Raw genomic sequence first — 111685 nt, 5'->3', positions numbered from 1 at the left:
GCGCAGCAACACGAGTCGTTTATCTAAGGTGTGCCTGACGGCACCGTTGGTGGGTTACGGTGCAAACAACGCACCTAACCCACCCTACTTTGAATACGAATCTGCTTAAGTAAGTACCAGTCGAGACAGGGTTCGAGTGAACGACAAAAAACGCGCTTATTAAAGCCCTATCAGTCGCTCGCCGAGTCCTGTTTGAAGCGTGATGGTTCCAGATGATGTCGCTTTAACAATTTATAAAATTCAGTACGATTACGCTTTGCCAACTTCGCGGCCTGACTCACGTTACCACTGACACGGCGTAACAGCTCCATCAGATACTCCCGTTCAAACTGCTCGCGTGCCTCCTGAAAACCCGGCACCAAGGCACGCTTCTCTTTGAGCGCCTTCTCGACCTGCTTGACGGGAATAATGGGCGTCGTGGAGAGTGCCGTCAGCTGCTCAATGACATTCTGTAGCTGCCGCACATTTCCAGGCCAGTCATACTGCACCAGAGCATCCAGTGATTCTGCTGAGAAGCCTTTCACCCGATCACCATAACGCGGGGCTAACTGTGTCAGAAAGTAATTGGCCAACAATGGAATATCTTCACGTCGATCAGAGAGCGGTGGCAAGGTGAGTGTTACGACATTGAGTCGATAGTAGAGATCCTGCCGGAAACTACCGTCGGCTACCAATGCATCCAGGTCGTGGTGACTGGCTGAGATAACACGCACATCAACGACGATATCCTGATTGGCTCCTACGGGTCGTACCCGTTGTTCTTGCAGCGCGCGCAACAGCTTCACCTGAAACAGCGGTGGCATGTCGCCGATCTCATCCAGAAACAACGTGCCACCATGAGCGGTTTGAAACAGCCCTTCCCGCGCGGACACCGCCCCACTGAAAGCACCCCGCACATGACCAAACAACTCAGACTCCAACAGTTCGGCAGGGATCGCACTGCAGTTAACGGCGACAAAGGCTTTGTTACAACGTGGGCCGACGCGGTGAACCGCTCGCGCAATCAACTCTTTTCCTGTACCGCTTTCTCCATGAATGAACAGGCTTGCATCACCTTGAGCGACGCGTTTTACTTCCTGCAGTAACTGCTCCATGGATTGGCTGCGGGTAATGATCTCTGATCGCCAATCCTGTTGTGCTGACTGTTCACTGTCTGCCTGTGGCCATCCTCCCATTTGAAGAGCTTGTTCTACTTGCGCGATTAACGCTTTGCTGTCGAAGGGTTTGGTAAGAAATCCAAACAACCCCTGGCGGGTGGCATTAACGGCTTCCTGTATCGTCCCATGCGCAGTGAGGATAATGACAGGTAGAAGTGGATAGTGCTGTTGAAGATGCTGAAACAGCGCCATACCGTCCATTCCACCCATCCGCAGATCGGTGACCACCAAGTGGGGCTTGAACTGTGGCACCAGGCTTACCGCCTGCTCACCACTGCTTGCGGTTTCAACAGTGAGGCCGATGGCAGTAAGGCGCAGAGACAACAGCCGCAAAAGACTCGGATCATCATCCACCAGCAGCACTTGATGAGTGCGTGACAACTCAGTGTGTTTCTTGCTTTTCATCCAGACGCCTGTTGATACTGGTTTCTATTCGCTTCAGATCTTGCAACTGGCTCTCCAATATCGTGTTGATTTTTTCCATTTGTGTGAGCCGACGTTGTAACTTTTTTTGACTTGTCGCCGCCTCTATTAATTGCTGCTGTTGGTGTTGCTGATACTGCAATAGGCGAATCTGATAGTGTGCCAGCCAGCTCACTTCATTGGAGACGAAATGCTGTTCCAGCATATTCTTGATCCAGTCGATCGCTTCTTTAGGCTCACCGCAGCCGTCGACCTGTGTGATTGCTGTAGCCAGATACCAGCCTGTCCAACGGTTGCCACTCTGCTCATACGATTGACGCAGTTCAGCGCAAAGCACATGCTGACCTGCAAGTTCATACGATTGAAAGCGCATTGAAAAATCGATAAGGCTTTGCAGATCCTCTGCCACAATCACTGTGTCGGCAACGGCTGGACTACTGCTTCTAATGGGCTGTTGCTGACATCCCATTAACAAACCCAGAAAAAGAAGAGGCACTAGGTACTTCATCCATTCATCTCCAGCATAGTCTGTTGTGCTAATGGGAGTGTCAGTTTAAATCGGGCGCCCGGATACTCGGTTGTTGGTTCGAGCAAGTTGATCTCACCCCGATGTCGCTCCACCGTATCGCTGACCAACGCAAGACCAAGACCCGATCCTTTAACGCTCCAACTTCCGGTGTTTGTTCCTTGATAAAATTCTTGAAAGATCTTTGACTGGTCTGACGCTGAAATACCCTCACCCTGATCTTCAATCAGGAGGATGACTTGATGATTCTGCGAAGAGAGTGACAGCCGCACATGCCCCCCCTCTGGCGAAAACTTGATCGCATTACTAAACAGATTACCTACCATCATCCTGATTGCCTCTCTGTCGCCCTGTATGGTAACCGCCTGCAACGCATCTATAATGTCCAACCGTTTGGTTCTGACCAGAAGCTGATACTCAGCAACTGATTTCCTGATCACTTCAGAAAGATCAAATTGGCAGGGCTCACTCAGTTCAGTCCGGTGTGTCACGCGCTGATACTCCAGCAGGTTCTCTACCAGGCCATTAAGCTGTAGTGCACCGATTTTCATTAACTGCACGATCTCACGCTGTTCACAATTGAGTTCTCCGACCACTTCGTCTTCCAACAAATCTGACCCTTCACGGAGGGTCGCCAAGGGTGTTTTTAACTCATGGGAGATATTGCGAATAAAGCGCTGTTTTTCATCTTCCACTTCCATCAAGCGGCGGCGCATCCAGTCCAGATGATGGCCCAGGTCTTCCAGATCACTCGGGCCGTGTATCAGGATGGGTTGATCAAACCGCCCTGCACCCAGTTCGCTGATCACCCGTTCCAGGCGTTTGATTGGCCGCGTTAGCAGATAGGCAAACAACAATCCCAGGAGCAACGCCAGCGGTAAGGCCAACAACACCCAAAGCAGCATCTGCTGCCGAACCCGGCTGGCCTCTTGCGCTAATAATTCAGCCTCAATCGCCACCTCCCTACTGCCGATCTGCTGTAACACTCTGGCCTGTAAGGTCAGCGTTTCGTAACCCTGTAGATCATCTGCCGTTAATGCCGCCGCTTTATTCAGCGCCTGCTGTTCAACATGCCCAAACAGGGCAGACTCAGCGTTAAGAAGACCTTCCAGTGGTATACGCAGTTCATCTGACAGACCCTCAAAACGAAGTCCATTGGCTACTTCAACGAAGGCGTCATGATGCTGCTGAAAAACCGCATACAGTTCTGCATCTTTCAATACCTGGTACTGACGGATACTCCGCTCCATTGCGATCAATCGCTCAAGGAGCATACGTCCCCCTTCAGTTGCTCGAACGGTCTGAAAAAGCGTTTGCTGACTTTTCTCGGTATAATTACTGACTGAGAGCAGGCCTGACAGAAGTGCCACCACAACCGGGAGCGTAACCACCAAAAATCCGATAAAAGACCAATGATAGAGCGAGCCTGTAGGAAACCGTCGACCCGTCTCTACCCTTCTGCTGGACAATGAGGTCTCATTGTGGACGAGCGAATCGTTTTTCTGATGAGTCGTTCCCGCTGGATCGAATTGCCGAACCCTGTTCAATGGAACTCCCTGTCGTGTTTGCTGCCTTAACCAGGCATTGACAACCTGAAAGAGGGCGCAGCATAGGGAATAGTCGACAGTTTTTGTATTTAACAGTTCTCAAAAACGACTATTGCCGCCGCCCAAAAAACGGCGTAGATATAAAACTGCGAACCGGTTCACTACCGACGAAGAAGGTCCCTGAGGTAAAAAATAATATGAACAGAAGTAGAACCCTATTACTTGGATTGGTTGGCTTTATTCTGATACTCACGCTGGCTGTGTATAACGGAGCCGAAAAGATAACGGATGATCTGACCGCCCGGGGAAGGAGTGCCTTTGATGAACAGGGTCTGCAATGGGTTGAACTTAAAACTGACGGCCGCAATCTTCTGCTGAGTGGTACCGCACCTTCTGAAAAGGCGGTCACCCAAGCGTTAAAACTGGCTGAGGGACTACCAGGCGTGGAGGGCGTGTATGATAACTTCAGCTACGCGGCCAATTCAGTGAAAACCCCAAAACCTACTGCAGATTCAGACTGGTCAACATCAATAAAGGCCCAATAAATATCAGTTATCTGCAAGATCCGCTAGAATGAATCGGGCATAGAAATAATGTAGGTACTGGCCTTAACTCAGTACCCAAAAAGGACCGTGTGATGGGTTATCTGTTTTTTCAAATTCTGATCTGGATTTTACTTGCCTTCGGACTTGGCGGCATTATTGGCTGGCTACTGCGCGGTTTTACCCACGCCTTTGCCGACGAAGGCAAAAGCGAAGATGTGCAAAGTGGGCGTGGCGGTGATCACATCATGATGGCCCTGCTCAAGTCTGAGCTGAGTGACTACAAAAAAAGGGTTAAAGAGCTCGAGGCCATAGCAAATACTCCCGACCCAGCGTCTGCACCAGCACCAGCACCTGGAAAAGCTAAAAAAGAGATCCTCGACGCTTGGCAACCGACTGCACTTCCTGAACCCAAAGGGGTCGCAGATGATCTAAAGAAGGTGCGCGGGATAGGTCCAAAAATTGAAAAGACCCTGAATGATCTGGGCATCTATCACTACTACCAGATTGCAGCGCTGGACGAAGATAACATCGTCTGGCTGAATAACCATCTGCATTTTCCTGGCCGCATTGAGCGGGAGCAGTGGGTTGAGCAGACGCGTGAGTTTGTGCAGCAGAGTATTGAGCAACCGGCCACGCCTTAATCCGCAAGATCACCTCGTCAACTATCGACGTTGCCAGCAGAGTATGCGGTTGTTCACCGGCATTTCGTAATCCTGTAACAACGCTAATCCGGCTTTCTCGGCCAGATGATTCACCGCCTCAAAATCCCGCACCCCCATCGCTGGGTCGCGCGCCTTAAGCCAACCATCAAAGCGGGCATTACTCTCACTACTAAACTTGCCGTTATAGTTGAACGGCCCATAGAGTGCGAAGTGCCCACCACTCGGCAACAAACGACCCACCCCGGCCATCATCGCCTCCACATCGGTCCAGTGCATGATATGGGCAGTATTGGCCGAGAATACGGCATCCACCGCCAGATCTGGCCACTCTGACCGGCTTACATCCAGCAATAGCGGTGGTCGTACATTGGGCAGTGCCGCCTCATCCAACCAGAGTTGAATGCCCGCGTGATACTCCTGACAATCACTGGTATACCAAGTAAGGTGTGGCATCTTGGCAGCGAAATAGACGGCGTGCTGTCCGGTCCCGCTGCCGATTTCCAATACGGCGTTGGATTGTTCAAAGCGGGGCTGGATCACTGACAGAATCGGTTCACGATTTTGGTCGCAGGATTCAGAATAGGGTTTCATAGTGAGTTTATCCTGATTCAGTGCAACCAGGGTTGCGATAAGGAATAGAGGGTTGTAACTGTTGAAGATAGTTGGCAATAGCGGCCTGTTCATGCTCAGTATAGCGGGCAATCGGCTCGCGAAACCCCTCATCCCTGATCCAATGACTGGAGCGAGTCAAGGTCGGCACGAAGCCACGAGAAAGCTTGTGTTCACCCTGAGCACCCGGCTCAAAGCAACTCAATCCCTGTTCAATACAGTGCTCAATGCCCTGGTAATAGCAGGCCTCAAAATGCAACCCATCCAGTCGCAAATCCGCCCCCCAGTGCCGCCCATACAGGGTCGTATCACTCTGGTACATCAATGAGCCGGCGACACAGACACCGTCCAGATCAGCCAGCACCAACAACACCTGATCCGGTAGTTGCTCGGCTACCTGGCGGAAAAAGCCATAATTGAAGGTAGCCATACCCCACTTCTCCTGGAAGGTCTTGTTATAAAAGTGGGTAAACTGCTGCCAATCCTGATCGCCGGCGGTGTGGCCATTCAGACGCCGCAGTGTGACGCCCGCTTCCTGCACCCGCCTGCGTTCCTGGCGAATATTCTTACGTTTCTTGGCCACCAGCGCACCAAGAAACTGATCGAAATCGTCGTAGCCCTGATTGTGCCAGTGAAACTGCACATCGTGGCGCGTCAGCAATCCTTGTCCAGCGAGAAACTCAAAGCCTTCCGCTGTGGGAAACAAGCAATGAAAACTGCTGGCTCTGATCTGTTCGCCCAATTGCAGAACTGCCCGTAACAGAATGGGAAAGTAATCCGACGCCTTACCAGCGACTGCCAATAAGCGCTGCCCAATGGCAGGGGTATAGGGAACGGCAGAGACCAGCTTTGGGAAATAGGCCAGACCCGCACGGTGATAGGCATCGGCCCAGGCATTATCAAAAACAAACTCGCCATACGAATTATGTTTTTCATACAGCGGCATAGCCGCCTGTAGCGCCCCTGCTTCATACACTGCAATATGGCAGGGCAGCCAGCCAAACTGCTCACTCACACAGGCGTGCTGCTCCATGGCGTTGAGAAATTCATGTCGCATAAAGGGATTATTATCACGGACCAGGGCATTCCACTCCCCAGGGGAAATCTCATCAATACGATCGTGAATCTTTATTTCCAATGACCATGACTCCGTAGGTGCTCAATCATGGACAATCTATCAGAGCGCTAATGCGTTAAATACCGGTGAAAACTGATGATTCTTCATCAGCAGCTTTAAAACGGGACACTCGGCCAGTCCGCTTCATCCTCATCAATCACCTCGGGCTCCTCCCTCCCGGCCTTAATCCACTGCTGCATCGCCGGACTGTGGTAGAGCGTTTCGGTGTAGGCCTTGGATAGGGGGTCCAGTGCCACCTCATAGCTCAACAGACGCATCACCACAGGCGCATACATGCAGTCCGCCACACTGAAATGACCAAACAACCAAGGCCCTGCGGCGCCATACTGTTCACGACAGTAACGCCAGAGGGCCTGGACTCGATCGATATCCCGCTGCGCAGCAGGGCCCGGCTTGAATCCTGGAAAACGCCGGCGACAGTTCATCGGCAGTTCATTGCGCAATCCAAACAGACCTGAGTGCATCTCCGCCGCCGCGGATCGGGCAACGGCGCGCGCTGCACGATCAGCAGGCCAACCCTGTTTTTCCGGGAACTGCTCCGCCAGATACTCCAGGATCGCCAGCGAATCCCACACCTCCAGATCCCCGTCCAGCAAAACGGGCACTTTAGTATCGGAAAAATGCACTGAGAGATCTCGCGCCATGCTCTCAGTGAACAGTTTTACCTTTTTGGTATTGAACGGAATCTCATGATGGGCAAGAAACAGCCAGGGACGCAGCGACCAGGAGGAGTAGTTCTGATTGCCAATTACCAGTGTCAGACCCGTCATAGTGTTTCGCCTCTTGCAGTATTGGGATGAAACTAAAGCATACACAAACCCTTGCGAGGTGTCAGGAGCGCCTGTCGCCTGGTGCGTTTTCACTATACAATTGTTCATTTACTGAGACTTTTACAAGAGAGAGACCATGCGCCACGAAACCGACGACCTTCGCATCGAAGCCATTAAAGAACTCATCGCCCCGGCGGAGTTACTGGCTGAATTTCCCGTTACAGATGCGGTTGCCGATACGGTACATGACGCCCGCCAAGCGATTCATCGGATACTGCATGATGAAGATGATCGGGTACTGGCGATTGTTGGGCCCTGCTCGGTACATGATCCGGCAGCAGCCCGTGACTATGCCGCCCGACTCAATAAACTGCGCCTGGAGTTAGCCGATGATCTGCTAATCGTCATGCGCGTCTATTTTGAAAAACCCCGTACCACGGTCGGCTGGAAAGGATTGATCAACGATCCGGATCTGGACAGTTCGTTTCACATCAACAAAGGCCTGAAACTGGCCCGCCAGCTGCTGCTGGATGTGAACAGCATGGGACTACCCGCTGGAACCGAGTTCCTGGACCTTATCAGCCCGCAATACATTGCTGACCTGGTGAGCTGGGGGGCGATTGGTGCGCGCACCACCGAAAGCCAGGGACATCGAGAACTGGCCTCTGGCCTCTCCTGCCCAGTCGGCTTCAAGAATGGTACCAACGGCACCCTGCGTATCGCCCTGGACGCCATACGCGCCGCCTCCCAACCGCACTGCTTCCTCTCGGTCACCAAGGAGCGTCACTCAGCCATTTTTACCACCCGAGGCAATGAAGACTGTCACGTCATCCTGCGCGGTGGCAGTCGTCCCAACTACGATACCGAGAGCATCAATATTGCTTCCGAAGAGATGCAGAAAACCGGATTCAAACCACGCATGATGATCGATTTTAGTCATGCCAACTCGCGTAAGCAGCACCAGAAACAGATCGATGTAGGCCATGATGTCGCAGGACAGATCGCCCGAGGTGATCGTCGAATCAATGGTGTCATGATCGAGAGCTTTCTGGTGGCAGGAAATCAGGAGTGGCGGGCAGACGAAGAGCTGACCTATGGCCAGAGTATTACCGATGCCTGTATCAGTTGGGAAGATACCGAGCCGCTCCTGCGCACCCTGGCCGATGCAGTGCGCCAGCGCAGAAGCCGAAAGAGTTAACCTTTACCGAACCACCGTAAAGCTGAACCGCTCCCCATCCAGGGTGATCTGATCACCCGGGGAGAGGCTCTCCGAACGACGATCGATTTTGCCATCACCGTTGACGTCGATACTGATACCGTCGTTTAGGTAGTTCCCATCAATAACCCGGTTATCGGCCAGATAGGCCGCATAACGTTTGCCATTAATCTGCAACTGACCAGCAAGCTGGGTACGGTTGTAGAAACGCAGGGCGTCCTGTCTCCAGCTCTGGTCATTGGTATAGATCCATAGCTCCATATCACCTTGCAGCTGGGTAATTCCCGACGCCCGATCAAGCGGCAATTTAAGTACATTAGCGAAGCGTCCCTTGCCTCGGTTAACCAGTGGTGCCCCGTCATCGGTCAGATCCCCATTTCGATTGAGGTCGACATAGAGCTGATAGCCCTGCGGATCGGTATCCAGCACGAAGGCGTGACGCCTGCCATTGGCAAGATCTAACGATCCATACTTCTGACCAGGACCTTTGAAGCGGGGCAAACGCCGATGCAATGAGCCAGGACGGCCCGAAAAAGGCACGTTTTGAGACACAGCGCCTATCTTGAAACCGACCGGTCGAAAACCAACGCCGATGGAAACCTCTAGCGACGTTCCCTCCTTGGTGGCCCGAATGGGTTGCGGCTTAACGACAACGGGGACTTCTGTCCGTGGTATCGCTGTTTCGATCTTGCGGGGAATTGACCGGGGCGGTTGTGGTTTTGATGACACCGGCGGACGTTCTGTTTTTGGAAAAGGTAAATCAGCAGACCGCCAAGTCTCTACGACCTGCTCATAGACTTCAACGGCCTGCTCGGGGATATGCTCTAGCAGTCCACTGTGGTAGAGCCAATAGGCGATAAAACCAAACACAATCAGCCGGCCCAATCCTCGACCGCCCCTGGACCTCTTTTTAGGAAATGCCGTGGGAGACTCGATGGAAATTTGAGCGCGAGGTTCCTCTCCCCGCCTGATCGTGGGACGGTCTGGAAACTCACTGACGCGCTCTTTCATGCCTTAGCGTCACTCACATTTCGTCAAAGCCCGCGGCCTTGTACCAGCGCTTGGCTTCATCCAGATCCTTCTCCACCACATCACCCTGCTCATACATCATGGCCAGGGTGGTCTGCGATCCAGCCAGCCCCTGCTCAGCGGCCTTCTTGAACCACTCCACGGCTTTGGGACCGTTTTTATCGACACACTCCCCTTCCATGTACATAAAACCCAAGCCGTGCTGAGCCAGCGCCATACCACTCTCAGCCGCGCCTTTCATGTATTTATAGGCCATCAGCTGATTGACGACCATACCCAGCCCATTCTGGGCCATGATCGCCATGCGATATTGAGCCTCTGGATTGCCCTGCTCGGCCAAGCCTGACAACAGTTTGGTTGCGCTGGCAAAATGCTTAGCCTCAAATGCCGCAATACCGCTACCTAACTCCATCTCAATCTGTTGATCATTACTGCTCATTGAAATACCTCCGGTTCTAGGATCATTCACAGCATCTGCGCTGAGATCCTTACATAATCATTCTAGTGTTTAAGTCTCTGAATCAAGACTTACTCTGTTAGTCAGGAAACGCCGAGTCCTTCAGCCATTTTTGCCACAGCATGAAAAGCGGCTTATCAACGGCGCCCATAGCGGGCATGACCTTTAGCCCCAGGCGCGGTTCCGATGACATTGAGTCGTCACAGAACACCCCACCCGCTTCAGCGAATATCAGCCGACCCGCGGCATAGTCCCATAGCTTCTGGCCACCATGCAGGTTGAGATGGGCGCGACCAGCGGCCAGCCAACACCACTCCAGCGCAATCGCCCCAAAACAGCGTTGCGAGCGATAGGGCGGCTCATTGGCCAAACGGTTGGCGAGTGCCGGCGTCAATCGCTTCAAATCCACGAAAGCAATGCACTCCTTCAACGAACGGGGGCCTTCGTACAATCTGAGCAGCTCATCATTGAGCCAGGCGCCCTTTCCCCGCTCGGCACGAAAACACTCATGCCGAACAGGGTCATAGACAATACCCAGAACCGCCTCCCCTCCCATAACCAGCGCCAGCGAGAGGGCAAAGAATGGCAAGCCCGAAGAGTAATTCGTTGTGCCATCCAGGGGATCAACACACCAGTAACAGTCCGTCTCGGCAACCGCCTGCTGTTCTGCTTCGGTCATCTCTTCGCCCATCAATGGAATCTCGGGCCAGAATTCCGCCAGTCTTTCAGTCAAGCTCACCTGCACAGCCAGATCAGCATCGGTCACCAGGGTGCCATCACGTTTCCGCGAAATCTCTGGATGACGGTAACGTGAGAGCACTTCGGCCTCGGCTATCTCTATGAGGATATGCTGGATCTGCTGACTGCACGGCCAGACAGCGTGATTTACTAATTTGCTATTCATGCCGCTATCATCCCGTATTACCTGCATTCGGGCAATCAACTACGTCCGTGTAAATAGAGGGGTTTTCCCCCTTGCACCTTGGCGTCAAGGGCCCTAAGCTTTCCTGTATGCCGATGGCTTTATGCAATAGTAGGATTAACAGGGAAGTGCAGCAGTTCAAACGTGGCAGTGTGCTGCCTATATTGCTGTGTCTGCTTTTTTTATTTCCTGGTACAGGCTTCGCCAGCCAGGATCTTGACACTCAGCGTAAGGCCTTCCTTGCAGCCGAACGCATCTTAGCCACGGGCGATCTGAACAAATTTAACACGCTCAAAACCTCACTTAAAGACTACCCCCTCTACCCTTATCTCGAATACAAGGCACTTCGACTTCAGCTTGCAAAGCTGGATAGCAGTCAGGTGGATGCATTCATCACCACCTATGCGGACTCTCCTCTATCTAGACAAATGCGCAGGGTGTGGTTGTCCCGATTGGCCGACAAGGGGAAGTGGTGGACCTATCTGGTGTTCTACCGCCCCAATCTGGGCACAACACTACAGTGTCACTATCTCACTGCCCTGATGGAGACAGGAAAGGCGGAAAAGGCCCTGAAGCAGGCAAAGACCATTTGGCTTCACCCCCGCTCCAGACCCGACGAGTGTGACACCATTCTGGAAACCTGGATCAATGCTGGCCTCCTAACACCCGAGTTGGCCTGGAAGCGGGTAGCACTGGCCATGCAAGCGTCGCAAGGCCGCTTTGCCCTCTATCTAAAACGCTACCTCTCCCCAGAGCAGCAAGCCACGCTTGACCTTTGGCGTGAGTTACAGCGGGATCCAGTGCAGGCCTTCAACAAACCACAACCCCTACTTGAAGGGGACAGTGCCCACAATGCCATCATGCTCGACAGTTTTAAGCGGCTGGCAAGACGCGATGTCGATGCAGCCCTTGATATCTGGCAAAAAAATATCGCTCACCTCCCCTTCAGCAAAGAGCAACACTACCAGGCACAGCGGGCTCTGATGTTGGGGTTAATCAGGAATGATCATCCGGACCTGCTGGCCCACCTAGGCAACTTTACACCCACTCCTGACGATGAGCGCTTACACGAGAGTCGCCTGAGGGGCGCCTTGAAACAGCAGGCGTGGCCACAGATACTGGCATGGATCAATGAGCTACCTGACTCACTGAAGCATTCTGATCGCTGGCGTTACTGGGAGGCACGAGCAAAGGCTGAAACGGGTAACAAGCTATCTGCGCAGAGCACACTGCAAGCACTGGCTAAAGAGCGGAGTTATCACGGCTTTCTTGCTGCCGACCTAGTCGATCAGGCGTATCGTTATGACTCCACACCACTCGACCTTGAACAATCGGGCATTGATCACCTGGCGAAACGCCCTGGATTGATGCGAGCCCGTGAGCTTTTTCAGTTAGGGCGTTTTGTCGATGCCCGACGTGAATGGCAGATGTCCATTCGCCAACTGAACCGACTGGATTTAAAAAGGGTTTCCAAACTGGCCCAATCCTGGGGCTGGCATGATCGGGCTATTTTTACCCTGGCCAGAACGGGTTACTGGGATGACCTGGAGTTACGTTTTCCGCTTGAACACATGACGCTGGTTGAAGAGAAATCCAACGCAAAAGCGCTTGATAATGCCTGGATATTTGCCGTTATGCGGCAAGAGAGCGCCTTCTCCAGTGATGCCCAGTCACCCGCCGGCGCCATGGGGCTGATGCAACTGATGCCAGCAACGGCGAAATTCATTGCCCGAATAGAGAACATTAGGGCACCCAAGAAGGCACACTTGGTACGACCTGAGCTAAATATTACCCTGGGTACTGCCTATCTCAATCATGTCTATCAACAGCTTGGGACAAATCAGGTCCTGGCGACCGCGGCCTATAATGCAGGGCCAAATAATGTTCGCAAATGGCTGCCTGAGGCAACCCTCCCCGCAGATATCTGGGTGGAGCTGATCCCCTTTAATGAAACACGGCGCTATACTGAGCGCGTGCTAAGCTATGCCGCAATCTATGATCAGCGCCTGAATCAACCGTTACAGCGACTATCGATGCGTATGTCACCGATCCATCCGAGAAGTCAGTTGGCGGCAAAAGAGGTTAATGGAAAAGACGTGGCTTTGTAGTGGTATCGTCTGACACCGTATTTGGTAGATCAGGAAGAGGACGTCGGCGCGTGTTGGCCTGCTCAATGGCATAGCCAATCATGTCGGGATCAGTAATCACTTGATAATAACAGCGGCCATCCGCGGCTTTTCGTCCCGGCTTTTCGCCATCCCACAGCGTTACCTCAGCCTCTCTGATCACCAGGGCATGCATATGTCCCTCAAGATCAGGGTAGCGCGCCAGCAACATGTGGTCATTCCTGGCCCGCTTTCCCGACTCCAACTCGACCTTCCGGAATGAGAGCTCCGACTTCAGCTTGTAGTAAGCGGGGACATCCAGCTCAATACCATTCACATTGTAGCGAATCAGTTTATCTGAACTCTCCTTGTCGATACTTGCAGTCGGCGTGGGCGCCAGCACCATCACACCTCGTCCAAGCGCTTTACCGTAAGCCGACTTTTTCACCGCTGCTGAACAGGACGAGAGCTGGTCAGCCCGGTTAATCGCAGGAGAGATCATGATCTCCCGGCCCTCATCATAGAGAAAGGTCGGTGCTTCATCGCTGAAGGCAATCCCCAGACCCAACTCCAGCTCTGGCAACTCTTTTTGCCTGTTTTCCACATTCTGCTTATCCACTACCTGGAGAATCTTGCGCGCCAAGCCGCAGGCATGGGCCACACAAAGCCACTGGTAGGGTGTATCTTCATACTCAAAGATACTGAGGATGACGGCATCCCCTTCAATAAACACCTTCTTGGCTCCATAACTTTCGAGCAGTTTATTGATCGGCTCAAAGAAGTTGAGACTGAAATGGGAGGCCGGATTGAGATTGCGCTTGCGCAGTTCACTGGTCATGACGGTTGAACCCCGCACATCGGCCTTAATAATGACGTGATTGCGGATGCGGTGCTGCTCCGGCTTCAACTCCTGCCTAAGAGGGAACTCCACTAAACTGCCATTACGCCGAGATAGCTCTATATCTTCCGGACGTCTCAGCAGGTGTACACGTCGCATGGCGGCATGCGCCGTATAGGCCTGCTTGAGATCGCGTCTAAACAGAGCAAAGTGGCGCAGAAAACTGAATATCCGTCTGCGTCTGCGCGGTCCAGGGATACTCCGGAGGGATGCCATCGAACGATCCAGGACCTTGATCGCCTGAACCAAATTGGGCTTCGAAGCGAGGCTGTTCAATTTTCGCTGAAGATCTCTTTTTGGCAAACGCCCCGTGAGATACTGCGCAATTAAGCGAACGGGTACCTGACGATTCAACTCCTGATAGACGCCCGGCGCAGCATGACAGGCCAACAGATCCAACTCGACACGACTTCCTTGAAACGCCTTCAAAATCCGCTTCATCAAACGATTATGGAAACTGGGCCATTTATCATGCGTCCAACTGGCGCGCACAATAGGGCCATCATAATCCGTGCGGATTGCGTTGCTGTGTTTGACTGAATAGACCAATCGATCAATATTCTCGGGAAGATCCAGCCAAGAGCAGTTACCTGTCTCATACTCTGCAGGCTGCAACGACCGCCTTAAAAGCATCAATGTCTCGGTATACCCTATCAGCCCCCCCTGATCACCCCGATTACGCCTAGCGGCTGTCTGGATATCGCCACTGGTTGCCTCAAATTCATCTGTCGGCTCGGCAGGCCAGCACCAAGAGGGCAGATAGTCAGTAAAAAGACTGATGACGAGCCGATTGACTCGATTAAAACCATCAGGATCCTCCTTATCTGTACAGACCAGAGGATAGTGTCCCATCAACTGCTCATCAGCCCAGAGTGAGGGAAGCTGTAGCATCGGATTAAAGAGTAACGGTTTCGGTATGGGCCAGGAACGCCCTAACACCGACTTACGCAATTTACTGAGACGCATATTCTCCAGTTTCAGCATCTCTCGGAACATACGGCGGGTTATGCGATAGCGGATGGAAGATTCATTCTTGGCTAGCAACACAAGTCGATCATGTAACTGCACCGATTTACCTGTTGATTGATGGCTGTCCATACTTTTGGCCCGCTGCACCTGATTGCGCAACCGTCCAAACTCATCATCCACCAATTGCAGCAGAAACTTCACTACACTGAACTGGAGCAGCTGGACCATCTCGAGCCGGTTATGCTTTCTTGCCCGGTCCACAGTCAACTCCATCAACCCGGCATAACCCTCGCGTACGGCCTGAATATCTTTATTGTCTGGTGGTGGCGGTGGTTCGCCCCAATAGTTTTCCGTTACATCATGCAACAGTGAACGGCGCACCAACATCCGACACCGATCCATAAACTCCTGGCTCAACAACACATCGATTCGATTGTTGTCGATACCCATTGGGAGTCGGTCAAAAAGGAGTTTGAAGGGTGTTTTTTTCTGTAGCGGCTTGCTGAACTCCTCAGCATCAGGAGCCCAGCGAAAAAGCTTTTCCAGACTTGCCACGCTATCGCTCCCCTCTTAATTCAGCCGAAGACCCTTCAGCGCAACAGCGCACCAACCAGCTTATCTTCAAGCTCAATGCGATTCGCCAACTCTTCCCCGAGCATTGAGAGATCTTCGGTCAATTCATCCATGGACTGAATATGATCACTCAGGTCGTACTTATCATTAAAAGCCACCACTATATCCGTTACCTCTGAGATACGCGGATAGGCTTTCTCCGCCACTTTGATCACCTCCCCCCTACGCTCTTCACCCGAAGTGATCCGGTCATAGACTTCAAAATGCCCAAAGGCCACATAGTCTACCAACAGCTGGCAGAAATCCCGTAATAGCTGTTTCTCTGGTTTATCTGGATCGAATGATTCAATGCCGGCCAACTTGCAATACAGCACCAACATCTGCTGCCGCTCTGCCAGCCATTTATCGACCATTTCTTGTGTACGGGCGCGACGTTCTTGCCCACTGCTATTGTGCATAGACCCCATTTCCTGACCTTTCTTAATCTAGTTTTTTTACTAAAAGGTACACTAAGATAAACACCATTTCATGCAACTGGCAAGTATCTCTATGCCTTTGATAATGCAAATAGAAATATCTGATAAACTGAGTGAAGCTCAAGGTAATGCAATTGTGAGGGTAAAGGTGAAGAAAAACCGGGTTTTTATCACACTGATTCTGCTGACAGTGATACCCCTAAATACACACAGCCTGGAGTATCCGAATCGCTATAACAACATGGCTGAAACCCTGTTTGATATGATGGATGCCTTCTCATCAGCCTATCAACGGCGACGTCACGAACGTGATAACGACAATTACGGGGCATACGTCACCCCGCCCGGCTACTCACCCCACTATGGCGAAACCTACCCCTACCCACCCACGCCCTATGGACCGCAAAAATTTCCGCTGAATGGCAGCTGGCAAGGCGAAGGGGGGGAAATCCTGGTAATAAGAAATCAGCAGTTCAGAATCTATCTGGATCGTGATAATTACCTGGAAGGACGCTTACAACAAATCCATCCACAAATGATCGTGCTGCAGGATTTACAGACGGGACAGGCAAGACCCTATCAATTTGCCGAGTCAAAAGGCCGGTTGATACTCCTTGATCCCTCAGACAATCTGCTCCGCTACATCCGCATTGGTTGGTAGGTAACCCAAGTCAAGTCAGCCAGGTAAACCGCGAAAGACAAAAAAACCCGCCTACAATCTGGCGGGTTTTTCATATACAAAAAGTGACTAAACCTTACTGCGTTTCCATCCAAACCCTAACAATCCTAATCCAAAGAGTGCCAAGGTAGCAGGCTCTGGAACATTATTCGTATTGTGATCATTGGGATCTTCATTTGGCGCAATATAGTCACCAAAATTTGCCGAAATGTAGGGTATCGCACCTGATGCTGCTGATGAATGCCCAAAATGATAACGCATATCTACACCATTGGGCTGAATACCAAGCGATACATGACCAACACTGGCACCAGAACCCCAAAGATCTGTAGTGGTAACACCGGTAAGCAGTATCGACGCAGGGTCCACATCATTCACGGCATTATCATGAGAGCCTGTTATTAAATCAAATCCCAGTTGCGCTAGAATCGGATTAACATTCATTGTCCAGTCTGGATTGTGATCGGTACCAAACCAGATACCACCACTAAAGCTGTCAAACGCAGCGGCAACATTTTGTATCAGCGCCACTTCTGAGGCGTTATTGGGCTGAAAATGATACCCGTAAGAACGTGAATCCATTACGACACTATTATGTGCCCCATAAAAGGTCTGTACTGCATCGCGGTCAGCTTGATTTAAGTAACTGGTCGAAGTCAGATCCCAAACAAACAAGCTATCGTAGCTACCCGATGCCAGTGATGTCGCCAGGCTTCCGCCTGTTCTTGCGTCAACAATAGTTACCGTGTGGCCTACCGCTTCGAGGTTTGCCTTCATCTCAGTGTAACCCGTGTAATCAAACTGGGTCAGCAATATATTACCTGAAAAAGCCGGGGTGCTTATAAGGGCCGCAATAAGTACACCCCCTATCTTTTTAACTATTTTCATTGAAAGATCCTCCTCTCCATTGGACAGCTACAAATCAAATTTTACTAGGCAATTTAAAAACACCATTATTAGGATGCATTAATCATACCAAAACCATAGTATATTGATTTTTATTGTATTTTTTTGATGCATGGCATCCGCGACAGGCACTTTGTAAAATAAAATTAACACCTTTCGTAAATATAGGCCGCTTAGCGTCCAAAAAAGTCAATGCAATGCCCTTTTTTCCAAAAAAAACATCCGTTAGGGTCATTTTTAAACTGAACATGTAAAGTAAACTGACATTCCATAGGGTTTCCCCTAGATCCAGCCACACCCCACCATTCATAAATACAGTCTGAAAGGCATTCACTACGTTTAGCTAGACTTTTAATTCGAACGTATAGATTAATGTTGGACACGCAACCAAACACTACGACAAAGGCGGACCCATATAAAACGCTAGTCATAGGGCCATCAATACTATTAAACGTTTTCTGCGCTCTTCTTCTGATAACAATCCTAATGATCTACAGGCTTGATAAAAAGCAGGTAATTGACCATCCGCCTCGATAAGCAACTGTTTTAAAGCGGGCTTCCACTGTTCATAAGTAGCAATAGACACTAGATGGGCATTATTCAGATCCCGATCAAACCAGCCATCAAACCCCGAATAACCCTCCCAGGTTTTCTTCAACGACTCATACCGCTCACGCAGTGATTGGTAGAGTGTCGCTTTACGCTGTTGCATCTGATCAGGCGTCCACGCCTGATCAAACAGCACCTGTAGCTGTTTACGTGTTTCCAACAGCAGGCCTATAAACTGCTGTTCGCGCTGCTGTGAGCGTTGCCACTGCTCAAGGCGTTGTGCATCCTGATCCTCTAACCATTTGACAACACCTACCTCCTCCACGAAACCGGCAAATGCCTCATTAAAGGCACTGTCGTCCTTCACATAGAGTTGTTGGTGAGCTAATTCATGGAAAATTAATCCGGCAATTCGGGGGCTAGACCAACCCACGATAGTACTGGGAAGGGGATCATCAAACCAACCTAATGTTGAGTAAGCAGGCACTGGTTCCACAGCCACATCCAGCCCTTGCGCACGCAATTCATCGGCATACAAATCGGCACTCTGACGCGAGAAGTAACCGCGGTAACTGGCACAGCCAATAACCAGATAACACCACTGCTTGGGCTGCATGGAGAATTGAGGTGCAGCGACGACACTCCAGACTACGGCATCACGCTCTAGATCAGCATAGCTTCGATAGCTGTCGTTATCAGGCAAGGCAAGGGAGTCCGAAGCAAAATCACGTATTTGCTTAATGGCTGCCAACTGCTGCTTTAAACTATCGGGAGTCTCTGGGTCCTGCAAAACCGCCACAATAGGACGACGCTGTCCCATCAACTGCAGATGTCCGCCAATAGACTGGCTATAATAGCTGAGGGAACTGCAGCCTTGCAGAACCAAAAAGGCAGTCATCAGTATGAGGCCACAACCGAGCGTTTTGGGGCGCTGTTTCATGCTGAGCTAACAGGATATTGAGTCGTCATAGTGAGTCATTCTAACATTTCAGGGATGCGTGCCTATCTGGTGGGTGGTGCCGTACGGGATCGTCTACTGGGATTGGTCGAGAGTGATCATGACTGGCTCGTAACCGGCATCACTGCAGAGCAGCTGTTGGCACAGGGGTTTCGCAGGGTTGGCCAGGATTTCAGTGTCTTCCTACACCCACTTACCACGGAAGAATACGCCTTACCTAGAGGTAAAACGCAGGAGCAGAACGAATTCAAGCAGGTCTGCAATGATCTGGTAGCGCGTGATCTGACGATTAATGCCATGGCCCTGTCACCTGAGGGTGACATCATTGACCCCTTGAATGGTCAAGCGGATATACAAGCAAGGATACTGCGTCACACCCCTACTTTCAGACAAGACCCAATCCGGGTACTAAGACTGGCCAGATTCGCGGCCCGCTTGAATCCCCAGGGATTTCGCATTGCCGACGAAACACGCCGCATGATCCACAAAATGGTCACATGTGGTGAACTCAATGGACTGGTTTCGGAGCGGGTCTGGGCAGAAGTGAAACACGCGCTGGAGAGTGATGCTCCGGTCGTCTTTTTTGAGACCCTGCGTGATCTAAAGACACTCGGTATCGTCATGCCCGCATTGGATCGGTTGTTTGGTGTGCCACAGCCGGCCAAGCATCACCCAGAGATCGACACCGGCATCCACAGTCTGATGGTACTCAATCAGGCAGCAGGCTTGCGCAAAGATCCTGAGACACGTCTGGCTGCGCTGTTGCATGATCTTGGCAAGGGCACCACCCCACCTGACCAATGGCCAAGTCATCACGGACATGAACTGCGGGGCGTTAAACTTATCGATGCCCTGTGCGATACCCTGCGAATTCCCAATCGTTTCCGGGAACTTTCACGGTTGGTGGCGGAGTATCATACGCATTGCCATCGGGCATTTGAGCTCAAACCCGCCACACTGGTCAAAACCCTGATGGCGCTGGATGCACTACGACGACCTGACCGGTTTGAGCAGTTCCTCGCGGCCTGCGAGGCCGATTCGCGTGGCCGTACAGGGTTTGAGACGTGCGCCTATCCACAGGCCGCCTACTTCAAAGCGATCCAACAAGCGGCAGCAGCGGTAGATACTGGAGCGATCGCCAAACAGTGCCATGATCCGCTACAGATTGCAGACACCCTATTCCAGGCCCGCAGCCGGGCCGCAGCTCAAGCCAAAAAGACCTGGCAGGCATCACATTTACCGCCAAAATAGGTGAATTGGTTCTCAATTTTCACTGACTTCGGACGAAACATTTATATAAGGCGTTAACCTCTTTCCTAACAGGAACTGAAACTGACCCAGTTCCCACCCGCGTTAAAGCTTACGGAACCATGAATGAACCCGAGCCAACAGATTCAAGTCCCCGGCTATCGCATTGAGCGCGTTCTGGGAAAGGGCGGGATGGCAACCGTCTATCTCGCCACCCAGATGTCATTAGGCAGACCGGTGGCACTTAAGGTTCTGCATGATCCGGATACGCCGCAGTTTTTTGAGCGCTTCTTCAACGAAGGTCGCTGCATCGCTCGACTCAATCACAGCAATCTGGTGTCGATTTATGACATCGGCCAGGGCGAAGGATTTTACTACATAGCCATGGAATTTCTGCCTGGAGGCGATCTCAAGTCCCGAATTGCCCAGGGCATCAAGCCGTCCCAGGCCCTGAAGATCCTCGTCCGCCTTGCGGGCTGTCTTGCCTACGTGCATGGCGAAGGCGTAGTCCACCGGGACATAAAACCTTCAAATATCCTTTTCGGGACAGATGGCACTCCCGTACTGACCGACTTTGGCATTGCCAAGCTGATTCAGGCCGATAATGATCTCACCGTGACCGGCACCGTAATGGGCAGTCCACACTATCTCAGCCCGGAATTGGCACAGGGAAACCGGCGGGTTGATGGGCGCTCAGACCTTTACAGTCTGGGCATCATTTTCTATGAGATGCTCACCGGGAGAAAGCCTTATACGGCAGACAGTTTTGCTGCCACATTGATGGCCCATATTCAGAAACCATTACCCAAACTACCTGAACAGTACGCCAGCCTACAGCCCATTCTGGATAAGCTGTTGGCAAAGAAGCCGGAGGATCGCTTCCAGAGTGGCGCAGAACTGTTGATGAACCTGCAGCCCTTGCGCAACAAGAAACGTTTACTGCTTGACCCTCAGGATACAGAAAATCCGACTTCTGAGACTCGCTCTATGGAAGTTGCCGCTTCTCCATCAAAGAGTTATCGCTGGCTGATCTATCCTGCACTGGGCGGTTTTCTTCTATTGAGTTGGTTTGGGTTCAGACAAATGACAAATGCCCCTGACTCATCCCCAACAGCAGAAGCATCTAACCAAGCTGAAGCGTCAACACAAATGGCCATAGTGGCGCCAGCCAGCATGGCTGAACAAGAGGCCCCCTCTGCGCCGATCAGTGAAACGGCAACGGAACTAGAGCCAGAAGAAGTAGCGAAACCAACAGTGGACGCCGATACAGAAGAGACCACATCGGCAGTTTCTCCGAAAACTGATCTCAACAATCTGCTCGCTAAGGCGCAACAGCGTTTCGCTGCGGATAAACTGAGCTACCCTAGCAGCGACAGCGCCCGCTTTTATTATCAAGCTATTCTACAACAGGAACCCGGGCATCCAGAGGCGACCAAGGGTCTGGATAAAATAGCCAACCGCTATGCCGACTTGGCTCAGATTCAAATCAATAACGGCCGTACACTGAAGGCACGCCGTTATCTGAATCAGGGTCTGGAAATTCGCCCAAAGAGCCGGCGATTAATCCGCATGATGAACCTGCTAAATCGTCCTGTTAAACCAAAAAGCAGTGCCGATATCTTCGATAGGCTTGCCCCTGAAAATGACCGTTGACCTTGCATAAAAAAAGGCGCTCCGAACCGGGAGCGCCTTCTGATCCCCATGGCGATCTGTGCTATATCTTGAACTGCCCTACGATACGCTGTAGTTGACCCGCGAGATTATTCAATCCTTCACTGGCCGAGGCTGTCTGCTGCGCACCCTGCGCCGTATGCTCACCAATCTCATTGATCCCAACGACATTACGATTGATCTCCTCGGCCACTACACTCTGCTCTTCAGCGGCACTGGCAATCTGGGTATTCATATCACTGATCTGATTAATAGAGTTGGTGATTGACTCCAACACCTCACCCGTTCGCACCGCGTAGTCCGAACCGCGTTTAGCCTGAATATTGGTTTCACCCATTGATTTTACTGCTTCTTTGGAGGCCGACTGGAGACGCTCAATCATCTCTTGGATCTCCTGGGTAGACTTCTGAGTCCTGGAAGCCAGCGTACGCACTTCGTCGGCAACGACAGCAAACCCACGTCCCTGCTCACCGGCACGGGCTGCTTCAATGGCCGCATTAAGCGCCAACAGATTGGTCTGCTCGGCAATATTCCGAATCACATCCAAGACGCCGCCAATCTCAACACTGTCCTGCTCTAAACGACCGATGACACCCGCAGCCGTTTCAACTGTTTCTGAAAGCGCGTGGATAGCCGCAATACTCTCATCAACCGTGCCTTTTCCTTCGGCCGCCTCATCTCGCGCCCGCATAGCAGAGCTGGCCGCTGACTCTGCATTCTTTGCCACCTCTTGAACAGTAGCCGCCATCTGGTTAGTCGCCGTTGCAGCCTGCTCGGTTTGACCCTGTTGATTGCTGATACCTATGCGTGTCTGCTCAGATACCTGAGAGAGCTGTTCAGCCGAAACAGAGAGATTTTGTGTGACGCCATTCAGCTCACCGACAACACCCTGCATCTTATCCAGGAAGCGATTAAACCAACCGGCCAATTCACCCAATTCATCCTTACTGCGTGCATCAAGACGACGAGTCAAATCACCCTCGCCCTCCGCAATATCCTTTACCGCATCAACAGTGTGCTGGATCGGACGCACAATAATCCCGGTAAAAATCCAGCCAATCAGGGCGCCAATAACAAATACAGCCACAGCAAGTCCGATCGCCACACCGGCAATACTACTCTTCAACGCCTCAACAGAGCGGAACGCCTCTTCCGTGCTCATTTCAGCGAGAACCGCCCACTTGAAACCGGGAATATTGAGCGGCGCATAGGCACTGAGCACTTCAGTACCCCGATAATCTACATAATTATTAATGCCCGATTCACCGGCTATGGCCGCCTCTGTCGAGGGTGATTTCAATAGCTGGATACCAATACCCGAGTGTTTTGCCTTCGCTTTGTTAATCTGCTCAGCCGACAGCCCAGCCTTGCTCAAACTATCCAGGTAACCCGCTTCATTTTCAATTTGAAAACGGCTATCGCTACGCAGCAGATAATTCTGATCCACAATGAAGCTTTCACCTGACTCACCCAGCCCAACATCGGCCCAACGCCGATCATGCGTCATGATATCGGAAAGCCGTTCAACCGAGAGCTCAAATATCAGCACACCAATGTGAGTACCGCGACTAAATACAGGTGAGGCAAAAAAGGCCGTCTGATTGTCGAACGAGGGGGCGTATTCAGCAAAATCAGAAATAGCGATGAAACTCGGGTCATCTGCTTCGTTGGCCTGTTTGAAAACCTGCGCCAGTCGACTCTCCGCAAAGGGACCCGTAGTCAATGATGTGGCAAATTCCGGTTTTTTAGATACGGAGTAGACCACTTCTGCGTCTTTAGCATTGACCAGGAAAATATCAGAATAACCAAACCGCTCCTGGTAATCCTTCAGCGAGTTATGGAAACGCTTGTGCATCACCTCATAGAGTGATCCATCTTCCGGAGCCTCCATCGCACTCTTCTGACCCAGCGGATTGGGGTTCGCTGCAATATAGGCATGCTGAAGTGTAACCCCAGTACCCGATAACTTTTCAACCCAACTGTCCGCATCAACCTGCACCCCGCCATTCTGCTTTTTATATTCATCAGCGAACGGTCCTTGATAAAACGCCACTAACTCCTTGCGCATCTTTTCAAGCTTAGGGGCACCGGCTTCACCCGTCGCCTCTACACTACTTTGATAGTTGGTATAGGCATTGGGGAGCGATTTCAGGGCATCGACAACCATACGATTGTCGGACAAGGTTACAATCTGCGCCTGTACAGTGGCAAAGTAACGCTCTATCGCTTTTTGACTGCTGTTTCGAAGAGCAATCATTTGATTCTGCGCCTTGGTTTCAAGTGCTTCGCGGCCATTTTCAACGGCAACCCAACCGAGTACGGCACTCACAACCACCACCGGTATTAACATCAGGAGACTGGCACCAACAGTCAATTTTGTCTTGATTTTCATAATAAAACGCGTCCCAACGGGCAGTCCGGATCATTCATCGGAATCAGTATTAACAAGTGGGAGCAGACAAGGTTCTGCAATCAATAGCCACCCACATCCTCTGCCGCCATATCTTCAGCGGTCATGTAGGGGGTAGCGACACTTGCAGATGAAACTTAAACGACATTAATCATACACTTAATAGATAAGTGTTTTGGAATATTCACGTACTCTTTACATGGGAAGGATATGCGGCTCAGACATACTGTCCTGCGGCATAACCGGAGGACCAGGCCCACTGAAAATTAAACCCACCAAGATGACCGGTGACATCCATTACTTCACCGATAAAAAAGAGGCCCGGCTGGCGTTTGCTCTCAAAGGTCTTGGATGAAAGTTCATCCGTATCGACGCCCCCAAGGGTCACTTCAGCGGTTCGATAACCCTCCGTCCCTGCCGGTTTCAATAACCAACCGTTGAGATGATCGGCAATACCTTTTAGTAGCTGATCCGGCATATCAGTAATCGTCCGCTCACTCCATTCTGACCAATACAACGACATCAACTCGACTACCAGTTTCTTGGGTAATCGCCTCGCCAACAGGTTCTTCAACAAACCTTTAGGGTGTTCTTTTTTCCATAACCCGAGTAATTCATGGGCAGACTCACCCGGCAGAAGGTCAACCCGAATAGTATCGCCCGGTTGCCAGTAATTGGATATCTGCAGTACAGCAGGGCCGCTCAATCCCCGATGGGTAAACAGCATCTGCTCTGAAAAGGTCCTATCACCCGTGGAAATCGCTACCGGGAGGGCGATACCAGACAGACGCTCTGTCACACCCTTCATGCGATCACTGAATGTGAAAGGCACCAACCCAGCGCTCACAGGTAATACCTTAAGACCAAACTGTCGGGCGATCTCATACCCGAAGCCACTTGACCCCATGGTCGGTATTGAGAGTCCACCCGTCGCCACCACCAGCGAGTTCGTTTCATAATCACCCTGACGGGTTGCGAGCCGATAACCAGCTGAGTAGTCGATGGTCTGTATCTCACAATCGGTAACTAAACTGACCCCCGCCTTTTCACACTCGGATAACAACATATCAAGGATCTGTCGTGCCGAGTGATCACAAAAAAGCTGGCCATGTTCACGTTCGTGATAGGGAATTTGGTAGCGCTCTACCAGTGCAATAAAATCCCACTGGGTGTAGCGCTTCAATGCCGATTTACAGAAATGTGGATTAGCCGAGACGTAATTATCGGGCTCTACAATACGATTGGTAAAATTACACCGGCCGCCACCCGACATGAGGATCTTCTTACCCACTTTTTTGCTGTTATCCAGCAAGGCGACACGACGCCCACGACGGGCAGCCGTCGCCGCACACATGAGACCGGCGGCACCAGCCCCGATAATGACAACCTCATACTGCTTCACAATTTCACCCTGATTCAGTGACAGAGGCTGGATCAGACCTCTCGCTCGGATTATCTCACAGATGCACGATCAGCTTCACAACAGCAAATATCCCAACATCCTGACTACAATGGATTACAATACCGGCTTTTCCGATTCCATTGTTTGTTAAGGTGACCCCGTTGCTAGCCAGTTTCCCCCTGCACACCCTCTTACTCCAAACCCTCGAAAAGCTTGGCATGAAAGAGGCCACACCGATCCAGGAACAAGCCATCCCGGTGATCCTGGCGAACCGGGATCTGATGGCAAGCGCCGAGACCGGGAGCGGAAAAACCTTTGCCTTCCTGCTGCCTACACTCGATCGCCTGCTGAATAAGCCGGCCCCGGAGAGTGGTACCCGCGTATTGATCATGGTGCCAACCCGTGAGCTGGGTCATCAGATCCTTAAGCAGGGGGAAAAGCTGATCAGCGAAACCCGTCTTCAGATCGGCCTGATTACCGGCGGCGAATCATTCAAGTATCAGCGCGCCCTATTCCGAAAAAATCCCGAGATACTTGTCGCTACCCCAGGCCGCTTGCTGGAACACCTGGAACAGGACACGCCCGATTTTCGTGACCTGGAAGTACTGATCCTGGATGAGGCCGATCGGATGCTGGATATGGGATTCAGCGAAGACGTACTGAAAATTACTGAACAGTGCAATAAAAAGCGCCAGACGCTGCTGTTTTCCGCAACACTGGGGCATCGAGGCCTGCGCACTATCACCGACTCGCTACTCAAAGAGCCGGAAATCATCTCGCTCAGTACCGTACGGGACCGCCACAGTAATATTACCCAGCAGGTCATCCCCGCTGATGACAAGCTGCATAAGCAACGCATATTGGCCTGGCTGCTGAAAAATGAAACCTATGATAAGGCCTTGGTGTTCACCAACACCAAGCTGCAGGCCGACGCCCTCGGCCCGGAGCTCAGAAAAGAGCACCTGCGGGTTGGCGTATTACATGGTGATATGACCCAGGACGAACGAAACCAGATCATGGGTTTTCTACGCCAGGGCACTATTAAGGTCCTGGTAGCCACTGATGTGGCTGCCCGTGGTCTGGATATCAAGGGCGTAGACTTGGTTATCAACTTTAACATGGCCCGCAGTGGCAAGGATTATGTCCATCGCATTGGCCGCACCGGACGGGCAGGCGAACAGGGCCTGGCCATTTCGCTGATCTCACATCAGGAGTGGAACCTGATGACCGGCATCGAACGCTACCTCAAACACGAATTCGAGCAGCGCACGATTCGAGAAGTCGCCGGTAAATACAAAGGACCGAAAAAGATCAAAAGCTCAGGAAAATCCGCTGGCAGCAAGAAAAGCAAGATCGCTGCAAAGGAAGAGACGCCCAAGGCCAAGAAAGTCAAACAGCGTCTACGGGACAAAAAGAATATTGGTAAGCGGCGCCAACCCAGTGGCACAGGTTCGCAAGAGGCACCACGGGAAGCAGGGCATAAACCACTGACACGAAAACCCAAGAAACCTGAATAACAGCTATGTTTGAAAAACAAGATTTGATCAAACTTGCCAAGATGGAGATGCCCTTCGGCAAATACAAAGGGAGTCTGTTGATTGACCTGCCGGAGCCCTATTTGCTCTGGTTTGCCAACCAGGGATTTCCTGAGGGTAAGCTGGGACAACTGCTGGCATTAGCGCTTGAGATCAAAACAAACGGCCTGGAAAATCTGATAGAGCCTCTAAAACGTATACCGACCATTCACTGAAATGCGGTCAACCCAGTCGACGATGTTTATCTCGGAGCAGTTCATTGGTGAGGCTGATATCAAAAAGATCAGGTGAAAAATCACCCCCAATCCAACGAACCATATAGTCGTGCTCAGGATGTGACGGGTCTGCCGTGGCCTCAATGAATTCGTCATAACCTGGCGGACCACCCACATCTTCTGGCGGACAGGCGCGCTCACCATAACAGCAAAGGGGCAAGGGCTGTGAAAGGTCATAGGGAAGAATCTTCTCCAGCACCACCCGATGTTCCCAGGCATCGCCAAAGTCATAGATATAGAGCAGATTCTCCCCCTCCTTCTTCAATACCTGGCGTAGACGGGTTTGCTGCTCATTGGCCGTATCATCCGGAAACTGATCATCCGGCACACCGTATTTATCACCATCCTTGATAAACATATGCATGTGAATATTGGTCCAACCCATGGCAATCTGCAGGGTGTTATGCAAATCCGCCAAGGTATCACTATCAGCAACGCGAAGCTGCCTCCAAACCTCGGGGACTACACCCAAGAGACTGACATTCAGCTGATAGACTTTTCGTAAATAATCCATATTTATACTAGGTAAATAGGCTTTTCCTCGGAATAGCATCATAACAACCCAGTGCCAGAGTAAAAGCCCAACCTGTTAAAAAGATGATCTCGCTCAATAGGTCTTATCAATCACGGTTAATGATAAGTCTAACCCTTATTATAGGATGGTTTTCTAGATCGATACGGAATCAAGCGACATTCTCAGGTTTTCCAATGACGCCTCTCTACCACGAACATCCCGCATGGCCTCTTTGAAATAGCCGCGAAGTGATTTTTTAAGATGCCGGATCACCTGTTTCTCCGGCAGAGCCTTAAGTACCGAGAAGATAGCCAAGGCATAGGTTAAGTCATACTGTGAGAGGTAGCTCTCCCGTGCTGTCGAAGCTGCGCCACAGCTACCACACCCACCCCGCCTAAAGTTGAAGGCACTGTTCGCCATCATCAATCCAAAACCAAGAAATACCGTCAGAATTTCACAGGCATGGGGCCAGTTCTCACTCCCACCCGGTGGTGGCTCTTTTGCCATAGTCGCAAGGTAGTGTGCCAAGGTATGTGCCAATGAACCGATCAGAGCCTCTGGATTGCCTACCTGACCCGGATCATAGGCGATGATCAACTGCGCCTCTGTATTGGGCGGCAAAATATCACCCCCTCTACGCACTGCGCCAGGGATGGCAACCCGGCCTTGCTGGGATTGGTCATACACATCCTGAGTAACCAATCGACAGGGCCAATGCCCCAGATGAGCATACTGCTTCACCTGCTCAAGTATTAGATTAGCCATACCCTCCACGCTGTCTACTCGACCAGGGAAGTGTTCATTAGTGGGTGTGACTAACAGCGTGCTCTGAAAAAAGAGATCCGAGTCGAACTCGCGCAAAGCCCAGGCAAACAGCTCGAACTGCCAGGCAATCGAGGCGTCATCCAACACTTCCCGCTGTTTTTTGAATAAGTTAAGCAAAACCGTCTCCACTTTTTAAAATCGGCTTTATTATGTCAGAGAAACTGGACCATTGAGGCATTTTCATAGAATGGGTTCTGATGCTAATAAAAGTCTGCTAGTCTGAATACATACTGTGATCATTAACCTGAAACGGATTAGCAAACACATAAATTATGGAAAATTCTGACAGACTGGCTGTCCTTATTGACGCCGATAATGCGCAACCCAGTATTGTAGATGGATTGCTTTCTGAAATTGCCAATTTTGGGACCGCCAGCGTCAAAAGAATATACGGTGACTGGACCTCTCCCGGCCTGAAAGGTTGGAAAGAGGTTCTATTGGAACACTCGATCCAGCCGATGCAGCAATTTGCCTACACCAAGGGTAAAAATGCCACTGATAGCGCGATGATTATTGATGCGATGGACTTGCTCTATACGAATAACTTTAACGGTTTCTGCATCGTATCCAGCGACAGCGATTTCACCAAACTGGCATCCAGAATAAGAGAGTCCGGGTTACTGGTCTACGGCTTTGGCGAGAAGAAAACGCCCGCACCCTTTGTTTCTGCCTGTGACAAATTCATCTACACAGAAGTCTTACGCGCAAAGAGCGATGAAAGTGCCGCTATTGTTAAAAAATCCAGCAGTGAATTAAAGAAAGACACGAAATTGATTCGACTATTGCGGGATGCAGTAAATACCGCGTCCGATGACAGTGGTTGGGCACATCTTGGGCCTGTCGGAAGTACTATTGCAAAACAGTCACCTGATTTTGATCCGCGAAATTACGGCTATGGGAAATTAGGAGAACTGGTTGCAGCCACCACTCTTTTTGACATTGAGTCGCGGCAAATTGGTTCCACCAATTCAAAGGCGCTTGTTGTTCGGGACAAACGCCATAAGTAAAGCCTCTGATCCTCCAGACTTAACATTCGGCGCAGACTGGCGAATAGCAGAACTGTCGATATGAATCAGATAAAAAAAATACTCGGGCTGATACTGCTGGTTGGGGTCGCGCTCTATGGGTATAACGAAAACGCACGCTATGCACCTAACCCTGATAATAATCGTCAGACCACTACCACGCAGTCTCTCCAGTATGCCTATGACAATCGGCTGAGCGATATACAGGTCAGTGGAAGTGGCACTGTGTTACACCTCTTGGCCGATGATAACGAGGGGAGCCGGCACCAGAAGTTTCTGCTAAAAATATCCAGCACTCAGACGCTGCTGATCTCGCACAACATCGATCTGGCACCAAGGATTGATTCGCTAAGGAAAGGTGACACCCTTCAGTTCTTTGGTGAATATGAATGGAATCCAAAAGGCGGGGTTGTTCACTGGACACACCATGATCCAAATGGACGCCATATCGACGGCTGGCTAAAGCATGCAGGTAAAACCTATCAATAAGCCTTACTCACTGCCCCAATATTGTGTGCTGATCGGCTCACCCAAGTCGGCCTCAACCAATCTCCGCCGCACTTCCAGCAATCGTTCTATCAACTTCGGCTCTTTCTCTTCATAGGCTGCTGCATCCGGTGTGCGCTTTACCACCACACCCAATAACTCAGTAATGGCATTTCCGATAGAGTTTTGACTGATTGTCACCACCAGCCGCCCCGTATCATCACGATACAGGAGCTGCTTAAACGCCGGCTGCCAGCGAATGGCATTGGCGTATTTGGCATCATGCACACATTGATCCCGCACCTTCTTGGCTGTCTTGAGAAAATCATTATTATAGAGCAGGGTGCTTTCTATCTGCTCTGGATAGTAGGCATCCTTGGGAATAGGGGCATTGCGAGTTGAAACCTGGGTGAAGAAGGTGCGATAGAAATCGATGAATCCCTTGAGAATGGCATCATATTCACGCCAGAAATAGATACTCTTCAGTACATCCACGCCACCTTGTACCTCCCAACTGGGAAGGCCCTGAGGATAGCCGGTCAATTGAATGCGACAGGTCCCGTCGGTTACGGGCTTAAGAATCTCCAACTCCAGCTGTGAGAAGAACTCATAATAGACATCATGCATGTAGGCTTGAAACAGGCTGTGCTGCCCACCATCGGTCAAATTGGGATTCTTCTCATCGGCAAACCTGGCATCACTTATCTGTTTCTTGTCAAAGGCAATAAAGTGATTGTGCAACATCCGAATACTGGGTACGCCCGGCGAGGTCAACGGCCAAGTCGCATCAAGACTCGCCTCACCCGCGAGAATCAGCGCCTCATTCGGGTCCGGATACTGCTCCAACATATACTCAATCAACACCTGATTCATCCGATTCCAGACATGCCGAACATGATTAGGCACCTGGGTCCGGCGCACCGGTCTACCCAGGGGATCAAGGATACAGTTTGAGGTGTTATAGATAATTGATGCGTCAAACTCGTTGCTGTGCCCGAGTGCTTTGCGATAGAGCAGCAGGTTTTCCGGATTCATTAACAAGCCGTTGTTATGCACCAGGTCATTGAGGTTTTCTGTACTATTGAAAAACTCATTGGGCATCATCCCTTCCGGCACCTCCAGGGGAATGGGGCGGAACGGTGTTTGGATCTCGCGGGGACCTGACTGCATATCCTGAACCTCAGACACAATATTTTATTTATATCTATATAAGACATTGAAATACCTAATAATTTAATCAGGCATGAACATCATAGAGCAACGAAAAATATAAGCAAATATTAATATTTTTTCGAGGAGTAGAACCCGCTCAATAATTCACATTCAGGGCCGTACAGAGATAGCGCATCAATAGGTCAGCTTGTTGAAAATCCTTTAATACGGACTGGGTAAAACGTTTGCCATGAATGGAGTCAGAGGCAATGGACTTTATCGCAATGAAGTCCTTTCTTTTCAGATCATCGATCAATGGATGATCTGCACTGAAACCTCTGGGCGGGCGTATTAAAGAATCCCCTTCAAGTTGAAACTGTTTGGCAAATGCACCACCCTGCACCGCTTTTTTCCAGGCGGCAGGGTTGTCATCGATAAAGGTGCGGATCTGGTTAAGCTCTTTGGATTCGGGGTGCCAGATGCCCGCCCCCACAAAACAGCCTTCAGGTTCAATATGCACATAAAAACCGGGTGCATGAACATCTTTCCCCAATTCATGCCGAAACTGAATACCGATATTCGTCTTATAGGGCGTCTTGTCTTTGGCAAAGCGGGTGTCGCGGTAGACCCGCATCAATGATCCACCCACCTTTTTCGGGATAGCGCGAAAATGGGGCGATATCTCTGTCAGACCCGGGCCAATTGATTCAATGAAGGCCAGTGCAGGTTCGCGCACTAAAGCCTCATAGCGGGACTTATTGTCATTGAACCAGGTCTTGTTATTGTTGAGGTTTAATTCGCTGAGAAACTGCAAAGTTGCAGCAGGAAATCCTTCAAACAGAGCCATTATGGTCTCCCTATGCTGAGCGTCTAATGCGCCTCATCCAACGGGTACACTTCAAATGACGCAAACCTAAGACTCACTTTAGCGCCTCAATCAGAAACCTGCCACCCAGATCATTACCGGCAGCGTTATGGCTGAAGCGATCACCTGGACAGTAATCAGGTTGGCCATCAACGGTGCATCACCACCCATCTGGCGTGCCAGGATATAGGAGGTGGCGGCTGTCGGTACCGCCGCCGCAATAACGGCCACCGTACGCGGCATGCCTTCAATACCAAACAACCAGGCCCCGGCAAACATCAGCAATGGCATACCCAGTAAGCGTATTGCCGCACCAAACGAAACGAGCACGCGATGATCCAGTACCAACGAAAATCGCAACCCAGCCCCTACCGAGAGTAATCCCAAACCGAGTGCGCCACCGCCTAAAATATCCAGCAGTGAGTAGAGCTGTGATGGAAGGCCAATGCCTGTAAGATTCAATGTAGCACCCATCACACAAGCGATAATAAATGGGTTGCGCAACAATTTATGCAGCACATCGTTCAGACTGCTGTCACCGTCAGTAAAACGCGCCAACACAGCGACATTGATCACATTCAATGGCGGAATAATAACCGCCATGATGATCGCCATGTAAGCCACACCCTCATCGCCATACAGCAACCCCACGATGGATAGCGCAATAAAGCCATGCCAACGGGTCGCACCCTGAAACAGGCTGGTAAAGGCGGGGCCATTGATATGCAGCCAGCGTTTCATCATTGGTTGAAATATCAGCAACAGCAGGCTCATGCCGAAGATGGCAAACAGCACCATTGCTGAAAACAGCAACAGCTCTGTTGAGGCAATTTTTGCTGTGGCTAGCGTCTTGATCAGTAGGGAAGGGAACAGAACGAAGTAACAGAGATTTTCAAATCCGAGCCAACTCTCATCACTGAATAGCGTGGTCCGGCGCAACAACATCCCGAGTACGATAATGGCGATCACCGGGATGAGTGCATTAAATACAGCGATCATGGCTCAGGCCGTTCCTTCAGTACGAAAGCGAATAACCCAAGCGGAAGGGCTGGGCTGAGGGGTTATCTTATGCGAAACAGTCGAGCCCCACAATTAACAAAAACGACCGAATTCAACACGCCGTTGAATCAATAAAGCCCCAGCCTAAAGCGGTGAGCCGCGCCCGTTTGTTGGGCAAGTGCCATTACCTGTTGAACAGGGCGAAGGCCCAGGTAATTCGGCATTGCCTATGCGCAGATATTGACCAGACTCCTCTGCCCAGATCACCTCGTGGGGTGGTATCTCTTCCGATGGAAAAGGAATCAACTGTCCACGCACACCATCGTTTTCGATGACCTGATAGGTTTCTCCAAACAACTCCAGAATATCACCTGGCATAAAGTCACTTTTATATGCTGGCATAACGAATTCGCCTCTCAATGTTGGCCCCTGGTTAATCTACCCTCTTTTTAGTATCTTTTGCAACCATTCGACTATCTCAACACTTCACATCGGGATAAAAACCGCCGAGGCAACCGACTGAATAATCGTCTTGATCCTGCGATTACTACTCTGAGCAATAATTCTGGCCATGCTGTCCTGTATGGCTATCAGCTTACCTAACAGGCGCTCATAGCTGAGATTATTCACTCGACCCCCTGTCTCATTACTGATCAGAAAAAGCCGCCCTTCGCTGTCGCGATCATGGCTCAGCTTCCAGATTGCTATCTCAATATTACGCGCGGCGTTGTAGAGCTTTTGCGGATCCAGTTCATCCGTCAGATAGAAGCTCTGCTTATTGTTATGCGCCTGCAGAATCATCCCTCGCAGTCCCTCGACAAAGGCCAACACCCGATCACCGGAGTAGTACGAGTCAAATGCCAGCGCAATGCTGTCACTTCCCCGCTTGCCTTGCAGCTCAGGAAACACCCCATCACGGCCTGTCCCGAAAACCCGATCTACCGCCTGGCTGAGTGATTCCGCGCCACCCTTCGGCCACTCTCGCGGGTTTCGACGATAGAGCTTATCCATGAGTTCCTGCAAATACTCCAGGCTGTAGCGAAGCTGGATCTCCGTAACCATATCGACATCACTCTTGGCGATATCCTCGACTTGAAAATCACGCGTCTTGATGGGTGAGTTTCGATCTGGTGCACTGTTGCATCCCATCAACGACACAACCAGTAACAGCATCAGTAGAATCCTAGAGCCTTTCACGCATATCCCTCATAGCAAAACCTCGCAGGCTGTGATTCCATTCCCGCGTCAATCCCAAAACTTTAAAACGCTCACCCATCTCAGTGGGAAGCGTGAGTTTTTTAATCCCTTGAACCAGCGTCATGTGGGTCTCCACATCATTCGGATCAGAGGCCGCAACCAGATGCTCAAGACCACTGCCCAGCAAAAAATAGGCCTGTGTAGTATAGCCCGCCACATCAAAGCCAGCGGCTTGGGCTGCCTCTGCAATGGCGGTAAAATCGACATGCGCCGTTATATCCTGCAATCCGGGATAGACGAGCGGATCAGGGTGAGCACGATGTCTATAGTGGCACATCAGTGTGCCGCGATTTCGAGAAACGTGGTAATACTCCGCTCGACTATGACCATAATCGATAAGCAGAACCAGCCCCTCGCGCATGGAATCCTTTAGTGACGAAAGCCAGGGAGCGGCACGCAGGTTGATCTCTGATTCCAAATCATCCAACACGTCAACCGATTGCAGCAGATCTGCGACACGCTGTTCAAAATGGGGAGACGTCGGCTGAGCCCAGATCAGTTGAAACTGCTCTCCTTGCCAAGTGACATACTGCTCCAGGATCTCTCCACTGGCTATCCGAAAACGATGAACCGGCATGGCATCCAACAACTCATTGGCAATCACCACACCTGAGAAACCTGCCTCCGGAAAAGTCGTTAGCCACTCAATCCGATCCAGCAGATGTGGTACACGCTGTGCCAGTGTTTGTTGTTGTCTTTGTTGCAGATCGGGGCTCAAATCCAGTATGCGATAGCGACTGGGGAGCGCACCCCTCTCCTCCAGCGCCAGCAGCAGATCAGCCGCCAACGCCCCGGAACCAGCACCCACCTCAAGGATTTCGCCCTGAGGCATCCCCTGCAACAGATCACCACATTGTGTGGCCAAACATTGCGCAAACAGCGGTGAAATCTCAGGTGCGGTGATGAAGTCACCCGCTTCACCAAATTTTCTGGCACCAGCCGTGTAATATCCCAAACCCGGTGCATAGAGGGCCAGTTCCATATAGCGATCAAAGGCCAGCTTTCCACCTGCGGCTGCAATCTCATCGCGAATCAGAGAGACCAGATTCAGGCTGTGTTGCTGGGCATCAGCGTCAGGTATCGGCAGTTGAGCCACGACAGCCTCAGCCGCCCGGGGGGTGATCCTATCATTCATGAATTTCGTAAACCTGCCCGTTCGGTATAAAGTGGTAGGGGTAGAACCACAGATTGCGGAACACCAGTAGCCCCTAGTTTAGCAAGACCCGGGGTAGAGCAGAAATCAAGGGAGAGCCGAGCGTGGCAATAGCAGATCAACCCGTGGCCCTGATAACCGGCAGCGCCCAGAGAATTGGCGCTGAAATAGCACGCACGCTGCATCAAAGCGGACAGGATATTGTCTTGCATTATCGCAGCTCCGCAGCGGCAGCCGAGACACTCAAGCAGGAATTGGAGAACCAGCGTAGCGACTCGGTACTACTGATCCAGTCTGATCTGAATGCGACTGACAAACTGGCTGACATGATTCGCCAGATCGAACAGTGGCGAGGCCGTCTGGATATCCTGGTTAACAATGCCTCGTCTTTCTACCCAACCCCTGTGGACAGTCTCAACCTCACACAATGGGATGATCTGATGGGGAGTAATCTCAAGGCGCCGTTTTTTCTATCGATTGCAGCAGCCCCTCTACTGAAAAAACAGCACGGGTCTATCATCAATCTGCTGGATATTCATGCCGAGCGCCCAATGGCAGGACACGCCATCTATTGTATGGCCAAGGCCGGCAACGCCATGATGGTCAAGTCCCTGGCCCGTGAATTGGGTCCAGAGATTCGGGTCAATGGTGTTGCACCCGGGGCAATACTCTGGCCCGACCAAGCGCTTGATGAACAGGAGAAAGACAACATCCTTTCCCGCACACAACTCGGCCGCTTGGGGACACCCTCAGACATCGCCCGCACCGTGCGTTTTCTGGCGCTGGATGCCCCCTATATCACGGGCCAGATTCTTGCGGTTGATGGGGGACGAAGCGTCCAGCAATAACGCTCAAACAGCCGACAGCCCCGTCTCGAAAGGCACGGGCCAGAGTCGCTGAGACGTCTGATCGAAACGCGCCCATAACGTCCGATACGTCTCCCCCAGCTCTGGGTGAACACTGTCACCGGCCAATTCAGATAGGGGCAATAATACAAAGGCATAGCGGGTGATCTCATCACGTGGCAGATGGGCACCTTTTACGGTCACAATCTGATCACCATAAGTAAGCAGATCAATATCCAACGTTCGGGAGGCAAATCCGCCCCCTTCGCGAGTGCGGCCATGTGCTGATTCAATAGCCCGGAACAGCGTCATAAGATCCTGCACCGGGCGATCCGTATCAATCCCCACCACCAGGTTATAAAAGGCATCGCCGGAAAAACCGACCGCTTCACTCTCATACACACGTGAGATCATGAGTGAGCCAAACTCCCCATGCAGATCATGCAGCGCCGCACGGATATTATGTTCCCGATCGATATTACTGCCCAGGCTGATCCACACTCTGACCATACTAGAAACGCTCGCCCCGTTCGATGATCACACCCACATCACTGGCCGCGCTTACGGCGCCGATCTTATTCACCGTCAAACGTACCCAACGCACATCAAACTCCTGGCGAATAATCGCCGCACAGCGCTCCGCCAGCGTCTCGACCAGCTGAAACTCACTCTCTTCTACAAAACTGATCAATCGCTTGGAGACTGCCTTGTAATCTACCGCATCGGTAATATCTTCCGTGGCAGCCGCACGCTGCACATCGGTACTCATATCGATATCCAGCACGACCGTCTGCTTGATCTCCCGCTCCCAATCGTAGATACCGATCACTGTTTCAATTCTGAGATCACGTAAAAACACTATATCCATGGGTATCCCATATTCCTGCCATTGTGTTCGCACATGGTAAAGCAGCCAGCCCGGATAACAAATACCCTTGACCCTGACACCCCGCTACCGGGACAATTTGGCGCATAACTGGCGGACATACGCTCGCTGGACAGGAAACATCATGACAAACGCACTCTTAATTATTGGAGCTTATCTGCTTGGCTCCCTTTCCAGCGCCATCATTGTCTGTCGACTGATGGGACTACCCGATCCCCGTACCCAGGGCTCAAATAATCCCGGCGCCACCAATGTACTACGCATCGGCGGTAAAAAAGCGGCGGCTATTACGCTGCTTGGCGACAGCCTGAAAGGCTTTTTCCCGGTCCTGGCAGCCAAATTGATCGGGGTCGAACCCCTGATTCTGGCTGCGGTTGCCATGGCGGCCTTTCTGGGACATCTGTATCCAGTATTCTTTCGTTTCGAAGGGGGTAAAGGCGTTGCCACAGCCCTCGGTACTCAATTTGGACTCAGCTGGCAGATCGGGGGCGTCGTCGCCCTGCTCTGGCTCTTCATGGCCAAGGGCATGAATATCTCATCGCTGGCCGCCTTGGTCTCAATGGCACTGGCCCCCGTGGTGGTCTGGTTTTTCTGGCCAGCGCCCGAATTGATCACCATGCAGATCGTAATGAGCCTACTGCTGTTTTGGCGTCATCGCAGCAATATCAAAAACCTGCTTTCTGGTTCGGAAGGTAAAATCAAGAATGAACAGGGGCCGGAATCCGACGCCTGATTTAGATCCCAGATAGAGAGTCCATCGGCCAACGCGCCTTGGCACTGAAGCCCATCGGCTCGGTGGCGCCAGCGCGGAGACGCTGCCAACCGGCGTAAGCAATCATGGCGCCGTTATCGGTACAAAATTCGGTCCGGGGATAGTAGACCCGCGCACCCTCTTTCTTCATTGCAGACTGCATCTTCTCACGCAGATGCCGGTTAGCGCTCACTCCGCCTGCCAACACCAGCGTTCCCGCACCGCACTCACGCACAGCACGACGACATTTGATCACCAGGGTATCCACCACCGCTTCCTCAAAAGCGCGGGCAATATCCGCTTTGGTCTGCAATACCGTTTCCGCTGAATCATTTTCAGCGATTTCACGCTGCGTAGTATTCAGGGCAAAGGTCTTCAGTCCACTAAAGCTAAAATCCAAACCCGGCCGGTCGGTCATGGGACGAGGGAAATGGAAACGCTTAGGGTCACCTTTCAGTGCCAAAGCCGCCAGCTCTGGCCCACCGGGATATGGCAGTCCCATCATCTTGGCCGTCTTGTCAAATGCTTCACCAGCCGCATCATCCAGCGACTCACCCAGCAGGCGGTATTGACCAATGCCCTTCACTTCTACTAATTGCGTATGCCCGCCCGAGACCAGCAGTGCCACGAAGGGGAATTCAGGGCTATCGGCTTCCAGCATCGGCGCCAACAAATGGCCTTCCATGTGATGCACACCTACCGCCGGCACCTGCCAAGCCCAGGCCAACGTGCGGCCAATAGCCGCACCAACCAACAATGCCCCCACCAAACCCGGACCGGCGGTATAGGCCACGCCATCAATATCACTTTTTGAAAGCCCTGTCTCAGCCAGCAGGCTAGCGATCAATGGCAAGGTCTTGCGCACATGATCCCGAGAAGCCAACTCGGGGACCACGCCCCCATAGACTGCATGCAGATCAACCTGGCTATGCAGTTTATGGCCGAGTAAACCCTGGTCACTGTCATAGAGCGCAATACCTGTCTCATCACAGGAAGTTTCGATTCCTAATACCCGCATTTGCTTTTTCAACCGAACCCCGGGCAAAACCTACCCTATTGGCTACAGTTTTTGGCCTCCACACCTTAACTATGTACTGGCTTAACACTCTCCGAATCGAGAGAGGCTGCAATTCCACCACATCCCAAGAAAAATCCATAATTTTTTTGCAAAACGCTAAAACAGTGCGTAGAATTCGCGCTCTTATGTTTCCAGCGTCCCGTTGGTACGATTTTTGAGGTGGGAAATGCCCAACGTCCGAGTTAAAGAAAACGAGCCTTTTGAAGTCGCAATGCGCCGCTTTAAGCGCGGTTGTGAAAAAGCTGGCGTACTGGCGGAAGTCCGTCGTCGCGAGCACTACGAAAAGCCAACCACTGAGCGTAAGCGTAAAGCCGCTGCGGCAGTGAAGCGTCACTTGAAGAAAGTCTCCCGCGAAAATCGCAAGTGGGATCGTCAGTATTAATCTGACTGTGCCGTTCATTCCGTGCTAAAACAACGCATCCAGGACGACATGAAGGCCTCCATGAAGGGGGGGGATAAACCCCGCCTGGGGGTTATTCGTCTGCTGATGGCGGCTATAAAGCAGCGTGAAGTGGATGAACGGATAGAACTGGACGACACGCAAATACTGGTCGTGCTGGATAAAATGGTGAAACAGCGCCGTGACTCCATCACCCAGTATGAACAAGCCGGACGGACCGAACTCGCTGAGCAGGAAGCTTTCGAGATCACCATCCTTCAGGATTACCTGCCAACGGCCCTGACGGAGCAAGAGATCACTGACATGATCAAGGAAGCCATTCAGAGCACTGGCGCTGAATCAATCCGCGACATGGGAAAGGTGATGGGCCAGTTGAAGCCCAAAATGCAAGGACGTGCCGATATGGGAGCCGTCAGCGGCCTGATCAAGCAACAACTCAGTAGCTGATCCAACCATTCTGACGCTCTAAACTAAAGCTCTGGCATAGTGCATGACCAGGGCTTTTTAGTCTCTGTGCAGTAGAATATTCGGGATACTATTGCTCTATGGCTGGAAAAATCCCTGCACACTTCATTGATGAACTGCTGAATCGGGTCGACATCGTTGACTTGATCAATAGCCGCGTTCAATTGAAGAAGACAGGCAAGGATTACCAGGCTTGCTGCCCGTTCCACAACGAAAAGACGCCCTCTTTTACTGTTAGCCGCGAAAAGCAGTTCTATCACTGTTTTGGCTGTGGTGCTCACGGCACCGCCATCGGTTTTCTAATGGAGTACGACAACCTGGGATTCGTTGACTCTATTGAAGAACTGGCCGCTCGAGCTGGCCTGGAGGTACCCCGTGAATCCGGCGGTGATTCAGGCCCCGATTACCGGCCACTCTACGAAAGTCTCGACCAAACAACCCGTTTCTACCAATGGCAACTGCGCAAACACCCCGAGGCAAGCAAGGCGATCAACTATTTGAAACAACGCGGCCTGACCGGTGAGGTCAGTGCTGAGTTTGCCATTGGCTATGCACCGCCTGGCTGGGACAATCTCATCAAGCAACAGGGGCAGTCAGAAAAAGAGCTGGAACTACTGCGCCAAACGGGCATGATCTCTGAGCCGGAAGAGGACAAGTGTTATGACCGCTTCCGTGATCGCATCATGTTCCCGATTCGCAACCATCGCGGTAACACTATCGCCTTTGGTGGACGAATACTGGGAGACGGAAAACCCAAATACCTGAATTCACCCGAAACGGTTGTATTCCATAAGGGCAAAGAGCTGTACGGACTCTATGAGGCCAGAAAAGCCCTGCGCAAAATCGATCGTCTGATGGTTGTTGAAGGCTATATGGATGTGGTTGCGCTGGCACAGTTTGGTATTCGTTACGCGGTAGCCACACTTGGAACGGCCACCACTGCCGACCACCTGGAAAAACTGTTTCGCACGACATCGGAGATCATATTCTGCTTTGATGGCGATCGGGCCGGCCGTGAAGCAGGCTGGAAGGCACTGGAGACCACATTGCCACTGATGCGGGATGGCCGTGAAGCACGCTTCCTGTTTTTACCCGACGGAGAAGATCCCGATACGCTGATCCGCAAAGAAGGTAAAGAGCCGTTCGAACAACGCATTACCCAGTCATCACCGCTCTCCAGTTTTCTGTTTGACAAACTGGAGGCCGATATTGATATGCAATCACTGGGGGGCCGTGCAAAGTTGGCGGAGCAAGCCAAACCGCTTTTGGCCAAACTTCCGGCCGGCCTGTTTCGCGAGATGATGCATAAACGCCTCTCCGAACACGTTGGCTTGGCACAGGGACAACTGGGCACACAACAACCGCAAGAACACCGAATAAGCAGACCGGCCGTGCGCAAAAAACAGGGCGCCCAGCAAACGCTGTCACCGATTCGACGCGCCATCACCCTGTTTCTGCTCAAGCCAGAGCTGGCGCTGCTGGACGATTTACCAAAAGAATGGCGGACTTTTCGTGCTCCAGGCATCAATTTATTGGGGCAACTCCTTGAAATTGTGAAAATTCAACCTAATCTTAAGGCTGCACAGATAATCGAACGTTGGCGCGACAAGCCTGAATTCCATCATTTGGAGAAGATCTGGCGCACTGCAACTGAATTACCCACACCCGAGAGCGGCATGGAGCACGAATTCCGTGGCGCTTTAAATCGGTTGGTAGAACAGCAACACGAACAGGAGACCAGCGAATTGCTGGAACGAGTCAGCGCAGGGGACGCTTCCGAACAGGAGAAGCAACGCCTGCGTCAGCTACTTTCTGAAAAGCAGAAAATGACTGACTCACATAAACATTCGGATTGATGTGGCAGACAGAGCACGACCTCTGACACATCGATCCGGGATATTTTGTTGTGTGCGAGTAGAAACCCCGTCAAATACAGGCTATACTTCGCCGCTTGACATTCGCGCACGCCCCTTAGAATTTAAGGCAGGAAATGGATAAGGTACAGCAGCAATCCCAGCTCAAGCAACTCATTGCGAAAGGTAAAGAACAAGGTTTTCTAACCTACGCCGAAGTGAATGACCACCTCCCCGACGGCATCGTAGAACCCGAGCAGATTGAAGACATCATTCGGATGATCAACGATATGGGTATCCAGGTGCATGAAACTGCGCCGGACGCCGATGATCAGGTCATGAGTGACAACGCCGTTTCCGCTGATGACGATGCAGCGGAAGAGGCTGCGGCTGCCTTGGCAAGTGTCGACAGCGATTTTGGCCGCACCACCGACCCTGTGCGCATGTATATGCGTGAAATGGGTACGGTTGAACTGCTCACGCGCGAAGGCGAGCTTAAGATCGCCAAACGCATCGAAGAAGGGCAAAACCAGGTACTGACCGCCCTCTCGACCTTTCCTGAAACCATCATCAACATACTCGAACTGTTCGACAAGGTCGAGACCGAAGAGATGCGTCTCACGGATGTGATCGTAGGCTTTGCGCAGCCCGAAGAAGAAGGGCCTATTGTACCCGCGCCAGCCCCCGCCGCCAAAGCCACCAGCGAAAAAGCCGACAGCGATGACGACGATGAAGATGAGGACGACGACAGCGAGGAAGAGGAAGATCCTAATCGCGGTCCAGATCCCGAAGAAGCAGCTGAAAAGACCAAGGTCCTGAGAAAGGCACACAAAGCCCATGCTGCCGCACTGGAAAAGCATGGTCGCGAGCACAAGAAAACAGTTGCCGCCGCAACGACCCTGACCGAAGCGTTCATGGACTTCCGTTACAGCCCAAAAGTATTCAACACACTGGTGGAGAATCTGCGCAGCAGTATCGCGTTCGTTCGCAGCCAGGAACGCGCCATCATGGATCTGTGTGTTAACACATCCCAGATGCCGCGCAAGGAGTTCATCACCTCCTTCCCCGATAATGAGACTGACCTGAACTGGATTGATCAGCAGATCAAAACCGGCAAGGGTTACTCGGATGCCCTCGTAGAAATTAAGAGTGACGTCCTCCGGGCACAAAAGAAACTGCTCGATCTAGAGCAACGCAGCCAACTCGCCATCTTTGAGATCAAAGAGATCAATCGACAGATGTCCATTGGCGAAGCGAAAGCCCGTCGCGCCAAGAAAGAGATGGTGGAAGCCAACCTGCGGCTGGTGATCTCTATTGCTAAAAAATACACCAACCGTGGCTTGCAGTTCCTGGATCTCATTCAGGAAGGCAATATCGGCCTGATGAAGGCCGTCGACAAGTTTGAATACCGTCGTGGGTATAAATTCTCCACCTATGCGACCTGGTGGATCAGGCAAGCGATTACCCGCTCTATTGCAGACCAGGCGCGGACCATCCGTATCCCGGTCCATATGATTGAGACCATCAACAAACTCAATCGCATCTCTCGCCAGATGGTTCAAGAGATGGGTCGTGAGGCCACTCCAGAAGAGCTGGCCGAGCGCATGGATATGCCGGAAGACAAGGTGCGCAAAGTCCTCAAAATTGCCAAAGAGCCTATCTCTATGGAGACGCCCATTGGTGACGACGAAGATTCACATTTAGGTGACTTTATCGAGGATTCTGGTGTAATCTCTCCCATCGATTCTGCCACCGGCGAAGGTCTACGCGAAGCCACACAGAACATGCTGTGCGGACTGACCTCAAGAGAGGCCAAGGTACTGCGTATGCGTTTCGGCATCGACATGAATACCGACCACACCCTCGAAGAGGTTGGTAAACAGTTCGACGTCACCCGTGAACGAATTCGTCAGATCGAAGCCAAGGCACTGCGTAAATTGCGTCACCCTTCTCGCTCAGAGAATCTGCGCAGCTTCCTCGACGGAGATCAATAAGCACAATCAGTTTTCCGGGCCTATAGCTCAGTTGGTTAGAGCAGTGGACTCATAATCCATTGGTCCTAGGTTCGAGTCCTAGTAGGCCCACCACAATAAAATCAAGGAGTTAGGAGAAATCCCAACTCCTTTGTTTTTTCCCCGGTGCACATCTGGTGCACATCTGAAACAAGATATCAGCAATAGTTCCGTTAAATCCACTGGCCAAGAAATCCCATACAACACATTATTCTTCATGACATTTGAATTGGTTTTAGCTATTGTATGAAGCAAGATAGAGGGAACTAGTATTCATGAACATCAACGACGCATGTGATTATATTATTGAGAGGATGTCAGGCGCTGGATCAACGCTAAATCTCTTAAAATTACAAAAACTTCTTTACTATGTTCAAGGCTGGCACTTAGCTTTCTATAAAGCGCCTTTATTTGAAGGTAAATTTCAGGCATGGGTTCACGGTCCGGTGAATAGAGAAATCTATGACCGATTTCGGCACGAAAAAAGCCTCTACTCTACAGTTGACACATCCGACCTTAGGCTTGGTTATTCTTCTAGCCAAAATTTAAGCGCTGCTTCAATTCAGCACATCAACTCCGTATTAGATACATATGGTTGCTTTACTGGTGATCAATTGGAGTATATGACTCATCAGGAAGATCCGTGGGTACAGGCCCGTGGTGATTTAGAGTCAAGCGCTAGATGTGAGTCTGAAATAGATGAACGTACAATGGCTACGTATTATTCATCAAGACTTCAGTAAAGCTTTGCTTGAGCGAAGCGATGAAACAGATGAAGCCTGTTCTTCCTGCGTTTGCACCCAACCCAAACGCACAACACCCTATCCCATCAAAAACAAACACCCCAAAAAAATGGACATTCTCGTTCAGGTTTTGGAAACAAATTGAATACTTTGGTTTAGATAAGACAGATTCTGCTTGGATGGTTTCAGTTTTAGAGAAACTGCAAGTACTCTCACAAGAAAATATTGAGAGTGTTTTATGTAGCCCAGAAAAGAAAAAATACTGGCGATACCACAACATTGACTGGGGTCAAAAGAATATTCCCGTCCAAAGAGCAGACCTAGACTGGATTACCGATACATATAGAGACAACCCCGAAGACTATCCATTTGTTCAATTCCAGATCTCAAAGTCCCTTGGGAGAGTGATTGGGTTCTGGGACGATAAGGATACGTTTAATATAGTTTTACTCGATCCCTATCATAATATGCAGCCATCAAAAGCATATTCATATAATGTCGACCCTTGCGGTCCGTTAAGCTGCGACTACACTACCTTGCTAGCTGCAATCGACTCATTGGCTGAAAGCGACTGTGAAAGAAAATCCTGTGAAATACGCTACAGCTACCTCGATATAAATTCACGCTCAAAGCAACTGGAAAGTTTTGGTGTTTACATAGTTAAAATGTCCGACGAGAATAGAGATCTATATGCCGATCTAAAAGAAAAGGGACATGTTAAAAATATTCACGACGTACTCATGGTGGGCATCGATGGATTAATAGAGGGTCTGTAGATAGGCGCATGATTGATCGCATAAAAATTAACACCATCTTTTAGCCCTGCAATACTCAAGTGTTCATTTTGGTGATACGAAAATATGCCTTTGACATCGGTCACTGTGCTGTCGGTTGTGGACTTTTGACCCGCCCCCCTATCAATACCGTCAAGGCAGGGTCTACTTCTACCTAATCAGCACAAGCGAGATGATTCAGAACACTAGGCGTTATCGGTTGCCCTAAAAGATACCGTTCATTGCGCGCGTACTGCTCCGATAACGGAAAAATGACAGCTAATCTCACAGTTAGGCAGGAAATAGGGCGGTCACTCTATCTAGCGTTATCCCTCGCCGCACATGACCCACTGTCTTGATTGCTACAAAGGACCCGCTCCCGGTGTAACCCACATCAAACCACAGACAATCTATAAGCAATCACATGGTAACTATATGGTTCCTTGAAATCCGGGCAGAGATATTTTCAAGCAAATCTATAAGTTATTGTTTTTTATAGTCGCAAGTAATCATGCTTGTCGGTATTGTTGTCTTTATTTGATTCACTGCCCTGATATCCGGGTAGATCTGCCCTGTTTTCAGGGTCGGGTTTTAATTTTGGCGTCCAATATTTCCACTCGTCCGAGGGCTCCCGGCCATTGGCGTAAGGCTCAAAGGTTAGCCGCCATTCCCTGGCTTTTCGTTGCTGCCATAGCTCCCCATGAGTTAATACAATAAACCCATTGGCAACCAACTGCTTAAAGGCTTCCATCACGGCTGTTTCACCGGCATTAATCAAAGTCTGTGCACGCTTTAGGCTGATACTCAATGTTCCGTTTCTTGCAGGCCGATAGATCCGCTGAAACTCTTCAAGTAAACATCTGGCGACGGGTTTCAGGTCACGGTAGGCAGAAGAGGCAAGTATTACCTCCCACTTTTTCACATAGCCCCCTTCGCGTTTGTATGGTTTAGGCTTTGCCATAGTTAAGACAACTCATTTTCTTTTGTGGTGGAGCATAAAGGGCTGGATAGCTAGCCGGGCCTTGCGCTGTGCATTACCCACATATCCAGCCCCACGAAAGGACCCGCACTAACTAGGCTGTATGCCTCAGTTTATGAGCGGGGATTATTCGGCCTTTCGCTATCTGCCTGACTCCATCGGCTGTCACTTCTGAAACGATGCGCCCATGCTTTTCACCTGGCCTGATAGTGACCACCTTCACCACCATAGAACGGTCAATTGAAACCTTCTCATGCCCCCAATGGATGCACTGATACCAGCCCCCGGAAAACCGCTGTTTACCTGTCATTGCTATGTAGGTACGCATGGCTAAACCTCCTTATCTGGATCAGATCTATCCATCCATGAATTGGGCAACCCACTGGCAACAATGGCCGACGCTATCAAATGGGAAGAGGCCCGCAGAGCGTCGATTATCTCTTGAACGCCTTCTAGGTCCTCATCAGCAACTAATCGTCTTTGCAGGGTTTCTCCGGCCTGTTGCAAGGTGTTATGCCATGATAGGCCGGTCCAGTTGCCCCCGTTCTTTCGAGAAGGTCGGCTAACCCACTGGCTTACCTGCCATGAGTATTTTTCTAACTCGATTCGGTATTGTTTGTTTACTGGGATAATCACGCTCATTTCACACCCCCTTTGAAAACACCAGGCATAAGCACATATTCACCAACTCGGTGTTTATGGCCCTGTTCGGTGTACTGAGTGACCCAGTGCATGATGATGTTGAGGCGGGAATCATGGCGCAATTCATAGATGCGGGTGGCCGGGCAGAGAATATCCAGTTCAGACCGCGCTTGTAGCGTGGTGACGGGTCCCTTTTTCAGGCTGTTTAAAAGGCGTTGGCGTTGTGCATCTGAAGAGTTATTATGCTGTTGCTGTTTGGGGCTCGCATTGGTCGGGCTCTTTTTTTTGTCCATCGTTTGGCCCTCCTTATGCAACACTGCCGGTGTGATTGTGCAACCGGCGCTCAATGAACGCCTGCACATCTTCCGCGCGATACATCACACGGCCACCGACTTTTACAAAGGGAAGGTTATAGCGCCCTGTTGAACGCCAAACCTGAAGGGTTCCGGCTGTTATACCGAGTAGATCAGCCGTTGTTTCAGGTTCGAGTAGTTTGTTTAGATTCGATTTTGGTATTGATTGAATAGCCACCTTATTACTCCGTTTGCTTGGTTAGGTGTGGCTATTTTTGAGTAATGCTTATTTCCTTGCTGATAACCGCAGGAAATCTCCCTTAGTTTCTTCTATTCTCCGTTATCTTCAGGAAAATACTCTTTGAAACGTTTTTTGAATGTTTCTCTGTCTAGCGATTTACCGCCTAGTTCAATCTGGACTTTCTTTTTATCTATCACTAATGACCAGTCCGGCATACCTGAGTTAAATATGAAAGACCACAGTTGGCCTTTTAGCGGGAGTTTATTGTACTTATTATAAAAGCAGAGCGTATGATCTTTGATGCAATCGTACCAATCATCTTTTCTGCCTGGTTCATTGATATAAAAACTCCGCCTTTCCTCCTCATATACCGCAGATTCATTCATCCAAAAAGATGCAGGCATATTGCCTGCAACCCATTCAGTAAACACTTCATCCTCAATCAATACCCCGATATCCACGCAAAATTCTTCTTCATGTGAATTAGAGCCAACAACCTTATTTATTGGTAGTCGACTAATTGGATCATACGCAATGATGCGCCCACTAAGAACTTCCTCAATCAATAGGTTAATCGCCCGAACTAAAGCAAGACCACTCTCTCGGGTGTCACTCAACGCCTCATCTTGGTAAACATTTATAGTCAAAAGATGCGCCGCAATACATAAAGGGGTAAAGCCCTCGTACTTCCCCTCAGTATAATCACCATAGATCTTTTCAATTTCATCAAGGACCGATTGATCTTTAATAGCTCCATTTTTCATTGCGCACCCCTTACCGTGCATCCCTTCATTAAAACCAAACCAAGGCGGTGAAGGTTTCCGCCCGTTCGGGAGCTACCCTAGGTTTGGTGTTACTTATCATCCTTGGAGCCGATCCAGCCTGTAGGGACAGGTTTTCGGGTGGCCGCCCTAGGACCGGCAAAACTTTAAGCCGTTTTCAGTTCTACTACCTTCCCCTTATTCAAACCCGTCAGCCTGAGTAATTCCTGCTCTATGCGGTTTGATGCCTTCGCTAGCCGTTCAGGTGTCTGCACCACATACCCGGCGGTGACATCACCACTCATCTTGTGATTGACCAAGGCTTTAATGGTGTAAACCGACATATCCAAACTTTCAGCAATTGAGATATAGGTACGGCGTAGATCATGCGGTGAAAACGGTATCTTGGTTGCCAACTTCACTATCTCAATACTCTTGCGTGGATCAGACATATAACCCGCTTTACCAAACGGCGCAGGGAACACCCAACCTGTTCGTTTTCTACCCCTTCGCGCTTTTAGTCGCTTTCCAATAAAGTCAGGCAGGGGAAGCGTGACCACTTCCCGGTTTTTAGTGTCTAGTAATCGGAATGTATTAGCGGTGAAATTGACCTCTTCCCAAGTGAGCTTTGCCGCCTCTTCTCTTCTTGTTCCGGTAAACAGAAGAAACAGCAAGTAGTCGCTTGAGACTTCGTTATTCAGGCCTTCAACCGCTTTGAACCATTTGTCCAATGACTCCCTAGGCACAACCCGCTTCTTTCTCGGTATCTTAAACCGGGTCTTGGTTTCCTTCAGGATATCAACCGGATTGCGGAGAAATAGGGTACTACCTTCACTATCCCGATACTTGGCCTGTGCATAGCGGTAAACCGCCCCCAATACCCGGATTGCATTATCCGCCCGGGCTTTACTTGCCTTGCCCCGCTGCTGGTATTTGGCTTGTACCATTCTGTCGGTGATGCTCTTTAAGGGCTTGTCCATCCAATCGTCAAAACTCTCTTTCATGACGAGCTTGTAATCTTTGATGGTTCCCGGCTTTAGATCACGTTCGGATAGATAGGAGTCAAACACTTGCTGCAAGGTAACAGTGAGTGCTTTTTTCTTCTGGCGTTTCTGAATGGGGTTTACATCGTTGGCAATATCAGCAAGGAGCTTTTTTGCTTGGGTCCGGGCTTGCTCCACCGTCATAGCCGGATATTTGCCGTTCTTAATGGCTATGCGTTTGGTGGTTCCGTTGACAGTGGCCCGCACATGGAATGACCGAGTACCCCTATCCGTGATAGTGAGTCCAAGGCTTGTCTGTTTGGTGTCGAGATAGTAGGCCCGCCCCTTGGCTGGTGCAGGCAAAACGTCAAGAATCTTTTTCGTAAAATTGAGCTTTTCGGCCATTGCTCAACCCTCCCTAAACTGACCACCTTTAATTACTGGTGCACATCTGGTGCACATTTGAGCAGTAATATTCGTGATTTTCCGTTAATCTGTATTATAGATGGTTATTATTATAACTTCATGTTTTTATTTGCAAATATCGGGTATTTTCAGGAATTTCAGTGACCCAGAAAAAGCCACTTAATGGGACTCATAATCCATTGGTCCTAGGTTCGAGTCCTAGTAGGCCCACCACAATCAAGCACTTATCGGAATCCGATAAGTGCTTTTTTATTGCATGGAAGCATTTATATACGCCTTCAGCCCACAACACCCTTTTTGTACTCCGCTCGTCACGGGTTCGCCTCCTGTCGCCAGCTCCGGTAACCTCAATTAAGTTTAATAACTTCTGCTTCAGCAGGATTTTTATGTAGCCAGGAAAGTTGGCGTTATAGCAAGGAATAGACCTCAGAAGATTTGTACGCAATAATTCTGTATATCCAGGAATAAGAATAAGCTTGGGGCTGGCGTCAAATACTAAAGGGAAATGGTTCCGTGTTAACTCAGTTTGCATTACCTCAATCACCAGCTATAATCACCGACAACAAAACCCGCCAAGGCTATGCTGCTTGCAGTACCCTCAAACCGGCGGGTTACTTATTTTCGGGGCAAAAAAGTGCAGTTCACTAAACCCCCAAAAAGCTTCCAGGAACAGATCGGAATCCTTGAATCCCGCGGCATGATCATTTCGGATCATGGAAGTGCCGCACATTATCTGAGTCATCTCAACTATTACCGCCTTAGGGGGTATTGGCTACCATTTGAGGCAGATCAGAAAGCGCATAGCTTCAAATCAGGTGTTACTTTTGATGATGTGCTTAATCTCTATATTTTTGATCGTGAGTTGCGCCTATTGGCCCTGGATGCCATTGAGCGCATAGAGGTGTCTCTGCGCACCCAGTGGGCTTATCATCTGGCTCGTTTGCATGGCCCTCATGCCTATCTTAATGCGGGGCTGAGCAAAAACCCAAGGTGGCATGCTAATAACCTATCTTCATTGATGAAAGAACTGGAAAGATCCGATGAGGTGTTTGTTAGTCACTATAACGAAACTTACAGTGTCCCTGAATCACCGCCAGTCTGGGCAGTATGCGAAGTGATGTCATTGGGATTGCTGTCGCGCTGGTATAAGAGCCTGCGCCCAGCCTCTACCCGCACAGCTATCGCCAGAACCTATGATTTGCCGGATCGGGTACTAGAAAGTTTCGTTGAACACATGGCTTATATCCGCAATATTTGCGCGCATCATAGTCGCTTATGGAATCGACGTATGACAAAAACGATGGAGCTCCCTCGCACGAAACCTAAGGGGCTGAGTGCGAACTTTGATCATCAGCAGGAAAGAAAACTCTATAACACACTGGTCATGATTGCTTACTTCATGGATATGATCAGTCCAGACCATCACTGGAAAAAACGTCTGTTTCATTTGCTTGAAGAACATAAGATAGATGCACGGGCAATGGGCTTTCCGACTGATTGGCAAAGCCGTTCAATATGGCAAAGCTAACTTATTCTAGTATCGGGCGTATCCACTGCTAGGGAATGCGAATTATGAGCCAACAATTTAAGGGTGCAGTTGGCACGGATGCCTTTATCCAGCGATGAGCCAATGGCACCGAGCGCTCGAATTATCAGGTGTTTCTCGGCGAATTGGCCGAACTTTTGGGGCCCGGTAGACCCATAGCCCAATTACTGCAAAACAGCTTGCACGCTGCTTTAAGCGCGGCCAAATTAAACGAGTGAAAGAACTACTGGCTGCCCTTGTCGCATTGGGTACGGTACATGAAATTGTTAATGATGGCTTTGTTTCAATTTAGCACAAGGATGTATGAAAAAAGTGGATAAGAAATCCCCAATAAAAAGAGCTGTTTTGCGAAACCCTGGGCAGTCGCTTGAAGAGCGTATTGACTACCTCATAAATGAAAAGGCCATGACTTACTTTATGATGGTCTTACTTATGTTTGTTTTAACGGGTTATGAGTGGTGGCGATTTATTTTTGATTCTCCCCCACAACCCTGGATTCTCACTGCACTATTGTTCATAGTAATCATTTATGTAATACCGAAAACACTGAAGATCATAAAGGAAGTCAGGAACCTACGGCAGGGTCTAGCAGGTGAAAGAGCGGTAGGCCAGTTTTTGGATGATTTGCGTGAACGGGGCTGGAAAGTAATTCATGATCTGGTTTTTGAAGGATACAACCTCGACCATGTATTAATAAGCCGTCATGGCGTATTTGTAGTAGAAACAAAGACCATGTCCAAGCCTGCAAAAGGCAAGCCGGAGATCTACTACGATGGGCAACAAATTATCATTGATGGATATAGGCCGGAGAAAAACCCCGTTACACAAGTACTTGCTGGTGCCGGATCATTACAAGAATTGATTCTGGAGTTAACGGGAAAAAAGTACTATGTACGGCCGGTCGTGTCTTACCCCGGGTGGTATGTGAATGCGAGCGCTGAAGCCCAAAAAGAAGTCTGGGTCTTAAGCACAAGAGCACTTCCTGGCTTCATCGGAAGACAAGGAGAGGTGCTAAGCAATGAAGATGTGGCTTCGCTGACAAAACATCTTCGAGATTACGTTCGAAACCAAAAAAATAAGGATCTGGATGCTTAGTGGCCTCCTTCTTCAGCGTTAAATGCATTCGCTCATGCGCCCGTTTTGCTGCGATTTTCCCGGTTGGATACGCTCAATGGCGATGCCCAGGTGCAACCACCAGACGTACAGCTGACTTAGACCAAAAAGCGCATTGGGTGAGGCAAAAGGCGCGCCGTTATCGGTATGGATGGCCTGCGGCAAGCCGAACTCCTTAAAGGTCCGCTCAAAGTGATCCGAGAGACATGGATACTCCATGACGTATTCCCACATAGGGCATCAATTTCTGATCGAGAAATTCTGAGGATATTTTGAAATGCAGAAGAATTAATTGATTAGGAGCGAGGCACCCTGTGCCAATAGGACGCAGCAAGGACACTTTCATAGGACTTGCCCAAACCCCATGAAGGTGAGAATATTTGAAATGCAAGTAGCTATAAACCCTCGGGTGACCGCTTTTCCCTGAAGCGAAACGAAGCCTCAAATAGTTTCGTTAGCCCCAAATCACCCGAGGTCGATATTCCCTGGATGGTGTTTTTGTTGTGTGGATGTGATGACGTTATTTATCACCTCCATTCGGCCGGTGGTTGCTGTCTATTATGTAGCGGTGCCGGGTGTACGCAATATCGATACAAGGAGCCTGTATGAATCAGATCAAACAAATAGCCATTACCCTTAGCACACTACTACTGATAGGCAGTCACGCCATGAGTTTTGCCGAGGAGTGTAATTACAACTGGATATTGGCTAACACGGATGGATCTAAAGCAACCAAGGAGCAATACATTGAAAAGGATCGCCGTGAAGCTGAGTGTAAAAAAAGGGTAACAGACCAAGCGAAGAAGGTCAGTAATGCAAGACAACGACTGAAAAACGAATTCAAGATTGACCCTTCTGGCATGACCGACGATGAAGCCATTGCACGCCTATCAGAAGAGCAGAATAACCGGCGTCAGGCAAAGGAAGAAGCGGAGGCTCGTCGACAAGAGGCCGCCGATGAAAAACGCATGAGCCAAATAGATCAGATGATGGATAAGCAGAACCAGATGCTGAAAGGATTAGGCGTAACGCTCGGCAGCATGGGCGCAGGAGGAGCATCTAACGACAGTGATATTGATCCAGCCGAACTGCAGCTATACCAACAGATGGTTAATAACGGTGTTGCCCCACAGTGCAAAGGCAAGCAAGGTGAGGCGCTTATTGAATGTGTCGATATCGCTGTTGATGGAAAGCAGTAGCGCAGACCGTGGCTTGTATTGGTAATGGGCTGAGCGCCTTAGTTGAAGTCGCTTCGGTTGCTACCGAAAAAACCGAACATGTGTTTCGTTGTGATACCAAAGGGGTAGCACTTGCACCGCTATTAGAAACACCCACACCTTTTAACTGGAGTGTAAACGGTATTCCAGGCGGTAATCATCTAATTGATCGGATTGTCGCAGACGATAAAGCAGGCGCAATCTACACTGCACCCGCGAGTAAACCCAGTAAATCAACCGTCGCTGTGAGCATTGAAATCAAACAGCAGACAGCCGGAAGACCCTGTTTGTTTCCAATATCACGCTGCTTGATGATCGCAAAACTTACTTGGGTAAAGTATTTATTTCGATAAGCAGCAGCGCTATCGTTACAAAGCAAGTGGTGAGATTGCCATGGTACAGAACTCTGCCGGAGGAAGGGGCTATACCTCTGCTGATGGCTGGCTTGAAGTGTTGTATCGGGTAGAAGAGTGCATACCTTTCATGGGCACATTACCGTTGATGGGTGAACTAGAGATGGACACACCTGACGATGGGCAACACCAGATTACGCTAGGCACAGATCCGTTCGAGATCACCTGCCATGACGCAAAGATACCGCAAGGTCTGTTGACGACCGTTCACCCCTGTGAAGCAGGAACAGGCGGACTTAACGATCGATCATTAAGTGGTGCAGCCCATTGTGATTCGTGAGCCTGTAAATAACTCGGTGTAACTGTCACGGGAATAATTTGTTATTGAGCCGCTAGTTATTAGCGATAGCAGATAATTTATCGACCCGCACACCAGGTTCAAGAAGATGTTCAAAATATAACTTTCGCTAACAAAGCGGCAGCAAATCAAATTGCGTATCTAACTACCATTACCCCAGCACACGTTTTTACAGCTATCCCATCCACAGGCGCTACCAAGTCTGCATCCTGCACCACCCAGTCAATCTTATCCCTTAACCAACCCTTCAAACTTATACCCCACACCATAAACGGACCTGATAAGCTCTGAATCACCCTGATACTGTGAAATCTTTTTTCGCAGGTTTTTCACATGGCTGTCGATGGTACGGTCGGTCACTATCCGGCCATCTTCATAAAGATTATCCATCAATTGTGACCGGGCGAAGATACGACCCGGCTGTTTAACCAACGTACTGAGCAGTCGAAATTCTACCGGGGTGAGATCCAGGGCCTTTCCTGCAACGGTCGCCAGCATCCGTTCAGCATCCAGTGTTATCACGTCACAGTCGTTCACCTTGGGCTGTTGACTACTGGCCAATGTACGAAAAAGTGCATTGACCCGAGCCATTACTTCGCGGGGACTGAACGGCTTGCAGATGTAATCATTAGCACCGATCTCCAATCCCAATATCCGATCAATCTCCTCCACCCGTGCCGTAATCATAATAATCGGAACATTGGAGAAACTTCGCAGCTCCTGACACACGGCTATACCATGCTTACCGGGCAACATCAGATCCAGTAAAATCAGATCAGGTTGTGATTGCCTTACCCACTCAACCACACCTTCACCACGATCCAGCCAGTAGGTGTTATAGCCATCATTATGAAGATAGTCCTGCAATAGGCGGGCAATCTTTACCTCGTCCTCAACTACAAGCACTGTACGCTTTGATTCAGCCGTACTCATATCTTCCTCGTTGACTGAATAGGTAACATCAGACTGACTTTCAGGCCACCCAGCGACGAGGCCTCAGCCGTCAGTCGCCCGCCATGGGCCTGTGCAATACTCTGCGCAATAGACAAACCCAGACCGGAGCCGCCGGAGTCACGATTACGCGAACCCTCCACCCGAAACAGGCGATCAAATAACTTTGGAAACAGTTCGGGCGACACCCCTGGCGCGCTATCTTCAAAATGGATCATCAAAGACGCACCCTCCTCACAATGCACATTAACCGCACCCCCTTCATCGGTATACCGCAGACTGTTCTCCAGCAAATTGGTAAACAGTTGGGTCAGCCGTTGCGGATCAGCAAACACCACCGCATCGCTTTCACAGTTCATTGTGAGGGTAATAGCCTTTTGACCCATGGAGAGGGTAAACCCCTCTGTCACTTGTCGTAAGAGTTTTACAGGATCAACAGGTGTTTTTTCGTAGCTGAGTGAGCCCATATCTGACAGAGAGAGCTGATAAAGATCCTCGACCAACCGCTGTAACTGTTTTACCTCAAGCGAGAGTGACTGTATGGATTCGCTATTGACTGGCCTAACGCCGTCCTCCATCGCCTCCAGCTCTCCCCGCAATACCGTTAATGGTGTGCGCAATTCATGGGAGATGTCAGCAATCCACTGACGCCGACTTTGCTGGTTGTGATCCAGCGTCTCTGCCAGGGTATTCAAATCAGCAGCGAGATCACCCAGTTCATCGCCTGTATTGACCTGGGCACGACTCTCAAACAGTCCGGAGGTTAATTGCCGGGCCATCTCTGCCAGTCTGGCTATGGGGCGATTGAACACTCTGGCCAGCAACAAAGCTGCAATGACCGCGATAACAAAAGAGAGCAGCGCAGTCAGTAGCAGGTTTTCAAGCTGTTTACTGGCAAACTGCCGCTCTATCTGGGTACGGAATGATTGATTGATTCGCAGCGTGAGATAGCCAACCACTTTTCCGCCCAGGGTTATCGGAAGCCGACGGTCTGTCGCTTCAGGCACAGGACCAACAACGGGCGCCAGCGCCTGATCCAGCAGACCTATCTGCTCTTGCATAAACCGGGATGACGGAGGACCTGGCTCATCTAAAAGATGGGGTGGTGGACGATCAAACTCCTGCGGCGGCCGTCTTCCCGGGTGACCCTGCGGACCTCTTCCCCTGGGTGGTGGGGGCGGTGCCAACTCAGACTCCGATAATAACCGATGCCACAAGAGTGGCTCTTGTTTCAGAAAGGTCCAGTCTCCCCGTTCCTGGTACAGCGCTCCCAGGGTCTGGCTAAAGCTGTCTAATCGTTTGAGTCTTACCTCTTCAATAAACTCATTGAAACCCTGCTGAAAACTGAATCGAGATACCCCCATGTTGATCGCCAAAATCAGCATGACCACCAGCAGAATGGAGAAAAACAGCTTATGCCAGATCTTGATACGGATGGGAAACATGCCTTGCACTATAACATCAGACTTGGGGAGTGTCGGGTGCTCCGTTGGAATCGAAAAGTCCTGGATGGTGAGAATCTGAGTTGATCACCATCCAGGGGTTTACAGCCAACCCGCTGTTCAATCCAACAGCCTTTTAGGCCTTGGCACTAAACATTTGAGTCTCGGAGCCAAACAACTCCTGAATTGAAAGGAGCAAACTGTTTTGATCCGCCTCTGAAACCCCTTCGGCATAATATTGATCCAACAGTTCGTAGAGTTCCATCATCACCTCTTCACTAAAATTGACACCACCCCCGGCACCCGGCCCCTGACCCGATGGTGGCCCTTGTACGCCCGCCAGATCCCCAACGGCTTTGGCATCAAAACCAGCAACTGCCATCGCATCAGCCAGCGCCTTTCCCGGCTGTATACCTGCATCCTGAAAGGTGGACACAATAGACTGGGCGTCTGACTCAGTCAGATTATCCACATCAAATTGACTCAGGGTATCACTGATCAGCTGCTTCTGATCATCTGACAATGAAGCACCGCCTTGCGGGCGGGGTGGTGGTGGCATTGCCATGCCTGTACTACCAATTGAATCGATCATCCTTTGTCTCCTGTCTCTCTCGTTATTTAACACTCAATATATTAAGTAACAAATGTGGAGACATTATGGAGTTTTAGCCCCCTTACTATTTCCATGATTTCTCCACACTCTCTCCCTATTGCCTGCATGTTTGAGCGCTACTGTTCTATTCCAGAGGGGCGACTAAAGACCGCTCCGCTGACAACCACATAAACCAGGAGATAATCGATGGTGATCAGGAAAACCATTGTGGCCACAATTGCCGCAATAACACTTACCAGCAGCGTCTATGCTATGGGACCAGGCAAAGATGGGCCATGTGGTGGTGGACCACCACCAGCCCCACCCAATATAGAACAGCTCACGAATAAGCTTGACCTGACTGAGGAGCAAGCCGCTTCTCTGAAGCAACTCTTTGATTCACAGAAAGAGCGACATCGGGAAAAGGGCAAAGAGCGTCGAAAGGCGCATGACCAGATGCACGAAAAGATCGCAAGCATCCTGACACCCAGCCAGATGGAAGCGTTCATAGCGATGAAACCTGCGGGTTGTCGGAAACAGTAAGCCACCGGCGCTCACTTTCCAGGCAGTGAGCGCCGCTGAAATTCACATACACAGGTTATTCGTAAAAGAGGGCATCATGAGCACACGACAAATAATCAAACAGCTCGTCACACCGCTTGTAATAACAGGCATGACAATATTGCCCTACGTATTAGCGGAAATGGTGCTGGCAAATCCAACAACACAAGAAGATGTTTCCGGCCTTTATAAAACGTTAACATTTGACATTGTAGAAAGTGCAGAGGCATTGGAAGCCCAGCGGTTTAACGGAAAAAAACAAGTAGCCTATGCCGCGTATCGCCTGGCGGTGATAGCCGCCAGCCAGGGGGACAAGGGCAAGGCATTCAAGCTCATTAGTGAGTCATTAATGCTCCAACCCGAAAACCTGAGCTATCTGGCTTACGCGGCAGATATGGCATTCAATCTGAAAAACTTCATGGTTGCAGAAAGATTGTTGTTAAAAATGATTTCCCTGGAGCAAAACAGTAACGCAGAACAAAATCAGGCCTTACCCACCTTACTGGATGACCTGGCACTGATTTATCAAAAACAAAACCGTCTTTCTGATTCAGTTTCACTTTTGACAGAGGTCATTGCACTTGAACAGATAAACAAGGGCGATACGCCTATCCCTGTTTTAGCACAGCGGTTACACCGGCTGGTCGAAATGAAAATGCAACTGGGCAACTACGGACAAGCATTAAAGCATCTCGATAAAATAGTTACTATTTACCAGGCAAATCCTGTGGAACACAGTCAGTCACTTGCAAAGGTGTTCCATAACATCGGTGAAATCAGAAGCTTGATGAATGATGTGACTGAAGCGAAAATTGCTTATAAAAAAGCCATTGAGTTATGGGATATGAAAACAGAGCAAGGTAAAAACGGTATTGATATGACCAGAAAAAGTTTAACGCGTCTAAAGGCTGTATCAATGGCACCTACCCAGAAGGGTATTGATTATTTCAGACAAACAGCGGACACGCCTCAAGACAAAACATCAAGTAGTACACTAAATTTGAATACCGAATCTAAAAACTCATGCTAACCGGTTAGCGTTTACCATAAAGCCAATTGATCACAATCCTGGCACGTACAGCGAAACCAGATAATTCAACCACTTTATATAAGGATGTAATACCCAATTAACTCTGCTTTAATGAGCATCATACGTGTACTTTAATGCATGTCCATCACTGCATGGATTACGCTAATAGTGCGTACAGCATCAATACATCAGTAACCGATATTTATGCAACTCCAATGGCCTGCCACTATGAGCCTTCTACGCCAACATCTAATCGACCCAGAGATCTGTATTCGCTGTAATACCTGCGAAGAGACTTGCCCCGTGGACGCCATCACTCACGATGACAATAATTACGTCGTTGATGCCGCAAAATGTGATTACTGCATGGATTGCATCTCACCCTGCCCGACGGGTTCTATTGATAACTGGCGTATGGTGACAGCCGGGTATTCCATTGAAGCGCAGTTTTCCTGGGGAGAACTGCCGGCTGAGATTGATCATGGCGATGCGGCATCGGTTGACTCACAACAACAGGAAGCCAACGAAGAAGACGCTAGCGAAATTCTAAAAGTAGCGCACTCGGGTGAAAGTGGAAAAGTACTCCCGCCTGCTTCTGCCGAACGACCTTATATCAACATATACAATCGCGATAAACCGATGACTGCCCGCGTAGCCGGTAATTTTAGACTGACTGATGACAATAGCGAATCGGATATCCGCCATGTAATTCTCGATTTTGGTGACAAAACCTTCCCCGTATTAGAAGGCCAGAGTATTGGTATTATTCCGCCCGGTGAAGATGAAAAAGGCCGCCCTCATTTGGTACGGCTTTATTCTGTCGCCAGTCCACGCGATGGTGAACGCCCAGGCGCAAACAACCTGGCGCTCACAGTGAAGCGCGTTGTTTTTCAAGAAGACGGGGAAACGGTAAGAGGTATCGGTTCAAACTATGTTTGTGATTTAAAGAAAGGTGATCAGGTACTTGTTACTGGACCATTTGGCGCAACCTTCTTGATGCCCAATACAACCAGCGCCAATCTTATTATGATTTGTACGGGCACAGGATCCGCGCCCTTTCGTGCCATGACAGAGTACCGAAGACGACACATGCCTGATGCAGGCGGAAAACTGCTCCTCTATTTCGGCGCAAGAACCCCAGGTGAATTACCCTATTTTGGGCCTCTCAATAAACTCAGCGATCGGTTTATTGATAAACAGTTGGTATTTTCCAGACTACCGGATAACCCCAAAGAGTACGTGCAGAACCGGATGATTAACCAAGCTGATAAACTCGCAGCACTCCTAAATTCACAAGATACCTATATCTATATTTGCGGTCTAAAAGAGATGGAAAAAGGCGTAGAAGAGGCTTTTGAAAAAATCTGTGCTGATAACAATCTAAGTTGGACTGAAACAAAAATAACAATGAAAAGTAGCGGCCGCTATCACGTCGAGACGTACTAACGCATTACCAATCGATGTGATCGTCCGCTGTTTAGTTAAAAACTCCTGCTCTGCCCAATTCAATACTGTCTGGTTGTTAAGGTAGAGAGGGCTCCCTGCTGGAATATATTCCATAATTGCCGCGGCATAGCGATCAAAGGGATTGGCTAGTTTACGTATATCTTTCATTTGCCCCTTCGAAAGATCATGACTGTTCTTCCGAATACTGAAAGGTACGGATAGTCAGTTCCAAACAGTATCTTATGATAAACATCTGTCTGCTGGAAAGATGACACAGTGCCCGTGCCCGTAGCAGTGCAAGAATGGCTGAGATATCGGCATAGATATTTGGATGATCGTTGAGTTTATACAAGAAAATAAAGTAATCATCATCAAAGTAGGCAGGCTTCTTTGAAAAATTCCGCCAGAATTTTAGTTTGTACTCAAAGCGACCCAGCCCCATATGAGCCGCAATGACAGCAACACCGCATGCCAACGGAAGATCCAGCATATTGGTATTTTCATAATCACGGAACTGTAAATCATACAGCCAATATCTAGGTGATCGACGGGCCAGGCAAAATGATGGCCTTTCTTTCCCACGACTCCGGCTGAAAGCTTGATAAATACCCTTATCCTGCCAACAGATTAATGCCTCTGGATTGTCATGATTCAGCATTGGGTTATAGTTAGCAAATAGCGCACAAAAAAGAGGACTTGTTGTTGAAAGAGAAAACGACAAAAAAAAGATCCCGCCCTAATGGCCGGCAGGCAACAGCAGAAGATCTGAATGCCTTACTACCGTACATGAATAATGGGCCACCGCGGCGTGACCTCTTGATTGAATATCTGCATCGCATCCAGGATGATCGTGGTTATCTTGGTAGTGGACTCCTGACCGCATTGGCCGAAGCACTGAAACTCTCAACGGGTGAAGTCTATGAGGTAGCCAGTTTTTATCACCATTTCGATATTGTTAAAGATGGCGATACACCCCCACCGACGCTAACTATACGAGTATGCGACTCTATCAGTTGTAACATGGCTGGCGCAGAGAAGCTGATCGAGGAACTGCAAGCAGGTCTGGGGTCAACTGTACGCATACAACGCGTTCCCTGTGTTGGTCGCTGCGAAACGGCCCCGGTTGCCGTTGTGGGTACTAAGCCGATCCCGTTTGCCCAATCCAGTCGTATCTACCGAACAATTGATCAGGGATCATATAATGACCTGATTCCACATACCGCACTCGCCTATACAACCTACCTTAAACTCGGAGGCTATCAGCAACTTAAAACGCTTGTTGAAGCTGATGACGAAACGACCCGTGAGAAAATAATCACCACATTGGAAAACGCCAATCTGCGAGGACTTGGCGGGGCTGGTTTTCCTACTGGGAGAAAATGGCGTATCGTGCGCAGCTTTGCTGGACCCCGCCTGATGGCAGTAAACATTGACGAAGGCGAGCCGGGGACATTCAAAGATCGTTATTATCTGGAACGCAACCCGCACCGTTTTTTGGAAGGGATGTTAATTGCTTCCCACGTAGTCGGCATTGCGACAATCTACATCTATCTGCGTGATGAATACGCCGGCATTCGAGCATTACTACAGCAAGAAATTGCAGCATTAATTAAAGATCCTCCCTGCCCATTACCGAACATCGAACTGCGTCGTGGGGCGGGTGCCTATATCTGCGGCGAAGAGTCCGCAATGATTGAATCAATTGAAGGCAAGCGAGGAGTCCCCCGCTTACGTCCGCCCTACATTGCAGAAAAGGGGCTGTTTGGTCTGCCCACATTAGCGCACAACATGGAAACCCTCTACTGGGTCTGTGAGCTACTGGAGAAGGGCGCCAATTGGTTCAGCGCACATCGTCGGAATGGCCGTCACGGCCTACGCAGCTTTTCGGTTAGCGGTCGAGTGAAACTTCCCGGCATGTATCTCGCACCGGCTGGCATCACGCTACGTGAACTGGTTGATGAATACTGTGAGGGCATGGCAGAGGGTCATACACTCAAGGCCTACTTTCCCGGTGGTGCATCAGGTGGCATTCTGCCGGCCACATTAAGTGATATTCCACTCGATTTTGATACCCTGAATGAGTATGGCTGTTTCATTGGTTCAGCGGCCATCATCGTGCTATCTGACCAGGACAGTGTTCGAGAGCAAGCGCTAAATGCCATGAAATTCTTTGCCCATGAATCCTGTGGTCAATGCACTCCCTGTCGTGTTGGCACAAAAAAAGCGGCGATGTTAATGAATGAGAAAAAATGGGATCAAGCATTATTGGAGGAGCTCTGCCAGGTAATGGGTGATGCCTCTATCTGTGGACTCGGCCAGGCCGCTCCTAATCCACTCCGATGTGCGATGAAGTATTTCCCGGAGGAGTTTGGATAATGACCCAGTCACAACACCCCAATGCAACAGCAGTCTCCTTCACGTTGAATGGTGTAACCGTCACAGCACAAGCGGACGAGAGCATTCTTCAGGTGGCACAAAGGCAAGGCATCGAGATTCCTCATCTCTGTTACACAGAGACTCTGCGTGCTGATGGCAATTGCCGCGCCTGTGTGGTGGAGATTGAGGGTGAGCGGATACTCGCGCCTTCCTGTTGCCGTTATCCCTCTGAAGGGATGTCAGTTACCAGCCATTCCAAACGCGCAATGACCGCGCAAAAAATGGTGCTGGAACTACTGCAGTCCGATGCGCCTAAAACAAATCAATTGACACCCCATAGTGAGCTTAAACACTGGTGTGAAAAACTCGCTGTAACCGAGTGCCGTTTTCCAGAACGCCAGCAACCCGCGAAAGATTGTTCTCACCCTGCAATAACCACCAGTCTGGATGCCTGTATTCAGTGTGGGCGTTGCCTGCGTGCCTGCCGGGAAGAACAGGCCAACGATGTCATCGGTTTTGCTGGACGGGGCAGTGAAGTGCAGATCATCTTTGATATGGCTGACCCTATGGGGCTCTCCAGCTGTGTCGCTTGTGGTGAATGCGTGCAAGCCTGTCCGACTGGCGCAATCATGCCGGCTGGTGATGTCGGTAATCAGCTTGCTGACAAACAGGTTCACTCCGTCTGCCCTTACTGCGGTGTCGGCTGTCAACTGACCTATCACGTTAAAGACAACAGCATTCTTTTTGTCGAAGGGCGTAATGGACCGGCCAATCATAATCGTCTCTGCGTCAAGGGACGCTATGGATTTGATTATGTCACCCATCGCCAGCGTCTCACCAAACCGCTCATCCGCAGAAGTGATGCACCGAAGCACATCGAGATGGATATGGATTATAACAATCCATTACGGGATTTTCGGGAAGCAAGCTGGGAAGAGGCTCTGGAATTTGCGACCAAAGGACTCAAGAAGATTCACAAAAAACAGGGACCGAATGGCTTAGCCGGTTTCGGATCCGCCAAAGGATCAAACGAAGAGGCCTACCTGTTTCAAAAGCTGATCAGAACCGCGTTCAATACAAACAATGTTGATCACTGCACACGACTCTGTCACGCCTCATCTGTCGCCGCACTGTTGCAGATGATTGGGTCTGGCGCAGTTTCAAATCCCGTAGCCGATGTAGCAGACGCTGAGGTGATAGTGCTCATCGGTTCCAACCCCACATCCAATCATCCGGTTGCGGCTACGTTCTTTAAAAATGCAGCCCGTGATGGGAAGACGTTAATCGTGATGGATCCACGTAAAACGGATATCGCCCGCTATGCCGATCATGTGTTGCAGTTCAATCCTGACACTGATGTGGCAATGTTGAATGCCATCATGCATGCCATTATCCAACTCGATCTGGTTGATCATAACTTTATCGAGCAACGCACTGAAGGTTACACCACACTTAAAAAGCATCTGCAGGATTACACCCCTGAACGCATGGCGCCTATCTGTGGTATACCCGCTGAAACACTTTATGAGGTGGCACGCATCTACGCCAGCGCCAAAGGTTCCATGATCTTCTGGGGCATGGGTGTTTCCCAGCATATTCACGGCACTGACAATGCACGTTGCCTGATCAATTTGGCATTGATCACCGGACAGATCGGACGGCCGGGTTGTGGGTTGCATCCCCTGCGTGGACAAAACAATGTACAGGGTGCATCAGACGTTGGCCTCATTCCCATGGTCTACCCAGACTATCAGCGAGTCGATAATGCAGAAATACGTAAAAAGTTTGAAGCACTCTGGCAGACAACGCTTGATCCAAATCCTGGCCTGACCGTGGTTGAAATCATGCATGCGATCCATGATGGGAATATACAGGGGATGTACATCATGGGTGAGAATCCCGCCATGTCGGACCCCAACTTGAACCACGCCCGCACGGCACTCGCTTCACTGAAACATCTGGTGGTGCAAGATATCTTTATGACGGAGACAGCCCATTACGCGGATGTAATTCTGCCCGCCTCAGCTTTCCCTGAAAAAACGGGCACCTTCACCAATACAGACCGACGAGTACAGATGGGGCGACAAGCAATCGACTCACCCGGTGAGGCGCGGCAGGATCTGGACATCCTTCTGGCAATGGCCAAAGGACTCGGCCTGCAGTGGAATTACACAGGACCGAGGGATGTCTTCAATGAGATGCGCCAAGTAATGCCTAGCATTGCAGGCATCACTTGGGAACGCCTTGAGGCCGAGAGTGCGGTCACCTATCCCTGCAGCCATGAAGGTGATTCTGGTGAGTCTGTTATATTCCAGGAGCAGTTCCCACGCGCAGGGGGTAAAGCCGCTCTCATTCCCGCTGCTTTCAGTCATGCGGACGAGCTACCTGATGATGACTACCCCTATATTCTAATCACCGGCAGACAACTCGAACATTGGCATACGGGCGCCATGACACGTCGAGCCAGCGTTCTAAACAGCCTGGAACCCGAAGCTGTAGCGATGGTGCATCCTGATCTACTCGAACAGATTGGCCTACATGCAGGCGAATCGATCCGTATACGCTCACGCCGCGGCGAGGTGGTGACAGGGACACGCAGTGACCGTGGGCTGAATCCTGGACAGATTTTCCTGCCTTTCTGTTATTACGAGGCGGCAGCCAATATGCTAACCAATGATGCGCTGGACCCAGACGGGAAGATTCCTGAATTTAAATTTTGCGCCATTAAAATTGAACAAGCCTGATCTGACAACTTAATAGATTTACGATCATGCACTATGGTCACGTCGAAACTGATCAATAGCCGTCACTTTGGGATTGGTTGTAATGACCTTTGTAATCTGAACATCACTGCGTCGACGGTCAGCACTTCTATTCGTGCTCTCTTTACTGCGATTACGTTGCATGAACTGCCGAGCAAAAACCGGCTCATTGTGTAGGCGCTGCCCCTTGAAATGAGATATCAGCCATGAACCTGCCTGATCTGGAGAGACAGAGACTAATCCATGATACTCGACCAAGCCCTCACCGTCCCTGAACTGAAGTACATCACAAGTTTCGATTGCTGGGCGCGCAGTAAAAGGAAAGTGAAATTTTTTATCCAGCAAGCCAGCAACCAGACCCTCAAGCTCCCGGGTAGTTGTGGTCTTCGGCACCCTGGGTATAAATATCTTCATTTAACGGCCTCTTGATTAACAAAAGTATAGTTTATAAGGGGAGAAGTCATTCGCATCAACCGCTCCCTGCACTATACTTTCGGTTAGCACACCTACCAATAAAACAGATATAGGACAGAATGGTACTTATGGCTACTCCCATTATTAAAGATGATCCGTTGTATCGATTACTGCGTGATGGACAAGTTGATCAGTTTAACCAGCAACATCAACCCGGCTCACCTTGTGACTTGCGTGGTGTTGATCTACGGGCCCTGGATTTGCGTAAGCTCGATCCCCGAAACCTTGATCTGAGAGACTGCTATCTTCGCCAGGCCGATCTTCGCGGTCTTGATCTCTCGGAGACTAATCTGGAAGGTGCCAGCATCAGTGGCGCGAAGATCTCTGGCACTCTGTTTCCAAAACAGTTAAGCGCCGATGAGATCAACCTTTCACTGGTTCACGGAACCCGGATGCGTTATCGGTAATAAGTCTCCCTAGGGAGTATTAATCAGGATGCGGGCATGGGTTGCGTAGGCAATCGGGTTATGGCTTGTTTCAGGATAACTCCGCCTGAGTGCCTGTCTAGCCTGATTTTTCTGCGATTCACTGCCACGCTTCAAGGTCAGTTCAATCAACAAGGCGGCGGGTGATGGCATCGGGCCATCTGCGATTGCGCTTTCTGCTAAAAAACCGGGGATCAATGTGTCATCGCTATTGACCCAGCCTGGGTCGCGATAAAAGCGCGCCCAAGCTTGTGCAATCAATAGTTGCACCTGCTTGCCGGTTTCACTTTTTTCATTCTGCAGACTGTCCCAGTCATCCAGCCCTGTTGCCACATAGGCATAATCCTCCAGTGCGGCGCCCCCTATGGGACCAGAATTACCACGTGCCCTCATTAATGTTTCACCATCCCATAACTGGGAGATCAAGAACCCTCTGAGCGCTGTGGCGGCCTCAAGATAGCGGGGCTCTTGAAGCAAGCCTCCCGCCTCTACCAGAGCTGATAACAACAAACCATTCCAAGCCGCCAGCTGCTTGCCATCACGGGGATGCGCCCTCACCAGCCGATCTGCCATCAGCTTATCACGGACCTTTTGCTCCAAAGCGGTCAACTCTGAGGCTGCGCGCTTAAAGAGTGGAGCAAGGGACTCCAGTGACTGATGATCGACTGGCAGAAAGCCTCCTTCGGTCTCTGGAGTGCCATCAAGACGCCAGCGCTTTACTGCAAAGACATACTCATCATCCGTCAAGAGGGTACGCAGTTGATCATCCCGCCAGAGATAACCACCCCCCTCCACATCCTGGCTATCTATCGCTGAAAGGCTGGCGATATAGCCTCCATCACCACCAGAAAGTGTTTTGAGGGTGAAATCCAGTGTATCCCTGGCAACTTGCAGATAATCAGGACGATTCAGGACTTGTGCGGCCTGCAAATAGAGTCGAGCGAGCAGCGCCTGGTTGTAAAGCATCTTTTCATAATGGGGAATCTGCCAGCCAGGATCGACGGTATAACGAAAAAATCCACCCGCCAGATGATCCCGCATCCCCTGTGTCGCCATACGATCAAGTGTCAGCTCAAGCAGGCCGGCTAACAGCGCATCCGGTTCACGCGCCTGAGCATCGAGCAACGCCATCCACTGGGGTACCATCGGGAATCGATTGCCGTTGCCGAACCCCCCTTCCATCTCATTGCCCATGGCCAACGCCATGGTGACTAATCCGGCATGCAGATGACGAGTATCAATCAGTATTGGTTCCTGTGCGGTTGATTGCGCACTACTCGTCAACTCGATAGAGGCCAGGCGTGCTGTATCACTCAACTGCTGGTGATGCCCACTCCATGTCACTTCCAGTTTTACCAAGAGTTTCTGGAATGTGTCCGCAGGAGAATAGGTCAATCCATACAGGGGATAGCCTTCCGGAGTGAGGAACACATTCAGTGGCCATCCGGCATGGCCGCGTGTACGTTGGACAAAATCAATCAGATGGGCATCCAGCGCAGGCAACAGTTCACGATCCACCTTCACCGGGATAAAGTGCCGGTTCAGCAAGACGGCTATCTCTGGGTTCTGATAACTCTCACGTTGCATGACATGACACCAGTGACAGGCAAAGTAACCACTGGAGATAAACACCAGCTTACCTTCACGTTTGGCTCGCGCCATCACATTAGGCCCCCACTCCTGCCAAGCTACAGGGTCATTACCATGCAGCGCCAGATAGGGGGATGGGTGATTGGTGAGGTGATTGCTCAGTGCATTACTGGCAAGCAGCGGTGGCGAGAGTAGCAGCACCAAAAACAGCAGCGGCGTTTTGAACATAATGCTCCTCTTGCGGATTTCGAACTCTTCTCTCTAAGTAAGAATGAACGACTGAGATAATGATTGTTTATCACATGACTGATTCATGAAACATGATCAAGCATTGAAGAGTAAGACCGTTATATCTGGAAATGGTTTTACATTTTTCTTGGGGAGATTACCGCTACTTAAAATTTGCCTATGGGCACAAAATATGTGCCCACGCTGCACACTGACCTGTTTTAAATAACGGACGCCTTTCTTGCGGTCTTATAGGAAATATAGGCATTGACAAGCAAAGCCATTAGAATTAGCCAAAATACTAAATCTGATGAGCCAGAATCAGATTGAGCGGCGTTCTTTGACTCGCTGTATTCTTTTGCGTCTTCATAAATGCGGGCATAGTCAATAGTATCTTTTTCGTCTAACTCAGCGAATATTCTGTACTGGTTGACATAAGCTTGATCATATCTTTTATAGGGTAAAACTCTAGTTTCATACAATTCTTTAGCCTTATCCTTTTCCCCATTATTAAAGTACACATGAGCAACTGTATCGAGGTAAGAAGGATTGTTCGATTGCTCCAACAATTCCGTATAAAACGCGTAATCTTGTATATATTTTTCGTTCTTAACCATATCCCATAAATAGCTGTTGATTTTTTTCAGATCGTCTTGCTGAACGCCACCTGAACTATCACTTGTTACGATATTTGCAGCGGCACTGCTAAAAAAACCAGACAAAAAGCCTGCATGTAAGGGAAAAGACAGGACCATAAACGCACAAAGTAGAGCAAGTTTTTTCATTTTATTATTCCTCTATGTACAAAGATAATTTTTATCTGGTTGTTATGGATCACACTATTGGCTTCACGCAGTTCGGCATGACGCCTATGTATCTGATTAACCGGGCCGAGCTTATAAATACCTCATAAAATCACACCAATACGCCCAAACCTGCTCGGATGGATGAGAAGCGCACGCTGAATCTTTCACGGCAATGAATTTTGCCGTCACTATTTGCTATAGGGGAATTATTACGCCGGAATCAGCGTCAGGCCATCGAAGTAGCCCTGAGACAGTCGCCAATAGAAACTAATCTGAAGACACGGAATGCGCGCCCATATCACTACCCTGACTTATTCTATAGATGGGTACTGGATGAGTATCAATAATCCTCATCCAGTTGATCGAGAATATTGCGTGCGACTTTAGCCTGTTCCTCATTGGCTTGGCCAAGGATCTCATACAGCAGCCCCCGGGCTTTTACCTCTTCGCCTTCATCGCGCAACGTCTGAACACGGCGCAACTTTTCATCGATGACATCATCATAAAAGCCTTCATCGTCTGACTCACCAAGATCGCCACCCTCTTCTTCCTCAGCTTCTTCCGCTTCCTGAGCTTCGATGACATCCAACTCTGCATCCAGCTCCTCAGGCGTCAAAGGTTTGAAGCGTTCCAAATCCAAGGGGGCATCATCCACATCAAATGCCGGATCAGAGACAAATGCTGCCGCTGCAGGCGCAGCTGGTGAGGGCTTTTTTGGCTCGTCAGAGGGGGCATTCACATCAGTCTGTCCTTCCTCGTCTTCTGCCTCTTCACGCCGATCCTTGTCACGTTTTATGATCCGCGAGAAGAAGACGCCAATCTCAAACAGTATCCACATTGGCAAGGCCAGCAGGGTTTGCGAAATCACATCTGGCGGTGTCAGCAACATACCCAGACAAAATGCACCCACAATGATATACGGGCGTTTTTCAACCAGCTTATCCGGCGTGGTCATGCCCATGGAAACCAAAATAATAGTGGCAATCGGCACTTCAAAGGCGAGGCCAAAGGCAAAGAACAGGCTGAGCACGAAATCGAGGTACTTGGCAATATCGGTCGCCATCACCACGCCGTCTGGCGTGGTACCCGCCATAAAGGCGAAGACCAGAGGGAATACCACAAAATAGGCGAACATGACGCCGACATAGAAGAGGAATGCGCTGGATGCGACCAGCGGTATCATCAGGCGTTTTTCATGCTTGTACAGCCCCGGTGCGATGAAAGACCAGAGCTGATAGAGGATGAACGGCATACCCAGAAAGATTGACGCCATGAGGGTCAATTTGAAGGGCGTCAGGAACGGAGAGGCCACCTCAGTGGCGATCATTGACGAGCCTTCCGGCAGATGGGCCATCAGCGGCCCGGCCACCATCACATAGATATCATTGTTGAAGTAGAACAGGCACGCAAAAATCACACCCACGGCAATCACTGCCCGCAGTAGCCGATCCCGCAACTCCAGGAGATGTGCTACAAAGGGTTGTTCGCTCAGGGCGTCTCGCACCCCGTCATTCTGTGTCGTCATGTGGTTTTTTTGATGGGACTATTTCGGAGAGTTGGCCGGCTGCTCGTCTTTTTCAGATTCATTGGCTTCCGTCTTCTCTATTTCTTGGGCCGTTTTATTGGTCTCATTAGCAAAATCACGCAGGGTACCACTGGTCTCCTCAACGATTTCGTGGAGGGGGTCCATCTGCTTTTTCTGCTCTTCAAGAATCTGTTTCAGCTCTTCAGCCTTCATCTCCTTGTCGATCTCACTTTTCAGCTGAGAGAGCATTTTGCGCCCTTTTCCCATCCACTTACCGGCAGTATAAGCCAGCTTGGGCAGACGCTCTGGCCCAACAACCACCAGCGCTACCAGTCCGATGATTGCCAACTCCCAGAAGCCGATATCAAACATAAGCTAAAATAACCTGCTACTCAGTGAGTCCGTAATGCTTCAGGATTTTTTTGAATCGGAGGACTGTTCCTTTTTGGTCACCTCACCTTCAATGATTTTCTCTTCATCAGCCTGTTCCAGTCGGGCACTGTCATCGTTCTTCTTTTCATCTGACATGGCACCCTTGAAGCCTTTCACGGCATTACCCAGGTCCGAGCCGATATTTTTGAGCCGTTTGGTTCCAAACAGCAGCAGTACAATTACCAGGACGATCAACAACTGCCAGATACTGATTCCACCAAAACCCATAATCTTCTCCACCTCAAAAGCAACGGTCCGTTTCGGAATGAACGGATGAACCTACTGAAACAATCTTCCATATCGCGGACTTCGATCCGCTAGAAGAACCTGATAATAACCGAAAATAACGCTCTGCGCAGGGTTTTTAACTGACGATCATTCGCCCCGCTGCGCCTTCTCCTCCAATCCAGACAGGCCAAAGCGTCGATCCAACTCATCCAGTACATCCTGGGGCTTTAATCCCTGATGCGCCAACAGTACCAGGGTATGAAACCAGAGATCGGCCGTTTCATAGACAATTTTTTGATTGTCCCCGTCCTTGGCGGCCATGACGGTCTCGGTCGCTTCTTCGCCGATCTTCTTTAAAATCGTATCGAGCCCCTTACTATAGAGCTTGGCCACGTAGGACGAGTCCGGGTCGGCATCTTTGCGTGATTCCAATACCGCCGACAAGCGCTCCAGCAGATCACTCATAAGCGAACCTCTACACCTTGATCGGCCATGAACCGTTTGGCCTCTTCGATACTGTATTCGGCGAAATGGAAGATACTGGCAGCGAGTACAGCATCGGCACCACCCTGCAAGACACCGTCTACCAGGTGCTGTAGATTACCCACCCCGCCCGAGGCTATCACCGGCACGGTCACGGCATCACTGATGGCCCGGGTCAGTTCCAGATCAAACCCCACCTTGGTACCGTCCCGATCCATACTGGTCAGCAGGATCTCACCGGCCCCGTACGCCACCATCTTCTGCGCCCACTCAATGGCGTCCAACCCCGTAGGCTTACGGCCACCATGGGTAAATATCTCCCACTTGGAGGGCTCGCCTTCGGCATTGGTGCGCTTCGCATCAATGGCCACAACGATACATTGGGAACCGAATCGGCTCGTGGCCTCTTTCACGAATTCCGGATTAAACACGGCAGCCGTATTGATGGCGACCTTGTCAGCACCGGCATTGAGCATGCGCCGAACGTCATCAGTGGTACGGATACCGCCACCCACAGTCAGCGGGATAAACACCTCGCTGGCCACCTGCTCCACTACGTGAACGATGGTCTCGCGGTCGTCTGAACTGGCAGTGATATCAAGAAAGGTGATCTCGTCAGCCCCTTCGCGATTATAGCGGCGGGCCACCTCAACAGGATCTCCTGCATCACGGATATCGACAAACTTGACGCCCTTTACCACGCGCCCGGCATCGACATCCAGGCAGGGTATGATTCTCTTGGCCAGCATTTCAGTAATCTCTCGAAGTATTCATGGACAACCGAGTTAGCGGCTAAGGCTATCAGCCAGCGTCTGTCCGGCAGCAAAATCCAGCGTCCCTTCATAGATGGCACGACCGGTGATTGCACCCATAATGTTCTGCGTTTCAGCCTTGCACAGCGCCTCGATATCGTCCAGATTCGTAATACCACCGGAGGCTACAATCGGGATATTGACCGCGTTAGCCAAGGCTGCCGTGGCCTCGACATTGGGGCCAGTCATCATGCCGTCACGTCCAATATCGGTATAGACGATGGCAGAGACGCCATCCTGTTCAAAGCGGCGTGACAACTCTGTCACCTCCTGATCAGTGACAGTTGCCCAGCCATCAATGGCAACCATGCCCTCTTTGGCATCCAGTCCAACGATGACGTTCCCTGGAAACGAGGCACAGGCACGGGCTACAAACTCCGGTTCTTTAACCGCCTGGGTACCGATAATGACGAAATTGACGCCAGCCTCCAGATAGGCCTGGATGGTTCTCTCATCACGGATACCGCCGCCTACCTGTATCGGCAAGTCGGGATAGGCCCTGGCAATCGCCTGAATCACCCCACCATTAACCGGTTCACCGGCAAAGGCACCGTTCAGGTCTACCAGATGCAGGCGGCGCGCCCCAGCATCCACCCAGCGACCAGCTACTTCTACAGGATCATCGGAGAAGATGGTTTCATCTTCCATACGGCCTTGGCGCAGACGCACACAGCGACCATCTTTGAGATCAATTGCGGGTATCAGTAACACAGTTCAGTACCTTTGTAAGTAGCAGCTAAAAACAGTGGGATAGCTAGATATCCCAATTGACAAAATTCTGCAGCAGACGCAGTCCTGCATCCGCGCTCTTCTCTGGATGGAACTGGGTAGCAAACAGATTATCTCGCGCAATCACGCTGGTAAACGGGATGCCGTAATCCGTAGTGCCGGCGACCAGTTCGCGATCTTCCGGGTCGACATAGTAGCTATGAACAAAATAGAAACGCGTGTCATCATCGATACCTTCCCACAGAGGATGATCCAAGGTCTGCTTGACCCTGTTCCAGCCCATTTGAGGAATCTTAAGTCGATGACCCTCCGCGTCCCTGGATTCCGGAAAGTGTTTAACCTGCCCCTCGAACAGCCCCATGAGCGGGGTACCCTGATTCTCCTCACTAAAGCGCATCAACACCTGCATGCCCATGCAGATTCCAAGAAATGGCTTGGTTTCCGCCGCTTTCAGCACGGCCCGATTCAGATGATGCTTAGAAATTGCGGCCATACAATCACGCGCCGCCCCCTGACCAGGAAAAACCACTCGATCGGCCTGCAGGATTAATTCCGGGTCATCGGTAACGTGGATCTTGTCATGCGCCCCAGCGACATGCTCAATCGCCTTCGAGACAGAGCGCAGGTTGCCCATGCCATAGTCTATGACTGCAATGGATTTCGACATATGTTTAGACTGCCAGCGTGTATTGAGATTAAAGAGAACCTTTGGTGGAGGGAATCACCCCTGCCATCCTGGGATCAGGCTCCAACGCCATGCGCAGCGCCCGACCAAAGGCCTTGAACACGGTCTCCGCAATGTGATGGCTGTTGCGGCCTTTGAGATTATCCACATGCAGGGTTACACCGGCATGGTTCACAAAGCCCTGGAAAAACTCATAGAAGAGATCGGTATCAAAGGCGCCAATCATGGCACGGGGAAAGTTCACATCGAACTCCAGCCCGGGCCGACCAGAAAAATCGAGCACAACCCGACTCAGCGCCTCGTCCAGCGGCACATAGGCGTGTCCATAACGATAGATGCCCTTTTTGTCACCGACGGCTTGTGCAACAGCCTGCCCAAGGGTGATGCCGATATCTTCGGCTGAGTGGTGGCCATCAATGTGCAGGTCTCCCTTAGAGATTACTGCAAGATCAATCAGACCGTGCCGCGCCACCTGATCCAGCATGTGCTCCAAAAAGGGCATGCCGGTGTCCAGACTCGACTCCCCCGAACCATCAAGGTTCAGGCTGACTTTAATTCGGGTCTCAAGGGTATTACGTTCGATCTCAGCTTTACGCTGCATGGGTCGACTCCAGCGGCTATAAATCGTCTCTCAGTACGATGACAGGCCATAATGTTACGGCCAAAAGGGCATTCTATGGGAAATGGCTGATTTGTCCAAGGATGGACTTATGTCGCGGGGTCATGGATGACCAGGAGCGACGGTCCAAGGACGGACTTATGTCGCGAGACTTGAAATATTTCAGACCTGCAGCCAAAAGGTAACCGGACCATCGTTAATCAAACTGACCTGCATATCGGCCCCAAACTGGCCTGTACTGACCTTATCATACAGGGTGATGGCCTGCTGGCAGAGGTAGTCGAACAAACGTGCACCTTCTTCCTGTGTCGCGGCCGAGGAGAAGCCGGGGCGCGTCCCTTTATGCGTATCGGCGGCGAGGGTAAATTGAGGCACCAGCAGCAAACCGCCCTGAATATCCCGCAGGCTGAGATTCATGCGGTCATCCGCATCTGGAAACACCCGATAACCCAGCAGACGTTCCAATAGTCTATCAGACTTTTGGGTGCTATCTTCCCGCTCAACACCGACCAAAACCAGTAATCCCTGGTTGATTTCAGCAACTCGCTGACCGGATATATCGACAGAGGCCGATGAAACACGCTGAAGAAGTCCTATCATGCTGATATACTTACACTATTTTTTATATTACACGGAAATTTAAGGGAATACTAAACCAAGTACAGGCTTTACTTTCTTCAGATTTATCCTACAAAACCCCGAGATTCAACGCACAACTTAGACAGGGAAAGCATGGCAATCTATACCTGTCGCCAAACAACGGATACCCATGGACCGGCCCACTTCTCACGGATGATTCCACGGACTGGAACCCTTTGCCAACCAAGCCCGGCGACATGCCCCGACAGCAAGGATTGCTGCCGGGGTTTTTTATTGGACGCTATTAATCTGAACTCGTGGTCCTTGATGCCCGTTTCCGCTCATGCTCTTTCAGATGACGCTTACGAATACGGATCGCACTGGGCGTTATTTCGACCAGTTCGTCCTCTTCAATAAACTCAAGCGCTTGCTCAAGGGAGAAGCGAACAGGCGGGGTCAATACGATATTTTCATCGTTACCAGCCGCGCGAATATTATTCAGCTGCTTGCCCTTAATCGGATTGACAGTCAAGTCATTGGCCCGGGAATGTATGCCGATCACCTGGCCTTCGTAGACAGCCATGCCATGCTCGGTAAACAGACGTCCCCGCTCCTGCAGGTTGAACAGAGCATAACCCAGCGCCTTGCCCGTAGAATTGGAAATCATCACACCATTGTTGCGTGGTGCGATACCACCATGTTGGGCAGGGCCATAGTGGTCAAACACATGGTAGATCAATCCTGAGCCAGAGGTCAGGGTCATAAACTCGGTCTGAAAGCCAATCAGGCCTCTGGATGGAATGACATAGTCCAGACGCACACGGCCTTTCCCATCTGGAACCATATCTGTCAGGTCACCCTTACGGCTTCCCAGGGCCTCCATGATGCCGCCCTGGTCTTCTTCTTCCACATCGACGGTCAACTGCTCGTAAGGCTCACAGACTTCACCATCTACTTCACGGAAGATAACTTCAGGACGAGATACCGCCATCTCAAAACCTTCACGTCGCATCGTCTCCAACAAAATAGAGAGATGCAGCTCACCACGACCGGAGACCTTGAACTTCTCAGGGTCGGTACCCTCCTCCACGCGCAGTGCTACGTTGTGAATCAACTCCCGCTCCAGTCGATCCTTCAGCTGCCGGGAAGTCAGGTATTTGCCCTCTTTTCCAGCAAAGGGTGAGGTATTCACCTGAAAGGTCATGCTGACTGTCGGCTCATCCACTGTCAGCGGCGGCATGATCTCCGCATGCTCGGGATCACACAAGGTATCCGATACATTGGGTGCCGCAATACCGGAAAGCGCCACGATATCACCGGCTGAAGCACTCTCTACCTCGACCCGATCAAGCCCGATGAAACCGAACACCTTGCCGATCTTTTCCCGCCGTTGATCACCATCACGGGTAATCAGCGTGATGGGCATATTCTTACGCACGGTTCCGCGTGTAATACGGCCGACAGCGATAGCACCCAGATAGCTGTTGTAGGCCAGCGTAGAGACCTGCATTTTAAAGGGACCGTCTACATCAACATCCGGCGCACTACAGTTGTTGACGATGGCCTCAAATAACGGCGTCATATCGCCCTCACGGACATCACTCTCAGCACCGGCAAAACCATTGATGGCAGAGGCATAAATAACCGGAAAGTCGAGCTGCTCATCCGTGGCGCCGAGACGATCAAACAGTTCAAACGTCTGATCAACAACCCAATCTGGCCGCGCACCATCTCGATCAATCTTGTTGACGACGACAATCGGCTTCAGCCCATGCTGAAAGGCCTTCTGGGTAACAAATCGGGTCTGCGGCATCGGCCCTTCAACGGCATCAACCAGGAGCAGCACCGAATCCACCATCGAGAGAACCCGTTCAACTTCGCCACCAAAATCGGCATGCCCCGGGGTATCGACTATATTAATACGGTAGTCATTCCAAGTAATCGATGTATTCTTGGAAAGGATGGTGATTCCCCGCTCCTTTTCCAGATCGTTGGAATCCATCAACCGCTCTACAGGTCCGAAGCGGTCGCCAAGCGTACCCGACTGCTGTAAAAGCTTGTCAACCAGGGTGGTTTTGCCATGATCAACGTGGGCAATGATGGCAATGTTTCGTAACTGTTTCATGATCGGGACCGCAATCCAAGGTAGGTTTAAAGGCGGCGCATTATATACACATTCCTCTTTTCTAGCTCATCAATCGTAACAATGGCCCATTTTTTTATCCTTCAACACCATAAATCAGTAACTTAGCGATACTTCGTGAGACAAAGCATGCAACAAAAGTGACATCCATCTGTCACAAAAGTGGTTTATCGGTTACTCACAGATCCTGTGGATAACTTTGTGGACAAATTCTGATTAAACCGCCTGAACCCGCCAAAATACTACATTCCTGTTAGATTGATAATTTTTCATACAATTAATAATCTCCTTTATAAACAGAATGTTATAATTTTTACTCACAGAGGGCGATTGGCTGTTGACATCAGATTTTAACTACGGTAACGATTGTCTATAAGTGTGTATAACAGGTCGAAATAGGGTTGAATGTCGATTAATTTGTGATCTTCGACTTGGACAGTGAGTAGGCGATCTGAAAGAATGCGGCATAATTTTTACACCAACATTGAGGTAAGCGTGAAAAAACTCCTGATCACTCTGACACTGCTGACAGCCGTTACTCATCTGCAGGCAGAGACCCGTTACGTAACCGACCAGTTCAAGGTCACCTTACGTTCCGGCGAAAGTTCAACCCACAAAATCACCCGCATGTTACCCAGCGGATACGATGTTGAACTGATTAGCACGAATAACGAAACCGGTTATTCGCTGGTCAAAACCAAGGACGGCACCACCGGTTACATCCTTACCAGGCAACTGATGCCGATTCCCAGCGCACGGGATCGCCTGGTGAATGCCGAGGCCAAACTGGCCCAGTTACAGGAGGAGCCCGGCCGTCTGAGTGCACGACTGAGCAAGTTGCAGGATGATTTCAAGGCCCTTACCAGCGAGCATAGCAAACTGCAACAGGAGAAGCAGAAGCTCGATGAGGAGCTGCAAGCCATCACCCGAACCGCTGCCAATGCCGTGCGCATTTCCAATGAGCGCAATGATCTGCGCAAGCAGGTAGCCACGCTGACGAGGGAAGCCGAGGACCTGAAGCAGGAAAACCGTGAACTGAGCAACGACAGCAATCAGCGTTGGTTCCTGATCGGCGGCGGTGTCGTGGTAGGCGGTATTATTCTTGGACTGATCCTGCCAAGCCTGCGTGTACGTAAACGCAAAAGCTCCTGGGGTTCGCTCTAACTTTTGAGATAGCGGGTGTCGTAAACCAAGGAGTCGGAGTCAAGCCACACAGCGAAGTGATTAAAACCCACACCGTTACACGGATTGACTCCGACTCCCAGCACTACAACCCTCTATAGCGAGTTAACGTTTCAGCTGACTCAAATCACGTACCGCACCGCGTGCCGCACTGGTAGTCAATGCGGCATACGCTTGCAGTGCCTGTGAAACCACACGCTCACGCCCAATGGGTAACCAGGCTTGCTCACCCTTGGTCTCCATCGCCACTCTGCGCGCAGAGAGATCGGCCTCACTGATGGCCAGATTGATGGTACGCCCCGGGATATCAATCTCGATCAGATCACCCTCCTCCACCAGGCCAATGTTGCCACCCTCTGCCGCTTCGGGAGAGCAGTGACCGATGGAGAGGCCGGAAGTACCGCCAGAAAAACGACCATCGGTGATCAAGGCACAGGCCTTGCCCAGGTCTTTTGATTTCAGGTAGCTGGTGGGATAGAGCATCTCCTGCATACCGGGACCGCCTTTGGGGCCTTCATAGCGAATCAATACCACATCACCCGGTTTAATCTGATCATTCAGAATCGCTTCGACTGCAGCATCCTGACTCTCAAAAATACGCGCAGGACCACTGAACTTGAGGATCGACTCATCCACACCGGCCGTCTTCACAATACAGCCCGCTTCAGCCAGATTGCCGTACAGCACAGCTAAACCACCGTCCTGACTATAGGCATGCTCGATGCTGCGGATACAACCCTTTTCACGATCGACATCCAGGCTAGGCCAGCGTGTCTCCTGACTGAACGCAGTCTGGGTTGGTATACCGGCGGGACCCGCAAGATAACGGCTGAGCGCCGTCTCATCCTGGGTTCTGCCAATGTCCCATTTCTCAATCGCCTGCCCCAGGGTGCCACTGTGCACGCTGCCGGCATCGGTATGGATCAGACCACCCTTGGCCAATTCACCCAGGATACTGATGACACCACCGGCACGATGCACATCTTCCATGTGATAGAGCTGGGTGGAGGGGGCCACCTTACTCAGATGCGGGACCTTACGTGACAGCCGATCGATATCGGCCATGGTGAAATCCACTTCGCCTTCATGGGCTGCTGCCAGCAGATGCAACACGGTATTGGTAGAACCCCCCATGGCAATATCCAGGCACATGGCATTCTCAAAGGCCTTAAAGCTGGCGATAGACCGGGGCAACACTGCCACCTCATCCTGCTCGTAATAGCGGCGGGCGATATCCACTACCAGGCGACCCGCCTCCAGGAACAGGTCACGGCGATCAGCATGGGTCGCCAGCAGCGAACCATTGCCCGGCAGGCTCAACCCCAGCGCCTCGGTCAGGCAGTTCATGGAGTTGGCGGTAAACATGCCGGAACAAGAGCCGCAGGTAGGGCAGGCTGAACGCTCAACAGCGGCCACATCCTCATCAGATTCTTTATCATCTACCGCCATCACCATGGCATCCACCAGATCCAGCTTCAGATCCTTGCCATGCAGGCGTGTCTTGCCCGATTCCATCGGACCACCAGAGACAAACACGACAGGAATATTCAGGCGCAGGGCAGCCATCAACATGCCCGGGGTGATCTTGTCGCAGTTGGAGATACAGACCATGGCATCGGCACAGTGGGCGTTGACCATATACTCTACGGAATCCGCAATGATGTCGCGGGACGGCAGTGAATAGAGCATGCCGCCATGGCCCATCGCAATACCGTCATCCACGGCGATGGTATTGAACTCTTTCGCCACACCACCGGCTTTCTCAATCTCTCGCGCCACCAACTGCCCCATATCTTTCAGATGAACGTGGCCCGGTACAAATTGGGTGAATGAATTGACGACAGCGATGATCGGCTTATCGAAATCCCCGTCTTTCATTCCGGTGGCACGCCACAGGGCGCGCGCTCCGGCCATGTTGCGTCCATGGGTGGTAGTACGGGAACGGTATTGGGGCATGATCCTCTCCAGCTTGTGTTAAATCAGGAAGTAATCAGTCAATTATCCACCATTTGTTGCTTTACAGCACCCCCCAGCATCAGGGGTTATAGGTAATGCGATAAATCAACCCGGCATGATCATCTGAGACCAGTAATGAACCGTCTGGCATCTCCAACAGGTCAACTGGCCGACCGCTCACCGCACCACCAGTTCCGAGCCAGCCCGTCGCGAAGGGCTCATAGGACTTAACCTCACCTGACTCGATTCGCGCCAACCCTATCCGATAGCCAACCGGTTCACTTCGATTCCAGGAACCGTGCTCCGCCACGAATAGCTGACCCTGGTATTTTGCTGGAAACTGCTTTCCCGTATAGAAACGTATTCCCAACGGGGCGACATGCGCACCAAGCGTTAAAGCTGGCGGAGTAAAATCTTCGCAAGGCCGTAGCATGCCAAATTCAGGATCGGCCAGATAACCGGCGTGACAATAGGGATAGCCGAAGTGTAAACGGGGCGATTCAGCGCGATTAATCTCATCCGGAGGCAGGTCATCACCCAGCCAATCTCTCCCGTTATCGCTGAACCAGAGATCACCTGTTCCGGGCGCCCAGTCAAAGCCTACGGAGTTGCGAACGCCTTCGGCAAACAGCTCCCGTCCTTTTCCATCAGGACGCATACGGATAATCGTGCCGTAACCCGGCTCATTACAAATATTACAAGGCGCACCAATGGAGACATACAGCAACCCATCGGGTCCAAAGGCGATATAACGCCAGCCATGATGCCTTTCCGTAGGGAGCTTGGCGATCTCCACCGGGGCTGGAGGATTGTGCAACCGACCCTCAATGCCGTCGAAACGGGTAATGCGGTGATTCTCCGCCACATAAAGTGCACCTTCATGGAAGGCAATACCGTTGGGCATACGCAACCCCTCAGCAAGCAACACCGGACGCGAGAACTTGCCATCTCCCTTCTCATCGCGTGCGGCATAGAGCTTTCCCGCCCTTCGGGTTGAGATAAACAGCGTTTTCTGATCACCAAGCGCCAAGGAGCGGGCATCCGGCACACCCTCCAAAGCTACGGTGATCTGGAAACCATTAGGGAGTGTTATAGCTGCCGATGCACCAGCGATCTGCTGCCACCCAGACAAGAGAAAAAGGAAAACCAATACTATAAGTTTCATAGACGGATCCTGTGCATGCAATAATTAAATAGCATAGTCGATTCCATTTCGGGTGATAATTTAGGACTATAATCCAAACACTACTCATGCACTGTTCAATACTATGACGACAAAAAGCGAACGTACTCAGCAGAGAATCATTGATGCCGCCAATCAGCTCTTCTACCGGAAGGGCTATAACCGCACCTCATTTACCGATGTGGTGGATGAGGCCGAAGTGCCTCGCGGCAACATCTACTATTATTTCAAGACCAAGGAGGAGATGTTGCAAGCCGTAATAAAGCATCGCCTGGAGACCACCAAGGTGATGCTTGCTGATTGGGATAAGAGCATCAAGACACCGCTCGATCGACTGGAGCGGTTTGTACAGATCATGTATGACAGCACACCGGCCCTGTTGCGCTCAGGTTGTCCAATGGGTTCACTCAATGTCGAGTTGGGCAAAGATCAACCGGAACTGAAGAGCGATGCCAAGCAACTGTTCGATATGTTTCAGCTATGGCTGGCAAAACAGTTCGCCCAGATGGGCTACCCCGAAGAGGCGCGTGAACTCTCCCTCGAACTACTGGCCAGGGGGCAAGGAATTATTGTCATCGCCCAAGTCTATCAGGATCCCGGCTTTCTGGAGCGTGGAACCAAAGAGATCAACCGCTGGCTGGAAAATCTCGATCGCTACGCCTGATAAAAGATCCCCGAAGAAGATCGACACCCTTTAAACCATCCACAACCTGTAAGAGTCATTATGTCCGCACCCGCCCTGATTCCAATGATTGAACAGCTGATCGCTGCACCCTCTGTCAGCAGTATCAGTCCTCAGTGGGACCAGACCAATGAGCAAGTCATTCAGCATCTGGCGGACTGGTGTCGTAGCGCCGGATTTAGCGTTGAGGTACTGCCTATCCCCGGTCTGTCGGGTAAGTACAACCTGGTCGCCAGCGCCGGCAAAGGCCCAGATGGCCTGGTACTGTCAGGCCATACGGATACCGTCCCTTACGACGAAAATCGCTGGCAGACAGACCCGTTCAAACTCATCGAACGGGACAATCGTCTCTACGGGCTGGGCACCTCCGACATGAAGGCCTTCTTTGCCCTGGTGCTGGAATCGGTACGTGACCTGGACCTGACAAAGCTCAAGCACCCACTGACACTGCTGGCAACGGCCGATGAAGAGAGCACCATGTGTGGCGCACAAGCACTGGTCGATACCCATCGTCGACTGGGTCGCCATGCGGTAATCGGTGAACCGACTGGACTCAAGCCCATCCGCATGCACAAAGGGATCACCATGGAGGTTATACGGCTGCATGGTCGCTCCGGGCACTCCAGTAACCCCGCACTGGGTGTCAATGCAATGGAGGGGATGTACCGGGTGATCGGTGACATCCTGCAATGGCGCGACGAATTACAGGCACGCTATCGCAATCCCCTGTTTGAGGTGGAAGTGCCCACCCTCAATCTGGGGCATATCCATGGCGGCGACAATCCGAATCGCATCTGTGCCAGCTGTGAACTACAGATAGACCTGCGCCCGCTTCCGGGTATGGCACTGCAGAGCCTGCACGAAGAGTTGCAACAGCGGCTGGAAAAGTTGATGGCCGGCAGTGAACTGCGCCTGGAGATCTTCACGCCCTTCCCCGGCGTCCCCTCAATGGAGACTGCGGCCGATACTGAAATTGTACAGACAGCAGAAAGACTCACCGGACACAGCGCGGCATCGGTCGCCTTTGGTACAGAGGCTCCGTTCCTGCAACAGCTCGGCATGGACACCCTGATTCTGGGTCCAGGTGATATTGACCAAGCCCATCAGCCCAATGAATTTCTTGGCCTGGAGCGCATCCAGCCGATGATTAAAGTGTTACGAGATCTTATTCGACACTTCTGTTTGTAAACATCTACTCAGTGGCGCTTAAAGCTTTCTGGAAGTGTCAATTGCGCCCCAGGCTTCAAACCGTAGCGGTTAAACCAGTCACGGTTCATCTCGAGGACATAGAAGGTTTCTGGCGGTGAATGGTACAACTGTTTTCCACCATCCGGCAGCATCTGCGTTGTCGCCAGTAACTCGCCCTGTTTATTAAAATAGCCCACATCCAATGGGATCAAGGTATTAAGCATCCAGAGACTCACCTGCTGCGGTTTTTCAAATACCATCAGCAATCCCTGATCTTTTTCCAATTGCTGCCGATACATCAATCCCTGCTCCCTTTGTTCCGGTGTAACGGCCAGCTCAACATAGGCGTTGATATTGTTTACCTGGATTGTCCCTAACTGGGGAGAACTGCATCCTGACAATAGGAATAACAGTAAAACTATGTATTTTTTCACGATTTTTTCAGCAACCGGCCTTTAACCGCTCGAATTATTCTGTAATGGGGTTTACATTATGGAGCACAGAAGAGCCTGGTTTTCAGACTCGTCTATAGATTAAACGGGAACTGCGCGAGTGGCAAAAAACAGAAAAAAGGCACACGACCCCTTCGTTGATTGGTTTCGTAACTCTTCGCCCTATATCCATGCCCATCGTGGCAAGACGGTGGTCATTGTCTTTGGTGGTGAAGCGGTTGCTGATCAGAGTTTTGCTGATCTCATTCACGATATCTCACTGATGCATGGACTTGGGCTGAAACTGGTCCTGGTACATGGCGCCCGGCCCCAGATCGAAGAACGTTTAGGTCTGCATCAAGCCGAGATGCAATACATCAATGGCTTACGGGTCACTGATGAAGCCGCACTGGCCTGTGTGAAAGATGCCACAGGTGCCGTGCGGGTAGAGATTGAAGCACGCCTATCCATGGGTTTGGCCAACTCTCCGATGGCCGGGGTACATATTCGGGTAGTCTCTGGCAATTTTGTCACGGCAAAACCGATCGGCATTCGGGATGGCGTTGATTACGGCCACACCGGGGTCGTAAGACGTATCGACGCGGATGCCATTCGGCGCGTCGTGGATGCTGGCGCTATTGCACTCATCCCCTCACTGGGTTACTCACCGACCGGTGAGGTGTTCAACCTCAGTGCAGCCGATGTAGCCAGTTCCGTATCCATCGCAATGGGTGCCGATAAGCTCATCATGCTGACCGAAGGAAAGGGCGTGACCAACACCCGGGGCAAGGTACTGACCAACGTCATTCCCCGTGAAGTGGAAGTGCTCTTGGCGCGGCGTAAAAATTTGCCTGAGGAGCTGGTACAACAGTTGAATCATGCCGTCAAGGCTTGCAGGGGCGGGGTAAAACGGACCCACCTGATCGGCCGCCATATGGACGGGGCGCTGCTTAAGGAGCTGTTTACCCGCAATGGTGCTGGCACACTATTGACAGCAGAACCCTATGAAGAGATACGCAATGCCCGGATTGATGATATCGGCGGTATCCTGGAACTGCTTGGTCCACTGGAGGCCGAAGGCACACTGGTGAGACGTTCTCGTGATCTATTGGAAACCGAGATCGAGCGCTTCACTGTCGTCGAACTGGACGGCATGATTATCGGCTGTGCCTCCCTGCACACTTACCCTCAGGACAGGATCGCTGAGCTGGCAGGTGTCGCCGTACATTCGGACTATCGCAATAGCGGTCGCGGTGACGCCTTGCTTGAGCATATGGAGAAACGGGCACTTGCTTCAGGCATCGACCGGCTATTCGTGCTCACCACCCAGACAGCACACTGGTTCAGAGAACGGGGCTTCCTGCCGTCTCAGGTCAGCACGCTACCGATGGCCAAGCGGGAGATGTACAACTACCAGCGCAACTCCAAAGTCTTTATCAAGGGGTTGTAAACAGAATGGCCCACGGATCCAGAACGGCGGTTATAACCGCCATCATCTCCAATAGTATTGTCACGGTCATCAAATTTTTCGCCGCCATGATCAGTGGCTCAGCCGCGATGATGAACGAGTCCGTCCATTCGTTGATGGATACGCTCAACCAGGGCTTTCTGCTGATCGGCCTGCGTGAAGGTGGGCGCCCTGCCGATAACCGTTATGCTTTTGGTCATGGACAGAAAAAGTATCTGTGGAACCTCTGGAGCGCCATAGGACTTTTCTCCATTGGATCCGGACTTGGACTCTCTCATGCCTGGCACTCCTGGCACGACCTGGGTACCAAGGTCGCGAGTGAACCCTCTATCTTTATGGGGCTCACGCTCAACCCGCTCTGGATCAACTTGGCGGTGCTGGCTATCGCCTTCCTACTGGAGGGGTACTCTTTTTTGGTGGCCCTGAAGGCCTATCTGATAAAGATGCACAACGCGGGGAAAAGTAATCCGTTCAGTTTTCTTCTCGAAGCCGACGATCCAACCCTGGTGGCCGTGGTACTGGAGGATTCCGTCGCCATGCTTGGCCTGGCGTTCGCAGCGCTCGGTGTCGGTTTGACCGCGTTCACTGGTAACGGCATCTGGGATGTCAGCTTCTCAGCGCTTATTGCAATCACGCTGGGAATGATCGCCTTCTATCTAGGCTTTACCAACATGCGTTTCCTCGCTGATTTACGTGATAGTGAGGCAGAGGCAACCTTTCTCCGGGTCACCAAGAAACATCATCAGGTCGAGCGCTGTCATGACCTTCGTTCGATCATCATTGATGAAACCAACACCATACTGGTCGCCGAGATCGAACTGCGTGAAGAGGCGGTAGTGCCCGGTCTGCACGAACGTATCCAGGCAGAGCGCGAAGCCATATTGAGCCAGCTGCCATCCAAAAAACGTAACGATGCCAAGCTACACTGTTACGCAGCAGCCCGCGCTTCAGTGATCGTTACACTCCAGCGTACAGAAGAGATCATTGACGAGCTGGAAACCGCGGTAAAAAAAGCACTGCCCAGGGTGAGTCATGTCACTATTGAAGTCGAAGGCATCGCCACATTAGCCGAGATTCCTGACGAACCGCCACCGTAAAACCGACAAACTTCGGCACTGCCATACCGAGGAGTCTGCAACTACCCTACCTCAACGGCTGTCATATTAGGATTGCCTGCTGATAATCTCATCCGCACAGCAGGCCATTTTACTCTTCGGCGAAGTTCGATGAATCAAAGATAGAAGCAAAAAAATGACTGAACTCGAAACAGCTCCCACTCAAACCGCCCTACTTGATCAGGTCATCTCCGACCTGGAAGCCGGTAGACAGGAAGAGCTGACCGCAACCCTGCTGGCCACCCATCCGGCAGAAGTAGCCAATCTGCTGGAATCACTCCCGCCTGAGCAGCGGAGCGAATTGTGGGATGTAGTCCCCGTCGCCCAAGAGAGTGAAGTCCTCTCATTTCTGCATGACGAAGCCCGTACCACCATTGTCGACGAAATGGATGAGGGTGAGTTGGTCGCCGCTGCCGAATCAATGGCGCCCGAGGATCTGGCCGAGTTCATCGATGAATTACCGGAAGACCTGACCAACGCGCTGCTGATCTCCATGGATGCTGATCACCGAAAACGCCTGGACAGCGTCCTCACCTTTGAGGAGGCGAGTGCCGGCCGCCTGATGAGCACCGACGTCATCAGCGTACGTAAAGACGTTTCCATTGCGGTTGTTCTGCGCTGGTTAAGAAGACATGAATCTCTACCGCCCCATACAGACAGCTTGATGGTGATCGATGATGAAGGACTTTATCTCGGCAAGCTGGATGTGGCTGATGTACTGACCAGTAATCCAGAAACCGAAGTGGAAGCGATCATGCAACCCGAGGCGGCCACTGTTCGGGACAATCTCAGCGAACATGATGTGGCCGCTCTGTTTGAGCGACGCGATCTGATCTCGGTGGCCGTGCTGGATAGTGCGGGAAAACTGCTCGGACGCATCACCATCGACGATATTGTTGACGTTATCCGTGAAGAGTCTGACCGCGCCCTGCTGCGCAGTGCCGGCTTGAATGATGAAGAGGATATGTTTGCACCAGTATTGCCCAGCGCCAGACGGCGGGGCGTGTGGCTGGGTATCAATCTGATCACCGTATTCATCGCCGCCTGGGTGATTGGCCGGTTTGAAGAGGCGCTGGAGCAGATTGTTGCCCTGGCTGTTTTACTGCCGATCGTAGCCAGTATGGGTGGAATAGCCGGTAGTCAGACACTGACCCTGACGATTCGCGCTCTGGCGCTTAACCAGATCGCCAACGCCAACGTACGCTGGCTGTTAACCAAAGAAGTTCTGGTCGGCGCCGTGAATGGCATGGTGTGGGCGGTCGTAGTAGCGCTGGTCACTTACCTCTGGTTTGGCAACATAGGGATTGCGCTGATCATCGGCATAGCCCTGATCCTAAATCTGCTCGCCGCCGCATTATCGGGTATTGTCATTCCCCTGCTGCTTAACCGCTGGGGTATCGATCCCGCGCTCTCTGGCGCCGTGATCCTGACGACTGTAACCGATGTAATCGGCTTTCTCAGTTTCCTTGGACTCGCAACACTGTTTCTGATCTAGACCGTTTGCTCCTTCTTCTACACTATGTAGTGATGGGCTCTTCATTGGCAACACGCCATAGGGCGCCCCATGGGCGCCATCGGCGGGCACGGCCCGCCCTATGTTCTAAGCGGTATGGATTATTCGCTTCGCTCACCCTGCGGGCTGACTTTCAGTCGTTCAACGCGCTTCGCGCTTTAGTCCGGCCTGCGCCGGGATGACGGTGGTTCTTGGCTTAAGTAAGTGCCATTCGAGTCACGCCCTTTATTCTGTCGGACTGAGGGGTTTGAATCCTCCCTGTTTCAGGGTCGGGGTAAACTTGCTGGCGGGTTCCTTCTTGGTTTTTTCACTTGAAGGCGGTGTAGCAATGATCCGCGGCGTGGGCTGCAGCGTGGTCAAACCACAACGCCCTGAGTAGCGAATAGTAACCGACAGCTCATTGTTGCCTTCATTCAGCTCACTCACTTCAGCAGCACTGTCCAGTTTCAACATAAAGCGATTGTCTCCAGGATGAATGGAGACCATCTCCGTTCTCAGGTACTCCACATCTTTTTTCAATCCATAGATACGTTGCAACTTGATCTGTTGGTTTGTATTCATATCTAACCACTTCAAGGCAAAGGCCGGACTGTCCGCCATACCTTTATTGCTCACATGATAAACCAACTGGATCTGGCAACCCGGCAGATTGCCATTGATAGCATGAACACCCTCCCACTGAACGGCCGTACCTCCCACGGTCAAGGTCTCTCTGCTTGTGATATCCGGTAGCGCAGGCTTAGAAGCCATGCGTGATTTTGTCAACGCCTCTTGCTGGGCCGGGGCAAATCCCCCCATGCCACCTCGCCCTTTTTCAGGTTTCTTACCCGGCAACACTGCACTAATATCTTGCTTTCCGAACTTATTCAGATCGTCCGGATCAATTACAATTGTTTTCGATCCAGGCATCGGGATCTGCAGGGTACCTGAGTAACAGACGACACTGGAGCCATCGTGATTGGGATCTTGCTGACAGAGGGGCAATGCCTCCATTTCAGGGTAATAAGATCTGAGTTTCAAGACCACCGATGAATCGGTGCAGTGAATACCCAAATTGTCCCAGATGATTGCACAGTTGGCCGGCATAAATTGCTGCGCCGAGATAGTGGCCGGTGAAATTTCAGCCTTGAGCATCTCTACAGGTTTTTTGTCCATCCGTAGTACGGGTTTTTTATCTATCCGAGGTTTTCCGTTTATCCCTGTTTTATCAGCCTCCGTATTGCTCTCTCCTGGCAATACGGCATCACCACGAGAGATCGTGTTCAGTGCATTGACTACCACTCTCGCCTTATCCCAACCCGACAGATAACTGGAATCAAACATCAGTTCACAGCGCAATGCTGACGGTTGTGACAAGCCCTGAATGGCGGCCTTACGCAGCACTTCACAGCGCTCCTTTTTCCAGGGGCGTGTACAAACCACCGTTGTATCGCCACTGAGCCCACAACGTTTCAGCCCCAACTCATTACGAATGGCACGGGCCAGTTTATTATCTGCCTTGACCTGATCCAGGCTGCAGTAGTTATCCGTGTTCACCTGACCGAAGACATCACGGCACTGATCGTAGGCGGGATAGTTCAAACACTTTAAGTTGATACCATCCTCAGGACTCCACCCCGTGGGTGGCAGACAGCCCGCAATAACCAGATCACGGATCTTGTCATCCAGCTTGGCCTTCTCCTGATCGAACTCGGCAACAAAACGATTACCCAATGGCGTACAGACGAAGGAGGCAACGCTCGGCGTGGGCTGCTGTGTGTTCTGATCAGTGAGGCATTGGTTATACAGCTGCATCAACATATCTTTGAATGAACCCGTCAGCTTGTCAGCCGAGGCCTTGAGGGACTGACAGCGTGCCGGATTGGGTTCAGGAAAGGGGAACAGACCCCGCATGTGGGTTTCACACAGCCCTCGAACAAAAGTACGCTTGCTACTGTTGGTCAGCTTGCCATAGTCCTCAATCGCATAGATGGCGGGCAGGTGTTTAATGGCCATCTCGTAGTAAGCATCTGGTGCAACGTCCAGTGCACTCTTGAACGCCTTCACTTCGTTACTGAAGCGGTCACGCTGGCCATCACACAACTCCTGGGCATTCTCTTGACTCATAGTGTGCGAGTCAAAATACCGCTCGCAGGGATCACGCACATAGGCTAATAGCGTACCCCACCCTTGCCAGTTATTGGCTACACCCAACCAGGTTCCGTAGTGATACCAGGGCTGCCAGTAGAGTGCGTAATAGTGGTCACGATCCATGTGTTTCGACTGACCAGAGACCCAGTCACCCAGATTATTGATGCCACCCCAAACGGCATTGGCCGCATCGTTGAAGGCATCCACCGCATAGGCCAACACCTCTGCCAACGGTCCACAAACCGCATCTTTGCCCGGAATGCTATCAGGGATCAGACTGCAACCCAGTTCTGGACCCGCCATGGTCACCAGCTTCACCCAGTCACCAATAGAGCCACTGCCAATCGCCACTAATACCTGCCGAACAACCGGTTTACCTTTTGAGACTACCTCTGCGAATAGCCCACCACAGACGAACGAACTGATCGGCCCCGTGGTACTCAGCCCTGCTTTACAAACTACCTGAAACAAGACATCGGTCCCAGTGACTTCAAGCACCTTGAGCCAATCACTGCCATAAGCCGCTTGCACAACTTCGACAACAGCTCGCACACCCGGATCTTCTGGCATAAAGCCGGCTGACTGCAACTCACCTCCTACGCACGCCTGCGGAGGTTGTGTGACCAGGCAATTGACCAGATCTTTGGCATCCACAATGGCAGGATCAACAATACCGGCTACCACCAGCACATTCAGCAGGGTATCCAGCGTATCCGCTCGTGAATTGATTGGCGCACTCAGACTCAGAAGCACTAGAATCAACAGTGGTAATTTACGCAGCCTATCCATGATATCTCTCCCCAATACCGGTGCCGCTACCCGCTGACACACTTAATTATTGTTAGTTTAATTCTACTGCGAAATTTAGCTCTTTTCTGTCGCCTAAATAACATATCGCTTAACTGTATGTCGGAGATCAAGACAAACGGTTCAAAATGCACCCAACTAAGAAAGCAGCTATGCTTTCAGGAAGGATTCACTATTCAAAATAGCCAGGTAGGGTGGGCACGCCGTGTGTGCCCACGTAGTAATTATGGAGCATTCGCGTGGGCACAAAAAACGTGCCCACCCTACGGATCTGCCACCGGAATAACATATCGCCTAACTGTTTGTCGGAGATCAATGCAAAGGGTTCAAAAAACAGCGGAATAAAAAATCGGCTATGCTTTTCAGAAAGTAATCACTATTACAGCTATTACCGTGGATCTGATTATGCCAGACAAGCAACCCGCACTTTTCATCTCACATGGCGCGCCTGACTTCGTCCTTACTGATCATGTCGCCAACACCACACTTAAAAATCTCGGCAAAAAAATAGCGTCGCCAAAAACCATCATTATCATCTCTGCCCACTGGACACATACCCCTATTGGCATTACCACTGCTACATCCCATCGAATAATCTATGACTTTAGCGGCTTCCCTGAAGCCCTTTATCAGCTCAACTACCCAGCCAAGGGGGATCCGGCCCTGGCCGGACAGATCGCTCAACAGCTTGAGAGATCAGGATTCAGTGTGGCATTGGATCAGGAGCGCGGACTGGATCATGGCGCTTGGGTTCCTTTGATGCTGATCTATCCTACGGCAGAAATCCCTGTCATCCAAGTATCGCTCCCGATGGGTACTTTACGTGAATCGGCAAAACTTGGAGAGGCACTGGCACCCTTCCGGGAACAGGGTGTTTTGATTATTGGTTCTGGCGGTTCAGTACACAATCTTCGCACCATGAACAGAGAGGGACGCACCGATGTTTGGGCAAAAAAATTTGAGTATTGGTTACAGCAGAATGTAGAAGGTAATCGATTCGACAGGGTCATTAATCCACAACAATTCACCCCTCTATTTGATCAAGCTCACCCCACACCTGAACATTTTGCGCCACTCATCGTCGCCTGGTCCGCAGGCAATAAAACTAAACCAGGCCGACGTTTTCATCAAAGTTTCATGTATGGGAATATTGGTATGGCGATGTATGAATTTGGATAAGTAACAGGACAAGGAATATTGGCAGCCGTAACATCCACCCTTAAAATTCACGCATTTTAAGCTTGGTTTCAGTTTCAATTGATAGGCTCTCTCCAGACAATTTGGAGAAATGCCATGCACACAACACTGCCACAAAAAGAGATCAAGGTCTGGGACCTGCCTGTAAGAGTATTTCACTGGTCCCTAGCCGCCTGCTTTATCATCGCCTACATCACGGAAGATGACTTCATCTCGCTGCATAGCTATGCCGGCTACACAATACTGGGACTGATACTCTTTCGTCTCATCTGGGGATTTGTCGGTACTAGGCACGCCCGTTTCAGTGATTTCATCCAACCACCACAAAACGTATTCAGCTACCTCAAGCGTGTCCTAACTTTCACAGCGGAACGCTATGTCGGACACAACCCCGCGGGAGGTGCAATGGTGTTTGCACTGTTACTGTCCCTGATTCTCACCACGCTGTCCGGTATGGCTACCTATGGTGTAGAGCAGTCTGCCGGACCCTTGGCAGGCCTGATGAACGGTCTGCCTGTTTATGTGGGTAAAGCCGCTGAAGAGGTTCATGAATTCCTTGCCAACTTCACCATGCTGCTGGTTCTATTCCATCTTGCCGGGGTATTAGCCGCCAGTTTTCAACACAGTGAAAACCTGATCCGCTCTATGTTTACCGGTCGTAAACAGCAATCACAATAATCGATTAAATAGAGGCCGCCGAATGAAGACTTCCCTAAGCATATTTCTGTTGCTGCTTTCAGTAACCGTACAAGCATCACCGGCATCAGAGCAGGCATTGGCCAGCTATCTCAGCCAAGGTGCCGGCCCATTCAGTGCAGAAGCAGGAAAGCGCATCTGGCTCAGTGTATCCCAGGATACAAAGAGCGGCGCAGATAGAAGCTGTACCAACTGCCATGGAAGTGATCTCACACTTCCAGGAAAACATAATCGTACAGGAAAACCGATCGAACCGATGAACCCATCAATCTCACCTCAACGTTTATCCGAGGGAAAAAAGATTGAAAAATGGTTCAAGCGAAACTGCAAGTGGACCTTGGGACGAGAATGTACACCACAGGAGAAGGGTGACCTGATTCTGTTTATCCAACAGTAAATATAATTCAATTGAAATACGGGGCAAGCAACATGAAAAAATTACACCGGGTCATTGCAAGCACACTCACTGTGTCACTGCTATCCATTACGGGCGTGGCATTAAGTAGCAACGATGAGAGCAATAATGCGCTATTCTCCTGGTTCAAAAAGACAAAGACAGGTATCGATCCTGTAGAAAGCCAACGCTACATCGAGGAGTGTGGGAGTTGCCATTTCCCCTATCAACCAGGCCTGTTACCCGCCACTTCATGGGAAACCATTACCAACAATCTAGATGATCATTTCGGAGAAAATGCCGAACTTTCCGAAAGCGACCTCAACACCCTGCGCAACTTTTTATTGAATAACGCGGCTGGCAGAAGCAATTACGGTTTACCGAATAAGATCATGGCGGCCCAAGGCGATCGGCCGTTGCCGTTGCGCATTACCGAGATGCGCTATTTTCTCCATGAGCACAGCGAGCTTCCGCAACGCATGGTGCAGGATAATCCCAAAGTGAAATCTTTTAGTAACTGTGACAGCTGTCACCAAAGCGCAAAACAGGGGTTATACGATGAACATGATGTCACTATCCCGGGTTTTGGGCACTGGGATGACTAGCCGAGTACAATGTAATTAAGCCTGCGAAACGTTTGTCTCTAAAACCATGCAGACATATTGGGAGGGCAATATAAAAGAATCTACGACTGTAATTAAAAACAGTGGCCGTCTCCAGATTCTTTGCTCCTGAATCTATCACCCTATCCCACCAGCCCTGGTGTACCCCCGCCGACCTGGCACACCATGACGTTATTGACAATATGATTAAAAGGTATAAAGTAAGTAACCATTCACTTACTTTTGGAGCAATCGTGGCACTTCATGTCAAACATCTATCGGGGGATAAACGCAGGGCCATTACGGTTGAAACGGTAATAGAACTTGCGGCAGAGCAGAACCCAAACGATATAACCACCGCAGCTATTGCCAATCGCATGGGGCTGTCACAAGGCGCACTGTTCAAACACTTCCCAAACAAGGACGCGATTCTCAGCGCAGTAATGGAGTGGGTATCAAAGCGCCTGCTATCCCGAGTGGACAAGGCTGTGCAATCCATCGCATCCCCTACAGCAGCACTCGAAGCGATGTTCATGGCACATGTTTCATTTGTAGCTGAACACCCAGGCGTTCCCCGCATGCTCTTTGGTGAGCTGCAGCATGCCAGCGATACCGCGCCAAAACGCATGGCACAGACACTGATAAGCCACTACAGAGAGCGCATACATAAATTCATTGAAGCGGGCAAGGCTGAGGGGGAGTTGTATTCGGGGCTTGATAATGATGCAGCAGTGAGCCTGTTTGTCGGCAGCATACAGGGGTTAGTAATGCAGTCCCTTCTGGCCGGAGACGTGAAAAAATTAGCTCAGGAGGCACCTCGAGTATTTAACATTTATCTCCGCGGTATCAGGAGCGCATGATGAAATTATTTCGCCTGCAAAGTCGAACATGGGCCCTGGTTGCGGTGTTGCTGCCACTGAGTGCACTGTTCATTTATGTGGCCATGCGCTCCGGCCCACTGGCACCTGTCCCAGTCACCTTAATTAAAGTGGCTAGCGGAAGTGTGTCACCTGCACTGTTTGGTATAGGCACGGTCGAGGCCAGATACAGTTACAAGATCGGCCCTACCGTTTCTGGTCGCCTAAAATACCTGAACGTACAGGTTGGTGAACAGGTCAAGGCTGGTCAACTGCTCGGGGAAATGGACCCGGTTGATCTTGATGCGCGTCTGGTTGCACAAGATGCAGCGCTAAAGCGTGCCAGGGCACAATATTTAGAGGCCCGCGCACGTGAGTCTTTTGCCCGGTCTCAAGCTGTTCGTTATGAAAAGCTGCTGTCAGACCATACCATTAGCGAAGAGATCGTAACGACGAAAAAACATGAGTTGCGTCTGGCTGAAGCCGCATTAAGCGTAATCCATGAGGATATTTCTCGCATCAGTGCGGAGTTTGATGCCATGCAGGCACAGCGTAACAACCTCAGGCTGGTTGCCCCTGCAGATGGCTTGGTAGCACTGCGCAGTGCAGATCCCGGCACCACTGTCGTTGCCGGCCAAGTGGTCGTGGAACTGATTGATGTAAAAAGTCTGTGGGTGAATGTACGCTTTAATCAGACACACTCATCTGGTTTAAAAGCCTCTCTTTCTGCAGAGATCGTTCTGCGCTCACATGCCAATCAAAACTATCCTGGAAGCGTAGTACGGATTGAACCTATGGCAGATCAAGTGACAGAGGAGACTCTGGCCAAAGTGGATTTTGCACAACTTCCTGACCCGCTCCCACCACTCGGGGAGTTAGCCGAAGTAACAGTAACATTACCCTCCCTACCCCCTGCACCCGTTATCCCTAATGCAGCGATCCAACGTAAAGATGGACAACTGGGTGTCTGGCAAGTAGTTGATGGGAACCTTCAATTCACGCCGGTAATCCTGGGTACCGCCAGCCTGGATGGGCAGGTTCAGGTGAAAGAGGGACTTGAGGTTGGAGACCAGATAGTGGTCTATAGCACTAAGGCCCTGAGCAGAAGAAGCCGGATCAATCCCGTTGATCGTTTACCGGGTGTCAAAACGTGATCAGTCTGGCTGGACGCGATATCCAACACGCTTGGGGAAAGTTTGTATTTACCGGTGTGGGTCTGGGGTTGTTGATTGGTGTCACCCTCACCATGGCCGGTGTCTATCGCGGTATGGTGGATGATGCCAAAGTCCTGCTAGACAACAGCGGCGCTGATCTCTGGGTTGTACAGAAAGACACCCTCGGCCCCTATGCCGAATCATCAAGTATCTATGACGATATCTGGCGCGGCGTTCGCAGCATACCAGGCGTAGCCAGAGTGGCTAATGTCACCTACCTGACGATGCAGGTGCAACAGGGTGAACGTGACGTACGGGCGATGGTAACGGGTGTAACAGCCGGCGAACCCGGACTGCCCGGATGGCCACCCCAACTGGTTGCTGGTAGACAGATTACCCGAGGGCACTATGAAGCCGTTGCGGATATCGCAAGCGGATTCCAACTGGGCGATCGGATTCAGATCCGCCGCAATGAATACACCGTAGTTGGCCTGACTCGTCGCATGGTCTCATCCAGCGGCGATCCAATGATATTCATCCCCCTCAGGGATGCCCAGGAAGCTCAGTTTTTAAAGGACAATGACGCCATCCGACAGCAGCGACGCCGGACCAGTGAGAATCCCGCATTCAATCGACCCGGCGTTCCCGGCTTACTGGATGCCGTTATCGCCTCACAAAGTACCAACGCATCGGTCAATGCTGTTCTGGTACAGATTAAACCGGGACAAAATGCCCAGACAATCGCTGAATCAATTCGCCGATGGAAACGCCTGACTGTCTACACCCGCAGTCAGATGGAAGAGATCCTTGTCGGAAAATTAATTGCCACCTCATCAAAACAGATTGGTATGTTCCTGGTGATCTTGGCCATTGTCAGTGCCGCCATCGTGGCATTCATTATCTATACACTGACACTTGGCAAGATTCGTGAAATTGCCGTATTAAAACTAATCGGCACACGAAATCGCACCATTGCCGGGCTTATTATGCAGCAGGCCATTGCACTTGGGGTGATTGGATTTGTGGTAGGCAAGATAACCGCTACCCTGTGGGCCCCCGTGTTCCCAAAGTACGTGCTATTACAACCTCTCGATTCTGTCATCGGTTTTATTACCGTCATCATCATCTGTGTGCTGGCAAGCATTATCGCCATTCGTGCCGCGCTGAAGGTTGACCCGGCCGAGGCCATTGGAGGTTAAGATGCGCGATAAAGGAATACGCATTGAGGGCCTGACCAAACGCTATGGAAAAGGCGACACCGCAGTTGATGCCCTCAAGGGAGTGGATATGCAGGTCGCACCGGGGGAAGTTGTCGGACTCATCGGACCGTCGGGCTCTGGAAAAAGCACCCTGCTTAAATGTCTGGGAGCCGTCATCGAACCGACAGCGGGCCGGATGATTCTAGGCAATGAAACTATTTATGATAATGGCTGGAAGGTGAACGATTTACGCGCCTTACGCCGTGACAAAATAGGTTTTGTCTTTCAGGCCCCGTACCTGATTCCATTTCTGGATGTAACCGACAATGTAGCGTTGCTTCCAATGCTGGCAGGCAAACCAAATGCTGAAGCTCGTAAACAGGCCGTCGAGCTTCTTCAGGGACTCGATGTACAACACCGTGCCAGAGCCATGCCATCACAACTCTCCGGCGGTGAACAGCAACGCGTAGCCATTGCCCGCGGTCTGGTTAATCGCCCACCCGTTATCCTGGCCGATGAACCGACCGCCCCACTGGATAGTGAACGGGCTCTCGCAGTGATCAAGATACTCAATGATATGGCGCGTAAATTTGAGACAGCAATTATTGTCGTCACTCATGATGAGAAAATCATCCCGACATTTAAACGTATTTACCATATCCGGGATGGCGTGACCTACGAAGAAGCGGGGGAAGGTATTGACTTAAGATAATTTCATGCTGCAATTATGTTGCTCAGCAATAATCACGGTCCCGAATGACACTGAGCAAGCTCAAATGTGGGGCGGGTTAGCGTTTTTACGTAACCCACCAACCGTGTCGTCAGGCACACCTTAAACAAACGACTTGTGTTGCTGCGCAACGCTTGGTGGGTTACGGCGCAAACAACGCGCCTAACCCACCCTACATTGGATACGAATCTGCTTAAGTAAGCATTATTCTTCTCTGACTTAGTTTTTCTGTTTTTTCGAAAACAAAATTTTAAATCGTTACTTCGGACTCACCATTTTCTACGCCAAAAACGGACGCATGGTTATACGCTCTATAGGCAGCCCCCTTACTAATTCAACAAGCGCGGCAACAACAAGGTAATCGATGGGAACAGTATCAGGATAACAACTCGCACAATGTCTGAGATCAAAAAGGGCATAACCCCTTTGAAGCTCTCTATCATCGGCACGTCTTCCGCCATTTTGTTGATGATAAAGACATTCATCCCAACGGGTGGTGTTATCAAACCCACTTCGACAACGATCAAGGCAATGATGCCGAACCAGATCTTCAGCTCTTCCGGGTCCATGGCAAAATCCAAGCCCATCAGAATCGGCCAGAAGATCGGTACAGTCAGCAAGATCATGGAGAGTGAATCCATGACACAGCCAAAAATCAGATAGAGAATCAACATCGTCACTAGCACGAGATAGGGTGATAGCTGACTGTCACCGATCATGCGTGCCGCCTCTGCTGGCATCTGTGTGAGTGCCAGAAAGGCGTTAAACAGATCCGCGCCAAAGACAATCAGAAATATCATGGCGGTGGCACTCGCCGTACCGAGCAAACACTCCTTTAACCCGTCTAAACGCAGCCCGCCATGCGCGAAGGCCAATATTCCTGTGGCTATTGCGCCAACGGCAGCGCCCTCTGTAGGGGTAAAGGCGCCAGCATAGATACCCCCAATAACCACCACAAAAATAATGACCACGGCCCAGATATCACCCAGGCTACTCACCTTCTCTTGCCAACTGCTCTCCGGCCCAGCAGGGCCCGAGTTGGGTTTCAGTCTCACATAGATTGCAATGGCGATCAGGTAGCCAAAGGCGGCAAGAAAACCGGGGATGAAGGCTGCCTGGAACATAGTGGCAATATTGCCTTCAGTAAGAATGGCGTAGATTACCAAAATCACGGACGGCGGAATCAATATCCCCAACGTACCACCCGCAGCGAGCGCACCCGTTGCCAGACAACCAGAATAGCCATGTCGCTTTAATTCAGGCAAGGCCACCTGCCCAATGGTTGCTGCCGTGGCCAACGAGGAGCCACAAATTGCACCAAAGCCGGCACAACCGCCTATCGCGGCCATGGCTATGCCGCCACGGCGATGCCCCATCCATACACTCGCCGTATGAAACAATGCACGACTCAAACCCGCTTTACTGGCAAATTGACCCATCAATAAAAAAAGCGGAACAACGGAGAGATCATAGGTACTGAATCGCCAATACGCTGCCGTCTTGAGGTAATTGATCAGTGGCGACCAACCCGACAGCCACACATAACCAATCATTCCGACCAGGAGCATGGCAACACCAATCGAGAGTCTCAGTGCGATCAGTATTAACAAAACACCAAACAGCAGAACACCAATAGCAATGCCACTCATATCGATTTATTGCTCCATTGGCGTACACCCGTATAGAAACAGACCAGCGTTAGCAAGGCGAGTGAAGCGACTATTGGAATAAAACCCCACCAGCGCATCAAGCCTAATATCATTGTCTGCTCTTCATAGCGATACATGTCATACCCCCCCAGAGCAAGACGCCATGTCAGTAGTGCGGCAATGATACAGAACACAAAACTTCCCAGACTATCCATTCGACTGCGGGTCTTAGCGCCCACATTCATGGTAAAAAAATCCACCACAACATTGCCATTGTGTAACTGGCAATACGGAAGGAAGGCAAACACGGTAATCGCACAACCCATTTCAACCAGTTCAAAATCACCCGGCACCGGAAGACTGAAAAAATAGCGCCCGACAATGCTGATTACTGTCATCAGTGCTAGACCCAGCAGGACCATACCCCCCATGAAAGCAAACCAACGACTGGATGCATGAACCGCCCGACCCAAAGGGTCGGGCTGATGATTGTTAATCGTGAATGTCATGGATTCAATAAATTACTCATCTATCAATGGCTGTATTTTGTAACCAGATCCCTGGCGTCGTCATACATCTTTTGGCCATCTTTACCCTGGTCATTCATCGCCTTGATCCAATTATCAATCACGGGCTGTGTCGCGCTTTTCAAGGCAGCAAGCTCTGCACCTTCAATAGTGTTGAACTGATTACCGCGTTTTTTCGCAGCCTCGCGCCCAGGATTGTCTGCAGCATCCCACACTTGCCCGATCTGTTTGGCCAGAGCCAGCCCTGAATTATTATCCAGCACCTGCTTCAGGTCGGCGGGTAAACTGTCGTATTTTTTCTTGTTCATTGCGAACAGGAACATGGCCGTATAGATACCCCGATCACCGCCAATCTCTGTGTGATACTTAACCAGTTCGTGGGCCTTAAGGGGTAGTGTCACTTCATAGGGCAGCATGGCACCATCCACTACACCTTTTGATAACGCTTGTGGCACAGCAGGTACGGGCATACCAACGGGCGTCGCACCAATAATAGACAGCGCCTCATTAATTGTCCGGGTTGGTGCACGGATCTTGGTATTCTTTAGATCTGCCAATGAGGTGATTGGCTTATCGCGCATGTGGAACTGTCCGGGTGCATGCGTATGAATCAGGATAGGATGCACATCCTTGTATTCATCTTGCATATACTTTTCGTAAAACTCCCAGGACGCCTGACTGGTTGCCTCTGCGCTTCCCGCTACAAAGGGTAACTCAAATACTTCTGTAAGCGGAAAGCGACCACGCGTGTAACCGGGCACCGTCCATACAATGTCAGCCACGCCATCTCGAACCTGGTCAAAAAGTTGTGGCGGCTTTCCACCCAGCTGCATGGCCGGATAGATCTTTATATCAATCCTGCCATTGGACTCTTTCATCACCTTGTCCGCCCAAGGTTGAATAAACTTGGCGTGGGCAGTTGCAGGTGCCGGCAAAAAATGATGCACCTTAAGTTCGACTTCTGCAGCCTGGACGGAAAGCCCGATCACGACCCCCGTTGACAGTAGTAGCTGCATCCCCTTTCTTATGTACTTTTTCATTACGTTCCTCCTCGGTTAACTATCCGGTCCAGTCAGATAAATACATCATATGGCCGGCATGGTCTCTTCAAGCATTTGTTGTAATTTGAACTTTTGAATCTTGCCCGTGGCCGTCTTCGGTACTTCATCTATGATCCGCACGTCTTTCGGACATTTAAAATGTGCTAACTGTTTTTTTAGCGCGCTCTGTACCTGCCGCGTCAACATCACCCGATCAACATCAGGATATTTTGGCTCAAGGAATAATACGATCTCGCTTAGACCCTCTTTACCCGATGCCTCCACAACAGCGGCCTCACCGACTTCGGCCAATGACAGGGCGCAACACTCAATCTCTCCTGGGCTCACCCATTGTCCGGATATTTTCAACATGTGATCAGCACGCCCCTGGTGATACCACCACCCCTCATCATCAAAGCTGAATATATCGCCTGTGCGATACCACACGCCACTGAATGCATGACGCGTCATATCCTGGCGATTCCAATAGCGGTCACACACGGATGGCATTCGGAGCCAAGCCACACCAGGCGTATCCGGTGAATTAATAGGCTCACCCTCCTGCGTGGTCAAACGCACTTCTGCCCAGGGAACCACTCGCCCTGTCGCCCCCGGTTTATGTGCATCCGGTGTATTGACAATAAACAGAATCAACGTCTCGGTTGTGCCAATACCCTGATAGATCTTATTCCCCGTGACTTGCAGCCACTCTTCATGCAGAGGCACGGGTAACTGCTCACCCGCTGAAACACAGCAACGGATGTTTGTAAAAGCGGGATGATTGGCAATCCCTTCATTAAGGAGTTTGCGATAAAAGGTCGGCACACTGAATAACAGATCGGGTCGGTGTTTTTCGATTAGATAACCGGTTCGCTCAGGGGTTGGCCAACCATCAAACAAAATCAGGGTCGCACCACAACGCAGTCCGGCAAAAAAACCGTGGGCCAAGGGGTAGGCAAAAAACAGTTTAGAAGTGCAGAGAATCTTTTCACCCGGCTGAACCTTGAGGTTTTCACGTAGATGTAGATCACTGACAATCACATCGTGATGCAGATGCACTGCCGCCTTTGGCTTTCCTGTAGTGCCTGAGGTATATATCCAGAATGCCATATCGTCAGGTGACATTGCGGTGATCTGGCGTACTGAAGAGCTATCGTTTAGTAAATCCTTGGTTGAGAGATGACCCTCAGACTCACCATTCCTGATGATCAATCTGAACGGATGAGTGATTGCAGATTGGAATTGCTGGAATGTCTCTAAATATTCACCTTCAATAAACAGTACGCGAGCTCGACTTTCATTAATAATAAAGACCAGATCTTTCTCAACAGCCATCCGATTGTAGGTGATAGCCACCGCACCGATGCGCATCACGCCAAGGTAGGCCGCCACGAGATCAACGGAATCTTCCAGTAAAAAAAGCACCCGCTCTTCTGGCAATACACCCTGCGACCGTAAGGCATTGCCATACTGATTCGCACGAGCATCCAATTGGGCGTAACTGATCGATTCTGATTCATCAATAATGGCGATCGCATCACCCAACCCTTGACTCAGGGCAGGACTCAATATCTCGTCACCGGCATTCATGGCACTTTCGACATAGGTCTGTGGAAGGGTCATACGCAATTATCGCTCCGCCAAGTCAGTGCTTAATATTTCTTATATTATTCTTTATACGATGAATTATTTTGCATATTCCAGGCCAAGACCTTCTCTTCTCCCACGAGAAAACGGCTAATTACCTAATATTTATAATGTTTATTATGCCCATTTATCGAGAAAGGTACGCGACTGATCCGCCATTAACTGTTCATATAACGAACACTTTGTAGAATTATTATTTGTCTAATTGACGAATAATACATATATTTCAATAAGTAATGGTGAAGCGAGCAACAGATTAACAGTATGTCCATAAAATGGACATTATTCGAGAGGGAGAGATTGCATTATATTTCTACTTACTGGAGCGTATTTTGAATTTTGTAGATTGTGGTTCTGGAGACACCCAATATTCGAGCCGCCTGGCTGATATTCCCTTCACACCGCTCAATCACCCATTGAACATAGGCGTGCTCCATTCGGGCCAAAGTCCCGGCAGCGTGGAAGGTCGCCAACGAATTATCGCCTACACCATTGACCGACTGGCTTGAGAGCATAGACTCAACACTCTCCGCTCTAATCTCCCCATCACAATAGACGCGAAGACGCTCAATTACATTCTTCAATTCCCGGACATTTCCAGGCCAGTGATGTCCCATCAGCTGCTTCATGGCACCGGGCGCCAATACGGGCGGCGTTGTTCCACCCAGCGTCTGACCCAGGAAGTGATCAACCAACAAGGGAATATCATCCGTACGCTGGTTCAGCGGGGGGATATTGATAGTCAAAACATTCAGGCGATAATAGAGGTCCTGGCGAAATCGCCCTTGGGAGATCATCTTTTCCAGGTCGCGGTGAGTGGCTGCAATAATGCGGGCATTGGTGCGCTTGATCTGCGTGCTGCCCATCGGCCGGTATTCGCCTGTTTCCAGAACACGTAGTAACTTTGCCTGACAGGTCGCCGACAATTCACCGATCTCATCGAGAAAGAGCGTACCCTCCGTGGCTGCATGAAACAGCCCGTCATGCTCCTGAATTGCCCCGGTAAATGAACCCTTCTTATGGCCAAACAGTTCACTTTCAAGTAGCTGATCTTGCAGCAATCCACAATTCAGGGGAATGAAGTTTGACTGCTCGCGCTCGCTCCAATAATGAAGGATCTGAGCAACCACCTCCTTACCCACACCACTCTCCCCGGTAATAAGCACAGGCATCTGTAGAGGCGCCATCTTCTTTGCCATGGCAATAACTTCACACCATGGGGCACTTCGCCCTATCGCCAGGGGAGGCTTCTTCGTATTATTTTTAGTTGCTTTTGTAAGCATATGGCGCAGATCTCAATACACAACCGCTGGATTATGTACGCCGAGAATAGCAACAATAATGTAAGCAATGCAAAGGCAACCGTTTATTAATGGCTACAAGAAGAAGCCGCACAGAGATTATTTCATTTTGCATCATCGTAGTCACCAGCTTACACAAAACAATAAGCCAGCCACTACGATGACATCACCAAGAACAACGAACCCTCAAGGGCGGGAATTACTCACGGGAGTCTTCCCCGCCTCTATGCGAACCAGAAACTCTTCCATGATCTGCTCATAGAGTGCATCACCCAGAACCTGATCCTCGACACCCGAGTCAATACTGGGGTTATCATTAACCTCAATTACCACAATGCCGTTCTCCGTCTCTTTCAGATCCACACCATACAGACCGTTACCGATCAGATTGGCTGCCTTGAGAGCGGTATCCACCACTTTTTTCGGTGCATCGGCTATGGCAAAGGTGCGGAAATCACCCTCTTTATCCACACTACTGTGATCGTATATCTGCCAATGATCCTTAGACATAAAGTATTGGCAAACATAGAGCGGCTTGCGATTAATAATACCCACTCGCCAATCAAACGGGGTATAGGTGTAGGCCTGCCCCAACAGGAGATCGGAATCCTTGAACATCTTCCTGGATACCTGCTCCAGCTGTTGGCGGTTCTCGACCTTGTAGACGCCTAGAGAGAACGATCCATCCGGCACCTTGAGGACAATGGGGTAAGCAATCTTCTCTTCCAACTCATCCAGCCCACCGGAGCGAACAATCACCGTCTCAGGTGTCGAGACACGATGTAATTTCAGTAGCTCTTCCAGGTATATCTTATTGGTACACCGCAAAATTGAATCCGGGTCATCAATAACAACCAGTCCCTCTGATGCCGCCTTACGGGCAAACCGATAAGTGTGGTGATCAATGGCTGTGGTTTCTCTTATGAAGAGTGCGTCAAACTCACTCAGTCGGCCGTAGTCTTTGGGAGATATAAGCTCCGCATCCAGGCCATACTTTTTCGCCGCACGGACAAACTTTTTCAATGCTTTGGGATCAGAGGGCGGCATCGCCTCCTGCGGATTCTGCAGGATCGCCAGATCATAACGGCCCATTCTTTTCTGCCTGGGCGCTTGCCAGCGCTTACTCAGGTAGCCGTTAAGTGCATCATCCAGCTCATCCTGTTGATCATCTGAGAGATCCTGTATGCCCAGCGCTTTAATACCAGTAATGCGCCAGTCCGCCTTTTTTTCAAAAACAATGCGCATGAGTGGGGCACGGAAGAGTTCGAAAAGCTCGCGCGCCAGCGGCTGAAAGTCCTTCAGCGGAGAGTTGCCAAACATCATCGTCACACTGAACGAGGTTGTCTCCACCCCTTTGTGACGGCGACCCAGTATACGTTGAACCTGCTTGTCCAGGTCTTCGGTTTCCAAAGAGTAAAGTGACTTTCGACTCAAATCACGCAGCGTCCTCACAGAAGGGATTACCTTATGCCCACGGGCTTCTGCCAGCAGTGAACAATAATACCCCTCCCCCAGATACTTTTGTGAGCGGCAGAGATTAACGATGCGTAATCCGCGTTTCTGCTGCCAGATTGGATCTTTCAGATACTCAGCCGCCGTCACCACAGGATAACCATTAACATGGCCCTTCCAATGGCTGGCCTTTTCAACCAATAACAGATGTTCAGTCATGATAGAGCACCACCATTGCCTGTAAACCTACCCGCCCATAACGTGCCATGGTTTCAAACTTCTCCTTTAAAATAGGCATATGTATTGAATCAATTAAGGTCTCACCTTCATCACGATCAACAAAGGGATCATTAACATAGATAAAGCTGTCATCTGACCCGGTCACTACCACCCAATGAGGCACCCGCGCCTTATAGATCTGCCACGAACTTATAAGCACCAGAGGAATTCCTTTACGCTGAAGGCACTCATCAATCTCTTTCGCTGTCACACCCGCCGGATTGATCGGCACCCCCAGGGACTGTAACTCTTCATACATATCCTCTTGAACCAGGCGCATCACCTCTTTCTTGTGCTTGCTACGGACCGAGTCACCCAAGTGGGTTCCCGAACCCGTGATATAGACATCCACGCCATACCCTCTATTGACCGCGGCAATAGCCAATCCATACGGCCCACACCCACCGTGCCCTGAAGTCATGAAAATCGTTGTGGCTTCACGCCAGAGTCGCAACTCCAGGCGTCGGGAGAAAATGACATCAGGGTCAAGTGCCTTCATGGCCATCATCAAAGAGGCTGCACCACAGGTAAATTCCAGACTCTGTTCATAATAAGGTACCGGTGTCAGTTCCGGATGAAGATCAGGTGCCAGCGATTTTTCCATTCGCCAGGCATCCATGTGATCTTCGTAATAATCAACGAACTCACCTAATCGACGGTAGCCCAAGGCATCATAAAGACGCAGTGCAGAATGATTATCCTTGCGCACTTCCAGCCGCAGATAGGCGCGATGGTGAGCCCAGGCCTCTGCCTCCGCTGCCTTCATCAAACGACGACCGACACCCTTGCCTCTGGCATCCGCAATCACGGCTATCGAGTAGAGTCGCGCAACCGATGTGGCACGTGAAAAAAGCAATACGACATCACCTAGCGCGACGCCATGCTCTTCTGCGACCAGAATGGCGGCATTGCCTTTTTTCAGCAAATAACGAAACTGCCTTGATGAAATTCGATCAGCTTCAAAACACTGCTCTTCCAGCTGTACCAACGTCCCTAGATCATCTGGTTGAGCCTTACGTATCAACAAACCCGAATCAGGGGTCACACTATTCATTACGCATGCCTAAAAAAGAGCTCATAGAGGGTGAGTATTATCTCAATGACAATGAGTATAACGATATACCACTCAACACGTAGTGTTCGCCGATCTTGAATCAGACCCAGCAGGGTTTCAGCAGTGCCACTAATCAAATCGAGCTTACGCTCTAACGCTATCTGCCGTTCCCCAATCTCATACTCATTTTCCAGGCGCTGCCAGAGCCGCTCATGTTCCGGGTGCTCCCAGAGCACATCGGGTTTCTCGCCTACCTGAGCACGCGCCACCATGCGATGCTGTATCTGCAAAATCTCACCGATGTGACAGAGTAGATCATGTGCCTGCCGAGGCAGATGCCCCGCAACTTGCATTCTTTCAGCCAACGGCTCAATACGATCAAAGGCACCAGACGCCTGCTGCTCATAGTGATCCAGCACCAGACTCTTGGCTAAAATATCGGCAACCAACTGCAACACCGGTACTTCGGCTACGCGCAATATTAACCTACCCGAGGCAAAGCGCTCCTCTGCATCCGGTATGATTTCAATATCCAGTGATTCAATAATGGGCGCGTCAAAAGGCCGTTTGATAAAGGGGTGCAGTTGTTGGAGCAGTTTCGCCTCAGCCTGGGGAGAGACATCAAACAACACCACGACGCCAAATCGAAACAGCACCGCGTAACCACCCTCATGGATGGCGATAATAGTGGGATCCCGGGAGATGGCTTCCAGGTGATTGATGCGTCTTAACTCGATACCCAGTCCGACAAGGAGTGACTGGGCCGTGGTAGTAGATGACAACATGAGATGTACTCACTCAACAAACAAAATTAGGGTCGCCTTATACAAGCATACACCGTTTAGACTGCCGTTAGCATTTGTGTTATTGAGAGAAAATACACCTCACGAGACAGGAAACCTGAATGTTATTCGTTATAGGGTCAGCATGATCAATAATCGTCTAAACTCTTTCGCTCACGCTTGGTGCGGATCTTACTACGGCCACGAGGGCTCTCTACGTCTGCAGATCGAGTACGCTTCCGGTCATTAGGATTCCGGTAGCTGAAACGATAATCCAGCTCATCGCTCTCTTCGACAAACTCATTGCGCAGCCTTCTGCTCACTACACTTTGCTCCTATCCTGTTCATTAACGTCATTAGGGGAAAAACGGCGACAGATTTAAATCAATCGACTATAAATAGAAAGCAAAACTTATTTGTTGGTTTAAGCAAAAATTTTTGTTGAAAAAGTGCTTTCTGCGAGGCTCTTACAGCCTCACCATTAGCACCATCCGGCCCACCCTGCCGTAGGGGCCTTTTCCAGCCAAATATACTGACACCAAAGGGAGTCACCATGTCTGAAAGTGCAAAACTGACCTATCAGGGCAAAGAGTTTGAATTGCCCGTGATCTTCGGCACAGAGGGCGATAACGCCATCGACATCCGCAATCTACGCAGCCAAAGCGGACTTATTACCTTTGATCCAGGGCTAGGTAATACTGGAAGCTGTCAGAGCGATATCACCTTTATCGAAGGCGACTTGGGCATACTCCGTTATCGCGGGATTCCACTCGAACAATTCCAGGATAATCCCAACTTTGTTGAAGTGGCTCTAGCGCTGATCTTTGGCGAACTGCCCAACCAGGAACAGTATGCACAATTCAGCGCCAGCCTGACAAAGAATGCGAATCTGGATGAGGACATGAAGCATCATTTTGCTGGATTCCCCCGTTCAGCACCTCCGATGGCGGTACTGTCGGCAATGATATCCACCCTCTCCTGTTTCCATCCTGAGTTCCTTGAACTGGAAGACGAGACACAATTCGCCCGCGCCGCCGCTCGACTCATCAGTAAGGTACGAACACTGGCCGCTTATGCCTACAGACGCTCGCTGGGTCTGCCTTATAACTATCCGGATCCTTCACTACCCTACGTGTCCAATTTCCTGCATATGATGTTCTCTGAACCCTATAAGCAGTACAGCATGGAAGAAGAGGTGCTCACCGCCTTAAACCTCATCCTTATTCTGCACGCGGATCACGAACAGAACTGCAGCACCTCGACCGTTCGCATGGTTGGCTCAAGTGGCGCTAATCTGTTTGCCTCCTGCGCCGCGGGTGTAAGTGCGCTCTGGGGTCCATTGCATGGCGGAGCCAATATGGCCGTCATCGATATGCTGGAAGCGATTCACCAAGGAAATATGACACCCGAGGCATATGTCGCCCTGGCAAAGGATAAGGACAGCTCGGTTAAATTGATGGGCTTTGGTCATCGTGTCTATAGAAATTTTGACCCACGCGCAACGATTCTGCGTGACGTCTGTGAAAAGCTGCTCAACAAGCTGGGCATTAATGATCCCCTTTTAGAAATAGCTAAAAAACTGGAAGAGATCGCCCTCAGCGACAGTTACTTTATCGAACGCAAACTCTACCCCAATGTGGATTTTTACAGCGGCATCATCCTGCGGGCTATTGGTATTCCAACAAGTATGTTTACCGTCATCTTTGCCATTGGACGCCTACCGGGCTGGATTGCCCATTGGTATGAACAACATAGTCAGAATGACGGTAAAATCTGGCGGCCTCGTCAGGTCTACACCGGTCTAAACGAAGGCCGATTTATCCCCAGGTCTGAGCGCGGCTGGTAAACAAAACAATCGTTCTTGAGGCACACGTTGCCGGGCCCTACAAAAAGGCTCGGCAACATCGACAAACCACCTGTTTCCATTAAAAGAATCTATATTCAAGCCCACCCATATCCACTCTCGAAGCAACTTATATTTCTGCCTAGCCTACACTGTAGACGATCATATTTAATGATCGTATCGACAATAAAATTTCTCTCGTATTCATTAGTACTATCCCCTATAAATACGCCGCTGGAAGAGACTATTCAACCAGAGAGTCAGACCTAATTTATTTGCACACTGAGGAAAGCTGTGTATGAAGAAAACATCGTTGTACAGTCTGTTGGTTTTACTATTTGCCTTCCTGGCAAACAGTGTTGTCGTTGCTGCTGACAATGCCAATCAAACTGATGAAGAGCGCTGCCAGGCTTATGCAAAGGAAGATAATGTGCCTGCGGCTGAACTTGCAGATTTCATGAAAGATTGCCTTGAGTCTCTCAAGGGCGATAACGAAGAAAAAGAGAAAAAAGAGTAATACTTCATTGAAGTATTCTGAATACTTATATCGATTATAAATATTCAATGCTTAGCCGGTCAGTAGGCCTTATCTATTGACCGGTTTTTTCATTTCTAACCCCACAGCCCAATCAAATTGCTTGCCTGAAGACACAGCGATCAGTATCACAAGGCATCGCAGTTAGGCGACAAACTCAATCATCTATTGCTACCTGGTTCCTTCCACTTCGCTTGGCTTTGAAGAGGGCCTTATCTACTCTGGCAATCAGTTGATCTCTGGTATCCTCAGGACGATACCCAGCAACACCAACACTAATTGTCATATTGATCTGTTTCTGCTGATAGTCGGTGGGATTGTTTAACACACTCAGACGTAACTCTTCCGCCATATTCCGGGCAATGGCAATATCACAATCCTTTAACAACACCAGGAACTCCTCCCCTCCCCAGCGACAGATAATATCCGTTTCGCGCAACCGGGAGACGGTCAAACGGGCAATCTGCTCCAACACCGCATCCCCAGCCAGATGACCATACTGATCATTAACCCGTTTAAAGTGATCAAGATCGAACAGTAAGGCGGACATCTCTGTCGGGCGCCGCTTCAAATTCAATACCAGCTGCCTGAAGAGGATGTCCAGTGCCTGACGATTATACAGGCCGGTTAACTTGTCGGTTGTCGCCATCCGTTCAATATCCTGCTGGTATGAAGATATGGTGAAATTAGTGATGACCAGCACAATGAGTGTGATCAAAGCACAGGCGGCCAAATTGATCAGCAACGTATTGAACAACTCGCCGGTACCTGCCACCTCACTTTGCACTACCAGCAAATACCACCCAAACTCCTTGATATAGCGGGTGTTTAACAGAACCGTCCGGTCTGACAACTGATACTCAAACGATCCAGCATCTGCAACAGCGATCTCTTTCAATAAGCGACCCGTCTCGGCATCACGCTCCAGCTCTTTCAGATAGTTTTCGCTGTCGCTTATTTCAGCACTGCTCAGCCTAACCCCACCCTGTTGATCGACAAACAGAATATCCCGATCATAGGTCTCCTGATAATGGGTGATCATCTTTTTAACCGCGTCAACCGCCAATCCAACACCGGTGACACCAATAAATTTACCCTCGTAATCATAGACACGGTAGTTCACGAATACCGTCATGGCATCATTGTTTGCCATGTCAAAATCAACATTGATCTCATAGTCACTGGGCAATTCACGAACCCGAAAATACCACGCATCACGTGGTTCATTAGGGCGCACTTGCTTTAACAAGCCATCGGCATGGTAATAGTTACGACTCTGCTCCGATACAAAAAATGCCGTAAAGGCATTGTACTTTTCCTTGAGTTCCTTGAGATAACGCGTGACTTCGGTCTGCTCCTGCTCACCTCGAATCACCCAGTCTCGCAAAAAGGTATCGGAAGCCATGACCGAAGAGATAAAAATCGGTTTTAGCAGATCACGCTGGATCTCGGTATAGATATTATCACTGGTAAGTGGCAATTCATTATTGGCGACATGGTCCCGCAAGGAGGCGACGGATATAAA

General features: G+C 50.5%; 110 protein-coding genes, 1 tRNA gene and 1 pseudogene (1 of these 112 running past the window's edge). 47 read left to right on the top strand and 65 right to left on the bottom strand.

What is annotated here, in order from left to right:
- Positions 1 to 170 precede the first annotated feature (170 nt).
- The 3 genes from FHP88_RS02175 to FHP88_RS02165 are packed head-to-tail and all read right to left on the bottom strand — an operon-like array spanning position 171 to position 3653.
- The gene (locus FHP88_RS02175; RefSeq protein WP_144357338.1) at positions 171 to 1562 is read right to left on the bottom strand and encodes a sigma 54-interacting transcriptional regulator; all 1392 of its coding nucleotides are present in this window, start codon (positions 1560 to 1562) and stop codon (positions 171 to 173) included.
- On the bottom strand, positions 1540 to 2088 hold the full coding sequence (locus tag FHP88_RS02170) for a hypothetical protein (RefSeq protein ID WP_144357337.1): 549 nt from the start codon (positions 2086 to 2088) through the stop codon (positions 1540 to 1542). The genes FHP88_RS02175 and FHP88_RS02170 overlap by 23 nt, the downstream gene beginning before the upstream one ends.
- Positions 2085 to 3653 (bottom strand): HAMP domain-containing sensor histidine kinase, encoded by a 1569-nt coding sequence (locus tag FHP88_RS02165; protein WP_186297563.1) that lies wholly within the window; start codon positions 3651 to 3653, stop codon positions 2085 to 2087. Before FHP88_RS02165 ends, FHP88_RS02170 begins: the two co-directional genes overlap by 4 nt.
- Before the next feature lie 197 nt (positions 3654 to 3850).
- Here FHP88_RS02165 and FHP88_RS02160 point away from each other — a divergent pair, with 197 nt between their 5' ends.
- Together FHP88_RS02160 and FHP88_RS02155 are read left to right on the top strand one after the other, a co-directional pair.
- On the top strand, positions 3851 to 4198 hold the full coding sequence (locus FHP88_RS02160; RefSeq protein WP_144357335.1) for a BON domain-containing protein: 348 nt from the start codon (positions 3851 to 3853) through the stop codon (positions 4196 to 4198).
- 92 nt (positions 4199 to 4290) lie between these two features.
- A complete protein-coding gene (locus tag FHP88_RS02155) occupies positions 4291 to 4839 on the top strand; it encodes a hypothetical protein (protein WP_144357334.1) in 549 nt (182 codons plus the stop codon).
- A 21-nt stretch (positions 4840 to 4860) separates the two neighbouring features.
- Here the strand turns inward: FHP88_RS02155 and FHP88_RS02150 are convergent, their stop codons facing one another.
- The 3 genes from FHP88_RS02150 to FHP88_RS02140 form a co-directional block, all read right to left on the bottom strand.
- Complete coding sequence (locus FHP88_RS02150; protein ID WP_144357333.1) at positions 4861 to 5451, bottom strand: DUF938 domain-containing protein; 591 nt, start codon at positions 5449 to 5451, stop codon at positions 4861 to 4863.
- 7 nt (positions 5452 to 5458) lie between these two features.
- Positions 5459 to 6607 (bottom strand): GNAT family N-acetyltransferase, encoded by a 1149-nt coding sequence (locus FHP88_RS02145; RefSeq protein WP_144357332.1) that lies wholly within the window; start codon positions 6605 to 6607, stop codon positions 5459 to 5461.
- A 95-nt stretch (positions 6608 to 6702) separates the two neighbouring features.
- Complete coding sequence (locus tag FHP88_RS02140) at positions 6703 to 7377, bottom strand: glutathione S-transferase family protein (RefSeq protein ID WP_144357331.1); 675 nt, start codon at positions 7375 to 7377, stop codon at positions 6703 to 6705.
- 136 nt (positions 7378 to 7513) lie between these two features.
- Here FHP88_RS02140 and aroG point away from each other — a divergent pair, with 136 nt between their 5' ends.
- Positions 7514 to 8575: a 3-deoxy-7-phosphoheptulonate synthase AroG gene (gene aroG, locus FHP88_RS02135; RefSeq protein ID WP_144357330.1), complete on the top strand. Its 1062-nt coding sequence runs from the start codon at positions 7514 to 7516 to the stop codon at positions 8573 to 8575.
- Positions 8576 to 8578: 3 nt separating this feature from the next.
- On the opposite strand, the gene FHP88_RS02130 is transcribed toward aroG, so the two are convergent.
- The 3 genes from FHP88_RS02130 to FHP88_RS02120 all read right to left on the bottom strand — a co-directional run bounded on the left by FHP88_RS02130 (position 8579) and on the right by FHP88_RS02120 (position 10983).
- Positions 8579 to 9604 (bottom strand): hypothetical protein, encoded by a 1026-nt coding sequence (locus FHP88_RS02130; protein WP_144357329.1) that lies wholly within the window; start codon positions 9602 to 9604, stop codon positions 8579 to 8581.
- A gap of 13 nt (positions 9605 to 9617) precedes the next feature.
- Complete coding sequence (locus FHP88_RS02125) at positions 9618 to 10061, bottom strand: tetratricopeptide repeat protein (RefSeq protein ID WP_144357328.1); 444 nt, start codon at positions 10059 to 10061, stop codon at positions 9618 to 9620.
- Between the two features lie 97 nt (positions 10062 to 10158).
- A complete protein-coding gene (locus FHP88_RS02120; RefSeq protein WP_144357327.1) occupies positions 10159 to 10983 on the bottom strand; it encodes an inositol monophosphatase family protein in 825 nt (274 codons plus the stop codon).
- 146 nt (positions 10984 to 11129) lie between these two features.
- Between FHP88_RS02120 and FHP88_RS02115 the strand changes: the two genes are divergently transcribed.
- The gene (locus FHP88_RS02115) at positions 11130 to 13109 is read left to right on the top strand and encodes a transglycosylase SLT domain-containing protein (RefSeq protein WP_186297562.1); all 1980 of its coding nucleotides are present in this window, start codon (positions 11130 to 11132) and stop codon (positions 13107 to 13109) included.
- On the opposite strand, the gene FHP88_RS02110 is transcribed toward FHP88_RS02115, so the two are convergent.
- Both FHP88_RS02110 and FHP88_RS02105 read right to left on the bottom strand, forming a co-directional pair.
- Positions 13084 to 15528, bottom strand: a complete 2445-nt coding sequence (locus FHP88_RS02110) for a hypothetical protein (protein WP_144357325.1) — start codon at positions 15526 to 15528, stop codon at positions 13084 to 13086. The two genes, FHP88_RS02115 and FHP88_RS02110, sit on opposite strands and share 26 nt — an antisense overlap.
- A 35-nt stretch (positions 15529 to 15563) precedes the next feature.
- Complete coding sequence (locus FHP88_RS02105; RefSeq protein WP_144357324.1) at positions 15564 to 16004, bottom strand: sigma D regulator; 441 nt, start codon at positions 16002 to 16004, stop codon at positions 15564 to 15566.
- A gap of 103 nt (positions 16005 to 16107) precedes the next feature.
- Here FHP88_RS02105 and FHP88_RS02100 point away from each other — a divergent pair, with 103 nt between their 5' ends.
- Entirely contained in the window at positions 16108 to 16683 is a 576-nt protein-coding gene (locus FHP88_RS02100) for a hypothetical protein (protein WP_144357323.1), read from the top strand.
- An 87-nt stretch (positions 16684 to 16770) separates the two neighbouring features.
- Here FHP88_RS02100 and FHP88_RS02095 read toward each other — a convergent pair whose 3' ends face one another.
- A complete protein-coding gene (locus FHP88_RS02095) occupies positions 16771 to 17589 on the bottom strand; it encodes a PEP-CTERM sorting domain-containing protein (protein ID WP_144357322.1) in 819 nt (272 codons plus the stop codon).
- A gap of 445 nt (positions 17590 to 18034) precedes the next feature.
- On the bottom strand, positions 18035 to 19096 hold the full coding sequence (locus FHP88_RS02090) for an aminopeptidase (protein WP_144357321.1): 1062 nt from the start codon (positions 19094 to 19096) through the stop codon (positions 18035 to 18037).
- A gap of 54 nt (positions 19097 to 19150) precedes the next feature.
- On the opposite strand from FHP88_RS02090, the gene FHP88_RS02085 reads away from it, so the two are divergent.
- The gene (locus FHP88_RS02085) at positions 19151 to 20365 is read left to right on the top strand and encodes a multifunctional CCA addition/repair protein (RefSeq protein ID WP_144357353.1); all 1215 of its coding nucleotides are present in this window, start codon (positions 19151 to 19153) and stop codon (positions 20363 to 20365) included.
- A 123-nt stretch (positions 20366 to 20488) separates the two neighbouring features.
- Positions 20489 to 22015, top strand: coding sequence for a serine/threonine protein kinase (locus FHP88_RS02080; RefSeq protein WP_144357320.1), 1527 nt, complete (start codon positions 20489 to 20491; stop codon positions 22013 to 22015).
- Positions 22016 to 22076: 61 nt separating this feature from the next.
- Here FHP88_RS02080 and FHP88_RS02075 read toward each other — a convergent pair whose 3' ends face one another.
- Complete coding sequence (locus FHP88_RS02075; protein WP_144357319.1) at positions 22077 to 24425, bottom strand: methyl-accepting chemotaxis protein; 2349 nt, start codon at positions 24423 to 24425, stop codon at positions 22077 to 22079.
- 235 nt (positions 24426 to 24660) lie between these two features.
- Positions 24661 to 25845, bottom strand: a complete 1185-nt coding sequence (locus FHP88_RS02070; protein WP_144357318.1) for an NAD(P)/FAD-dependent oxidoreductase — start codon at positions 25843 to 25845, stop codon at positions 24661 to 24663.
- Between the two features lie 161 nt (positions 25846 to 26006).
- On the opposite strand from FHP88_RS02070, the gene FHP88_RS02065 reads away from it, so the two are divergent.
- Both FHP88_RS02065 and FHP88_RS02060 read left to right on the top strand, forming a co-directional pair.
- Positions 26007 to 27362, top strand: coding sequence for a DEAD/DEAH box helicase (locus tag FHP88_RS02065; protein WP_260843132.1), 1356 nt, complete (start codon positions 26007 to 26009; stop codon positions 27360 to 27362).
- 5 nt (positions 27363 to 27367) lie between these two features.
- The gene (locus FHP88_RS02060; RefSeq protein ID WP_144357317.1) at positions 27368 to 27595 is read left to right on the top strand and encodes a DUF3820 family protein; all 228 of its coding nucleotides are present in this window, start codon (positions 27368 to 27370) and stop codon (positions 27593 to 27595) included.
- Between the two features lie 7 nt (positions 27596 to 27602).
- On the opposite strand, the gene FHP88_RS02055 is transcribed toward FHP88_RS02060, so the two are convergent.
- Entirely contained in the window at positions 27603 to 28169 is a 567-nt protein-coding gene (locus FHP88_RS02055; RefSeq protein ID WP_144357316.1) for a plasmid pRiA4b ORF-3 family protein, read from the bottom strand.
- Positions 28170 to 28322: 153 nt separating this feature from the next.
- Positions 28323 to 29111 (bottom strand): hypothetical protein, encoded by a 789-nt coding sequence (locus tag FHP88_RS02050; RefSeq protein WP_144357315.1) that lies wholly within the window; start codon positions 29109 to 29111, stop codon positions 28323 to 28325.
- A gap of 155 nt (positions 29112 to 29266) precedes the next feature.
- Between FHP88_RS02050 and FHP88_RS02045 the strand changes: the two genes are divergently transcribed.
- Positions 29267 to 30001, top strand: coding sequence for an NYN domain-containing protein (locus FHP88_RS02045; protein ID WP_144357314.1), 735 nt, complete (start codon positions 29267 to 29269; stop codon positions 29999 to 30001).
- A 60-nt stretch (positions 30002 to 30061) separates the two neighbouring features.
- A complete protein-coding gene (locus tag FHP88_RS02040; protein ID WP_144357313.1) occupies positions 30062 to 30508 on the top strand; it encodes a DUF3465 domain-containing protein in 447 nt (148 codons plus the stop codon).
- A 3-nt stretch (positions 30509 to 30511) separates the two neighbouring features.
- Here the strand turns inward: FHP88_RS02040 and FHP88_RS02035 are convergent, their stop codons facing one another.
- The 6 genes from FHP88_RS02035 to FHP88_RS02010 form a co-directional block, all read right to left on the bottom strand.
- Positions 30512 to 31675 (bottom strand): hypothetical protein, encoded by a 1164-nt coding sequence (locus FHP88_RS02035; RefSeq protein WP_144357312.1) that lies wholly within the window; start codon positions 31673 to 31675, stop codon positions 30512 to 30514.
- A 139-nt stretch (positions 31676 to 31814) separates the two neighbouring features.
- Positions 31815 to 32504, bottom strand: coding sequence for a DUF2461 domain-containing protein (locus tag FHP88_RS02030; RefSeq protein WP_144357311.1), 690 nt, complete (start codon positions 32502 to 32504; stop codon positions 31815 to 31817).
- A 90-nt stretch (positions 32505 to 32594) separates the two neighbouring features.
- A complete protein-coding gene (locus FHP88_RS02025; RefSeq protein WP_144357310.1) occupies positions 32595 to 33521 on the bottom strand; it encodes an AEC family transporter in 927 nt (308 codons plus the stop codon).
- 144 nt (positions 33522 to 33665) lie between these two features.
- Positions 33666 to 33923: a hypothetical protein gene (locus FHP88_RS02020; protein WP_144357309.1), complete on the bottom strand. Its 258-nt coding sequence runs from the start codon at positions 33921 to 33923 to the stop codon at positions 33666 to 33668.
- Positions 33924 to 34007: 84 nt separating this feature from the next.
- On the bottom strand, positions 34008 to 34694 hold the full coding sequence (locus tag FHP88_RS02015; RefSeq protein WP_144357308.1) for a hypothetical protein: 687 nt from the start codon (positions 34692 to 34694) through the stop codon (positions 34008 to 34010).
- A 10-nt stretch (positions 34695 to 34704) separates the two neighbouring features.
- Entirely contained in the window at positions 34705 to 35913 is a 1209-nt protein-coding gene (locus tag FHP88_RS02010) for a class I SAM-dependent methyltransferase (RefSeq protein WP_144357307.1), read from the bottom strand.
- A gap of 143 nt (positions 35914 to 36056) precedes the next feature.
- On the opposite strand from FHP88_RS02010, the gene FHP88_RS02005 reads away from it, so the two are divergent.
- Entirely contained in the window at positions 36057 to 36779 is a 723-nt protein-coding gene (locus tag FHP88_RS02005; RefSeq protein ID WP_335341576.1) for a pteridine reductase, read from the top strand.
- 3 nt (positions 36780 to 36782) lie between these two features.
- Here FHP88_RS02005 and folK read toward each other — a convergent pair whose 3' ends face one another.
- Together folK and folB are read right to left on the bottom strand one after the other, a co-directional pair.
- Positions 36783 to 37286, bottom strand: coding sequence for a 2-amino-4-hydroxy-6-hydroxymethyldihydropteridine diphosphokinase (gene folK, locus FHP88_RS02000; RefSeq protein ID WP_144357305.1), 504 nt, complete (start codon positions 37284 to 37286; stop codon positions 36783 to 36785).
- A gap of 1 nt (position 37287) precedes the next feature.
- Positions 37288 to 37644 carry a dihydroneopterin aldolase gene (folB, locus tag FHP88_RS01995; RefSeq protein WP_144357304.1) on the bottom strand — a complete coding sequence of 119 codons (357 nt, stop codon included), beginning with the start codon at positions 37642 to 37644 and terminating at the stop codon, positions 37288 to 37290.
- A 139-nt stretch (positions 37645 to 37783) separates the two neighbouring features.
- On the opposite strand from folB, the gene plsY reads away from it, so the two are divergent.
- Positions 37784 to 38395: a glycerol-3-phosphate 1-O-acyltransferase PlsY gene (gene plsY / locus FHP88_RS01990; RefSeq protein WP_144357351.1), complete on the top strand. Its 612-nt coding sequence runs from the start codon at positions 37784 to 37786 to the stop codon at positions 38393 to 38395.
- 1 nt (position 38396) lies between these two features.
- Here the strand turns inward: plsY and tsaD are convergent, their stop codons facing one another.
- A complete protein-coding gene (tsaD, locus tag FHP88_RS01985; RefSeq protein ID WP_144357303.1) occupies positions 38397 to 39431 on the bottom strand; it encodes a tRNA (adenosine(37)-N6)-threonylcarbamoyltransferase complex transferase subunit TsaD in 1035 nt (344 codons plus the stop codon).
- A gap of 226 nt (positions 39432 to 39657) precedes the next feature.
- Here tsaD and rpsU point away from each other — a divergent pair, with 226 nt between their 5' ends.
- The 7 genes from rpsU to FHP88_RS01950 all read left to right on the top strand — a co-directional run bounded on the left by rpsU (position 39658) and on the right by FHP88_RS01950 (position 45740).
- The gene (gene rpsU / locus FHP88_RS01980; protein ID WP_029132016.1) at positions 39658 to 39873 is read left to right on the top strand and encodes a 30S ribosomal protein S21; all 216 of its coding nucleotides are present in this window, start codon (positions 39658 to 39660) and stop codon (positions 39871 to 39873) included.
- A gap of 21 nt (positions 39874 to 39894) precedes the next feature.
- Positions 39895 to 40338, top strand: a complete 444-nt coding sequence (locus FHP88_RS01975) for a GatB/YqeY domain-containing protein (RefSeq protein ID WP_144357302.1) — start codon at positions 39895 to 39897, stop codon at positions 40336 to 40338.
- Positions 40339 to 40436: 98 nt separating this feature from the next.
- Entirely contained in the window at positions 40437 to 42212 is a 1776-nt protein-coding gene (gene dnaG, locus FHP88_RS01970; protein ID WP_144357301.1) for a DNA primase, read from the top strand.
- A gap of 134 nt (positions 42213 to 42346) precedes the next feature.
- Positions 42347 to 44203 (top strand): RNA polymerase sigma factor RpoD, encoded by a 1857-nt coding sequence (rpoD, locus tag FHP88_RS01965; protein WP_144357300.1) that lies wholly within the window; start codon positions 42347 to 42349, stop codon positions 44201 to 44203.
- Positions 44204 to 44219: 16 nt separating this feature from the next.
- Positions 44220 to 44296 (top strand) — tRNA-Ile (locus tag FHP88_RS01960).
- Between the two features lie 200 nt (positions 44297 to 44496).
- Complete coding sequence (locus FHP88_RS01955; RefSeq protein WP_144357299.1) at positions 44497 to 44964, top strand: Panacea domain-containing protein; 468 nt, start codon at positions 44497 to 44499, stop codon at positions 44962 to 44964.
- A gap of 20 nt (positions 44965 to 44984) precedes the next feature.
- On the top strand, positions 44985 to 45740 hold the full coding sequence (locus tag FHP88_RS01950) for a hypothetical protein (protein ID WP_144357298.1): 756 nt from the start codon (positions 44985 to 44987) through the stop codon (positions 45738 to 45740).
- 490 nt (positions 45741 to 46230) lie between these two features.
- On the opposite strand, the gene FHP88_RS01945 is transcribed toward FHP88_RS01950, so the two are convergent.
- From FHP88_RS01945 to FHP88_RS01915, 7 genes are all read right to left on the bottom strand, one after another.
- Complete coding sequence (locus tag FHP88_RS01945; protein ID WP_144357297.1) at positions 46231 to 46698, bottom strand: hypothetical protein; 468 nt, start codon at positions 46696 to 46698, stop codon at positions 46231 to 46233.
- 112 nt (positions 46699 to 46810) lie between these two features.
- Positions 46811 to 47044: a hypothetical protein gene (locus tag FHP88_RS01940; protein WP_144357296.1), complete on the bottom strand. Its 234-nt coding sequence runs from the start codon at positions 47042 to 47044 to the stop codon at positions 46811 to 46813.
- Positions 47045 to 47046: 2 nt separating this feature from the next.
- The gene (locus FHP88_RS01935) at positions 47047 to 47358 is read right to left on the bottom strand and encodes a hypothetical protein (RefSeq protein WP_144357295.1); all 312 of its coding nucleotides are present in this window, start codon (positions 47356 to 47358) and stop codon (positions 47047 to 47049) included.
- Entirely contained in the window at positions 47355 to 47651 is a 297-nt protein-coding gene (locus tag FHP88_RS01930) for a helix-turn-helix domain-containing protein (protein WP_144357294.1), read from the bottom strand. The genes FHP88_RS01935 and FHP88_RS01930 overlap by 4 nt, the downstream gene beginning before the upstream one ends.
- A gap of 13 nt (positions 47652 to 47664) precedes the next feature.
- Complete coding sequence (locus FHP88_RS01925) at positions 47665 to 47889, bottom strand: helix-turn-helix domain-containing protein (protein WP_313957276.1); 225 nt, start codon at positions 47887 to 47889, stop codon at positions 47665 to 47667.
- 92 nt (positions 47890 to 47981) lie between these two features.
- A complete protein-coding gene (locus FHP88_RS01920; RefSeq protein WP_144357293.1) occupies positions 47982 to 48656 on the bottom strand; it encodes a hypothetical protein in 675 nt (224 codons plus the stop codon).
- Between the two features lie 164 nt (positions 48657 to 48820).
- Positions 48821 to 50041, bottom strand: a complete 1221-nt coding sequence (locus tag FHP88_RS01915; protein WP_144357292.1) for a tyrosine-type recombinase/integrase — start codon at positions 50039 to 50041, stop codon at positions 48821 to 48823.
- Positions 50042 to 50696: 655 nt separating this feature from the next.
- Between FHP88_RS01915 and FHP88_RS01910 the strand changes: the two genes are divergently transcribed.
- Both FHP88_RS01910 and FHP88_RS01905 read left to right on the top strand, forming a co-directional pair.
- Complete coding sequence (locus FHP88_RS01910) at positions 50697 to 51590, top strand: Abi family protein (protein ID WP_260843131.1); 894 nt, start codon at positions 50697 to 50699, stop codon at positions 51588 to 51590.
- 321 nt (positions 51591 to 51911) lie between these two features.
- Positions 51912 to 52703 (top strand): nuclease-related domain-containing protein, encoded by a 792-nt coding sequence (locus tag FHP88_RS01905; RefSeq protein WP_144357290.1) that lies wholly within the window; start codon positions 51912 to 51914, stop codon positions 52701 to 52703.
- 1 nt (position 52704) lies between these two features.
- Here the strand turns inward: FHP88_RS01905 and FHP88_RS01900 are convergent.
- A pseudogene (locus FHP88_RS01900) lies at positions 52705 to 52895 on the bottom strand (integrase core domain-containing protein); the annotation flags it as partial.
- A 431-nt stretch (positions 52896 to 53326) separates the two neighbouring features.
- Between FHP88_RS01900 and FHP88_RS01895 the strand changes: the two are divergent.
- Genes FHP88_RS01895 through FHP88_RS01885 form a run of 3 tightly spaced genes read left to right on the top strand, consistent with a single transcriptional unit; the run spans position 53327 to position 54631 of the window.
- Positions 53327 to 53920: a hypothetical protein gene (locus FHP88_RS01895; RefSeq protein WP_144357289.1), complete on the top strand. Its 594-nt coding sequence runs from the start codon at positions 53327 to 53329 to the stop codon at positions 53918 to 53920.
- Between the two features lie 8 nt (positions 53921 to 53928).
- A complete protein-coding gene (locus FHP88_RS01890) occupies positions 53929 to 54291 on the top strand; it encodes a hypothetical protein (RefSeq protein ID WP_144357288.1) in 363 nt (120 codons plus the stop codon).
- A gap of 40 nt (positions 54292 to 54331) precedes the next feature.
- Positions 54332 to 54631: a hypothetical protein gene (locus FHP88_RS01885; protein WP_144357287.1), complete on the top strand. Its 300-nt coding sequence runs from the start codon at positions 54332 to 54334 to the stop codon at positions 54629 to 54631.
- Positions 54632 to 54877: 246 nt separating this feature from the next.
- Here the strand turns inward: FHP88_RS01885 and FHP88_RS01880 are convergent, their stop codons facing one another.
- The 3 genes from FHP88_RS01880 to FHP88_RS01870 all read right to left on the bottom strand — a co-directional run bounded on the left by FHP88_RS01880 (position 54878) and on the right by FHP88_RS01870 (position 57634).
- Complete coding sequence (locus FHP88_RS01880) at positions 54878 to 55582, bottom strand: response regulator (protein WP_144357286.1); 705 nt, start codon at positions 55580 to 55582, stop codon at positions 54878 to 54880.
- A complete protein-coding gene (locus FHP88_RS01875; RefSeq protein ID WP_144357285.1) occupies positions 55579 to 57045 on the bottom strand; it encodes an ATP-binding protein in 1467 nt (488 codons plus the stop codon). The genes FHP88_RS01880 and FHP88_RS01875 overlap by 4 nt, the downstream gene beginning before the upstream one ends.
- Positions 57046 to 57178: 133 nt before the next feature.
- Positions 57179 to 57634, bottom strand: a complete 456-nt coding sequence (locus tag FHP88_RS01870) for a hypothetical protein (RefSeq protein WP_144357284.1) — start codon at positions 57632 to 57634, stop codon at positions 57179 to 57181.
- Between the two features lie 207 nt (positions 57635 to 57841).
- Between FHP88_RS01870 and FHP88_RS01865 the strand changes: the two genes are divergently transcribed.
- From FHP88_RS01865 to boxA, 3 genes are all read left to right on the top strand, one after another.
- Positions 57842 to 58177, top strand: a complete 336-nt coding sequence (locus FHP88_RS01865) for a hypothetical protein (protein WP_144357283.1) — start codon at positions 57842 to 57844, stop codon at positions 58175 to 58177.
- A 76-nt stretch (positions 58178 to 58253) separates the two neighbouring features.
- Positions 58254 to 59225 carry a tetratricopeptide repeat protein gene (locus tag FHP88_RS01860; protein WP_144357282.1) on the top strand — a complete coding sequence of 324 codons (972 nt, stop codon included), beginning with the start codon at positions 58254 to 58256 and terminating at the stop codon, positions 59223 to 59225.
- Between the two features lie 228 nt (positions 59226 to 59453).
- Positions 59454 to 60671, top strand: a complete 1218-nt coding sequence (gene boxA / locus FHP88_RS01855; protein WP_144357281.1) for a benzoyl-CoA 2,3-epoxidase subunit BoxA — start codon at positions 59454 to 59456, stop codon at positions 60669 to 60671.
- 184 nt (positions 60672 to 60855) lie between these two features.
- On the opposite strand, the gene FHP88_RS01850 is transcribed toward boxA, so the two are convergent.
- The gene (locus FHP88_RS01850; RefSeq protein ID WP_144357280.1) at positions 60856 to 61392 is read right to left on the bottom strand and encodes a hypothetical protein; all 537 of its coding nucleotides are present in this window, start codon (positions 61390 to 61392) and stop codon (positions 60856 to 60858) included.
- On the opposite strand from FHP88_RS01850, the gene FHP88_RS01845 reads away from it, so the two are divergent.
- On the top strand, positions 61374 to 63047 hold the full coding sequence (locus FHP88_RS01845; RefSeq protein WP_260843130.1) for an NADH-ubiquinone oxidoreductase-F iron-sulfur binding region domain-containing protein: 1674 nt from the start codon (positions 61374 to 61376) through the stop codon (positions 63045 to 63047). The genes FHP88_RS01850 and FHP88_RS01845 overlap by 19 nt on opposite strands.
- On the top strand, positions 63047 to 65791 hold the full coding sequence (fdhF, locus tag FHP88_RS01840) for a formate dehydrogenase subunit alpha (protein ID WP_144357279.1): 2745 nt from the start codon (positions 63047 to 63049) through the stop codon (positions 65789 to 65791). Before FHP88_RS01845 ends, fdhF begins: the two co-directional genes overlap by 1 nt.
- 24 nt (positions 65792 to 65815) lie before the next feature.
- Here fdhF and FHP88_RS01835 read toward each other — a convergent pair whose 3' ends face one another.
- On the bottom strand, positions 65816 to 66223 hold the full coding sequence (locus FHP88_RS01835) for a hypothetical protein (protein ID WP_144357278.1): 408 nt from the start codon (positions 66221 to 66223) through the stop codon (positions 65816 to 65818).
- A 128-nt stretch (positions 66224 to 66351) separates the two neighbouring features.
- On the opposite strand from FHP88_RS01835, the gene FHP88_RS01830 reads away from it, so the two are divergent.
- Positions 66352 to 66690: a pentapeptide repeat-containing protein gene (locus FHP88_RS01830; RefSeq protein WP_144357277.1), complete on the top strand. Its 339-nt coding sequence runs from the start codon at positions 66352 to 66354 to the stop codon at positions 66688 to 66690.
- A gap of 9 nt (positions 66691 to 66699) precedes the next feature.
- Here FHP88_RS01830 and FHP88_RS01825 read toward each other — a convergent pair whose 3' ends face one another.
- The 12 genes from FHP88_RS01825 to typA form a co-directional block, all read right to left on the bottom strand.
- Complete coding sequence (locus FHP88_RS01825) at positions 66700 to 68526, bottom strand: thioredoxin domain-containing protein (RefSeq protein ID WP_144357276.1); 1827 nt, start codon at positions 68524 to 68526, stop codon at positions 66700 to 66702.
- Between the two features lie 221 nt (positions 68527 to 68747).
- Entirely contained in the window at positions 68748 to 69311 is a 564-nt protein-coding gene (locus tag FHP88_RS01820; RefSeq protein WP_144357275.1) for a hypothetical protein, read from the bottom strand.
- 361 nt (positions 69312 to 69672) lie between these two features.
- Positions 69673 to 70857, bottom strand: coding sequence for a twin-arginine translocase subunit TatC (tatC, locus tag FHP88_RS01815; RefSeq protein ID WP_144357274.1), 1185 nt, complete (start codon positions 70855 to 70857; stop codon positions 69673 to 69675).
- A gap of 18 nt (positions 70858 to 70875) precedes the next feature.
- Complete coding sequence (gene tatB / locus FHP88_RS01810; RefSeq protein WP_144357273.1) at positions 70876 to 71229, bottom strand: Sec-independent protein translocase protein TatB; 354 nt, start codon at positions 71227 to 71229, stop codon at positions 70876 to 70878.
- A 39-nt stretch (positions 71230 to 71268) separates the two neighbouring features.
- Entirely contained in the window at positions 71269 to 71517 is a 249-nt protein-coding gene (gene tatA / locus FHP88_RS01805) for a Sec-independent protein translocase subunit TatA (protein ID WP_144357272.1), read from the bottom strand.
- A gap of 147 nt (positions 71518 to 71664) precedes the next feature.
- Positions 71665 to 71982, bottom strand: a complete 318-nt coding sequence (locus FHP88_RS01800) for a phosphoribosyl-ATP diphosphatase (RefSeq protein WP_144357271.1) — start codon at positions 71980 to 71982, stop codon at positions 71665 to 71667.
- Positions 71979 to 72749 carry an imidazole glycerol phosphate synthase subunit HisF gene (hisF, locus tag FHP88_RS01795; RefSeq protein ID WP_144357270.1) on the bottom strand — a complete coding sequence of 257 codons (771 nt, stop codon included), beginning with the start codon at positions 72747 to 72749 and terminating at the stop codon, positions 71979 to 71981. Before hisF ends, FHP88_RS01800 begins: the two co-directional genes overlap by 4 nt.
- A 36-nt stretch (positions 72750 to 72785) precedes the next feature.
- Positions 72786 to 73523 (bottom strand): 1-(5-phosphoribosyl)-5-[(5-phosphoribosylamino)methylideneamino]imidazole-4-carboxamide isomerase, encoded by a 738-nt coding sequence (gene hisA, locus FHP88_RS01790; RefSeq protein WP_144357269.1) that lies wholly within the window; start codon positions 73521 to 73523, stop codon positions 72786 to 72788.
- 43 nt (positions 73524 to 73566) lie between these two features.
- Positions 73567 to 74208: an imidazole glycerol phosphate synthase subunit HisH gene (hisH, locus tag FHP88_RS01785; protein WP_144357268.1), complete on the bottom strand. Its 642-nt coding sequence runs from the start codon at positions 74206 to 74208 to the stop codon at positions 73567 to 73569.
- A 28-nt stretch (positions 74209 to 74236) separates the two neighbouring features.
- On the bottom strand, positions 74237 to 74827 hold the full coding sequence (gene hisB, locus FHP88_RS01780; RefSeq protein ID WP_144357267.1) for an imidazoleglycerol-phosphate dehydratase HisB: 591 nt from the start codon (positions 74825 to 74827) through the stop codon (positions 74237 to 74239).
- A gap of 180 nt (positions 74828 to 75007) precedes the next feature.
- Positions 75008 to 75445, bottom strand: coding sequence for a D-aminoacyl-tRNA deacylase (gene dtd / locus FHP88_RS01775; RefSeq protein ID WP_144357266.1), 438 nt, complete (start codon positions 75443 to 75445; stop codon positions 75008 to 75010).
- 283 nt (positions 75446 to 75728) lie between these two features.
- Positions 75729 to 77552, bottom strand: a complete 1824-nt coding sequence (gene typA, locus FHP88_RS01770; RefSeq protein WP_144357265.1) for a translational GTPase TypA — start codon at positions 77550 to 77552, stop codon at positions 75729 to 75731.
- Between the two features lie 510 nt (positions 77553 to 78062).
- Between typA and FHP88_RS01765 the strand changes: the two genes are divergently transcribed.
- Positions 78063 to 78731 (top strand): TIGR04211 family SH3 domain-containing protein, encoded by a 669-nt coding sequence (locus tag FHP88_RS01765; protein ID WP_260843129.1) that lies wholly within the window; start codon positions 78063 to 78065, stop codon positions 78729 to 78731.
- Positions 78732 to 78854: 123 nt separating this feature from the next.
- On the opposite strand, the gene ilvD is transcribed toward FHP88_RS01765, so the two are convergent.
- Both ilvD and FHP88_RS01755 read right to left on the bottom strand, forming a co-directional pair.
- Complete coding sequence (ilvD, locus tag FHP88_RS01760) at positions 78855 to 80705, bottom strand: dihydroxy-acid dehydratase (RefSeq protein ID WP_144357263.1); 1851 nt, start codon at positions 80703 to 80705, stop codon at positions 78855 to 78857.
- A 79-nt stretch (positions 80706 to 80784) separates the two neighbouring features.
- Complete coding sequence (locus FHP88_RS01755) at positions 80785 to 81870, bottom strand: PQQ-dependent sugar dehydrogenase (RefSeq protein ID WP_144357262.1); 1086 nt, start codon at positions 81868 to 81870, stop codon at positions 80785 to 80787.
- Positions 81871 to 81973: 103 nt separating this feature from the next.
- Between FHP88_RS01755 and FHP88_RS01750 the strand changes: the two genes are divergently transcribed.
- Together FHP88_RS01750 and argE are read left to right on the top strand one after the other, a co-directional pair.
- On the top strand, positions 81974 to 82552 hold the full coding sequence (locus FHP88_RS01750) for a TetR/AcrR family transcriptional regulator (protein ID WP_144357261.1): 579 nt from the start codon (positions 81974 to 81976) through the stop codon (positions 82550 to 82552).
- Positions 82553 to 82612: 60 nt separating this feature from the next.
- The gene (gene argE / locus FHP88_RS01745; protein WP_144357260.1) at positions 82613 to 83758 is read left to right on the top strand and encodes an acetylornithine deacetylase; all 1146 of its coding nucleotides are present in this window, start codon (positions 82613 to 82615) and stop codon (positions 83756 to 83758) included.
- Between the two features lie 8 nt (positions 83759 to 83766).
- On the opposite strand, the gene FHP88_RS01740 is transcribed toward argE, so the two are convergent.
- The gene (locus FHP88_RS01740) at positions 83767 to 84192 is read right to left on the bottom strand and encodes a DUF192 domain-containing protein (protein WP_260843128.1); all 426 of its coding nucleotides are present in this window, start codon (positions 84190 to 84192) and stop codon (positions 83767 to 83769) included.
- A 118-nt stretch (positions 84193 to 84310) separates the two neighbouring features.
- On the opposite strand from FHP88_RS01740, the gene argA reads away from it, so the two are divergent.
- The 3 genes from argA (at position 84311) to mgtE (ending at position 88267) form a co-directional block, all read left to right on the top strand.
- The gene (gene argA, locus FHP88_RS01735; RefSeq protein ID WP_144357258.1) at positions 84311 to 85639 is read left to right on the top strand and encodes an amino-acid N-acetyltransferase; all 1329 of its coding nucleotides are present in this window, start codon (positions 84311 to 84313) and stop codon (positions 85637 to 85639) included.
- Positions 85640 to 85644: 5 nt separating this feature from the next.
- Positions 85645 to 86754 carry a cation diffusion facilitator family transporter gene (locus FHP88_RS01730; RefSeq protein ID WP_144357257.1) on the top strand — a complete coding sequence of 370 codons (1110 nt, stop codon included), beginning with the start codon at positions 85645 to 85647 and terminating at the stop codon, positions 86752 to 86754.
- Between the two features lie 154 nt (positions 86755 to 86908).
- Positions 86909 to 88267 (top strand): magnesium transporter, encoded by a 1359-nt coding sequence (mgtE, locus tag FHP88_RS01725; protein WP_144357256.1) that lies wholly within the window; start codon positions 86909 to 86911, stop codon positions 88265 to 88267.
- Between the two features lie 243 nt (positions 88268 to 88510).
- Here the strand turns inward: mgtE and FHP88_RS01720 are convergent, their stop codons facing one another.
- On the bottom strand, positions 88511 to 91204 hold the full coding sequence (locus tag FHP88_RS01720; protein ID WP_144357255.1) for a CARDB domain-containing protein: 2694 nt from the start codon (positions 91202 to 91204) through the stop codon (positions 88511 to 88513).
- Between the two features lie 423 nt (positions 91205 to 91627).
- Between FHP88_RS01720 and FHP88_RS01715 the strand changes: the two genes are divergently transcribed.
- From FHP88_RS01715 to FHP88_RS01680, 8 genes are all read left to right on the top strand, one after another.
- Positions 91628 to 92401 carry a DODA-type extradiol aromatic ring-opening family dioxygenase gene (locus FHP88_RS01715; RefSeq protein WP_144357254.1) on the top strand — a complete coding sequence of 258 codons (774 nt, stop codon included), beginning with the start codon at positions 91628 to 91630 and terminating at the stop codon, positions 92399 to 92401.
- Between the two features lie 114 nt (positions 92402 to 92515).
- Complete coding sequence (locus FHP88_RS01710) at positions 92516 to 93097, top strand: cytochrome b/b6 domain-containing protein (protein WP_144357253.1); 582 nt, start codon at positions 92516 to 92518, stop codon at positions 93095 to 93097.
- A gap of 22 nt (positions 93098 to 93119) precedes the next feature.
- Positions 93120 to 93512: a DUF1924 domain-containing protein gene (locus FHP88_RS01705; protein WP_144357252.1), complete on the top strand. Its 393-nt coding sequence runs from the start codon at positions 93120 to 93122 to the stop codon at positions 93510 to 93512.
- A gap of 32 nt (positions 93513 to 93544) precedes the next feature.
- Complete coding sequence (locus FHP88_RS01700; RefSeq protein WP_260843127.1) at positions 93545 to 94114, top strand: diheme cytochrome c; 570 nt, start codon at positions 93545 to 93547, stop codon at positions 94112 to 94114.
- A 251-nt stretch (positions 94115 to 94365) separates the two neighbouring features.
- Positions 94366 to 94971 (top strand): TetR/AcrR family transcriptional regulator, encoded by a 606-nt coding sequence (locus FHP88_RS01695; RefSeq protein WP_144357251.1) that lies wholly within the window; start codon positions 94366 to 94368, stop codon positions 94969 to 94971.
- The gene (locus tag FHP88_RS01690; protein WP_144357250.1) at positions 94971 to 96122 is read left to right on the top strand and encodes an efflux RND transporter periplasmic adaptor subunit; all 1152 of its coding nucleotides are present in this window, start codon (positions 94971 to 94973) and stop codon (positions 96120 to 96122) included. Before FHP88_RS01695 ends, FHP88_RS01690 begins: the two co-directional genes overlap by 1 nt.
- The gene (locus tag FHP88_RS01685) at positions 96119 to 97321 is read left to right on the top strand and encodes an ABC transporter permease (RefSeq protein WP_144357249.1); all 1203 of its coding nucleotides are present in this window, start codon (positions 96119 to 96121) and stop codon (positions 97319 to 97321) included. The genes FHP88_RS01690 and FHP88_RS01685 overlap by 4 nt, the downstream gene beginning before the upstream one ends.
- Position 97322: 1 nt before the next feature.
- Positions 97323 to 98033, top strand: a complete 711-nt coding sequence (locus tag FHP88_RS01680) for an ABC transporter ATP-binding protein (protein ID WP_144357248.1) — start codon at positions 97323 to 97325, stop codon at positions 98031 to 98033.
- Positions 98034 to 98380: 347 nt separating this feature from the next.
- Here FHP88_RS01680 and FHP88_RS01675 read toward each other — a convergent pair whose 3' ends face one another.
- The 9 genes from FHP88_RS01675 to FHP88_RS19060 form a co-directional block, all read right to left on the bottom strand.
- Positions 98381 to 99700 carry a TRAP transporter large permease gene (locus tag FHP88_RS01675; protein WP_144357247.1) on the bottom strand — a complete coding sequence of 440 codons (1320 nt, stop codon included), beginning with the start codon at positions 99698 to 99700 and terminating at the stop codon, positions 98381 to 98383.
- Positions 99697 to 100209, bottom strand: coding sequence for a TRAP transporter small permease (locus FHP88_RS01670; protein ID WP_144357246.1), 513 nt, complete (start codon positions 100207 to 100209; stop codon positions 99697 to 99699). Before FHP88_RS01670 ends, FHP88_RS01675 begins: the two co-directional genes overlap by 4 nt.
- Positions 100210 to 100232: 23 nt before the next feature.
- Complete coding sequence (locus tag FHP88_RS01665) at positions 100233 to 101267, bottom strand: TRAP transporter substrate-binding protein (protein ID WP_144357245.1); 1035 nt, start codon at positions 101265 to 101267, stop codon at positions 100233 to 100235.
- 45 nt (positions 101268 to 101312) lie between these two features.
- A complete protein-coding gene (locus FHP88_RS01660) occupies positions 101313 to 102890 on the bottom strand; it encodes a benzoate-CoA ligase family protein (protein WP_186297561.1) in 1578 nt (525 codons plus the stop codon).
- Between the two features lie 341 nt (positions 102891 to 103231).
- A complete protein-coding gene (locus FHP88_RS01655) occupies positions 103232 to 104197 on the bottom strand; it encodes a sigma-54 interaction domain-containing protein (RefSeq protein WP_144357243.1) in 966 nt (321 codons plus the stop codon).
- Between the two features lie 204 nt (positions 104198 to 104401).
- Positions 104402 to 105886 carry a RimK family protein gene (locus FHP88_RS01650; RefSeq protein ID WP_144357242.1) on the bottom strand — a complete coding sequence of 495 codons (1485 nt, stop codon included), beginning with the start codon at positions 105884 to 105886 and terminating at the stop codon, positions 104402 to 104404.
- Positions 105879 to 107000, bottom strand: a complete 1122-nt coding sequence (locus FHP88_RS01645) for a GNAT family N-acetyltransferase/peptidase C39 family protein (protein ID WP_186297559.1) — start codon at positions 106998 to 107000, stop codon at positions 105879 to 105881. The genes FHP88_RS01650 and FHP88_RS01645 overlap by 8 nt, the downstream gene beginning before the upstream one ends.
- Positions 107000 to 107785: an RMD1 family protein gene (locus FHP88_RS01640; protein WP_144357241.1), complete on the bottom strand. Its 786-nt coding sequence runs from the start codon at positions 107783 to 107785 to the stop codon at positions 107000 to 107002. Before FHP88_RS01640 ends, FHP88_RS01645 begins: the two co-directional genes overlap by 1 nt.
- Before the next feature lie 146 nt (positions 107786 to 107931).
- The gene (locus FHP88_RS19060; RefSeq protein ID WP_186297558.1) at positions 107932 to 108105 is read right to left on the bottom strand and encodes a hypothetical protein; all 174 of its coding nucleotides are present in this window, start codon (positions 108103 to 108105) and stop codon (positions 107932 to 107934) included.
- A 230-nt stretch (positions 108106 to 108335) separates the two neighbouring features.
- On the opposite strand from FHP88_RS19060, the gene FHP88_RS01635 reads away from it, so the two are divergent.
- Positions 108336 to 109628 (top strand): citrate synthase, encoded by a 1293-nt coding sequence (locus FHP88_RS01635; RefSeq protein WP_144357240.1) that lies wholly within the window; start codon positions 108336 to 108338, stop codon positions 109626 to 109628.
- Between the two features lie 295 nt (positions 109629 to 109923).
- Positions 109924 to 110142, top strand: coding sequence for a hypothetical protein (locus tag FHP88_RS01630; protein WP_144357239.1), 219 nt, complete (start codon positions 109924 to 109926; stop codon positions 110140 to 110142).
- A 175-nt stretch (positions 110143 to 110317) separates the two neighbouring features.
- Here the strand turns inward: FHP88_RS01630 and FHP88_RS01625 are convergent, their stop codons facing one another.
- Positions 110318 to 111685: the 3' portion of a sensor domain-containing diguanylate cyclase gene (locus tag FHP88_RS01625; protein ID WP_144357238.1), read on the bottom strand. The gene runs 84 nt beyond the window's last position; only the last 1368 of its 1452 coding nucleotides appear in the window; its start codon lies off the right edge, out of view; the stop codon is at positions 110318 to 110320.

Source organism: Sedimenticola selenatireducens (genome assembly GCF_007625115.1).
Classification (GTDB): Bacteria; Pseudomonadota; Gammaproteobacteria; order Chromatiales; family Chromatiaceae; genus Sedimenticola; species Sedimenticola selenatireducens_A.
Note: the sequence above shows the minus strand (reverse complement) of the source record. Positions and strands in the feature narration are given on the sequence as shown.

Coding starts and splice junctions, on each gene's coding strand:
- tsaD (WP_144357303.1), bottom strand. CDS start 39,431: ATGCGGGTATTAGGAATCGAAACTTCCTGTGATGAGACAGGTATTGCG.
- FHP88_RS01825 (WP_144357276.1), bottom strand. CDS start 68,526: ATGTTCAAAACGCCGCTGCTGTTTTTGGTGCTGCTACTCTCGCCACCG.
- FHP88_RS01690 (WP_144357250.1), top strand. CDS start 94,971: ATGAAATTATTTCGCCTGCAAAGTCGAACATGGGCCCTGGTTGCGGTG.
- FHP88_RS01700 (WP_260843127.1), top strand. CDS start 93,545: ATGAAAAAATTACACCGGGTCATTGCAAGCACACTCACTGTGTCACTG.
- hisB (WP_144357267.1), bottom strand. CDS start 74,827: ATGCAGCGTAAAGCTGAGATCGAACGTAATACCCTTGAGACCCGAATT.
- FHP88_RS02175 (WP_144357338.1), bottom strand. CDS start 1,562: ATGAAAAGCAAGAAACACACTGAGTTGTCACGCACTCATCAAGTGCTG.
- hisF (WP_144357270.1), bottom strand. CDS start 72,749: ATGCTGGCCAAGAGAATCATACCCTGCCTGGATGTCGATGCCGGGCGC.
- FHP88_RS01935 (WP_144357295.1), bottom strand. CDS start 47,358: ATGAGCGTGATTATCCCAGTAAACAAACAATACCGAATCGAGTTAGAA.
- FHP88_RS02100 (WP_144357323.1), top strand. CDS start 16,108: ATGCAAATAGAAATATCTGATAAACTGAGTGAAGCTCAAGGTAATGCA.
- mgtE (WP_144357256.1), top strand. CDS start 86,909: ATGACTGAACTCGAAACAGCTCCCACTCAAACCGCCCTACTTGATCAG.
- boxA (WP_144357281.1), top strand. CDS start 59,454: ATGAGCCTTCTACGCCAACATCTAATCGACCCAGAGATCTGTATTCGC.
- FHP88_RS02030 (WP_144357311.1), bottom strand. CDS start 32,504: ATGGCTCTGTTTGAAGGATTTCCTGCTGCAACTTTGCAGTTTCTCAGC.
- FHP88_RS01635 (WP_144357240.1), top strand. CDS start 108,336: ATGTCTGAAAGTGCAAAACTGACCTATCAGGGCAAAGAGTTTGAATTG.
- FHP88_RS02085 (WP_144357353.1), top strand. CDS start 19,151: ATGCGTGCCTATCTGGTGGGTGGTGCCGTACGGGATCGTCTACTGGGA.
- FHP88_RS01755 (WP_144357262.1), bottom strand. CDS start 81,870: ATGAAACTTATAGTATTGGTTTTCCTTTTTCTCTTGTCTGGGTGGCAG.
- FHP88_RS02150 (WP_144357333.1), bottom strand. CDS start 5,451: ATGAAACCCTATTCTGAATCCTGCGACCAAAATCGTGAACCGATTCTG.
- FHP88_RS01930 (WP_144357294.1), bottom strand. CDS start 47,651: ATGGACAAAAAAAAGAGCCCGACCAATGCGAGCCCCAAACAGCAACAG.
- FHP88_RS02010 (WP_144357307.1), bottom strand. CDS start 35,913: ATGAATGATAGGATCACCCCCCGGGCGGCTGAGGCTGTCGTGGCTCAA.
- FHP88_RS01920 (WP_144357293.1), bottom strand. CDS start 48,656: ATGAAAAATGGAGCTATTAAAGATCAATCGGTCCTTGATGAAATTGAA.
- FHP88_RS02025 (WP_144357310.1), bottom strand. CDS start 33,521: ATGATCGCTGTATTTAATGCACTCATCCCGGTGATCGCCATTATCGTA.
- FHP88_RS01820 (WP_144357275.1), bottom strand. CDS start 69,311: ATGAAAAAACTTGCTCTACTTTGTGCGTTTATGGTCCTGTCTTTTCCC.
- FHP88_RS02045 (WP_144357314.1), top strand. CDS start 29,267: ATGGAAAATTCTGACAGACTGGCTGTCCTTATTGACGCCGATAATGCG.
- FHP88_RS01715 (WP_144357254.1), top strand. CDS start 91,628: ATGCCAGACAAGCAACCCGCACTTTTCATCTCACATGGCGCGCCTGAC.
- hisH (WP_144357268.1), bottom strand. CDS start 74,208: ATGTCGAAATCCATTGCAGTCATAGACTATGGCATGGGCAACCTGCGC.
- FHP88_RS02125 (WP_144357328.1), bottom strand. CDS start 10,061: ATGAGCAGTAATGATCAACAGATTGAGATGGAGTTAGGTAGCGGTATT.
- FHP88_RS01875 (WP_144357285.1), bottom strand. CDS start 57,045: ATGTTTCCCATCCGTATCAAGATCTGGCATAAGCTGTTTTTCTCCATT.
- FHP88_RS01730 (WP_144357257.1), top strand. CDS start 85,645: ATGGCCCACGGATCCAGAACGGCGGTTATAACCGCCATCATCTCCAAT.
- dnaG (WP_144357301.1), top strand. CDS start 40,437: ATGGCTGGAAAAATCCCTGCACACTTCATTGATGAACTGCTGAATCGG.
- FHP88_RS01720 (WP_144357255.1), bottom strand. CDS start 91,204: ATGGATAGGCTGCGTAAATTACCACTGTTGATTCTAGTGCTTCTGAGT.
- FHP88_RS01675 (WP_144357247.1), bottom strand. CDS start 99,700: ATGAGTGGCATTGCTATTGGTGTTCTGCTGTTTGGTGTTTTGTTAATA.
- tatA (WP_144357272.1), bottom strand. CDS start 71,517: ATGGGTTTTGGTGGAATCAGTATCTGGCAGTTGTTGATCGTCCTGGTA.
- argE (WP_144357260.1), top strand. CDS start 82,613: ATGTCCGCACCCGCCCTGATTCCAATGATTGAACAGCTGATCGCTGCA.
- fdhF (WP_144357279.1), top strand. CDS start 63,047: ATGACCCAGTCACAACACCCCAATGCAACAGCAGTCTCCTTCACGTTG.
- FHP88_RS01800 (WP_144357271.1), bottom strand. CDS start 71,982: ATGAGTGATCTGCTGGAGCGCTTGTCGGCGGTATTGGAATCACGCAAA.
- FHP88_RS01830 (WP_144357277.1), top strand. CDS start 66,352: ATGGCTACTCCCATTATTAAAGATGATCCGTTGTATCGATTACTGCGT.
- FHP88_RS02035 (WP_144357312.1), bottom strand. CDS start 31,675: ATGCAGTCAGGTCCCCGCGAGATCCAAACACCGTTCCGCCCCATTCCC.
- FHP88_RS01655 (WP_144357243.1), bottom strand. CDS start 104,197: ATGCTTACAAAAGCAACTAAAAATAATACGAAGAAGCCTCCCCTGGCG.
- FHP88_RS02015 (WP_144357308.1), bottom strand. CDS start 34,694: ATGCTGTTACTGGTTGTGTCGTTGATGGGATGCAACAGTGCACCAGAT.
- FHP88_RS01885 (WP_144357287.1), top strand. CDS start 54,332: ATGGTACAGAACTCTGCCGGAGGAAGGGGCTATACCTCTGCTGATGGC.
- FHP88_RS01705 (WP_144357252.1), top strand. CDS start 93,120: ATGAAGACTTCCCTAAGCATATTTCTGTTGCTGCTTTCAGTAACCGTA.
- FHP88_RS01835 (WP_144357278.1), bottom strand. CDS start 66,223: ATGAAGATATTTATACCCAGGGTGCCGAAGACCACAACTACCCGGGAG.
- FHP88_RS02080 (WP_144357320.1), top strand. CDS start 20,489: ATGAACCCGAGCCAACAGATTCAAGTCCCCGGCTATCGCATTGAGCGC.
- FHP88_RS01710 (WP_144357253.1), top strand. CDS start 92,516: ATGCACACAACACTGCCACAAAAAGAGATCAAGGTCTGGGACCTGCCT.
- rpsU (WP_029132016.1), top strand. CDS start 39,658: ATGCCCAACGTCCGAGTTAAAGAAAACGAGCCTTTTGAAGTCGCAATG.
- FHP88_RS01650 (WP_144357242.1), bottom strand. CDS start 105,886: ATGACTGAACATCTGTTATTGGTTGAAAAGGCCAGCCATTGGAAGGGC.
- FHP88_RS02120 (WP_144357327.1), bottom strand. CDS start 10,983: ATGAATAGCAAATTAGTAAATCACGCTGTCTGGCCGTGCAGTCAGCAG.
- FHP88_RS01915 (WP_144357292.1), bottom strand. CDS start 50,041: ATGGCCGAAAAGCTCAATTTTACGAAAAAGATTCTTGACGTTTTGCCT.
- FHP88_RS02075 (WP_144357319.1), bottom strand. CDS start 24,425: ATGAAAATCAAGACAAAATTGACTGTTGGTGCCAGTCTCCTGATGTTA.
- FHP88_RS02160 (WP_144357335.1), top strand. CDS start 3,851: ATGAACAGAAGTAGAACCCTATTACTTGGATTGGTTGGCTTTATTCTG.
- FHP88_RS01645 (WP_186297559.1), bottom strand. CDS start 107,000: ATGAATAGTGTGACCCCTGATTCGGGTTTGTTGATACGTAAGGCTCAA.
- FHP88_RS02095 (WP_144357322.1), bottom strand. CDS start 17,589: ATGAAAATAGTTAAAAAGATAGGGGGTGTACTTATTGCGGCCCTTATA.
- FHP88_RS02020 (WP_144357309.1), bottom strand. CDS start 33,923: ATGCCAGCATATAAAAGTGACTTTATGCCAGGTGATATTCTGGAGTTG.
- FHP88_RS01895 (WP_144357289.1), top strand. CDS start 53,327: ATGAATCAGATCAAACAAATAGCCATTACCCTTAGCACACTACTACTG.
- FHP88_RS01660 (WP_186297561.1), bottom strand. CDS start 102,890: ATGACCCTTCCACAGACCTATGTCGAAAGTGCCATGAATGCCGGTGAC.
- folB (WP_144357304.1), bottom strand. CDS start 37,644: ATGGATATAGTGTTTTTACGTGATCTCAGAATTGAAACAGTGATCGGT.
- FHP88_RS01955 (WP_144357299.1), top strand. CDS start 44,497: ATGAACATCAACGACGCATGTGATTATATTATTGAGAGGATGTCAGGC.
- FHP88_RS01630 (WP_144357239.1), top strand. CDS start 109,924: ATGAAGAAAACATCGTTGTACAGTCTGTTGGTTTTACTATTTGCCTTC.
- FHP88_RS02155 (WP_144357334.1), top strand. CDS start 4,291: ATGGGTTATCTGTTTTTTCAAATTCTGATCTGGATTTTACTTGCCTTC.
- FHP88_RS01865 (WP_144357283.1), top strand. CDS start 57,842: ATGGTGATCAGGAAAACCATTGTGGCCACAATTGCCGCAATAACACTT.
- FHP88_RS02040 (WP_144357313.1), top strand. CDS start 30,062: ATGAATCAGATAAAAAAAATACTCGGGCTGATACTGCTGGTTGGGGTC.
- FHP88_RS01880 (WP_144357286.1), bottom strand. CDS start 55,582: ATGAGTACGGCTGAATCAAAGCGTACAGTGCTTGTAGTTGAGGACGAG.
- FHP88_RS01750 (WP_144357261.1), top strand. CDS start 81,974: ATGACGACAAAAAGCGAACGTACTCAGCAGAGAATCATTGATGCCGCC.
- FHP88_RS01945 (WP_144357297.1), bottom strand. CDS start 46,698: ATGGCAAAGCCTAAACCATACAAACGCGAAGGGGGCTATGTGAAAAAG.
- FHP88_RS01950 (WP_144357298.1), top strand. CDS start 44,985: ATGAAACAGATGAAGCCTGTTCTTCCTGCGTTTGCACCCAACCCAAAC.
- FHP88_RS01680 (WP_144357248.1), top strand. CDS start 97,323: ATGCGCGATAAAGGAATACGCATTGAGGGCCTGACCAAACGCTATGGA.
- FHP88_RS01940 (WP_144357296.1), bottom strand. CDS start 47,044: ATGCGTACCTACATAGCAATGACAGGTAAACAGCGGTTTTCCGGGGGC.
- FHP88_RS02170 (WP_144357337.1), bottom strand. CDS start 2,088: ATGAAGTACCTAGTGCCTCTTCTTTTTCTGGGTTTGTTAATGGGATGT.
- FHP88_RS01870 (WP_144357284.1), bottom strand. CDS start 57,634: ATGATCGATTCAATTGGTAGTACAGGCATGGCAATGCCACCACCACCC.
- FHP88_RS01905 (WP_144357290.1), top strand. CDS start 51,912: ATGAAAAAAGTGGATAAGAAATCCCCAATAAAAAGAGCTGTTTTGCGA.
- FHP88_RS01670 (WP_144357246.1), bottom strand. CDS start 100,209: ATGACATTCACGATTAACAATCATCAGCCCGACCCTTTGGGTCGGGCG.
- dtd (WP_144357266.1), bottom strand. CDS start 75,445: ATGATAGGACTTCTTCAGCGTGTTTCATCGGCCTCTGTCGATATATCC.
- ilvD (WP_144357263.1), bottom strand. CDS start 80,705: ATGCCCCAATACCGTTCCCGTACTACCACCCATGGACGCAACATGGCC.
- FHP88_RS01860 (WP_144357282.1), top strand. CDS start 58,254: ATGAGCACACGACAAATAATCAAACAGCTCGTCACACCGCTTGTAATA.
- FHP88_RS02060 (WP_144357317.1), top strand. CDS start 27,368: ATGTTTGAAAAACAAGATTTGATCAAACTTGCCAAGATGGAGATGCCC.
- FHP88_RS01640 (WP_144357241.1), bottom strand. CDS start 107,785: ATGTTGTCATCTACTACCACGGCCCAGTCACTCCTTGTCGGACTGGGT.
- rpoD (WP_144357300.1), top strand. CDS start 42,347: ATGGATAAGGTACAGCAGCAATCCCAGCTCAAGCAACTCATTGCGAAA.
- folK (WP_144357305.1), bottom strand. CDS start 37,286: ATGGTCAGAGTGTGGATCAGCCTGGGCAGTAATATCGATCGGGAACAT.
- tatC (WP_144357274.1), bottom strand. CDS start 70,857: ATGACGACACAGAATGACGGGGTGCGAGACGCCCTGAGCGAACAACCC.
- FHP88_RS02105 (WP_144357324.1), bottom strand. CDS start 16,004: ATGCACAATAGCAGTGGGCAAGAACGTCGCGCCCGTACACAAGAAATG.
- FHP88_RS02130 (WP_144357329.1), bottom strand. CDS start 9,604: ATGAAAGAGCGCGTCAGTGAGTTTCCAGACCGTCCCACGATCAGGCGG.
- tatB (WP_144357273.1), bottom strand. CDS start 71,229: ATGTTTGATATCGGCTTCTGGGAGTTGGCAATCATCGGACTGGTAGCG.
- FHP88_RS02090 (WP_144357321.1), bottom strand. CDS start 19,096: ATGAAACAGCGCCCCAAAACGCTCGGTTGTGGCCTCATACTGATGACT.
- FHP88_RS01665 (WP_144357245.1), bottom strand. CDS start 101,267: ATGAAAAAGTACATAAGAAAGGGGATGCAGCTACTACTGTCAACGGGG.
- aroG (WP_144357330.1), top strand. CDS start 7,514: ATGCGCCACGAAACCGACGACCTTCGCATCGAAGCCATTAAAGAACTC.
- FHP88_RS02140 (WP_144357331.1), bottom strand. CDS start 7,377: ATGACGGGTCTGACACTGGTAATTGGCAATCAGAACTACTCCTCCTGG.
- FHP88_RS02055 (WP_144357316.1), bottom strand. CDS start 28,169: ATGGATTATTTACGAAAAGTCTATCAGCTGAATGTCAGTCTCTTGGGT.